Origin of the sequence: Microbacterium sp. dk485 (assembly GCF_004570445.1) — a bacterium.
Classification (GTDB): Bacteria; Actinomycetota; Actinomycetes; order Actinomycetales; family Microbacteriaceae; genus Microbacterium; species Microbacterium wangchenii.
This window is the reverse complement of the sequence record NZ_SPQW01000003.1, coordinates 111,105-224,158: the sequence shown is the minus strand read 5'-3', so window position 1 is coordinate 224,158 and position 113,054 is coordinate 111,105. Positions and strand designations below refer to the sequence as shown.

Here is a 113,054-nt window from a genome sequence, read left to right as displayed (position 1 = left end):
ACACGCTCGTGCTCGCCGTCCCCGCGGCCAACCCCGCCGGGATCACCGGCCTCGCCGATCTGCCCGGGGCCACCGTCGTGCTGTGCGCACCGGAGGTGCCGTGCGGCGCCGCCTCCGCCGAGCTCCTGCGGCGGGCCGACGTCGAAGTGACCCCCGCCAGCGTCGAGCAGAACGTGACGGCCGTCCTGACGAAGGTCGCCGCCGGCGAGGCCGACGCGGGTCTGGTCTACGCCACCGATGTGCGGGGCAACGACGACGTGCGCGCGATCGTGCCCGCCCTGGCGGCGGAAGTGGTGAGCCACTACCAGATCGCGGTGCTGCCGGACGCGGGCGATCCGGAGGCCGCCGCCGCGTTCGTCGGCTTCGTCCGCTCGGCGCAGGGGCGCAGCATCCTCGCCGACTTCGGGTTCGGCGCCCCGTGAGCGGCGGCTACGTCCCTCGGTGGCTGGTGGTGCCCGCCTCCGCCGGGCTGGTGTTCCTCCTCCTTCCCCTCGTCGCGCTCGTCGCGCGCGTGCAGTGGGACACGCTGTGGATCGACGTCACCTCCCCGGCGGCGCTGTCGGCTCTCGCCCTGTCGCTGCAGACGGGCCTGGCCGCGACCGCGCTGTGCATCGCCGCCGGCGTGCCGCTCGCGCTCCTGATCGCGCGCTCGAGCCGGCGCACCGCCGCGGTGCTGCGAGCGGTCGTGACGGTGCCGCTCGTGCTGCCGCCCATGGTCGGCGGCGTCGCCCTGCTCTACCTGTTCGGCCGCAGCGGATGGCTCGGCGGGCTCGGTCTGCCCTTCACCACCACCGCCGTCGTGCTCGCGCAGGCCTTCGTCGCGCTGCCCTTCCTCGTCCTGGCGGCCGAGGGTGCGCTGCGCACCGCGGGCGTGGAGTTCGAGCGCACGGCGGCGGCGCTGGGGGCCGGACGGTGGACGATCCTGCGGCGGGTGACCCTGCCGCTGGCGGGGCCGGGAATCGTGGCGGGCGTCGTCCTGTGCTTCGCGCGGGCCGTCGGGGAATTCGGGGCCACCGCCCTGTTCGCCGGCAACGCCCCCGGCATCACGCAGACCATGCCGCTGGCGATCTACACGGCCTTCAACGGTGCCGGCGTATCGCAGGGGACGGCGGTCGCGCTCTCGCTGCTGCTCCTTGTCACCGCCATCGCGGTGCTGCTGCTGGTGCGCGGCTGGCGGCCCGGGGCCGCCCGGTGAGCGGCCTGTCCGCGCACGTCGTGGTGCACCGGCCGGAGCTCAGCCTCGAGGTCGGGATCGACGTGGCGGAGGGCGAGACCCTCGCGGTCATGGGGCCCAGTGGCGCCGGCAAGTCCACGCTGCTGGGAGCCCTCGCCGGGCTCGTCCCGCTGACGGAGGGGCAGGTCGTCGTCGGCGGACAGGTCGTCGAGCGGACCGCGGACCCCCGCATCCGCCTCGCCCCGATGCATCGCGGGGTCGTGCTCCTCGGACAGGATCCGCGGCTGTTCCCGCACCTGTCCGCGCGCGAGAACGTCGCCTTCGGGCCGAGGGCGGGCGGGATGGCCCGCGCCGCCGCCCGCGCGCAGGCCGATGTGTGGCTGGCGCGGGTGGGCCTGGCCGATGTCGGCGACCGGCGCCCGGCCCACCTGTCCGGCGGACAGCAGCAGCGGGTCGCGGTGGCGCGCGCCCTCGCCGCCTCGCCGCGCGCAGTGCTCCTGGACGAACCGCTCGTCGCGCTGGACGCCGTGACCGCGGCCGACATCCGCGCGATGCTCGCCGAGCAGCTGGCGCGGACGACGGTCGTCGCCGTCACGCACGACGCCGTGGATGCCGCGGCCCTGGCCGACCGGCTGGTCGTCATCGAAGCCGGCCGGGTGCGGCAGGCGGGGGCGGTGGCCGACGTGCTGAGCCACCCGGCGACGCCGTTCGTCGCCGCCATCGCCGGGCTCAACCGCGTGGAGGGGGTCGCCGACCGGGGCGCGTGGGCACGCGAGGGCGTGCGGCTGACGGCGGCGGATGCGGCATCCCGCCGGCTCGCGTCGGCCGACGGTCGTGCGCTCGCGGCGGTCTTCCGGCCCGCGGCGGTGCGGGTGGGCGGCGCCGCGGCTCCCGGCGGCTGGACCGCCCGCGTCGAGCGACTGGAGCCCACCCCCGCCGGGGTGCGCGTGCACGCCGGATGGTGCGTCGCCGACGTCGACGCTGCAGCGGCGGCCGGCCTTCGCCCCGGGGCATCCGTGCCGATGTCGCTGGACCCCGCCGACGTCCGTTTCCTCCCTGCGGACGCCGGCCCGGCTAGGCTCGGCGCGTGAGCGGCATCCGCAGATTCCGCGCCGGCGACGAGGCCGCTCTGGCGCAGGTGTGCCTGCGCACCGCCGACGCCGGCGGCGACGCGACCGGCGTGCTCGAGGACGACGACCTGTGGGCGGCGATCTTCGTGCTGCCGTACGTCGCCCGTCACCCCGAGTTCGCGTTCGTCGTCGAATCCGAGGGCCGCGTCGTCGGCTACGTCGTGGGCGCCCCCGACACACGCGCGTTCGAGAGCTGGTTCCGCGAGCAGTGGTGGCCGCGTTTCGCCGGGCGCTGGCCGGCGCCGGCCGAGGTGCGGACGCGCCAGGACGGCCTCATCCGCTATGCGAGCGCGCGCGGCACCGACGTCGCACCCTTCGCCGACACCCACCCCGCCCACCTGCACATCGACCTGCTGCCCGAGGCGCAGGGGCAGGGCTGGGGGCGGCGCCTCATCGACACGCTCATGGGGGCGCTGACGGACGCGGGGGTGCCGGGCGTGCACCTCGTGGCGTCGGCCGCCAACACCGGCGCCGTCGCGTTCTACCGCCGGCTCGGATTCACCGAGCTGCCCTCACCCGAGGGCGACCAGGCCTTCGCCCGCACTCTGCCCGCCCCCTGATCCGCGAAAGTGACGAGAACTGCCAGCCCGACCTCGTTCAGCTCGGCTGGGACGGAGGCCAGCTGCTCCCCCTGGACGAGGACGGCACCGAGCTTCCCGTCGGTGAGAACCCCTGCTACGTTCGCCCCATGTTCCGCCGCATCGCCTTCGCGCTCGCCGTCGCCGGCGTCCTCGCGCTGGCCGCATGCTCCCAGGAGCCGGCCGCAGCGACCGGGCGGTGGGGGAGCGCCTCCGACTCCGGCCCCTACCTCGAACTCGCCAGCGACGGGCAGCTGTTCGGCAACGACGGGTGCAACTCCCTCGGCGGGCACTGGCGCGCCGAGAGCCCCGACACCGTGACATTCGACGACGTCGCGATGACCCTGATGGCGTGCGCCGGGCAGGAGGAAGCCTGGCTGGGCGCGGCAGGATCTGCGAAGGTGCAGGGCGACCGGCTCGTCCTGTTCGACCGGGATGGAACCGAGATCGGGTCACTGCCCCGACCCTGACCGCGCATGCCCATGAAACATGAGCGCCATCACCTGGATCACTGGGTCCATCTCCCCATCCGCGGTCCAGCCCCGACCGTCGATGCTCCCCTGACGCGGCACGGAAGGTACTCCGCTGATCTGCGGCCCGCAAGGCCGTCTGCCCGCGGTGTCCCCTGAACGGGGGACGGCCTTTGGGTGCCCGGTGTACTTCCCTGGACATCCTCTGGGTTTCCTCGCGGTCTCCTGTGCATGGGAGCAACGTGGCGCTCGTGACGCACTGACTGATGAGAGCGAGGTAAGCACCATGCACGAATCAGCAGGAAGATCACGAGTACGCCGGCCCCGGCTGGCGCTGGCGGTCGCGACAGCAGCCGCAGCCCTGACCGCACCGTTCCTGTGGGCCCCGGCGCCGGCTTCGGCGGCGGAACCAGCACCGGCCGTCGTGGAGCAGGAAGCTCCCACGATCACCGCGGAGCAGGCCCGTCAAGCGCACGCGGACTTCCAAGCCGCGGGTATCCCGTTCGAGGTGATTCAGACCGAGTCCGGCACCTCGAACCTGTACCACTTCCCCGAGGGCGACTTCGCCCTGGCTGTGCCGCCGGAGCCGACGGCACCGGGAACGGTGACCCCGAACCTGGCGGTCGGTGGTGACAGCGAGGGGACGTACATTCCTTCAACAACACCGACCAGCGCGCCATCAAGACCGGCGCCACCGGTGCGCTCGTCATCGCCATCACCGCGCTCAACCCCATCGTTGGGGCTGCAGCCGGACTGGCCGTCTCCGTCGCCAACGAGTACATCGCCGGCAACGGGTTCTGCCCCAGCAACGACGAGCTGTGGGTGTACTTCACCGACGGGCCCACCGGGCCGAACTACACCCAGGTAGTCTGCCGACCGGTCTCTCACCCCGGAGGTGGATAAGACATGACCCTCAAGCATCGCAACCGACTGTTGATCGCTGCCACCGTCACCATTCTGGTCATCGGGACGGCCGCGGGTCCCGTGTTCGCCAACGACGGGTTCGGAGCAGGGCTGGGGTTCATGGGCTTGTGCGCCATCGCACCGGCTGCGGTGCTCGGCGTCATCGCGTACATCTGGCACGGCACTGACAAGCAGAAGCGGGAAGCGTCCACCGCCCCACGCTCGTCGCTACAACGGTAGCCATACACGGAATCGCCCGCCGACTCAGTCGGCGGGCGTTCTTCCAAGACCGAAGTAGGCGACCAGGTCGATGGTGCTGAGCTTCTCCCCGAGCACCATCGCCGCGGTGCTGTGCTCGGCGATGCGGGAGCCGGAACCCGGCGGCGATGTTGTGGCGGCATCCTCCCGGCGAGAGTGCACCGGATCCGGTGCGGATTCGCCGAGGTGATGCACTTTCGGCGGGGGCGGGTCAGGCCAGGCGGCCGGACTCCAGACGCACGGAACGGTCGATGAGGTCGGGTGGCACGTCGATGTGCGAGATGAGCACGACCGCGTGATCCGGACGGACCGCCCCGAGCAGGTCGCGCAGCAGGGCGTCGGATGCGGCGGGGTCGACGCCGGCGGTCGGCTCGTCCAGCACGAGCACGGGGAAACCGCGCAGCAGGGCGCGCGCGAGGGCGAGGCGCTGCGCCTGGCCGCCGGAGACGAGCGCGCCGCGGTCGCCCACGCGCGCGTCCAGCCCGCCGCGTTCGGCCACCCACGCCCCCAGCCCCACGCGCTCCAGGACCGCGAGGAGGTCGGCGTCGGTCGCGGTGTCGCGGGCGAACAGGAGGTTCTGGCGCACGGACTCGTCGAAGAGGTACGGCGTCTGCTCGCACAGCCCCACGGTGCGTCGGAGGTCGTCGCCGGAGAGCTCGCGCGCCTCCACGCCGCCCACGGTGTACGACCCGGCGTAGTCGAGGAAGCGCACGAGGACGTGCGCGAGGGTCGTCTTGCCCGCGCCGCTGGGGCCGGTCACGAGCACGCGCTCGCCGGCGCCGACCCGCAGCGAGACGTCGACGAGCCGGCCGGCGTCGGCGTCGGCATCCGAGCGCGCGGGCCAGTGCGCGCGGACGTCCCGCAGCACGAGGCCGTCGCCGAGGGCCGGCGCCGCACCCGTGGGCGCCGGCTCGTCGTGCGGGAGGCCCTCGGGGATGCGGTCGGGCACCGTCTCGGCGATGCGCTCGGCCGCGCCGCGCACCTGCCGCCACGACGCCAGCGCCAGGGGGACGGGGCCGAACACTTCGAACACGGCCATCGGCAGCAGCACGACCACGGCAAGGCCCGGCCCGCTCAGCGTCCCGTCGGCGACCCCGGGGGCGGCCACCACGAGCGCGAGGAGCGAGGCGAGACCGGCCAGCAGCGACACCGCGGCGGAGGTGGCGCCCTGCGCGACGCCGCGCCGGACGACCGCGCGCCGCAGGCGCTCGTCGGCGGTTCGCACGCGGGCGCGCGCGGCGTCGAGCCCACCGAAGGCCGTCAGGACGTCGAGGGAGACGAGCAGGTCGAAGACGCCGTCGGCCACGGCGGCGCGCAGGGGCGCGATCGCCCGCTCGGCGCGGGCACCGGCTGCCCAGCCCAGGCCCACGGCGAGGGCGAACGCGACGGCCAGGCACAGCAGCAGCGTGAGGGCCGCGGGCCACGACACGAACGCGACGAAGACGACGCTCGCCAGCGACACAAGCACGGCGACGGCGAGGGGCTGGACGACGCGCAGCGGCAGGTTCTGCAACTCCTCGACGTCGTCGACGAGGCTGGAGAGCATCTCCCCGCGGCGCGCGCGGCCGAGGCCGTCGGGGGAGAGGGGGACGATGTCGCGCACGAGGCCCGCGCGCACCGTGGCGAGCCGGCCGAGGGCCGCGTCGTGGCCGGCGAGGCGCTCGAGGTAGCGGAACACGCCGCGACCCAGCGCGAACGCCCGCACCGCGACGACGGCCGCCGACAGGTACAGCACGAGCGGCTGCTCGGCGGCGCGCGCGATGAGCCACGCGCTGGCTGCCAGCAGTGCGATGGCGCTCACGGCGGTGCCCACCCCGGCGAGCACCGCCGGGGCGAACCGGCGCGGCGAGGGCTGCGCGGCCCGCAGGATGCTGCGCACCCGCCCGTTCACGACCGGCCTCCGTCGGTGGTCTCGCGGGGATCGTCCGCCACGATGCCCGCGCCCGCCGCGTCCTGCGGAGCGGCAAGGGTCACGACGTCGTCGGCGATCGAGGCGGCCGAGGCGCGGTGCGACACCAGGAGCACCCCGGCGCCCTCGTCGGCGATACCGCGGATGCTGCGCCACAGCGCCGCCTCGGTGCCGGCGTCCAGGGCGCTGGAGGGCTCGTCCAGGACGAGGACGCGGGCGTCGCCCGAGCGCAGGCGGTACAGGGCACGGGCGACCGCGACGCGCTGGGCCTGGCCGCCCGACAGCCCCGACCCGCCCGCACCCAGGAGGAGGCCCGGGTCGATGTCGGCGGCCTGCGCGTCGGCGAGGCACGCGCGCACGAGCGCGGCGTCGACGTCGTCCGCTCCGAGCCCGACGTTCGCGGCGACCGTGCCGGAGACGAGGCCCGCCCGCTGTCCGGCCCATGCGATGCAGTCCCGCGCGTCGGCGCGGACCGCGTCGTCCACGAGGATCTCGCCCTCGTACGGCGTGAATCCCAGGAGCGCCGCGACGACGCTGGATTTGCCGGCGCCGCTGGCCCCGCGCAGCCACGTGACGCGGCCCGGGTCGATCGCGAGGTCCACCGGTGTCAGCATCCGCTCGCCTCGGCGCACCGCGAGCCCGCGCGTGCGGATCCGCGATCCGCCGGCAGGCCGTGCCGCGGGAGCGGGGGCGGATGCGGCGGCGTCGAGCACCCCGAAGATCTCGTCGGTCGCGGCCACGCCCTCGGAGGCGGCGTGGAACTGCACGCCCACCTGTCGCAGCGGCAGGTACGCCTCGGGCGCCAGCAGCAGCACGAACAGACCCACCAGCAGCTCCATGTCGCCCGCCAGCAGGCGGAACCCGATCGTCACGGCGACGATGGCGACGGAGATGGACGCGAGGAACTCCAGCGCGAAGCCGGAGAGGAACGACACCCGCAGCACCGCCATCGTCTCGCGCTTGTACCGGCGCGTGACCTCCTCGATCCCGTCTGCAGCGCGGCGGTCGCGACCGAAGGCCTTGAGCGTGCCGAGACCTTCGACGGTGTCGGCGAACCGGGCGGCGAGGCGGCCCAGCGTGTCGTACTGACGGCGCTGCACGGCGCGCGTGGCCAGGCCGATGAGCACCATGAAGAGGGGGATGAGCGGGATGGTCAGGATGACCGTGAGCCCGGACAGCGGATCGGCCAGTGCGATCGCGCCGATGAGGAGGGGGGTCGTGAGTGCGGTGGCGACCAGCTGCGGCAGGTACCGGCCGAAGTAGGCGTCCAGCGCCTCCAGTCCGTGCCCGGCGGTGACGGCCAGCGCGGCGGCGTTGCGGGAGCCGAGCCAGCCGGGGCCGAGGCGGCCGACCGCGTTGATGAGGGCCTGACGCAGCTGCAGCGACGCGGCCGCGCCGCCGCGCGCGCTCACCCGCTCGGAGGCCAGGACGAGGATGGCGCGCACCAGCACCAGGCCGGCCGCCGCGCCCAGCAGCGGCAGGAGCTCGGCCACCGGCGTCCCCTCGATCGCCCCCACGAGGGCGGAGGTGAGCGTCCACGCGAAGCCGACGATCACTCCGGTCTGGGCCAGGACGAGAGCCGCGCTCACGGCGAGGAAACCGCGGGAGGCCCGGGCATAGGTGAGCAGCCGCGGGTCGACCGGACCACGCCGGCGCTGCGTCCCGGTGGTGGCGCTCATCCCTTCGATCCTCTCACCGCGCAGCTCGCGCACGGACCGGTCGGTCACGGGGTCAGTGCGCGAGCTGCGCGGCCTTCTCGATGCGATCGCGGGTGACGCGCTTGCGGAAGACCCAGTACGTCCACCCCTGGTAGGCCAGCACGAGCGGGAGGAAGATCAGCGCAGCCCAGCTCATGATCGTGAGGGTGTAGTCGGTGCTCGAGGCGTTCTCGATCGTGAGGCTGAAGGCCGGGTCGGTGGAGGAGGGCATCACGTTGGGGAAGAGTGCGAACCAGAGCATCAGCACGGCGGTCAGGATGGTGGCCGCGCCGAACCCGAACGCCCATCCCTCGCGGTCGCGCAGGTTCGCGAGGACCGAGGAGATCAGCAGGACCGCGGCGACCGCACCGAGGGCGAGCACGGGGAGGGAGAAGTGCGCGAACACCGTCCACGCCACGAACACCGCCGCCACGGCGACCGCGAGCACCCCCGCCTTGGTGGCCAGGCGGCGGGCGTCGGCGTGGACCTTGCCGTCGGTCTTCAGCGCGACGAAGTACACGCCGTGCACGAAGAACAGCAGGAGCGTGGTGAGCCCGCCCAGCAGGCCGTAGGGGTTGAGCAGCGTCAGGACCGTTCCGGTGAATTCGAAGTCGGCGTCGATGGGCACGCCCTGGACGATGTTGGCCACGGCGACGCCCCACAGGAAGGCCGGCAGAGCCGACCCGACGATGATCATGCGGTCGAAGTTGCGCTTCCATCGCAGCGAGTCGCGCTGGTGCCGGTACTCGAACGAGACGCCGCGGGCGATGAGGGCCAGCAGGATCACCAGCAGCGGCAGGTAGAACCCGCTGAACAGCGTCGCGTACCACTCGGGGAACGCGGCGAACAGGCACGCACCGGCGACGATGACCCACGTCTCGTTGAGGTCCCACACGGGGCCGATCGTGTTGATGATCTGGCGGCGGGAGATGTCGTCCTTGCCCAGGAAGGGCAGCGACATGCCCACGCCGAAGTCGAATCCGTCGAGGACGAAGTACCCGACGAACAGGAACCCGACGATCCAGAACCAGAGGTAGGCGAGGTCCATGATGAGCTCCTAGTAGACGGTCGTCGGGGTGTTCTCGACGGAGTCGGGCTCCGCCGGCGCATCCGGATCGGGGAGCGGATCGGGCCCCTTCTGCGCGTACTTGATGATCAGGCCCAGCTCCACCACGGCGAGGGTGGCGTAGATCGCGGTGAACGCGACCAGAGAGATCAGCACGTTCCATCCGGGGACGCTGGGGGAGACGCCGTCCTCGGTCAGCATGAGACCGAACACGATCCAGGGCTGGCGTCCCATCTCGGTGAACACCCAGCCGACGAGGCTGCCCAGCAGCGGAAGCGGTGCCGACCACACGAGCACGCGCCACATCCACGGCTTCATCTGGAACGTCGACTTCTTGCGCGTGAACCACAGGCCCGCGACCGACAGCAGCGCGGAGATGCCGCCCAGTCCCATCATCCAGCGGAACGACCAGTACGTGACCCAGATGATGGGCGTGTAGTCGCCGGGGCCGAACTGCTCGTTGTACAGCGCCTGGAGGTCGTTGATGCCCTCGACGCAGCCGTCGAGCGTGTGCGTGGACAGCAGCGACAGCAGGTACGGCACGCGCAGCGACCAGATCTCCTCCGACCCGTCGGGCGTTCCGATGGAGAAGAGCGAGAAGGATGCATCCGCCCCGCACGCGGTGTCGTACATCGCCTCGGCAGCGGCCATCTTCATCGGCTGCGTCGCGGTCATCACGAGGCCCAGCTGGTCGCCGGAGATGGCGACGCCCACGAACGAGATGACCATGAACCACATGCCGAAGCGCAGCGACGTGCGCATGGTCTCGACGTTCTGGTGGCGCATGAGGTGCCACGCCGACACGGCGATGAGGACGGCGGCGGCGAACATCCACGCCGAGGTGATCGTATGCGGGAACGCGGCGAGGGCGACGGGATTGGTCAGCAGCGCCCAGAAGTCCACGAGCTCGGCCCGCGACCCGTCGGCGGCCATCTCGTAGCCGACCGGATTCTGCATGAAGGCGTTGGCGGCGAGGATGAAGTAGGCCGACAGGGTGGCCCCGATGGCGGCCATCCAGATGCTCGCCAGGTGCGCGAGCCGGGGGAGCTTGTCCCACCCGAAGATCCACAGACCGATGAACGTGGCCTCGAGGAAGAAGGCCAGCAGGCCCTCGAACGCGAGGGGGGCGCCGAAGACGTCACCGACGAAGCGCGAATAGGACGACCAGTTCATGCCGAACTGGAACTCCTGCACGATGCCGGTGACCACGCCCATGGCGAAGTTGATCAGGAAGATCTTGCCGAAGAAGCGCGTCAGGTGCAGCCACTTCACGTCGCCGGTGCGATACCACACCGTCTGGAAGATCGCCGTGACCAGGGCCAGGCCGAGGGTGAGCGGCACGAAGAGGTAGTGGTAGAGCGTCGTGAGCCCGAACTGCCATCGGGCGAGAAGTAGCGGGTCGAGCAGCTCCACGGGATCCTCCGATTTTCCGGCCGCACGTGTGGTCGGACCACACGCTAACATGCGTTCGTCCGCACCTGGCGGCCAGTCTCTCGCCATCGAACAACCGCTCACCAGTGCCGCGGGCCGGGAATAACCCGTAGCCTCGGACCATGGGCGAAACGGCGGCCGCGGGGTGAGTGCGACACCCGTCATCCTGCGCATGCGCGGGGCCGCGCCGGAGGGGGCGGCCGGGGCGCTCGCCGACACGCACGGCCGCATCCATCGCGACCTGCGCATCTCCCTCACCGACCGCTGCTCCCTGCGGTGCACCTACTGCATGCCCGAGCAGGGCAACGAGTGGCTCGCCAAGACGAGCATCCTCACCGTGGACGAGATCGTCGAGGTCGCCACGGTCGCCGCCTCCCTCGGTGTGAGCACCTTCCGCCTCACCGGAGGCGAGCCCCTCCTGCGCACCGACATCGTCGATGTGGTGCGCCGGATCGCGGCGATCCGCGGCGCCGACGGACCGGTCGAGGTCGCGATGACCACGAACGGCATCCGCCTCCCCGAGCTGCTGCCCGACCTCGTCGACGCAGGCCTCGCGCGGCTGAACATCAGCATCGACACGGTGCGCCGGGATCGCTTCGCCGCTCTCACACGCCGCGACCGGCTGGACGACGTCCTCGCCGGCATCGCGGCGGCCGCCGCATCCCCTCTCCGGCCCCTCAAGCTCAACGCCGTCGCGATGCGCGGGGTCAACGACGACGAGCTCGTCGACCTCGTCCAGTACGCCGTGGACGTGGGCGCCCAGATGCGCTTCATCGAGCAGATGCCGCTGGATGCCGGTCACACGTGGGATCGCACCACGATGGTCACGCGGGAGGAGATCCTCGCGGCGCTCGCCGAACGGTGGGAGCTGACGGCCGTGCCCGGCCGTGGCGGCGCGCCGGCCGAGACGTGGCTGCTGGACGGCGGGCCGCACCGCGTCGGGGTGATCGCGTCGGTCACGGCGCCCTTCTGCGGCGCGTGCGACCGGCTGCGCCTGACCGCCGACGGCCAGCTGCGCAACTGCCTCTTCTCGATCGCGGAGTACGACCTGCTGCCGGTCCTGCGCGCGGACTCCACTGCGTCACGGGCGGAAGGCATCGCCGAGCGCCTCCGGGCATGCGTGCACGGCAAGCTGCCCGGTCACGCGATCAACGACCCCGCATTCCTGCAGCCCCCGCGCGGAATGAACGCGATCGGTGGCTGATCCGGGTCACTCCAGGACGGCCAGCTGCACGACGCAGTCGGCGGGCCGCTCGGACGGCCGGATGCGCTGGGCGCGGAGCGGTCCGCACGCCGATGTGAGCACGCCGTCCATGAGTCCCAGGTGCACCGTGCACCGTACGTCGCGCCCGCCGGCGGCGGCCTGAGGGCAGGGGGAGAGGTCGATCGTGAGCGCCTGCTCGTCCACGACGGGGGTGAATCCCGCGCCCTCCAGGTCGTCCACCAGCGCGTCCAGCTGGTGCACCGCCTCCTCGGCCAACGTGGAGGTGGCCGGCCACAACCGGCGGAAGAGATCCCCTCGGACGGCGGCCTCCCGCGCCTTGCGCTGGGCCACCGGGCTGGAGGCCGCATCCTCGCCGGTCGCGGTGTAGAGCACGCGGGGCCGGCCGCGGGTCGTGCGGTGCTCCGTGGCGGCCACGACGTACCCGCCGTCCATGAGGCGCTGCAGGTGTTCGCGGACGGTGTTGGCATGCAGCCCCGTCGCCTCGCACAGCTCGCTCACGGTGCGCTCGGGCCGCTCCAGCAGGAGGTGGAGGATGCGCACGCGCGAGTCGCTGGAGATCGCGCTGTAACCGGCGTTGCCCATCCCGCCATTATCCGCTGTCGCCGCCTTCGTATACTCGGTAGGCACATACTCGATATTCAAGGGGGTCGCATGTCGGTGCGCCGCGGACTGCTGGCGATCCTCGATCAGGACGCGTGTTACGGGTATCAGCTGCGCGCGGAGTACGCCCGCCGCACCGGCGCGGTGCTCAACGTCGGTCAGATCTACACGACGCTGGACCGGCTCGAGCGCGACGGGCTCGTCGAGCGCCGCGGCACCGACGAAGCGGGGCACACCTACTGGGGGATCACCGAGGCCGGACGCGCAGAGACCGACCGCTGGTTCACCGAGGCCGAGACCCCCAGCGGGCGCGACGAGCAGGCGCTGAAGGTCGCCCTCGCCGCGACCCTGCCGGGCGTGGATGCTGCGGCGGTCGTGGCCGCCGAACGCCGCGCGGCGCAGGCGCGGCTGTCGGCGATCGACGCGGACGTCGACGGGCTCGAGGTCGCCGCCGCCATCCTGCGGGAAGCGGAGCGGTCGCGCGTCGTGGCGGAGATCGCGTGGCTGGACGCCGTCACGCCCCTCGTGTCCGCGCCCGGGTCGGGGCGCACGTTCGGGCTGTCCTCCGACCGGCCGCGGCGCGGCCGCCCCGTGCGCGGCGCGACTCAGGCGGGGTAGTTCGCCCCGGCCAGGAGGGTCGCCAGATGCGCGGCGTTCGCCGCGACCGTCGCCGTCGTGCCGGCAGTGCTCTCGGGGGTCGTCTCCAGCTCGCGATAGTCGGTCGATCCCATCGCCTCGCCGTTCCAGTACGTCACGCCCTGGGCAGGGATGGTGTACCCGACGTCGTTGAGGGCCTGGAAGAGGTCTGCGGTGATCTTGTGCGCGCCGTCCTCATTGCCCACGACGGCGACGACGGCGACCTTGCCGAAGAGGATCGGGCGGCCCTGGTCGTCGGTCTCGCTGAGCTCGGCGTCCAGGCGCTCCAGGACGCGGGCAGCGATCGAGGAGTGGTGCCCCATCCACGTGGGGGTTCCCAGCACGAGGATGTCGGCGGCGAGCACCTTCTCCCGCAGCGCCGGCCACTGGTCGCCCGCACCCATGTCCTTCTCCACGCCCGGCCGGACGTCGTAGTCGACGACCCGGGCGAGCTCGCTCTCCACGCCGGCGTCGCCGAGGGCGGCGAGCACCTCCCGGAGGAGCTTCTCCGTGCTGGAGGGAGCGGGAGCGGGCTTGAGGGTGCAGTTGAGCGCGAGAGCGCGGACCATGGGATCCCCTTCCTGGCTGGATGCTGCGACGCTACGGGGTCGGCTGCCTGGCGACCGGGGGATTGACACGGCGGCGGGATCTCTCGCCGCCGAGACAGTTAGCCTGCGGGGCCCGACTCGTCAAGCCCCGCGCGGGTTTTCTTTTCCGGGCGCACTCTAGACAGAGCGAGAGGAGCACGGTCATGGTCATGGAGGCGCGTCACGTCGAATCTACGGCGCTGGCGGCCCCGCAGCCGTGGACGCGGGTCGACCTCGACCTCTACGAGATCGCGTGGGACGACGTCGTGGCCGGTTACGTCGAGGTCGTCGGCCACGTGTACGTGGCGCTGTCCGGCCCTCGCTACGACCGTGCGGTGGAGGTGCGGCAGGCCCTCAGCTTCTCGGACGCCGTCGACGCGCTGCGCCATCCCGCATCCTGACGTCACGAAGGCCCCGACGCACCCTCGGGGTGACAGAGCGTGCGTTACGGTCGGATCATGACTTCCTCCGACCGCGACGACGAGGTGGATCTTCTGATCGACGCGTGGTCGCGGCGCCTGCCGGAGGTCGACCTCACCCCCCTCGACGTCATGTCCCGGCTGCGGCGCGCGTCGCACCGCCTCAATCGCCTGCGCGCGGCGGCGTTCGCCGGCGCGGGACTGTCGGCCTGGGAGTTCGACGTGCTGGCGGCGCTGCGGCGCGCCGAGGAGCCGCACGAGATGAATCCCGCGCAGCTGATCGAGGCGACGATGATCGGCTCCGCGGCGATGACGAACCGCCTGGAGAAGCTCACCGCACGCGGGCTCATCGAGCGGCGTCCCAACGAGCTCGACCGCCGCAGCATCCTCGTCCGCCTGACTCCCGAAGGCGCGCGGCGCGTGGATGCGGCGATGACCGAGCTCGTGCGCCGCGAGGCGGAGGCGCTGCGAGGCCTCGACCGGGCCGATCAGGCTGCGCTCGCTCGCATCCTGAGAAGCCTCGTCGATCCGGCCTGACCCGCCTCAGCCCTCCAGGCCCAGCGGCACGCGGGTGACCGGCTCGATCCCGGTCACCGTGATCCACCCCTCGGCCAGGAGCGCCGCGTCGCTGCCGGGTTCGGGGGTGTTGGGCAGATCCTCCACGGCGAGGCGGATGTGGTGCTCGTCGCTCTCGGACAGGGTCGTCTGCACGATGCCGAAGGGAGCGAGGTGCGCTTCCACCAGTCCGCGGGCCTCGCGGCTGTTCGGCGCGTTGAGGTTCGCCACGGTTCCCCGCGGGCGGGCGAGCAGCTCGGGGACGAAGCCCACGGCCGCCTCGGCGGCGGTGGACCAGTGGTACTCCTCCGGGTGGATGCCGACATCCAGCGACACCGCCAGCGCGCGCGCGCCGTGCAGGCCCCCGGTGAGGGCGGCGCCGACCGTGCCGGAGTGGAGGATGGCGCGCCCCACGTTGGCGCCGTGGTTGACGCCGGAGAGCACGACCTCGGCCGGGTCGCCGAACGCACCGCGCGCCGCGATGAGGGCGATGAGCCCGGGTCCGCCGTGCACCGCGTACGTCGCGACGCCCTCGAGTCCGTCCAGTTCGCGCCGTTCGATCGCGATGCGTCCGTCGTCCTCCTCGGCCATGATCGACGCACTGGATCCGCTGGACTGCTGCGCGGGTGCGGCGACGAACACGTCGTGGCCCGCTGCCGCCGCGGCGCGCGCGAGCACCGAGAGCCCCGGCGCGTGGATGCCGTCGTCGATCGTGATCAGTACGCGGGTCATGCGGGATCCTTCTCGTCGGTGTCGGTCGGGGGTTCGGCGAGGGCGGCCAGGCCGTCGGGGCTGACGCGGCCCGCGGTGGGCGTGTCCGAGGGCGCACCGCGGGGGATCTCTCCGACGGTCACCGCCTCCCGCAGCCGCTCGATCGCGCCGCCCTCGCCGGTGCCCAGCCCGTGATGCGTGGCGTTGAGCGCGCCGGCGGCCGCCCCCAGGGTCAGGGCGTCGCGGAGACCCTCCCCTCGTGCCAGGCCCGCGACGACGCCGGCGGTGAGCGAGTCGCCCGCCCCGCGGGAGTCTGCGGCCACGACATCCGGTGAGGCCACCTGGAGCGCGCCGTCGTCATCGAGGAAGAGCAGCGGGTCGCTCGCGCGGGTCACGATGACCGCACCGGCGCCCCGCGAGCGCAGCTCGTGCATGGCGGGAAGCAATCGCTCGACGGATGCGTCTTCCGCGAGCCCGTCGTCGATGACCTCCTCGTGGCTGACCTTGAGCACATCCACGCCACCCTCCAACGCGGCGGCGAGACGCTCCCCGGCCAGATCCACCACGACACGCGCTCCGGCCTGGCGAAGGTCGGATGCCAGGCGCCGGTAGAGATCGGCGGGAAGCGTGCCCTCGCCGGCGGGGCCGCTGAGCACCACCAGCCCCGCCTCGAGGCCGTCCCGCAGCGTGAGGCTGTACAGCTCGTCCAGGTCGTGCCGGTTGAGGGGATCACCCTCCTGCTCGGCGATCTCCTCGCGCTCGCCGCCACGACGGTCGTGGACGTAGGCCGCGCCGCGACCGGCCCGTTCGACGGCGGACACGGTCACGCCCTCGTGCGCGATGCGGTCGCGCAGCACGGAGCCGATCTCGCCGGTCAGGGCGCAGCACACCGTCACGTCGATGCCCAGACTGCGCAGCATCCGCGCCTGCCACACTCCCTGCCCGCCGGCGTGGATGTGGATCTCGTCGCTGCCCTCGACCTGCTCGACCGTGACGGTGAGGAGGGGGGAGGGGGCGAAGATGGTCACGTCGCTCATATCCTCGACGGTAGGACGAGGCGGCGGGCAGGCAGAGGGACTTGCGCGCGAGCGATGCGGGGGTTCTGGCGGACCGGGCGAAGGGGCGGGCCTGATGCAGGGGGAGCACGAGGACGAACTGCGGACGCTGCGCGCCCGCGCGTACGGGCCGTCGCCGGACATCCACACCGATGCGGTCGCCGTCGCCCGCCTGGCAGAGCTCGAAGCCACCGCGCGCGAGCGCGACGCGAGCCCGCCGGCACGCGCCGCCGCAGACGTGGAGGCGGCACCGGGGACGGAGGCGGTGGCCGCGCCGGGGACGGAGCTCTTCCCCGAAGCCGCCGCATCCGCGCCTCCGGCGTCTCCGCCGGCGCGACGCGCCCGGCCGCGCTGGGCGCCGGTGCTGTGGCCGGTCTCGGTGGTCGCGGCACTGTCGGCGGGTGCCGCCGCGACCTCGGTGGCGATGCCACTGGTCTCCCGTGACGCCGGTGCCGGCGCGAGCCAGGTCACGACCCTGCAGCCGGATCCGGGATTCGAGTGGCCCGTGGGCCTCTTCGGCCCGCCGAGCGACGATGCCCAGGGCTTCGCGGACTTCCTCGGGGTGACCGCGATCGCCTCGTCACGGGGCGCTTACCAGCCCGGCGGCGACGGCGCGTGCCTGCTGCTGATCCCGACCGAGGATCTGGCGAAGCAGCCCGAGACCGGATTCACGTGGGTGCACTCGGGGTGCGGTGCGGGGCCCTTCCCCGCCACCGTCGCCTTCACGGTGGAGCGGCAGATGCCCGCGATCCTGCGCGACCGTTTCCCCGTCGGTACGGCGATGCAGTTCGTCCTCGACGGCGAACGGGTGGGGGTCTTGGTCGAAGCCGCGGAGTGAGAGGGTGGAGTGTGCCCCCGACTCTGCTCGACCTCGTCCCCCGCGGCGCCGACGACGACGCCGTGTACGCCGGGTTCGTGGAGTGGGCCGGTGGGCGCGGCCTGACGCTGTACCCGGCTCAGGACGAGGCGGTCATCGAGCTGGTCTCCGGCGCGAACGTCATCCTGTCCACCCCCACCGGCACCGGCAAGTCCCTCGTCGCCGTCGCCGCGCACGCGGCGAGTCTCGCCCGGGGCGGGCGCACGTGGTACACCGCGCCCATCAAGGCGCTCGTCAGCGAGAAGTTCTTCGCCCTCGCCGAGATCTTCGGTGCGGAGAACGTCGGGATGGTCACCGGCGACTCCTCGGTCAACCCCGACGCCCCGATCATCTGCTGCACCGCCGAGATCCTCGCCAACCTCGCCCTCCGGCAGGGGCCGGATGCCGCCGTCGACCAGGTCGTGATGGACGAGTTCCACTACTACGGCGACGCCGACCGCGGCTGGGCGTGGCAGGTGCCCCTACTGCTCCTGCCCCGCGCGCAGTTCCTGCTGATGTCGGCGACCCTCGGCGACGTCACCGCCATCGCCGACGACCTTCAACGGCGCACCGGCCGCCCCACGGCGCGCGTCACCGGCGTCGAGCGCCCCGTGCCGCTGCACTTCTCCTACGCCCGCACGCCCGCGCACGAGACGGTGCAGGAGCTCCTGGACACGCGCCAGGCGCCGGTGTACATCGTGCACTTCTCGCAGGCGGCGGCCATGGAGCAGGCGCAGGCCCTCTCCAGCATCCGGGTCATCTCACGCGAGCAGCGCGACGAGATCGCCGAGGCGATCGGAGGGTTCCGCTTCACGACCGGGTTCGGCCGCACGCTGTCGCGCCTCGTGCGGTCGGGCATCGGCGTGCATCACGCCGGGATGCTGCCCCGCTACCGGCGGCTGGTCGAGACGCTCGCCCAGCGCGGCCTGCTCCGCGTCATCTGCGGCACCGACACCCTCGGGGTCGGCATCAACGTCCCCATCCGCACCGTCCTGCTGACGGCCCTGTCCAAATACGACGGGCAGCGGATGCGGCATCTGTCCGCGCGCGAATTCCACCAGATCGCCGGTCGGGCCGGGCGCGCGGGATTCGATACCGCCGGCACGGTCGTGGTCCTGGCTCCCGAGCACGAGATCGACAACGCCACGGCGGTCGCCAAGGCCAGGGACGACCCGAAGAAGCTGCGCAAGATCGTCCGCAAGAAGCCGCCGCAGGGGTTCGTGAACTGGAGCGAATCCACGTTCGAGCGCCTCGTCGGCGCCGAACCCGAGCCGCTGCAGCCGCATCTGCAGATCACCGCGGCCATCCTGATCAACGTCATCGCCCGCGGCGGCGACGTGTTCGGCAACGTCCGCTCCCTTGTCTTCGACAACCACGAGCCCCGTGCCCGGCAGCTCGAGCTCGCCCGGCGCGCGCTGGCGATCTTCCGCACGCTTCGGGCCGCCGACGTGGTGGAGGTGGCCGACGGGAGGATCCGCCTCACCGTCGACCTGCAGCCCAACTTCGCCCTCAACCAGCCGCTGTCGCCGTTCGCGCTCGCCGCCATCGAGCTGCTCGATCCCGACGACGCGCAGGGTGCGGCGGGCACCGGCCACTACGCGCTCGACGTCGTCAGCGTGATCGAGGCGACGCTCGATGACCCCCGCCCGGTGCTGTCGCAGCAGGAGTACCTCGCCCGCGGGGAGGCGGTCGCCGCGATGAAGCGCGAGGGACTGGACTACGACCAGCGCATGGACGCCCTCGAGGAGATCACCTACCCTCGGCCCCTGGCCGAGCTGCTCGCCCAGTCGTACGAGGTGTTCGCGTCCAGCCAGCCGTGGATCCGCGACTTCGCGCTGTCCCCGAAGTCGGTCGTGCGCGACATGTTCGAGCGCGCGCTGTCGTTCGGGGAGTTCGTCTCGGTGTACTCCCTGGCCCGCAGCGAGGGGCTGGTGCTGCGCTACCTCAGCGACGCGTACCGAGCCATCCGCCAGACGGTCCCCGTCGAAGCGCAGACGCCCGACCTGACCGACCTCATCGAATGGCTCGGGGAGCTGGTCCGGCAGGTGGACTCGAGTCTCGTGGACGAGTGGGCGGCGCTCATCGCCCCGCCCGATGACCCGGACGCGCCGATCGTGCCACCGGCACCACCGTCGGTCCTGACCAACCGCCGCGCCTTCAGCGTGCTCGTGCGCAACGAGATGTTCCGCCGCATCCAGCTCGCCGCCCTGCAGCGCGACGACGAGCTCACCGAGCTCGACCCCGACGCCGACTGGTCGGAGGCGCTGGATGCGTACTACGCCGAGCACGACGAGATCCTCACCGGCGGGCCCGCGCGGTCGGCGGCGCTCGTGACGGTGGACGAGTCCGGCGCCGCCGAGGGCGTGTGGCGCGTCGAGCAGACCATCGACGACCCCGCCGGCGACCACGATTGGCGCATCCGCGCCGTCGTCGACCTGCCGGCGTCCGAGGAGTCGGGGACGGCCGTCGTCCACGTCACCGAGGTGGTCCGCCTCTGAGCGGCGCGGCGCTTAGGCTCGGAGGGTGGACACCGCACTCGCCATCCTGCTGCTGGTCAATGCCGCCTTCAACGCGCTGGTCTGGCCGCGGTTCTACGGGCGCGTGGCGAAGGACCCCCGGGCGCGGGATGCCGCGGGCAAGCCCACGCGATTCCTGATCGTGCACGCCGTGCTCATCGCCCTCGCCCTCGTCCTGGCGCTGGTGTCGGCGATCGTGGGCGTCATCGCGCTGGTGGACTGACCGCCGCGGGCGTCGCGCCCGTGTGCTCGGCGGGACTGAAGACGACGATCACGTGCAGGTCGTCCGCGATCTCGACGAAGCGATGCTCCTCCCCGGCCGGGACGAACAGCACGGCCCCCGGCACCGCTGCGGCGCTCCCGCCCGGCGTCTCCAGACGCGCGCTCCCGGCCAGGACGATGTACACCTCGTCCTCGGTGTGGGGCTGCTGGGGATCGGCGGTCCCGGCGGGGATGACGTAGGAGCCGACGCTCATCGACGGCGCGCGCAGCAGTTCGTCGTAGACCGCGGCGCTCACCGTCGCGGCCGGGGGATACCACGATCGCATGACGTTCCTTCCGGCGGCGGTATCGCCATCGTGCCCGTCTCACGCGGCGGCAGCCACGTCCACCTGGGAGGAGGTGGCCTGCACGGGAGTCGCGGCGGTGCTGCTCCCGCGGCGCCGCCGCATCCGTCCCGGTGCCCTCAGGGGTGCCTAGACTCGCGGCAGGAGCCCGACCGGCTCCGCGCGAGCGTCGGAGGAGCACGATATGCAGCTGGCCATGGTGGGACTGGGACGGATGGGCGCGAACATCGTGCGCCGCCTGATGCGGGACGGGCACGAGTGCATCGTGTACGACGTCAATCCGGATGCGGTGGCGACCCTCGAGGGGGAGGGCGCCGTGGGCGCGGGCGACTTCGCCGATCTCGCGACGAAGATGACCACGCCGCGCACGGTCTGGCTCATGATCCCGGCGGGGCTGACCGGAGGGGTCGTGGAGGAGGTCGCCGCGGTCCTGGAACCGGGCGACATCATCATCGACGGCGGCAACTCCAACTATCGCGACGACGTCCGCCGTGCCGCGGCTCTGAGGGATCGCGGCATCCACTACGTCGACGTCGGCACCAGCGGCGGGGTGTTCGGCCTCGAGCGCGGGTTCTGCCTCATGGTCGGCGGTCCGGACGAGGCCTTCGCCCACATCGAGCCCGTGCTGCAGACCATCTCGCCCGGCACCGGCGACCTGCCGCGGACGCCCGGGCGGACGGGAGAGATCGCTCCCGAGGAGCAGGGCTACCTGCACTGCGGTCCGTCGGGGGCCGGTCACTTCGTGAAGATGGTCCACAACGGCATCGAGTACGGCGTGATGGCCGCCATCGCGGAGGGGCTCAACATCCTCCACAACGCCGACGCCGGCCTGCGTGACACCACGCACTCCGCGGAGATCGCCCCGCTGGAGGAGCCGGAGTACTACCAGTTCGACATCGACACGCCCAAGGTCACCGAGCTGTGGCGCCGGGGCTCGGTGATCTCCTCGTGGCTGCTGGATCTGGCCGCGGCCGCGCTGCAGGACAATCCGACGCTCGAGGGCCTCGCCGGCCGGGTGTCGGACTCGGGTGAGGGACGCTGGACGGTCAAGGCGGCAGTGGACGTGGGTGTGCCGGCGCCCGTGCTGGCGGCGTCGCTGTTCGAGCGGTTCGCCTCGCGCGGGGAGGACCACTTCGCCAACCAGGTGCTCTCGGCCATGCGCATGCAGTTCGGCGGCCACCAGGAGCTGCCCGCCGGCGATGTGCTCGAAGCGGGCGGGGCGAAAGCCGACAGCTCCGGCTCGTGACGGCCGCCGCGGCCGGGTCCCGGTGACGGATGCGGTCACCGGCCGTAGGCTGAGGGGCATCCCACCGACGGCAGGGGGAGGGCAGCATGGTCCGCGTACGCGTGGCAGGGGTCGCGCTGGATTCCGCCCAGCAGCACGTCATCCTGCTCAAGCCCCTGGGCCCCTCGGCCCTGACGGGCACCATCCTCCCGGTGTGGATCGGAGCCCAGGAGGCCACCGCGATCCTCGTCGCCGTGGAGGGCGTGGTGCCGCCGCGCCCGCTCGCCCACGACCTCATGGTGCGACTGGTCGACGCGCTGGAGGGCACGGTCGAACGCGTCGAGGTGACCCGTGTGGACGGCGGCACCTTCTACGCGGAGGTGTCGCTCGCGACACCGCACGGGCTCCGCGTGATCGACGCGCGGCCCTCCGACGCCATCGCCCTGGCCTCACGCACGGACGCGCCGATCTGGGTCGCCGATCCGGTCTTCGCCGAGGCGGGTGTCCCTGAAGCGGTGACCGACCTCCCCGACCAGGTCGACGAGGAGGAAGAGGTGGATGAACTCCGCCGGTTCCTCGACGAGGTCGACCCCGACGACTTCGGCAGCTGAAGGACGGGCGCCGCCGCACTCGGTCGTCCTGGACGCGACGCGGAATCGGCGCGACGACGAGGCGCCCCGCACGCGTGTGCGGGGCGCCTCGTGCACGGGGCGGCGTCGCGGCTCAGTCGACGATGCCCGCTTCGCGCAGGTCGATCAGCTCGCCCTGCGGCTGCCAGCTGGTCCCGTCGAACTGCGTGAGCTGCACCTCGAAGATCAGGCGCCCGCCGAAGCCGGCGTCCAGGGTCATGCCGTCCTGCAGGTACGGGTTGGGGGTCTCCGCCAGCGAGTCCCATGCCTCCAGCAGGCCGTCGGCCGTCATCTCCGGCGCCGACTTCAGGGCTTCGACCAGCGCCGCGCCCAGGCCGTAGCCGTTGAACGCCAGCGCCTGGCGGATGTCGCTCTCGTAGCCGTGCTCGGTCATGGCCGCGACGAACGCCTGCGTCGCCTCGTCCTCGTCGTTCTTCGGGTCTGCCGGGTCCTTGCCCCAGTGGAACGCGTAGGCGTCGCGCACGGCCTCGGCCCCTGCCGGGTCGACCACGGTGACGAAGTCCGCCATGTTGCCGGCCAGCAGGAGCGTCGGCTCGTACCCGATCTCGTGCATGTACGCGGTGACGGCGCCGATCGTGGGTGCGCCGATGTTGATGATGACCGTGTCGACGCCTGCCGCCTGGAACTGGCTGACCTGCGCGCTGAGGTCGGCAGTGCCGGGCGGAACCGTCGCGACCTGTGCCGGAGTGACGCCGCCGGCTTCCAGGCCGGCGATGTGGCTCTCGCTCAGGTCGTTGTTGAAGCCGATGAACCCCACGACCGCGTCGGGTGCGTTCTCGGTCAGCCACTGCGCGTGCAGCTCGCCCTCCCAGGCGACGTCGGGCCAGAAGGCGCGCGTGTACGGGAAGTTCTCTACGTCGCTGAGCGGGGTCTGCCCGGCCAGCGCGATCTGGGCGACCTTCTTGTCGTTGAGGTACGGGCGGCCGGGGACGGCGATGCCGCCGAAGTTGACCACCGCGATGGCGCCGTCCTTCTCGACGAAGCTGCGCTGGTTGTCTGCCAGGCGGGCCGGGTCGTAGCCGTCGTCGGCGGTGACCAGCTCGATCTGCCGGCCGTCGATGCCGCCGTCGGCGTTGGTGGCTTCGATGTAGGCCTGGAAGCCGTGCAGGCCCGCGGCCGCGGCGGCCAGCGGTCCGCTCTGCGGCCAGCTGGCGCCGATGACGATGGGGCTGTCGTCGGCTTCGCCCTCGGCGGGCTCGGTCGCGGCCTGCCGGCCGGTGCACCCCCCGAGCAGCATTGCGAGGGCGGTCGCCGCGGTGACGGCGATGAGGGCGGGGCGAGTTCGGCGTGACATCTTCATCAGCGATTCGCTTCCTTTCGTGTGAGTGCGGGTGGTGATTCGGGTTTCGGTTCCGGGTGCGCGGAGGCGGGGGACTCGGTCGCAGGCGCTCGCCGGACGGCGAGCCCGCGCGCACGCCGTGCCAGCGACGAGCTCCAGCCGGCGAGACCGCCCGGCGCGAAGATGAGGCACACCGCCAGCAGCACCGCGAAGATGAGCTGCGCGAACTGGCCGGAGGCCTGACCGGGCAGGATGTCGCTGGAGAAATCGGGCAGGTAGACGACGATGCCGGCGCCGACGATCGCGCCGATCCAGGACCGGTTGCCGCCGACGGTGGTGGCCATGAGCAGGATCAGCGAGAACGTCAGGAGATAGCTGTCGGGGGTCGCCACCGTCAGGACGAGCACGAGGATCCCCCCGCCGAATCCGGCCACGGCGGCGCTGATGACGAATGCGATGAGCTTCAGCTGGGGAACGCGCACGCCGTTGGCCATCGCGAGGATCCGGTTCGTGCGCACGGCCGCGTAGGCGCGGCCGAACCGCCCGGTGGTGAGGTTGCGCAGGAGCCCCAGGGTGCCGGCCAGCGCCAGCAGGGCGAAGAGGAAGCCGAGCTGGGCGGAGGTGAGGCCGGCCGTCGCCGTGAAGGGAGAGGTCGGCAGCGCGAGCCCGACCGTGCCGCCGGTGACGTCGCTGAACCTGCTCATCAGCAGGGGGAAGACGGCGGCGATCGCGATCGTGAACAGACCGAGGTTGAGACCGCCGAGCTTGAGGGCAGGGATCCCGATGACGACGCCCACGAGCAGCCCGACTCCGACGCTGCTGACGAGCGCGAGCGGCCACGGCGTGTCCAGGTTCAGCATCATCAGCATGGTCGTGTACCCGCCGATGCCGAAGATCGCGCCGTGACCGACGCTGATCTGCCCGGAGAAGCCGACGAGGAGGTTGAGCCCGGCGACGCCGAGGGCGATGGCGAGCACCCGGGTGGCGTTGAAGAGGTCGTAGTCGCTCACCAGGAAGGGGATGCACACGCCGACGAGCAGGAGGGCGAGGGTGCCCAGCCCGCGGGGCGTGCGGAACCACGGCCGCTCGGCGGGGTAGGGGACGGGAGGGGTCACGCGCGCACCATCCGTTCTCTTCCGAAGAGCCCGCCGGGCTTGATCAGAAGGACGATCACGATCAGGACGAACGCCACGACGATGTTGAGGTCGCCGCCGAGGAACGGGATGTAGCGGCCGGCGAACGCGGTGACCACCCCGATCAGCAGGCCGCCCACGACCGCCCCGACGCGGCTGGTGAGGCCGCCGAGCGTCGCGGCGGACAGCGCCATGAGCAGGGGGAAGTTCATCATCTGCGGCGACAGCCCCAGAGTCGGAGCGGCCACCACTCCGGCGACGGCGCCGACGGCACCGGCGACGGCCCACCCGAGCGCCAGCCACACCGGTGCGGACAGTCCGAGCAGCGCAGCGGAGGGGGCGTTCTGCGCGACGGCGCGCAGGCGCAGTCCGATGGGCGTCTTCTGGAACAGCAGTGCGGTCAGGGCCATCGCCACGATCACCAGGAGCGCGCCGCCGGCCTGCTGGTATGTCAGCCGCAGCCCGGCGAACTGGATGATGCCCGACCCGAAGGGGCTCGGGAAGCTGCGCGGGTCGGTGCCCCAGATGATGCTCGCCAGAGCGCTGATACCGAGGAGGAGCGCGACGCCCATCGCCATCAGGACGCCCTCGTTGCGGGTGTCGACCCAGCGGACGACGACGACGTGCAGGAGAGCTCCGATCACCGCGGATGCGGCGACGGCGATGAGGATCGCCAGCCACGGCGGGATCCCGCCCAGCAGCACCGTGTACGCGATGAAGGCCGCGACGACGGCCAGCTCGCCCTGGGCGAAGTTCAGCATCCCGGTGCCCTGGAACACCACACTGAGGGCGAGCGCCAGGGCGGCGTAGACCGTTCCGGTCGTGAGGCCGTCGAGCAGGATCTGGAAGAACTCAGTCATCGAGTGCTCCTTCAGACGGGGAGGTCGCCGCCGGGGAGTGAGCGTCGCCGAGATAGGCGGCGCGCAGGGAGTCGTGATCCTGCAGCTCGGCGGCCGGTCCCTCCAGCGCCACGCTGCCGCGGGAGAGCACGATCGCCCGGTCGGCGATCCGCAGGGACAGCCGGGCATTCTGCTCGGCGAGCAGGATGGTCAGCGACCATGCGTCGCGCAGCGACTGGAAACGGTTGAACAGCTCCAGCGTCGTCAGCGGGGCAAGCCCCAGCGACGGTTCGTCCACCAGGAGCAGGCGGGGCCGCGCAAGAAGGGCTCGCGCGACGGCGAGCATCTGGGCCTGGCCGCCGGAGAGCGCGCCGGCCTGACGCGATCGCATCTCGTGCAGGACGGGGAAGGTCTCGGAGATCAGGTCCAGGTCGGCCGCCGTGCGCGCACGCAGATTGCGCGGGCGGGCCAGAGCGCCCAGGCGCAGGTTCTCCTCGACGGTGAGCTCGGTGAATGTGCCGCGACCTTCAGGGACATGACCCAGGCCGAGGCGCGCGACCCGGGCGGTGGACAGCCCGTCGATGCGGGTCCCGGCGAGCGTGATCGCGCCGGAGGACGCGACCTGACGCGACAGGGCGCGCAGCAGCGTCGTCTTCCCCGCACCGTTCGCACCGAGGAGCGCCACGATCTCGCCTTCCTCGATCGCGAGGTCCACACCGTGGAGCACCTGCACGCCGCCGTAGCGGGCGCGCAGGTTCTCGGCGATGAGCATGGTCATGGCAGCTCCCCGTCGGCGGGTGCGTCGGCACCCAGGTAGGCGGCGATCACGAGCGGATCGGCCGAGACGGTCGCGGGGTCTCCGGATGCCAGCAGTCGCCCGGCATCGAGCACCGCGACGAACCGGGCGACGCGCATGACCAGCCCCACGTCGTGCTCGACGAGCAGGCTCGTCATGTCGGAGGCGGCGCCGAACTCGGCGATGAATCCGAGCAGCTCGTCGGCCTCGTCGGCGCTGAGGCCGGCGGCCGGTTCGTCCAGCAGCAGAAGCTGCGGACGCGACAGGAGTGCGCGGGCGATCTCGACGCGTCGACGATCCGCGTGGGCCAGGCTGCTCACGGGCGCCAGGGCCAGCGGCTGGAGCCCGAGCGGGCCCATGAGCTCCCACGCGTCCAGCCGCACGGCACGCTCCTCGCGGCTCGCCCGGCCGATCCGCAGGGCGGCCGCCCACATCCCCGCCCGCATCCCGCCGTGCGCACCCAGCAGCACGTTCTCGAAGACATTGAGGTCGGGCAGGAGCGTGGGCGTCTGGAACGTGCGGGCGATGCCGGCGATCGCGCGCGCCTGCGCCGGCATGTCGCTCATCGGGCGTCCGGCCAGCGCGATCTCACCCTCGTGGCGGTAGATGCCGCTGATGCAGTTGAAGAGGGTCGTCTTGCCCGCTCCGTTGGGGCCGATCACCGCGCTCGTCCCCCCGCGCGGGATGGCGAAGCTCACGGCGTCCAGCGCGCGGACGCCGCGGAATCCGATCCCGACGTCGCTGATCGTCAGCGCGGGAGCGAGGGCCGTTCTGTCGTGCGTGCGCACGGTCGCGTCGCTGTCCAGGGTCATCATCCTTGATGTCGTCGGGTGGGTGAGGGGGTGCCTCGTCGCCATCGTATGAGCGCCCTGCGATATGCGTCAGAGTGATTTAGCTATACCGGTCATCGATGCTGTTGATGTCAATCGGGTCAGAGGTGTCCGGTTGTGAGCCACCCGACTGGCGGGAGGCGGAGCAGGTTCACGCGGCGCGGAAGACCGGGACCCGTCGCTCGGGCTGTTCGACGTAGCGCCGGCCGAGGGGTGAGATCCACTCGATCGCACCGCCGGCGAGCTGTCGCACCACCCACCCGCCGTGATGCTTGACGGTGTGGTGGCCCTGGCACAGCGGGGCGAGGTTGGAAAGCTCTGTTCGTCCGCCGTCTTCCCACGCGACCTGATGATCGATCTGACATCGGGCGGCAGGCATGGCGCACCCCGGACCCATACATCGATCGGCTCGCCAGCGGACCAGGCGCCGAAGCGGGGCGGGGGGTCGGTACTTCTTGCGGCCCACCGAGAGGACCGTCCCGGTCTCGGGGTGGGTCAGGATCCGCATCCAGCTGTCGGCGGTGCCGCACAGCTCCCGTGCCTGCTCGATGGGGATGGGACCGACCCCCTCCACGACGGCCGGCTCGCTCTGCCCGGCCAGTTCGTCACTGAGGAGCGCCATCGCCGGAACGGTGACGGCGACTGTCGCGCGGATCCCACGGGCGGCGGTGGGATGCTGCCGGACGACCCCGTCGACGAGCAGGTCGGCGACGGCATCGGCGCGGAGCTGGTCGAGCGTGCGCGTCTCACCCTCTTCTGCCGCCAGCACCTTGGCCATGGCGGTGACACGGTTGTGCACGGCGTGGGCTTCCACAGCCGGCAGGTGAACGAGGAGCCACGCCATGCCATCGGCGGCCGGCTCGATAACGACTCGGCGCTGCGCGATCGCGTCGCGGTGGCGTTGCTCGAGCGTCGCCGCCCGGACCGTCTCCACGAGCTTGCGCAGCAGGCGGCGAAAGGCGCCGAGCGGGCGCGCCTCGGCCAGCTCGACCGCGAGCGGAATCACCTGCGGGCGGAGCGCCGGCTCGACGGTGTCGACGAGTTCGACGAACACCTCTGCGTGCCGCTCGGTCGTTCGCGCCCCGTGCAGCGAGTCAAGCATCGAGGGGTAGCGGGTGACGAGCCCCTCGGCGGTGATCAGGAGCTGGTCTGCGGCATGCTCGGTCATCTGGAGCGCCGCCGCAAGCTCCAGACGCAGCGAGCGCTCGATGATCTCCGGGCTGGCGCCGCGGAACGTGGTCACCTCGGTGAGCGCTGTTCGATGCATCGCCTCGACCCGTTCGAACCGCTGCGCGGCGAACACCGCCATCATCGTCGATGTCTCCGTCACGAGATCCAGCGGATCCAGCACGCCGGCCAGCTCGGGGTTGTCCTCCCAGAGAGCCTCGAGCCCCGCGTCGGCGTCGTCCGCCGAGTGGGTTGCATCTGTGCTCATGGGAAGAGGTTAGAACGTACCTCCGACCTTCCCACCTGCACGACCACCTTGCCCACCGTGTGCCCTGCGTCGATGTGGGCCAGCGCGGCACGGGCCTGCGTCTGCGGCCACACGCGTTCGATGTGCGGCGTGATGTCGCCCGCGGCGGCCAGGCGCGCGAGCTCCGCGGTGATCTCCGGCTTCGCCGTCGCTGCCAGCGGCCGCACGCGCCGCGATCCGAACATCGACAGCACCATGGCGCGCAGGATCACCCCCAGCGGGCCGGTCACGGGGCGGCTGCCGCCACTGACGAGCACCACGGTGCCGCCGGGGACGACGAGGCGGCGCAGATGGCGCAGGGGATGATCGCCGGCGATCACGACGACGGCGTCGAAGGATGCCGCCGCGAGCTGCGACAGGTCGGTGCGCCGGTGCTCGAGCCCGGTCGTGGCCCCGAGCGCCGTGACCACCGGAAGGGCGCGAGGTCCCGCCAGCGCAGTGACCTCGGCTCCGCGGAGCGCCGCCAGCTGAACGGTGAAGTGGCCCACCCCGCCGCCGGCGCCCACGACCAGCACGCGCGCGCCTCGGGCAGCATCGCCGTCGATCCCGGCGAGCGCGAGGGCCTGCCAGGCCGTGCCGCCGGCCATCGGCAGCGTGGCCGCGACGAGGTCGTCGAGACCCTCAGGGCGGCGCACGAGTCGAGCGGCGGGCACGGCGACGAAGGGGGCGAGACCGCCGCCGGTGGTCTCGCCGACCACCGCGTCCCCCACGTGCAGCGTCGTGACGGCGGCGCCTGCCCCGACGACGGTGCCGGCGATGTCGCGGCCCTGCACCGCGGTGCGGGGGCGGCGCAACCCGAAGACCAGGCGCAGGATCAGCGGGTCGCCGCGCATCACGCGGGCGTCGGCGGAGTTGAGCCCGGTCGCATGGACGCGCACGAGCACGTCATGGGGCCCTGGCGACGGGACCGACATGTCTTCGGGGGCGACGGCATCGGCGTCGCCGTAGCGGTGCTGCGCCCACGCGGTCATGGTGGTGGGAACGGCCGTGGCGTGCGTGGTCATGAGGTCTCCTCCTCGGGGTAGCGGAACACCGCGTCGAGGGGGGTCCCGAACACGCGGGCGATCTGGAAGGCCAGCTCCAGGGTGGGTGAGTACCTGCCCTGCTCGATGGCGATGAGCGTCTGCCGCGTGACGCCGATGCGGCGCGCGAGCTCGGCCTGGGTGAGGCCCGCGGCTTCGCGCAGGGCCCGGATGTCGTTGACCACCTTCGTGGGCTTGACCATCAGGCCAGTCCTCGGCGGTAGGCGATGACCTGGGCGATGCCGCCGACGAGAGCCGACAGGGCGAATCCGAAGAACATGGTGTTCGCGATCCAGAACCAGGATGCCTCGAGGGCGCACAGCGCGATCACGCCGAGCCCCGCGATGACCATGAAGGCCTGGCCGACCCGGGAGCCGAGGTGCGCGATGTCGCGGTCGCGCAGGTCGGCCACGCCCACCCCGTCAGGGTCGCGGGCACCGGCGATCATGCCCCACACGATGCTGAGGAGGATCGAGCCGACGATGCTGCCGAGGATCGTCCACAGCATGATCGGCCACCAGAGCACGTCAGTCAGTGGTCCACCGCCGGCCGCTTGTAGGACCACGATGATGTACACCGTCATGGCCACGAGTGTGGCGATCAGCTGCGACCACGTGTTGCGTTCCTGGTAGACCACGGCATCCCCCTCAGAGTGTCAAGAATCTTTGACACTCTGAAGTATGGGATGCCTCAGCATCCATGTCAAGAATTTTTTACACGCGGCTGGTTTCGCGCGTGCTCTCCCCTGTCGGCTTCCAGCCCAACGAGGGGGCGACGTACTTCGCGAACGACTCGGCGACGCGGAGGTTGAACTCCACGCCCAGCTGGCTGGGGATCGTGAGCATGAGGGTGTCGGCGGCGGCGATCGCCGCATCCTGCTGCAGCTGCTCGATGAGCACGTCGGGAGCGGCGGCGTAGGTCTTGCCGAAGGTCGCCTGGAAGCCGTCGATCATGCCGATGCCGCCCTCCTCGCCCGCGCGACCGAAGTGCAGCGCGTCCTCCGCCGTCGTGATGGGGAAGATCGACCGGCTGACCGAGACGCGGGGCGTGCCGGGGTGCCCCGCCTCCCGCCACGCGGAGCGGAAGGCGTCGATCTGATCGGCCTGCAGCAGATCGAACTCGCGTCCATCGGCCTCGGTCAGGAGGGTCGAGGACATCAGGTTGACGCCTCTCCGTCCCGCCCACGCGGCGGTGTCGCGGTTTCCGGCGCCCCACCACACGCGCGAGCGCAGGCCGGGGGAGTGCGGTTCCACCCGTTGCCGTCCCACGCCACCTCCGAACGGGCTGGACGGGTCGCGGTCGGCCAGACCTTCGCCCTCGATGGCGCGGAGGAACAGATCGAAATGCTCTCGCGCCAGGTCGGCGCCGCGGGGATCCTGCGCGCCGGTGTAACCGAACGCCTCGTACCCGCGGACGACCGTCTCCGGTGAACCACGGCTGACCCCCAGGGCCAGGCGGCCGTCGCTGAGCAGGTCCACCGCCGCGGCTTCCTCGGCGAGGTAGAGCGGGTTCTCGTACCTCATGTCGATGACGCCCGTACCGACCTCGATGCGCCGCGTGCGCGCGGCGATGGCCGCCAGCAGCGGCATCGGTGAGGCCTGTTGGCGGGCGAAGTGATGCACGCGGAAGTAGGTGCCGTTGACACCCAGCTCGTCCATGCCCTGCGCCAGGTCGACCGCCTGGTGGAGCATGTCGGCGGCGGTCAGCTCCCGTCCGCGCCCGAGGGGCCCGTAGTGGCCGAAGGAGAGGGTGCCGAATCGCTGCATGCTCCCGTCAACGGCCCTGCGGGCACTCGTATTCCCGTGAATGGATGCGGCCGGGGGCCGCCGGCGTCACTGGGCGGCCGTGGGGTCGTCGTGCTCGTCGTCGGTGCCGTCCACGTCGGCTGCGTGCTCGGCGATGGCCGCGTCATCCGCCTGGGCCGGCGCCTGCTGGGCGAGATCGGCCCGGTCGCGGTTGGGGTAGCCGGAGTCGGTGCGGAGGTCGGGCTCGGGGTTCTGCGGGGCGGCGGGGTCGGACATGCCGTTTCCTTTCGTCGGGTCTTCCATCGCACCGCACCGCCCGCCGGGCCAGTACGCCCTTGACACGACGTGCGCCGCTCCCTATTCGTCTGGTGAGAAAATCGAAGACTGCCCGGCACGCGAAAGGGGGATGCGGTGGCGCAGGTTCTTCGCGCGCGTGCGCGCGGCGCCGAGGACGTCGAGTCCGTGTGGCGGCGCGTCGTGCCCTCCGCCCGGTTGGACGGAGCCGATCGGCGTCCGCTCGCGTTCGACTGGCCTCGGTGACCGTGCGCGGTCTCACCGTCGTCCCGTACGATCTCACCGCCTCCGTGCGTTCGGTCGTGCAGCCGTAGGACGAGTTGATGGCGTGCCGTGTGGTGACCGCCGACGGGTGGGTCGGCAACGACCACGAAGACCTCGACCCCTCGCTGCCCTGGCTGTCCACCGATCGGGGCATGCGCGCCCGGTGGGTCGGAAGGGCGCAGGTGCGCGCCCTGGTCCTGGATCGCCGGGAGGCCGAACACACCGCCCGCCGTATCTCGGGGGATGATCGGCTCGTGCTGCGGGCGACGGAGGCGCCGCCGACCAGCGTCGCGGCTGCACGGCAATGGGAACGGGCCTACCGGTACATCCGGGAATCCTCCGTGGCGGCCGCGACGGAGGAGAACGGCGACGGCGTGTGGGAGGCGGAGCTGCACCGGCATGCGACGCTGGCGACCCTGTCGGCCTTCTCGACCACGTTTCAGGAGGCGCTCGAACGTGCCGCCCAGACCCGGCCGGCACCGGCCACGGTCCGCCGGGCGATCGCGTTCATCGAGGCGCACGCGCAGGAGCCGATCACCGTGGACGACATCGCCACCGCAGCCCGCATCTCCACGCGGGGCCTGCAGTACGCCTTCCGGCGCTCGCGGGAGATGTCGCCCACCGAGTATCTGCGCTCGGTGCGCCTGGCGGGCGCGCACGACGACATCGCCCATGGCGCGAGCGGGATCGCCACGGTCGCCCGCCGGTGGGGCTTCGGCAGCCCGTCCCGCTTCGCGGCGTACTACCGGCGCCGCTACGGCCACGCTCCCGCCGAGACGCTGCGCGACACGTAGGAATGCTTCGCATTCCGTCCCGCGCCTGCGCTCAACGGTTCCCCGTGGCCGGGCTTCGCGCGCCGTGCGCGAAGGTGGAAGGGCATCAGAGCGCGAGGGGTCCCGGTGGGAGAGTTCATCTACGAGGACCTCGTCCGGGTCGATTTCGAGGACCGGGTCCTTGCACATCTGCAGGTCGTGATCGGGAACAAGCTCAAACGCGGCGAGCCGTTCTACTTCCAATGGAAGGATGACGCCACCACCGGCGGCGGACGCAGCTCGGTGTGGATGCATCCGGCGGCTTCGTTCGCGTTCAAGTACTACGGCGGACGCCCCCCGTCCCTCAACCGCGCGTGGCTGGACGCCCTGATATACACCGCCAACGCGCCCCACGGGCTGTACGTGGTGCCCGAGCCTCAGGGGAGTTCCGCCTCGCCGGAATGGGGGTGAACGGGCGGCGATAGTCCGGCGGCAGCAGGACTGTCAATCCCCGGTCGACGCATCGGATCGCCCGCCAAGCTCGGAACGTGGGGACGCGCTGGTCGCGTCCTGCGCGAGCGGAGGAGTGGTGACGGCATGAAGGCACTGACATGGCAGGGCAAGCGCAAGGTCGAGGTGCGGGACGCCCCGGATCCGCGGATCCAGGAGCCCACCGACGCGATCGTGCGCATCACGTCGACGGCCATCTGCGGCTCCGATCTGCACCTGTACGAACTGTTCGGCCCCTTCCTGGACCCCGGTGACATCCTCGGGCACGAAGCGATGGGCATCGTGGAGGAGGTCGGCTCCGACGTCACGACGCTCCGGCCCGGAGATCGGGTCGTCGTTCCCTTCAACATCGCGTGCGGGCACTGCTTCATGTGCCGCAGCGGCCTGCAGTCCCAGTGCGAGACGACACAGGTGACCGAGTACGGGTCGGGGGCGGCCCTCTTCGGCTACACCAAGCTGTACGGCCAGGTCCCCGGCGGGCAGGCCGGCATGCTGCGGGTGCCGCTGGCCGAGTACAACACCGTGCTCGTGGGCAAGGAGCTGCCCGATGACCGGTACCTCTTCCTCAGTGACATCCTCCCCACCGCATGGCAGGGCGTCGAATACGCGAACCTGCCGGACAACGGCACGCTCGTCGTGCTCGGGCTCGGGCCCGTGGGGCAGTTCGCCGCACGCATCGGGGTTCACCGCGGCCACCGCGTGATCGGCATCGACCCCGTGCCCGAGCGCCGTGAACTGGCGACGCGGTTCGGGGTGGAGGCGTGGGAGGACGACGATGCGCTCCAGCGCATCCGTGACGTGACCGAGGGTCGCGGCGCCGACGCCGTCATCGACGCGGTCGGGATGGAGGCGCACGGCAGCCCCGGCGTGCATCTCGCGCACCAGGCGATCGGCGCGCTGCCCGACGCCCTCGCCCGCCCGCTGATGGAACGCGCCGGCGTGGATCGCCTGGCCGCTCTGCACACCGGTATCGACATGGCGCGCCGCGGCGGCACGCTGTCGATCAGCGGCGTGTACGCCGGCGACGCCGATCTGCTGCCGATGAAGACGATGTTCGACAAGCAGCTGACGCTGCGGATGGGGCAGTGCAACGTCAAGCGGTGGATCGACGATCTGCTGCCCCTGGTCGAGGATCCTGCCGACCCCCTCGGCACCGAGCAGCTGGTCACGCACCGCGCGCCGCTGGAGAAGGCGCCCGAGCTCTACGGCACCTTCCAGCGCAAAGAGGACGGATGCATCAAGGTCGTGCTGCAGCCCTGAGGGGCCCTCGCGCAACCGGGGGAGCCGACGGCCTCAGTACTGGGCGCGTGCGGGCGCGTGTCGCGCGCGCAGGATGCGGTTCGAGGTGGCGGCGCGTGAGAGCCGGTCGCCGGCGTAGCGCACACCGCCGCGCGCACGCAGGATGAGCGCCGCCCATACGGTCACGCCGCGCTCCAGCACCCACGCCGGCGCCCACAGCGCCGCGGTGGGCGGGAACACGCGCGCACCGCCGCCGCGTCGCCGCCCGACCTCCCCGATGACGATCGCCGCGCCCGCAAGCGCAGCCAGTACCGCCCGCCGCCGCCGGGCGAGCAGCAGAGCGGGGAGGATCGCGAGTTCGGCGACCAGCCGGCCGGGCTGGGCGAGGCTGTCATAGGCCTGCCGCACACGCTGACCCAGGAAATGGCGTATGGAGGGCGGGCGGCGCACCACGTAGAGATCGTGCAGGGCGCGCACGCGGCCGCCGCCGGCGCGGACGGTGCGTTCCATCTCGAGGTTTTCGAACAGCACGCCGGCGTCGTACCCACCGGTGGCCGTCAGCGCCGACCGGCGAACGCCGTACGTCCCCGGATAGTCCCCGCCCAGAGCGCGGTTGATGAGCGTCCGGCCGGTGTCCCAGCGAGCATGCCACGGCAGGGGGCGGAAGTGGTTCTGCGGCTTCACCAGGTCGGCGTCCGCCAGCGCCGCCACGACGCGGGCCAGCGCCGCCGCGTCGTACCGGACGTCGTCGTCGGCGAGCACGATGCGCTCGTGGCGGGCCGCCGCGATCCCCGTGAGCACCCCGCGCACCTTCCCGTTCGCGCCCGCACGCACGGCGACCGGGACATGGCGCACGGCGTCGCCCCACGCGGCGGCGTGCGCGGCGAACAGATCCGGATCGGATCCGTCCACCACGGTGACATCGATCCACTGCACCAACCGGTGCAGGTAGTCGGTGAGCTCCGCCACTCCCGCCTCGTCGCTCCACTTCAGCGGGAGGACGTACTCGGCGGTGATCCGCTGCGGGGCGTTCACTCGTCTGTGCGGAACCCCGCCGCCTTGTGGGTTCCGTCGCAGAACGGCTTGATCGTCGACAGTCCGCAGCGGCACAGCGCCACCGTGCGGCGCGTTCGGGGAATAGGTTCGCCGTCCGCAGTGCGCAGGTCGACATCGCCCCGGAGCAGGAGCGGACCGTCGGGGTACGCGGTGATGGTCACGCGCTCGTCGGTCATGCCGGTTCCCGCAACGATGACTCCGACCGCTCCCACGCGTCCAGCATGTGCGCGCCCACCCAGCCGTCCACGACGAGGCACGCCGATGCGCCGAAGAGGATGTCGGGCAGCAGCTCGGGGCGGTCCTCGGCGAGCGCGCCGGCCATGTCCCGGCCGGCGATCTGCTCGTGCACCGCATCGGCTTCGACGTGCTCGTCGAAGTAGTCCGTGACGTCTTCGCCGTAGCCCAGGCGCCGCAGCCCGTCGGCGTACTTCTTGTTGGGGATGGAGGAGGTCATCTCGAAAGCGGCGAGGTGGCCGACGATCGCCCCCAGCAGACGCCGGTTCAGCCCGAACATCGACATCGCGTTGTGCGAGGCGAGGGTGATCGCCGGCACCCGATCGACGTACGCGCCATAGGCGTCATCCAGCCCTGCGCCACGAAGGGATGCGGCGAACATGGCGGCGTGCATCCGCTCGGGCCGGCCTCCGCCGTACTCGTCGGACTGGATCTCGACGAGGGCAGCTTTCGCCCGGCCCCGCAGCCGGGGGATCGCCCACGAATGCGGGTCGGCCTCGCGTAGCGTGTAGATCGAGCGCTGGATGAGGAACTCCTGGGCCTGCTCGCGAGTGGCCTTGCGGAAGAGGTGCCGGGACAGGCTCGGTCCGGTGTCGGCGGAGGTCATCTCGAACAGCAGCCGTGCCACGGCGTCGGCGGTGGGCTCGGGAAGCGCAGGCACCGGCACGCTCGAGCGCAGTTCCGCCTCGAACGCCTGCTCCAGCATCCGTCGCGTCCGCACCAGCTCCGGGTCCCACTCCACATCCGCGGAGAAGCCGTCGATCGACCCGTACGCCGATGCGTACAGGGCGAACAGCGCCAGCTGGATGTCGTCGTCACGCGCGATGTCCTCGGCGCGGCCCAGGGCATCCGCGGCGGCGGCGACGTGCCCGGTTGCCTGGCCGTCGCCGGCCAGGGCGCGCAGGACGGCGTCGCTGAGCGGGCCTCGCGGGGAGAAGGGGACCCCCACGGCCGATGGGGCGAGATCGACGACGGTCACAGGCACTCCGTTCTGCAGGGTGAGACCCTTCCACTTTCCCCCGCCCGGTGCGGGTGCCGGGTGCCCTTGACAATCGTCGGCGGGTGAGCCACTCCGGTCCGGGCGCTGATTGTGCACGGAGAGGGCGCGCAAGGCAACCCCCGTGAGGATCCGCGGCATCGGCCGTTTCGTGGGCAGGCGCCGCCCGGCCTCCCAGCCACCCCCGTCGGCGCGGAGAGGACACACGATGTACTTCCACCGGCAAGAGCTGCAGCACAAGGCCACGCCCGACAAGCCGGATGCGGTCTACGCGCGAAAACTTCAGGAGGTCCTGGGCGGCCAGTACGGTGAGATCACCGTCGCGCTGCAGTACCAGTTCCAGGCCTGGAACATGCACATTCCGGGCAAATACCGCGACCTCGTCTTCGGCATCGGAGCGGAGGAGATGGGGCACGTGGAGATGCTGGCGGTCATGATCGCGCAGCTGCTGGAGAAGTCGCCCCTGGGCATCACCGCGGACGCCGTGCAGGACGACCCCACGGTCGCCGCGGTGATCGGCGGCACCGACATCCAGCACGGCATCGTCGCGGGCGCCGGCGCGCGGCCGGTCGACAGTATGGGCAATCCGTGGCAGGGCAGCTACATCACCGCCAGCGGCAACCTCCTGGCCGACTTCCAGGCCAACGCGAACGCCGAAATGCAGGGGCGCGTGCAGGTCGCCCGGCTTTACCACATGACCGATGACCACGGTGTGCGCGACCTGCTCGCGTTCCTCCTGGCGCGGGACACCATGCACCAGAACCAGTGGCTGGCCGCTGCCGCGGAGCTGCAGGAGGAGGGCCTCGAGTCGCTCCCCGTGCCGAGCAACTTCCCGCTCGAGAAGGAGGATCGCACGGTGTCGTACCAGTACATCAACTTCTCCGACGGTCAGGCTGCAGCCGAGGGACGCTGGGCCTCCGGTCCCACGCCGGACGGCAAGGGCGAGTTCACCTACGTCGCCGAGCCGCAGGCCCAGGTGCCGATGCCGCCGCCCACCCACCCCGACTCGCGGTTCTACGGCACGACCGAGTTGCCCAACACCATGGAGAAGCTCGCCGGCCGCGCCCAGGACGCGTTGCACAAGGAATGAAATCCTCGCCCGATACGGCCTACCCGGCGATGCGGAGTGCGAAGGTTCCGCGCAGTCCGCTCGCCGGGCCCTACGGCCATCCGTTCCACCCCATCGCGGTGACCATTCCCATCGGCGCCTGGACGGCGACTCTCGTGTTCGACCTGCTCGGGCTCTTCGCCGAGAACCCGGCGCCTTTCGCCATCGGTGCCTGCGTCCTGGTGATCATCGGGCTCGCGGGCGCCCTCGTGGCGGTCCTGTTCGGGCTGCTGGATCTGTCGCGCATCCCCCGCAGCACTCCGGCACGTCATACGGCGCTCCTGCACGCGACGCTCAACGCGGGCGCGATCGTGCTGTTCGCCGTGGTGCTGGTCATCCGCTTCGCCATCGGAGACCGCATCTCGCCGTGGGCGCTGGCGATCACGGTGGCCGCTCTGCTGGTTCTCGGGTTCTCCGGGTGGCTCGGTGGGAAGCTCTCCTACCGATGGGGTGTGCGTGTCGCCGATGAGAGCACCCAGCGGGAGGGTTACATCGGGGCGTGACTCACTGCCGGCGCCGTCGGCCCGCCAGGGCGGCGGCGCCGGCGAGGGCCAGAGCGACCAGCCCGGCGCGCAGCCCGGGCGAGCGCCATCCGCCCGTCACGCGTCCGGCGTCATGGTGCGGCCGATCGAGCGTTCCCAGGGTGTCGTCGGCCGGGCGGCGGGTGAGACCGAGGGTCTCCATCGAGAGGCGCACGACGCGGTCGAACGCGCGGGGGAACGCCGCCGAGAAGGGGATCAGCGCGGATTGCACCCGGCCGACCGACATCACCGGCGCCCCCCGGCCCCGCGTCGACCTCTCGATGGCCCGCGCCACCCGGAACGGCGAGACCACCGGCGGGATGGGGCGGGGCGCTCGACCGGTGAGGTTCGCCGCGCGCTGGTAGACGGCGGTGTCGATCGTGGCGGGGATGACCAGGCGCACGTCGATTCCCGGCGCATCCAGCAGCTCCTGCCGGAGCGAGCCGGCGAAACCCAGCAGGCCGAACTTGCTCGCGGCGTACGCCGACACGTACGGCGCCGTCACACGCGAGTACAGGGAGCCGATCAGGATGATGCGCCCCGACCCCTGCGCGCGGAAGACGGGGAGTACCCGGCGGACCCCGTCGATCTGGGCGATCAGGTTCGTCTCCAGGACCCGTCGGTACACGGCGGTGGGCGTCTGCTCGACCGTTCCGTACGCCAGCACCCCGGTGACGCCGATCCACACGTCGATCCGCCCGAACCGCTCCACTGCGCTGCGGACGACGGAACCGAGGGCATCGGAGTCCGTCACATCGGCCGGCACGGCGAGGGTTGGCGCCCCCAGCGCACGGCAGTGCTCCGCAGTCCGGCCCAGCGCCTCCTCGTCGCGCGCGACCACCACCAGGCGGTCGCCACGGCGGGCGAGCCGGTAGGCGACGGCGCGCCCGATCCCTCGCGAGGCACCCACGACGACCACGACCCGTCCGCGCTGTCCCATCCGTTCCTCCTTCATCGACCGCGACCGTACGGCGCTGATCCCGCGCGTGCGGAGAGGGTTGACAGGCTGCGGATGCGGCTCCCGGGCGAATACCAGGACGGGTGGCCCGAGGCAACCCCGTCCGCGTCGCGGCACCACCTCCCGCACAGTGTTGCCCATGACGCGTAACCCCGATGGTGTCTTCCCCGTCGCGGAGGGGGTGCTCCGCATCAGCCGTGCCGCGGTGAACTGCTACCTGATCGACGCGGACGACGGTCTGGTGCTCGTGGACGCGGGCCTGCCACGCACGTGGCCCCTGCTGCGGGACGCGCTCTCCTCGATCGGGCGAGGCCCCGGAGATGTGGCGGCGGTGTACCTCACGCACGGGCACTTCGACCATGTCGGCATGTGCGATCGGCTGTGGCACGACCACCACGTCCCCGTGCACGTGCACGACAAGGACCTCGCCCTCGCGCGCCACCCCTATCGCTACGCCCACGAGCGGCCTCGCTTCACCTACCCCGTGCGCTACCCGGGCGCGCTGCCGGTGCTGGCCCGCATGGTGGCGGCCGGAGCGCTCGGCGTGCACGGGGTCGACGCCCAGGGAGACGTCCGGCCGGGTGAGGATGCGCCACTGCGCGGCGGGCTGGTCCCGGTCGCGTCTCCGGGCCACACCTACGGGCACTGCGCGTTCCACCTTCCCGATCGCGGCCTGCTCTTCTCCGGCGACGCGCTGGTCACCTATGACCCGTACACGGGGCGAACCGGTCCCCGGGTCGTCGCCCGTGCCGCAACGGCCGACGCGGAGAGCGCCCTCGCCGCGCTCGACGCGCTCGCCGCCACTGCAGCAGGGGTCGTCCTGCCCGGTCACGGCGAGCCGTTCCGCGGCGGCGCGCCGGATGCCGCGGCCCGCGCGCGGGCGGTGGGGATCGACTGATGACCGACGCGGCACACCCCGACACGCTGCGCCGCAGCATCGTCCGCCGCATCGCCGCAGCGCAGGCTGCACTGCTTGCGACAGCGGCATTCGCCGGTCTCCTCCCTGGCGCGACCATCCTCCTCGGGCTCCTCAGCTCCGATCCGCCGCTGGACGTGCTGCGGGCCGGCGGTGCCGTGCTCCTGGGGACAGCGGTCTTGCGCGAGAGCGCCGCCGCCATGAGCCGCGCCCTCCTGGTGGTCGGCGCCGCTGGTCTCGCGTTCGCGGGATGCACTCTGGTGGATCCCCACCTGGGTGGTCTGCTGACGGTGGGCGCGGCCCCGCTGGAAGGGGTCCTGTCCGCCGCGTTCGGGGCGGTGTCCCTTGCCACGGCGCGCATGGTGATGCGCCCGCGGGTCGCCTGACGGTCAGGGCACCAGCGCGAGGGCGAGACCGCCGGTCGCGCCGACCAGAACGACGGCCCACGACGGCCAACGCCACGCCGACAGCAGCACGAAGCATCCGAGCGCGAGCGCGAAGTCGTCGGCGCCGCCGATGGCCGTGGTGAACAACGGCGTATACAGGGCGGCGCCGAGGATCCCCACGACGGCGGCATTCGCCCCGCGCAGCAGCGGCTCGGTCCACGTGCGCCGTCGCATCGCGCTCCAGAACGGCAGCACCCCCACCAGCAGGAGGAGCCCCGGAAGGAAGATCGCGGCGGTGGCCAGGCCCGCACCCAGGACGCCACCCGGGCCGACGTCGACGAGGGCGCCCAGGTAGGCGGCGAAGGTGAACAGCGGCCCGGGCAGCGCCTGGGCGGCGCCGTAGCCGGTGAGCACGGCATCCGCGCCGAGCCAGCCGCTGCCGACGACCGCCGTCTCCAGCAGGGGCAGGACGACGTGGCCGCCGCCGAACACGAGGGAGCCGGCGCGGAAGAACGCGTCGAACAGCGCGACGCCGCCGGCGCCGGTCGCCACCACGAGCAACGGCAGCGCCAGCGCGAGAACCGTGAATGCCGCGAGGCAGGCCGCGCCCGCCGCGCGCGGCACGCGGATCGGGGGCGAGGCGGGGGCGGTGCGGGGCAGCCCGCGGCACAGCAGCAGTCCGGCCGCAGCACCCAGCGCGATCGCGAGGAGCTGCCCGGCCGACCCGCCGGGGACCAGGGCGAGCAGCGCGGCCCCCGCGGCGATGGTGGCTCGCCGCGGGTCCGGGGCGAGGGTGCGTGCCATGCCCCACACCGCCTGCGCGACGATCGCGACGGCGACGAGGGTGAGTCCGTGCACCACGCCGGCGGCGATCGGCCCGGACAGCACCGCAGCGCCGGCGGCCAGCGCCACCATGATCACGACGGAGGGCAGCGTGAAGGCGGCGAAGGCGGCGAACGCGCCCCCGACGCCGGCCCGCATCAGGCCGAGGGCGAATCCCACCTGGCTCGAGGTAGGGCCGGGGAGGAACTGGCTCAGCGCGACCAGATCGGCGTACCCGGCGTCGTCGAGCCAGCGGCGCCGCGCGACGAACTCCTCGCGGAAGTAGCCCAGGTGGGCGATGGGGCCGCCGAAGGACGTCAGCCCCAGCTTCAGGAAGGCGCGGAACACCTCGCCGATCGAGCCTCGCACCCATCCAGTCCACCACCGGCGGTTGAACCCCGTGTGAACGACCCGCCACGCACCCTGGGATGCTGGATGCATGCGCCACGAGCTCGCCGAGAAGGCCGACCACGAGTACGTCTCCCTCGTCACGTATCGCCGCAACGGCGATCCGGTGGCCACCCCGGTGTGGGTCGTGCGGGACGGTGACCGCCTGCTGGTGACCACCGGAGGCACGTCCGGCAAGGTCAAGCGGCTGCGGCACACCCCTCGCGTCACCGTCACCCCGTGCGACGTGCGCGGCAGGATCGCACCGGATGCGACGCCGGCGACCGCGCACGCGGTGGTCGACGCGAGTGAACAGACGCGCGCACGGCTGGACGCCGCTCTGAAGGCGAAGTACGGCATGAAGTACCGCCTGATCCGCGTCGGCCGACGCAAGGACACCTCCTCCGTCGCTCTCGTGATCACCGACCCGGCGGAGTGACACCTCGCGACATGCCCCAGGATGGGCGTATGTCGCGCCTCAGTGAGTGGATGGATGCGCGCCAGGTGCCGCTGGCCGTGGCGGGCATCGCAGCCGGTGCCGTGCTCGCGCTCGTGCTGCCCGCCGCCGCCCGTCCCCTCGAACACGCGATCACCCCCGTTCTCGCGGCCCTGCTGTACGTGACGTTCCTGGCCGTGCCGTTTCCGGCTCTGGCGGGGGTGTTCCGCGACGGGCGCCTGCTGGTCGCGGTCCTGGTGCTCAACTTCGCCGTCGTGCCCGCCGTCGTGTTCGGGCTGAGTCGCCTCGTCGCCCACGACAGCGCGCTCCTGATCGGCGTCCTCCTGGTCCTGCTCACGCCCTGCGTGGACTACGTCATCGTCTTCTCCGGGATGGCCGGCGGCGACCGCGAGCGGCTCCTCGTCGCCACTCCCGTGCTCACGATCGGCCAGATGGTGCTTCTGCCGGGGTACCTGTGGCTCCTGGGCGGGGAGCACACGCTCGCCGCCGTCGACCTCCGGCCGTTCGCCGAAGCATTCCTCCTCGTCGTCGCCGCTCCCGTGGGGCTGGCCGTCCTGACCCAGCTGCTGGGTCGCAGCCTCCCCCGGCTCCGCCGCACCGCCGACGCCGCCCAGGGCGGCGTCGTGCCGCTGATGGCGCTCACCCTGCTCGTCGTGGTCGCCTCCCAGGCCGCCCGTGCCGGCGGCGCCGTCACCGAATTGCTCCCGGTGGTCCCCGTGTTCGTGCTGTTCGCCATCGTGATGGTGCCCCTCGGAGCCGGGATCGCGCGCGCCGCGCGGCTCGACCGCCCCGGCCGTACGGCGGTCGTCTTCAGCGGTGTCACCCGCAACTCGCTGGTCGTCCTGCCGTTGGCCCTCGCGCTGCCTCCCGCACTGCACCTCGCGCCGCTCGTGGTGGTCACCCAGACCCTCGTGGAACTGCTCGTGATGGTGCTCCTCGTGGCGGTGTTCCGACGGATGCGGCGACCCGACGTCATGACGGCCCAAGCACTTCAGGGAAATCGCGCACCCCGGTAGCCAAGAGCCGGACGGGCACGTAGATTGCGCCTGACCGGACTACGCACCCGACACGCGATGGAGGAGACGGACATGGTCGACACTTCCCCTGGATCCGACCGCGACCATCGGATCGAGCACCTCACCACGGCGGAGTGCTGGGCGCTCCTGGAGCGGACGCGCATGGGCAGGCTGGCGCTGCTGGATGCGTCGGGTGCCCCCGAGCTGTTCCCGGTGAACTACACCAGCCACGAGGGGTACCTCTACATCCGCACGGCCAACGACAGCAAGCTCCGCCACATCCGCGTCAATCCGGGCGTCGCCTTCGAGGTGGATGGGAACGAGGATGACATCCACTGGAGCGTCGTCGTGCGCGGCGACGCGGCGCAGGTCACCACCGACGACGAGATCCGTCGCAGCGGCGTGGCGCAGCTGACCACGGCGAGCATCACGATCAAGCCGTTCTACATCCGGCTGGCGCCGTCCGTGCTGACAGGGCGCCGGTTCCGCGAACGCGGCGCGGCCGGCCGAGAAGAACCCACCGCACCGCCGGTGGACCGCGGCGTGCCGCGGTCCACGCGCCCCAACCCCATTCCGCACCTGCCGCCGTTCGAGGAGTGAGCCGGGCGCCGTCAGTGGCCGGCGTCGATCCCGTCGCTGAGCCGGTCGTGCAGTCGTGTCGTGGCCGCATTCATGCCCTCGAAGGTCACGGTCTTGCCCAGGCGGGCGTACTTCGCCTGGATCGCGTCCAGCGCGGCGACGCTGGAGGCGTCCCACACGTGTGAGCGCGACAGGTCGACCACGACCCGCTCGGGGTCGCGCGTGTAGTCGAACTGCGTCGTGAGGTCATTGCTCGAGGCGAAGAAGAGGGCGCCGTCGACGGTGTAACGCGCGACGGGGTCGGCCGCATCCGTCGCCGTCACGATCCGCGTCACGGTCGTGAAGCGGGCGACGCGCCGGGCGAACAGGAGCATCGCCGCGACGACCCCGACGCCCGCCCCGATCGCGAGGTTGTGTGTCCAGACGGTCACCGCCACCGTCACCAGCATGACGATCGTCTCGCTCTTCGGCATGCGGCGCAGGGTGCTCAGGCGGATGCTGTGCCAGTCGAAGGTGGCCACCGACACGACGATCATGACGGCGACGAGCGCTGCCATGGGGATGATCGCGACGATGTCGCCCAGCACCACGACGAGCACGAGCAGGAAGACCCCGGCCAGGAACGTGGAGATGCGCGTGCGGGCACCCGAGGCCTTGACGTTGATCATCGTCTGCCCGATCATCGCGCAGCCGCCCATCCCGCCGAACAGGCCCGACAGGATGTTCGCCGCCCCCTGACCGAGGGCCTCGCGGGTCTTGCGCGAATGCGTGTCGGTGATCTCGTCCACGAGCTTGGCGGTCATGAGCGACTCCAGCAGACCCACGATCGCCATGGCGACGGCGAACGGACCGATGATGCCGAGGGTTTCCCACGTCAGGGGCACGTTCGGGACGAGCAGCTCGGGGAGGCTGCGGGGCAGTTCGCCCTCGTCGCCCACGGTCGGGACGTTCAGGGCGAACACCACCACGGCAGCGGTGAGCAGCACGATCGCAACCAGCGGCGCGGGCACCACTCTGGTCAGCCGCGGCATGGCGTACATGATGAGAAGCCCCGCCGCCACGAGCGGGTAGACCAGCCACGGCACGCCCACCAGGTGCGGGACCTGTGAGATGAAGATCAGGATCGCCAGCGCGTTGACGAACCCCACCATGACGCTGCGCGGAAGGAATCGCATGAGCTTGGCCACGCCCAGTGCCGCCAGCGCGAGCTGGATCAGCCCGCCCAGGATGACCGTCGCGAGGAAGTAGTCGATGCCGTATTCGCGCGCGACCGGGGCGATCACCAGTGCCACCGCCCCCGTGGCGGCGGTGATCATGGCGGGACGGCCGCCCAGGAACGCGATCGTGACCGCCATGATGAACGACGCGAACAGTCCGTACCGCGGGTCGACGCCGGCGATGATCGAGAACGCGATGGCCTCCGGGATGAGGGCGATCGCCACCACGAGACCGGCGAGCACTTCGCGGGTGAGCAGACGCGGGCTCCGCAGCGCCTGCCACACGGTCGGCTCGATGCGGTAGCGGTTGGCGGATTCCGGCGCGGCGACGGCGGTCATCGTGCTCCTCTCGGGACGGGCGCTCCGGGGGCGCAGGGGCGCGCCGCCCGGGGGGCGGGCGGTGACACGGAGGAAGGGGCGCCGGCGAGCGCGGCGCACAGGCACTCTACCGGGGCGGCGCGGTCTCCGTCGCCGCATCCGGCAGGCCCGCGATCAGCCTCTCGACGCGGCCGCGGATGTCGTCGCGGATGCGCCGGACGTCGTCGAGCCCCTGCCCGGCGGGGTCGTCGAGCTGCCAGTCCTCGTACCTCTTGCCCGGGAAGATCGGGCACGCGTCGCCGCAGCCCATCGTGATGACGACGTCGGATTCGCGGACGGCATCGACGGTGAGCACCTTCGGGGCGTTGCCCGCGATGTCGATCCCCTCCTCGGCCATCGCGGCCACGGCGACCGGGTTGATCGCGTCCTTCGGCTCGGATCCGGCGGAGCGGACATCGATGCGGTCGCCGGCGAGCGCCTGCAGGTAGCCGGCGGCCATCTGCGAGCGCCCGGCGTTGTGCACGCACACGAACAGCACGGTGGGTCGGGTCATGAAGACATTCTCTCCCGGGAGGGTAGGAGAGGAGGGGTGCGGGGCGGGGGAGTGCGCCGCGCGCCGGTGGCCTCGAACGCCGCGGCGACGCTCAGCAGCGCAGCGTCGTCGTAGGCGCGACCTGCGAAGGTGAGCCCCACGGGCATGCCGATGTCGGGGAGGGTCCCCATCGGCACGGTGACCGTCGGCACGCCGCAGTGCCGGATCGCGAGGTTCCCGTTGGCCACCCACACGCCGTTGGCCCATGCGGCGTCGGCAGAGGCGGGGTTCACGTCGGCGTCGGCGGGGCCGATGTCGGCCATCGCCGGGAAGACCACGGCATCCAGCCCGTTGCGGTCCATCCACTCCTCGAGGTCGATGCGGCGCGTCTCCTCCAGCCCCCGCACGCCGTCGGCGAGGTGCGGGATGTCGGTGAACGAGGTCACGGGGTGGTCGCGCACGTGCCGGGGATACGCGGAGATGTCGTCGTCGAAACCGGAGTAGTGGTCGGTGAGCGCCCCCTCCGGATGGGGGAAGATGAGCGCGCCGTCCACGCCTGCCAGCGACGGCAAGGCGGGGTCGCCGTTGGCGCGGAGGAAATCGTCCCACGCCCACGCCGAAAGATCGAGGATCTCGCGCGTGAGGAACTCCCGCGACACCAGGCCCCGCGAGTGCAGGGTCGCCGCCCCCGGCCGGTCGCCCTCGTAGTTGGACACGAGGGGGAAGTCCACCTCCACCACCGTCGCGCCGGCCGCTTCGAGATCCGCGCGTGCCCGCTCCCACAGGCGGATCACCGAATCGCGCGTGCGGATGCGGTGCCCGGTCGGTCCGCCGATGCCCAGGGTGGGCCCGGTCCCGGCCTCCTCGTCGGCGTTGATGTAGAGGCGGGGAACGCCGAAGCGCCTGCCGGCGAGACGAGCACGCGCGGCCGCCGCATCCGCCGGCGCCAGTGCGGGGTAGGACGCCGGTCGCAGCGCGGAAGCCGGGGGGATCGGCACCCACGGCTGCGCGCGCCAGAAGTCCCCGCGTGTGTCGGGGTCGTCGGCCACGATGACATCCAGCACCGCGAGGAGGTCAGCCATGGAACGGGTGTGCGGGACGACGACGTCCATCGTCGGGACGAGCGGCCAGTTGCCGCGCACCGAGATGATCCCGCGCGAGGGCGTGTAGGCGCACAGGGCGTTGCACGAGGCGGGCGCGCGGCCGCTGGACCACGTCTCCTCGCCGAGTCCGAACGCCGCGAAGCTCGCCGCCGTGGCGGTGCCCGACCCGTTGGAGGAGCCGGAGGCGAACGCCGAGGTGAGGAAGGCGGCGTCGTACGGGCTCTCCGCCCGCCCGTAGAGCCCTCGCTGCATGCCCCCGTTGGCCATCGGCGGCATGTTCGTCAGCCCGAGGCAGATCGCCCCGCCCGCGCGCAGGCGCTCGATCGTGAACGCGTCGCGCTGGGCGACGAGGTCCGCGAACGCGGGGCTTCCCGCCGCCGCGGTCAGCCCGCGTACGAGGAAACTGTCCTTCGCCGTGTAGGGGATGCCGTCCAGCGGCCCGAGCGTGCGTCCGGCCGCGCGACGGGCGTCGGAGGCGGCGGCTTCGGCCGCGGCCTCCGGGTTCGGCACGACGACGGCGTTCAGCGCCGTGTGCGTCCCGGGCCCGTCGTACGCGTCGATCCGCGCCCGGTACGCGGCGACGAGGTCGACCGCAGTCGCGGTGCCCTCTGCCAGAGCGCGCTGCAGGTCGGCGATGGATGCTTCGTGCACCTCGATCATGCGGGCACCGCCGGCTGCTGCTGCGTGATGCAGTGGATGCCCCCGCCGCGCGCGAACAGCTCGCGCGCGTCGACGGTGACCACGCGCCGGCCCGGGTACACGTCGGTGAGGATGTCGCGCGCCCGCGCGTCGGCGACTTCCTCGCCGAAGCCGCACGCGATGACACCGCCGTTGACGACGAGGTGGTTGACGTAGCTCCAGTCCACGTACCCCTCGCCGTCACGCACCGTGGCGGGGGCGGGGAGATCGATGATCGTGAACGCCCGGCCCGCGGCATCCCTCTGGCCCGCGAGGTGGGCGCGGAGTTCGCGGGACACGGCGGAGTCGGGATGCTGCCGGTCGCGCTGGTCGTGCAGGAGCAGCGTCCCGGGCGAGGGGATCGTGGCCACGATGTCGACGTGGCCGCTGGTGCCGAACTCGCCGTAGTCGCGGGTCAGCCCGCGGGGGAGCCACACCGCGTGGGTGGCGCCGATCGTGCGGAGCATCTCGGCCTCCACGCGCGCCTTGTCGGCGTAAGGGTTGCGGCGCGGATCCAGCTGCACGGTCTCGGTGAGGAGGACCGTGCCGGCACCGTCGACGTGGAACCCGCCGCCCTCGTTCACCAGGAGCGAGCTGACGATCTCGGCCCCGGCGACGCCGGCGACCAGGCGGCCGTGCTCGGCCGAGAGGGACCACTGCGCCCAGCCGTGGTCGCCCCAGCCGTTGAAGGTCCAGTCCACCGCGCCCAGCACGCCGGGGCGGTCGTCGTCGACGACGAAGGTGGGACCGGCGTCGCGCATCCAGTACTCGTCCACGGGCGCCTCGATGATCTCGACGTCGGCCGACAGCATGCGGCGGGCCCGCGGCGTTTCGGAGGGGTCGACGACCATGGCGACCGGTTCGAACTCCGCCACAGCGTGGGCCACCGCCGTCCACGCGGCGTAGCCCGCTTCGCGCTCGCCGTCGGCGGCCCCCAGCGTGAGCCCCTCACGGGGGAACGACATCCACGTGCGCTCGTGCACCGCCGTCTCCGACGGCATGCGCCAGCTCATCGCTGCCTCTCCACCGCGGACCAGCGTGATCGGCCGGCCACGATCGTCTCGACCACGCGCGCGGTCAGGAGCGCGTCGGCTCCTGCGGCGAACGGGTCGGAGTCCAGGATCACGAGGTCGGCGGCGAACCCCGGCGCGATGCGTCCCCGCCACGCGCCGTCACCCACCGACGCCGCCGCGTCGCGGGTGGCGTGGCCGATCGCACGGTCCAGGGGCACGGCGTACTGCGGATGCACGGCCGGCACCGAGGGATCCAGCGCCGAGGCGCGCGTGGATGCCACATACATATTGGCGAGCGGGTCGTACGGAGCGGTGGGGGCATCGGTGGAGAAGGCCAGCAGCGCACCGGCGTCTTCGTACTCCGGCCACGAGAAGGCGCGCTCCACCCGCTCGTCGCCGAGCATCTCCGCCCAGTTGGCGAAGATGGCCGGGTCGGCATGCACGGGCTGCATGGATGCGGTGACCCCGAGGCGCGCCATCCGCTCGGCCGTACCCGGAGCGGCGTATTCGAGGTGCTCGATGCGGTGACGGCGCGGACGATCGCCGTTGGCGCGCACGGCGTGCTCGATGGCGTCCAGCGCGATGTCGCTCGCGCGGTCGCCGATCGCATGCATCGCGATCTGCAGTCCCCTCGCGTCCGCGGCGGTCACCACCGGCGCGAGCTGCTCGAGGCTCCAGATCGGCTCCGCGTCGGATCCGTCGGCGTAGGGGCTGCCCATCGCGGCGGTGCACGCGTCGATGACGCCGTCGAGCACGAGCTTGATTCCCACGACGCGCAGCCACGGCGTCGACGGGGCCGAGGCGAGCTCGGCGGCCCGCGCGAGCTGGCCGATGTTGGCTGCTTCGTCACCGGTGTTGGCGACGAACCAGTGCGCCGCCACGCGGATCGGCAGCTCTCCGCCGTACCGCGCCTGCGCGCGTTCGAAGGCGGCCAGGCCCAGTTCGTCGAACGCCATGTCGACCACGCCGGTCACCCCGGCCGCCAGATACGCCCCGATGACGCGGTCCACGGCGGCATCGCGCTCGCCGTCGGTCGTGGTGGCGTCCCGGTGCGCCCACGCGTACTGCTGCGCCGCCGTCTCGTACAGCATCCCGTCGGGCTCCCCGTCCTCGTCGTGGCCGATGGAGCCGCCGAGGGGGTCGGGGGTCTCGCGCGTGATGCCCAGCTCGGCCAGTGCCGCGGTGTTCACCCAGCACGAGTGGTAGTCGTTCGCATCGAGGTACACCGGCACATCGGGCACGACGGCGTCGATCATGTGGCGCGTGGGCCTTCCGCCGGGCACGGCGTCGAAGAGCCAGCCTCGGCCCCGCAGCACGGTCGTCTCCGGCGCGTCCCGGCGCGCGGCGGCGAGCAGCCGCTGGATGTCATCGATGCCGGCGGCGGCGGTGAGGGCCACTTGGCCGAGGGCCGCGCCCATCATGAGGACGTGCGTGTGGGCGTCGGTGAAGCCGGGGAGGACCAGGCGCCCCGCCAGGTCGACCACCGCGGCCGGATCGGGCACGGCTTCGCGCACATGGGTGTCGTCGCCGACGGCCACGATCTCCGACCCGTCCACCGCGAAGGCGTCCGCCCACGCGCGGGTGGGGTCGGGATCGGCGGTGAAGACGCGCCCGTTGCGGTAGACGGTGGCGCTCATGCCGCGGCCTCCGCGGCGGCGGCGCGCTCCAGGCGGCGCGAGAGAACCGCGATGACGCCGGCGGGTACCGCCAGGACGAAGCTCGTCACACCCAGGGTGATCGCGAAGCCCTGGTACCCGAGGGCGGCCACGATCGCTGCACCGATCACGGGGGTCAGCGCCGACCCCACGAGATAGACCGCCAGGAGGGGCCCCGACCACCGGCCGTGGGCGTCGAGGCCGGCGGAGGTCGCGACGAAGTACATGAACGCGATCGCGTAGATCGTGTTCCACGCCACGAACAGCACGATGAAGACGGTCGGGTCGGAGACGAACCCCTGGGTGATCTTCAGGATGCCGCCCGCGATCAGGAGGACGACCAGCGGCACGGCCCGCCCCAGGCGGTCGCCCACCAGGATGAGCGCGAGCGACCCGAGCAGGCCTCCCGCGGTCGATGCGCTGAGGGCGATGCCGAGCCCTTCCGCGGTGAGTCCGGTGAGATCCGCGCCGAGCACTCCGGCCATCGCCCACAGCGAGTCCTCGCTCACGGCCCACAGGGCGAAGACGACGAGGAGGGAGAATCCGGCGATCGTCACGGTGCGGGAGGGGACCGCTGCGGTGCGCGTCGTGCCGGTGGCGGGCACGACGATCGGCATCGCCTCGGCCACGGCAGCGCCGGCGTGCGCGTCGGGCGCGGGGGCGTCGGGCAGCCACCCGGTCAGCAGCAGGCCGATGAGACTGAACAGCCCCAGCGCACCGAACACCTGCAGGGGGGCCAGCCCGATGACGGGGACGACGGCCAGCACGATCGTGATCACGCCGCGATTGGACAGGCCGTTCAGACCTGCCACCCGGTCGGGGTTGCGGAAGGCGGCGAGGGCGGCGCCCGAGGCGGCCACGGCTCCGCCGGCTCCCGCGCCGCCCAGCAGCAGCCCCGGGAGGATGAGGGCGGGGACGAGGGCGGCCAGCACGAAACCGGCGAGGGCGATCCCCAGTCCGATGCGCGCCACCATGCGCCGGCGCCCGCCGGCGCACAGGGGAGCGACCGCGAGGCCGGTGATGGCGGTCAGCAGCAGCGTGGCGGTCACGAGCCAACTGGCGGCCAGGACGTCCAGCCCGAGGCCGGTCTGCACCGCCGTGATCATGTACGGCGAGAGGTTGACGCCGAGGTACCCGGCGATCGCGATGGCGAAGGTCGCCGTGGCGGTGGGCACGCGCAGGGGGAGGCGCGCGGTGTGCTGCCCCGCGCGTGCGAGATCGGAGGTGGAAGACAAGGCAGGGCCTTTCGGGACGGTCGCGAGGTCGCGCGACGATGCGGCTGGTGTGCTCCGGGCCCGCGGCGGGTTCGCTCCGGATGCGGCGAGCGTATGAAGTGGATGTTTCCCACGTGTCGACACTGACGTTTCGGTCATGTTAAACGATTAAGTAGGGGTGCCCGCAAGAGGCGGATCCGGATTCATGTCGGGTACTGTCGACGCTCATGGCAGCGCACAAGGCGACTCTCCGCGACGTGGCTGCCGCGGCCGGGGTGTCCACCGCGGCGGCATCGTTCGCCCTGCGGGGCAAGGCGGGGGTGTCGCCGGGAACCCGGGCGCGCGTGCTCGGCGTCGCGCGGGAGCTCAACTACGAGGTGAACCTGCCCGCCCGCAGTCTGCGCACCTCCCGGTACGGGGCGATCGGTCTCTATCTGCCCGTAGGGGCCAGTCGGGCGACGTACTACACCGAGTTCGCCTTCGGCGTCGTGGACGCCGCGGAGGAGCAGGGGCTGTCGGTCATCCTGCTCCCCCACGCGGGTGCGGGGCAGCCTCCGATCGCGTTCGTGGACGGGTTCATCGTCGTGGATGCGTCCGCCTCCGACCCGGGGGTGCGAGGCATGCTGGAGGACGGTCGCCCCGTCGTCAGCGGCGAGCACGTCGAGTCGGCCGCGCGGGCCGTCTCAGCCAGCGTCGTGTCCGATCACGACGCGGCGATGCACCGGCTGCTGGATCATCTGGCCGCTCAGGGGGCGGCCCGCATCGCCGTGCTGCTGCCTCCGGAGACGACGGCGTGGGGCCGTCAGGTCGCCGGCGCGTACGCGGCGTGGTCGGCCGCGCGGGGCCGGTCTCCGGTGGCGGTGCACATCGGCTTCGTGCCGACCGTGCCCGAGGTGGAGGCGGCCGCGCATGCGGTGCTGTCCGATCCCGCCGTCGACGCCCTCGTGGTGGTGCCCAGCGGATCGGCGGCGCCGGCGCTGTCCGCCGCGGTGCGTGCCGGGCGCGTCGTCGGCGGTGACCTGCTGCTGGCGGCCTATGTGGACGAGCCCGTCCATACTCTGCTCTCGCCGACTGTCACGGCCTTCGACCTGAACGCGCGCGACTTCGGCGGGGAGTGCCTGCGACTGCTCGTGGCGGCGCTGGCCGGTGGGGTGCCGGCCGGCGGTGACGATCCGGTGATCCGGATGACCGTCCCGAGCCTCGTCGTCCGGGAGAGCTCGACGCGCAGCGCCCCGCCCTGATCGGGGCGCCCTCGGTCAGGCGGCCTGCCGCGGCGAATGGACGATCAGCACGGGGCACGCCGCGTACTGTGCGCACGCCGTGCTGACCGAGCCGAGCAGGAGTCCGACGAAACCGCCGTGGCCCCGGCTGCCGAGCACCAGCATGCCGGCGCCGGAGCTCTCGCGGATGAGGGTGGGCGCGGTGGGACCGGCGATCACCCGCCGGCCCAGGGGAGGCGGATCGTCGCCGAAGGCCGACGTGATCGCGGCATCCAGGGTCGTGTGCGCCTCCTGTTCGGGCGACCACGTCTGCATCGCCCCGGTGGTGGGCAATGGGGGATAGGACCACACGACGACCGCCTCCAGCGGCACGGCCAGCGCGGAGGCCAATCGCGCCGCGTGCCGGAGCGCGTCGACCGACGACTCCGACCCGTCGACGCCGACGATGATGCGCTGTCCTGACTCCGCTGCGTCCATGAAGCCACCATGGCACCGGCCCTCGGAATGGCAAGGGACTTAGGTCACGGGCATCGCCGTCGCGCTTGTGCGAGATACGGTAGGGGGGTATGGTATGAGCATGAACGGCTACGTGGCGGACAAGGACGTGCTCCTCAAGCGGCTGCGCCGCGCGGAGGGGCAGGTGCGCGGCATCGCGCGGATGGTCGAGGAGGAGAAGTACTGCATCGACATCCTCACTCAGGTCTCCGCCGCCACGAAGGCGCTGGAGGGCGTCGCGCTCTCGCTGCTGGGCGATCACCTCACCCACTGCGTCGCCGAGGCGAGTGCCGAGGGCGGCCCGGTGGCCCAGGAGAAGATCCGCGAGGCCAACGAGGCCATCGCCCGCCTGGTCCGCTCCTGATCCACCCCACCATTCCACGAGGAGAGAAGTCATGAACATCGGAAACCGCGACGATCTGGGCCTGAAGGACTCGTCCGGCTGTGCATGCTGCTCGAGTGCTGAAACGCCCGCCGGTGCCGACGCCTCGGCGTCCGCGGTGACCTCGGAGGTGCTGGTGTCCGGCATGACGTGCTCGCACTGCGTTCTCAGCGTCACGGAGGAGCTGACCGCGATCGACGGCGTCGAGGGCGTGTCGGTGGACCTGAACGCCGGTGGGGCCTCGCGCGTGTCGATCCGCAGTGCCGCTCCGATCGACGCCGCCGTCGTGGAGGCAGCGGTCCAGGAGGCCGGCTACACCCTGGCCGGCAGCCCGTCATGAGCGCCGTCGATGTCGAGCTCGACATCACGGGGATGACCTGCGCGTCGTGCGCGACGCGGATCGAGCGCAAGCTCAACAAACTGCCGGGCGTGGAGGCGACGGTCAACTACGCCACGGAGAAGGCCCGCGTGCGCGGGGACGACGTCGACCCCGCCGCGCTCATCGCCGCGGTCGAATCCGCCGGCTACCACGCCGCACTTCCCGCGCCGCCTCCCGCAGACGACGTCGAGATCGCGGATCCTGCGGACGCACGACTGGTGTCGCTGCGCCAGCGCCTGCTGATCAGCACGGCCCTGGCGGTGCCCGTCGCGCTCCTGTCGATGGTCCCCGCTCTGCAGTTCACCAACTGGCAGTGGCTGGCCCTGACCCTGACCGCCCCGGTGGCGGTGTGGGGTGCGTGGCCCTTCCACCGAGCCGCGGCGATCAATGCCCGCCATGGCGCCGCCACGATGGACACCCTCATCAGCGTGGGGGTCATCGCCGCGTTCGGATGGTCGCTGTACGCCCTGTTCTTCGGCGGTGCCGGGATGCCGGGCATGACGATGACCTTCCGCCTGTTCGGAACCCCGACCGGCGGCGGCGACGAGCTGTACCTCGAGGTCGCGGCCCTGGTGACGGTGTTCATCCTGGCGGGCAGGTACGCCGAGGCCCGCGCCCGCACGTCGTCCGCGAAGGCCCTGCGGGCACTCCTGGAACTGGGCGCGAAAGACGCCGTGAAGATCGTCGGCGACGCGGAACAGCGGGTGCCGGTCGCGCAGCTCGTCGTGGGAGATGTCGTGCTGGTGCGTCCGGGGGAGAAGATCCCCTCCGACGGACTCGTGGTCGACGGCTCCTCCGCGATCGACGCCGGCATGCTCACGGGCGAGTCCACGCCCGTCGAGGTGGCGGTCGGATCGCGCGTGGTCGGCGGCACCGTCAACGTCGGCGGACGCCTGACGGTGGAGATCACGCGCGTGGGTGCCGACACCGAACTGGCGCGGATGCGGCGGCTCATGGAGGAAGCGCAGACCGGCAAGGCCGAGGTCCAGCGCCTCGCCGACCGCGTCTCCGCCGTCTTCGTGCCGGTCGTGATCGTCCTGGCGATCGCCGCCTTCGCGGGCTGGTTGATCGCCGGCGCGTCGATGGAGGTCGCCTTCACCGCGGCGGTGGCGACGCTCATCATCGCGTGCCCCTGCGCTCTGGGTCTGGCAACCCCCACGGCGCTGCTCGTCGGCACGGGGCGGGGCTCGCAGCTGGGCGTCCTCATCCGCGGTCCGCAGGTGCTGGAGCAGACCCGCAAGGTCGACACGATCGTGCTGGACAAGACCGGCACCGTCACCACCGGCACCATGACCGTCACCGCCGTGCACCCCGCACCCGGCGTCGCCCGCAGCGACCTGCTCGCCGCGGCCGCCGCGGTGGAGTCGGGTTCGGAGCATCCGGTCGCCCGCGCCATCGTGAACGAGGCCGTCGCCGAGACGGGCACCGTCTCTCCCGCCGAGACCTTCGACTCGCACGCCGGCTTCGGCGTGCAGGGCATCGTCGCAGGATCCCTGGTCGTCGCCGGACGCCCGTCGTGGCTGCAGGACCAGTGGGGCATCCGTCCCGCTGACGCGCTGCAGCAGGAGGCGGACACCCTGGCCGCCGGGGGCGCGACGGTCGTCGCCGTCGGCCGCGACGGCCGGCACCTGGGGATCATCGCCGTGGCCGACACGGTCAAGCCCACCAGTGCCGAGGCGGTCGCCCGGTTCCGCGCGCTGGGGATGACCCCCGTGCTCCTCACCGGCGACAACGAGGGCGCCGCCCGCGAGATCGCGGCACGAGTGGGCATCGACCAGGTGCACGCCGCGGTCACCCCGGCCGGCAAGCTCGAGGTCGTCCGGCGCCTGCAGGAGGACGGACACGTCGTGGCGATGGTCGGCGACGGCGTCAACGACGCCGCCGCGCTCGCCGCCGCCGACCTGGGGCTCGCGATGGGCGGGGGCACGGACGCGGCCATCGCCGCGAGCGACATCACCGTGGTCTCCGGCGACCTGCTCGTCGTGGCCGACGCGATCCGGCTGGCCCGCCGCACCCTGGGCACCATCAAGGGCAACCTGTTCTGGGCGTTCGCGTACAACGTCGCGGCGATCCCGGTGGCGATGGCCGGGCTGCTCAATCCGCTCGTCGCCGCGGCCGCGATGGCGCTGTCCTCCGTGTTCGTGGTGACCAACAGCCTGCGGCTGCGCGGATTCCGGCCCCTGCCGGCCGGCGCATCCGCGGGCGCCGCGGACCGATCCCGCGTGCCTGCCGGGGTCTGATCCGCCTTTCCCAGCTGTGGAGGGAGCTCGCATGAGCCAGCACGACCACCACCACGTCGACCACGCCGGCCACGTCGACCACGTCGACCACGCCGGCCACGCCGGCCACGCCGGCCACGCCGGCCACGCCGGCCACGCCGGCCACGTCGCGCGCTTCCGCCGGCTGTTCTGGATCATGCTGGTCTTCGCCGTGCCGGTCGTGGCGTTCTCGGGCATGTTCTCGATGCTGCTGGGGTACCCGCTGCCGGACGCGCCATGGGCGGACTGGATCTCGCCGGTGCTCGGTACCGTCATGTACGCGTGGGGCGGGGCACCCTTCCTCACCGGCGCCGTCAGTGAACTGCGCGCCCGCACGCCCGGCATGATGCTCCTGATCGGCCTGGCCATCACCGTCGCGTTCGTCGCATCCTGGGGCGCGAGCCTGGGGGTGCTGCACCACGAGCTGGACTTCTGGTGGGAGCTGGCGCTGCTGATCGTCATCATGCTCCTCGGGCACTGGATCGAGATGCGGTCCCTGGCAGAGGCGACGTCCGCCCTGGATTCCCTCGCCGCGCTGCTTCCCGACGAGGCGCACCGGGTCGACGGCGACACGATCGTTCCCGTCTCCCCGTCCGAGCTGCACGTCGGCGACGTGGTCGTCGTCCGCCCCGGCGGGCGTGTTCCCGCCGACGGCCGGGTCGTGCAGGGGTCGGCGAGCATGGACGAGTCGATGATCACCGGCGAGTCCCGGCCCGTGCTCCGTCGAGACGGCGACCCGGTCGTCGCCGGTACGGTGGCCACCGACTCCGGCCTGCGCATCCGCGTGACCGCGGTCGGCGAGGACACCGCGCTGGCGGGCATCCGGCGGCTGGTGACCGAGGCGCAGAACTCCTCCTCCCGCGCGCAGCGCCTGGCCGATCGGGCTGCCGGCTGGCTCTTCTGGTTCGCTCTCATCGCCGCCGGGATCACCGCCGCGGTATGGACGGTCATCGGTCTGCCCGATGAGGCCGTCGTCCGCACGATCACGGTTCTGGTCATCGCGTGCCCGCACGCGCTGGGCCTGGCGATCCCGCTGGTGGTGTCCATCGCGACCGAGCGGGCCGCACGGGCGGGCGTGCTCGTGAAAGACCGCCTCGCACTGGAGGCGATGCGCACCGTGGACACCGTCGTGTTCGACAAGACCGGCACCCTCACCATGGGCGCCCCCGCCGTGACGGCGGTGTCTCCGGGAGAGGGGATCGACGAGGATCGGCTCGTGTCGCTGGCCGCCGCCGCAGAGTCGGATTCGGAGCACCCCTTGGGCCGTGCCATCGTCGCCGCGGCCCGCGCGAAGAACCTGCCCGTGCCGCCTTCACGGGGCTTCGCATCCTCGCCCGCCGTCGGCGTGCGGGCCGACGTGGACGGCCGGGTGGTGCAGGTCGGCGGCCCGTCTCTGCTCGAGGAGGCCGGTGCGCGCGAACTGCCGATCGCGGAGGGGTGGCGTGAGGAGGGTGCGATCATCCTGCACGTCCTCGTCGACGGGCGGGTCGCCGGGGCGCTGCGCCTGGCGGATGAGATCCGCCCCAAGTCCCGGCAGGCCGTCGCCGCACTCCAGAGCCGCGGCGTCGAGGTGGTGATGATCACCGGGGATGCCGAAGCGGTCGCCGCATCCGTGGCCGCAGACCTCGGCATCGCGCGGTTCTTCGCCGGCGTGCGCCCGGAGGACAAGTCGTCGAAGGTGAAGCAGCTGCAGGACGAGGGTCACACCGTCGCGATGGTCGGCGATGGTGTCAACGACGCGCCCGCCCTCGCCCAGGCCGACGTCGGCATCGCGATCGGCGCGGGAACCGACGTGGCCATCGCGTCAGCGGGAGTCATCCTCGCCAGCGACGATCCGCGGTCGGTGCTGTCGGTGATCGAGCTCTCGCGCGCGTCGTATCGCAAGATGGCGCAGAACCTGTGGTGGGCGGCCGGCTACAACCTCATCTCGGTGCCGCTGGCCGCCGGCATCCTGGCTCCGATCGGGTTCGTGCTGCCGATGTCGGTGGGGGCCATCCTGATGTCGCTGTCCACCATCGTCGTCGCCCTCAACGCCCAGTTGCTGCGGCGGTTGGACCTGCGCCCCGACGCGGTCCTCGCCCCGCGCGCCGACGACGCACGCGTGCGCCACTAGGCGGCAGGCGCGGTGCGAGGGGACTGATGGCGGAGGATGGGGGATTCGAACCCCCGAGGGCTTGCACCCAACACGCTTTCCAAGCGTGCGCCATAGGCCACTAGGCGAATCCTCCTGAGGCCCCGGAGGGCCGCCGACCATCCTACCCGTAAGCGCGGCGCCGCCCGAACCGCAGGGGAAGGTCAGCGGGCGGTGGCCGGTTCCGGCGGGTGCGCGTAGGCGGATCCCGGGCGGATCACGAGAGACCGCGGGACGGCGACCGACAGAATGCGCCGCCACGGGGTGACGCCCCCGAGCAGCCCGGTACGCGCTTCCGCCAGTGCGGGTGCGAGGCCGCCGCCGTGTTCGAAGCGGGAGGCCGCGCCGTAGCTGGAGCGCTCGATCGCGGCCACGAGTACCCCCACGGCCTTCTCGGACGCGCCGTGGTGACGCGTCAGCCGCGCCCCGAAGGCGCGCGGGGACTCCGCCCCGGGAACCGGGATCCCCAGATCGATGGCCAGTTCCTGGAGGGCGAGCCATGCCGCCCCGGCGTCGCCGCCCTCCGCCGCCTGGACGGCCCTGCGCCGACGGGCCTCGCGCAGGACGCCGGGCAGTGCCAGCAGTGCAAGCAGCAGCATCCCGGTGCCCACACCCGGCCACGGGCCCACGCCGCCTGTCGTCGTCGTGCCTCCGCCCCCGGCCTGCAGGTCGTCCTGCGGACGCGCGCCGGCTGTCGGCGAAGCCGTCGGGCCCGCGTCCGGCTGCAGCGCGTCCTCCGGCGCCCCGTCGGCGGGGGCCCCTGAGCCCGCTGCGCCCGCCGAGGAGAAGCTCGTGGGCGACCCGAGGCTGTTCGTGGGCTCGAAGGGCACCCAGCCCACGCCCGGGAAGTGCACCTCCGGCCACGAGTGCAGCTGGCTGCTGGAGACGGAGTAGATCGTCTCGCCGTCGGTGGATTCGTTCGTGCTCACTCCGGGGAGGTAGCCCACGACGATGCGGGAGGGCATGTCGAGGGTGCGCGCCATGAGCGCGAACGCGGACGCGAAGTGGACGCAGTAGCCCTGCCGCACGGCGAGGAAGTCGGCGACGGCCAGTGCGCCGGAGCCGTCGAACCCCTCCTCCACGGGGGCCTCGAGGGAGTACTCGAACTCGGAACTGCGGAACCACGCCTGCAGGTCCTGCAGGGCCTCGAAGTCGCTCTGGGCGTCAGCGGTCACCTCGCGAGCGGTCTGTTCGATGACCGCCGGCAGATCGTCGGGAAGGAGGTAGGACTCCTCGCGCACCTGCCCGCCCGCCTCGATCCCGCTGATCTGCTCGAGCGTGGGCCGTGGCACGGTGCTCTCGACGTCGTACCCCTGACCCTGCGTCGATCCGCTGCGGGCCACGACGGTGCGGTTCTGGGCGAGGGCCCCCCACGCTCCATCGAGCCCGGTCACCGTCGTCGCAGGGAACGGCACCGGCAGCCAGGGGGAGTTCAGATCAACGATCTCCACGGTGGCGCGCTGCTCCTCCATCTCTATGCCCGGGTCCACCTCCAGCGCGGGGAAGGACTCCTCGTCCGCTGCCAGGGGCGTCGTGCGTCCGGTGTCGGGCTCCCACACCGAGCCGTCGAAGTCGGAGAGCGTGACCGCGCGCAGGTACGGCGCGTCGGAGGCGGAGGAGCGGACGGTCAGCACCTGCGTCTCGCGGGGCTGGCGCAGGTCGTCGCCGAGCTCGAGAGTCGGGTCGATCGTGGATCCGGTGCCCAGGCCTCCCGAGCCGGCCCGGGCGAGAGGGGTGGGCAGGAGCGGGGTTGCCACAACCGCCGCCACGACCGCGATCGCCCCGATCGCCAGCGCCGTGGCCGTCGCGCCGACCGAGCGGCGCGGCTCGTCGGCTACTGCAGCGTACCCGCCGGCGCCGCGCACAGACGGGGCATCCGGCTCGCGATGGCGCGCGCGGGTGTCGATGCGGAGGAGGAACAGCACGCTGACGGAGAGGACGACGAACCCGACGAGGTCGATCTCGCCGGGGACGGCGATGGAGGGGATCAGCGAGGTCGCCACGAGGGCGACCCCGGCGAGCAGCGGCATGCGCGCGGTCAGCACCACGTGATCGATCGCGAGGGCCACCAGGCCCACGGCGGCCACCAGCACGAACGTCAGGGGCACCCCCGGCTCCAGCGGAGCGGCGCCCAGCACGATCTCCTCGACGCCGGCCGACACCAGCACCGGGACGGTCGCGAAGGTGTCGGGTGTCGGGACCATCCACAGCACGGCGGAGGAACGGCCGAACATCACCGTGAGCAGGAGGACCCACACCACCCCCTCGAGTGCGGCCACGGCCACTCCAGGCAGCCGCATCCCGCGGCCCAGGACGCCGGTGGCCAGCACTGCCGCGGCGAGGCCCAGGGCGGCGGCCAGCCACCATCCGCTGTCGATCACCCGCAGCAGGGGCAGCGTGGCCCCCACCAGTGCGGCGAGCACTCCGGCCGCGAGCAGGACGTCGGTGCGCCGCGCCCACGGCGCCCGGTCGCGTGCGCCGCCTCGCGCCCCCCACGCCTCAGTGGACACGCGCCGGCCCCCGGTCCACGGCTTGGTCCCACGCCGCTGCGATGCCCTCGTCGTCGGCGATGGCGGCCGCGCACCATCCGGCCATGCGCAGCCGGTCCACGGCGTCCGAGGCGGCTCCGACTCCGAGGAGAACGGGCAGTGCCGAGTGGTGGGCGAGAGGGGCGAGCGCCTCGGTGTCGCTCGCGGAGAGGCGTCCGGTGACCACGACGACGGGTCCGGTCACCACGCCGGCGAACAGTGCTGCGACGCGGGCGAGGTCATCGCCCTTACGGGTCGTGAGAGTGGCCAGCTGCGCGGCCAGCGCCTCGACGTCGAAGACCTCGCCGCCAGCGAGCGGGTCCGACAGCGGCACGCCGTTGGAGTCCATCAGCTCGACGCTGTACCCCTCCCGCACGAGCTGCATCACCGCCGACACCGCCGCCGACACACCGGTCTCGAACGCGGGGTCCAGGCCCGGCGCCAGGATCGCGTCCGAACCCCAGCGCAGCACGCCGCGGTCCAGCACGACGCTGGCTTCCGGGGTCGCCTCCTGCTCCTCCTGGCGCACCATCAGCGTGTCGCGGTGCGCGGTCGCCCGCCAGTGGATGCGCCGCATCGAATCGCCCGGCGCGTACGGCCGGGCGACGAGATTGTCCGCGCCCTGCCCCAGCTGCGCCGTCGTGGCCTGGAGCATCCCGCCCGCCTCACCGGGCGCGGTCGGCAGCGTGGACAGTTCGACGATCGCCGGGGCGACGGTGACGCGGGTCCGCCCACCGAGGGAGAACCGCCGGCGGGCCAGACCGAAGGGATCGGTGGCCGTGACGACGAGGGGGCCGAGGGGGTGGATGCCGCGGGCCCGGCCATGCACCGTGTAACTCAGCTCGACACTCCCGTCGCCACCGCGGAGCCCGGAGCCCAGGGCGGGGAAGATGCCGCGGGCGCGGCCGGTCAGGCCGGGGGACAGGGTGTCCTCCCACGTCCCGGGTGCCGTCGGCAGCGCCGAGCGCATCCCGGCTCGCACGCGCACGGTGCTCTCGCGCCCGACGGCGGCGACGTCGGGGACGAGGGAGCGCGAGACGGCTTCGGTGCGCCGCGCCGTGAACAGCGACACGATGCTCCCGGCGACCACGACCAGCAGCAGCACGCCGAAGTACAACAACTCGCCGACGCCGGCCTCATGGGCGATGAGGAACGCGAGGACGGCGAGGGCCACGGCCCCCGTGCCGCGGGCGGTCAGTGGCCACAGACGTCTCATCGCCGGCTCACATCCGCGCGGCCAGCGGTACGCGCACCGACCCGGCGATCCGTTCCAGCGTCGAGGCGACCACTTCGGCCGAGGGCCGGCCGCCGGCGGCGGCGCGGCTGGGAATGAGACGGTGCGCGAAGACGGGGGAGAGCAGCGCGGTCACGTCGTCGGGGATGACGAACCCGCGCCCGTCCAGGGCCGCCCACACCTTCGCCGCACGCACCAGCTGCAGGGTGGCGCGCGGGCTCGCGCCGAGGCGCAGGTCGGGGTGCGTGCGCGTGGCGTGGGCCAGCGCGACGGCGTAGTCCTCCACGGCGGGTGACACATGGACGGCTCGCGCCCACGCGATCAGCTCCGTCACGCGCGCGGCGGTGACGACGGGGCGGATCGCCTCGAGCGGGTTGACGCTGTCGCGCTGGCGCAGCATGAGCGCCTCGCTGCGCGCATCCGGGTACCCCATGGAGATGCGCATCATGAACCGGTCACGCTGAGCTTCGGGCAGCGCGTACGTGCCCTCCATCTCCAGGGGGTTCTGTGTCGCGACGACGAGGAAGGGATCGGGGAGCGGGTGTGTGCGACCGTCGACGGTGACCTGCTGCTCCTCCATCGCCTCCAGCAGAGCCGACTGCGTCTTGGGGGAGGAACGGTTGATCTCGTCGGCGATGACGACATTGGCGAAGATGGCGCCGGGTTTGAACTCGAACTCGCGGTCGACCGGGTTGAACACGGATACCCCGGTGACGTCGCCGGGCAGCAGGTCCGGCGTGAACTGGATGCGTCGCACGCTCGCATCCACCGAGGCGGCCAGGGCGCGCGCCAGCATCGTCTTGCCGACGCCGGGGACGTCCTCGATCAGGAGGTGTCCCTCCGCCAGGAGTGCCACCAGGGCGGAGCGGACGGCCTCGGGCTTGCCGTCGATCACGCGCGACATCGACGTGGCGATGCTGTCGGTGATCCGCCCGAAGTCGTCCGGGGTGAGCGGCCCCGATGCGGAGTCGGGCGATGTCGTCGCAGTCTCGTTCATGAATCCCTCGGGTCCGGGGAGTGGCGTCGTCGCCGGTCGTGACCCGATCGTAACCCCGCTTTCGGCCGTCGGGGCCGGGAGAAGTCTGCCCTTGTTGCGCGCGGGAGGACGTGGCAGGCGGCGGCGTCGGCGAGCCCGCGTTGGCCGCAGGCCGAGTCGGCCGCTACACTGGAGCCGGCTCTCCGCGTGACGGCATCCAGGCCAACTCCCCCAGGACGGAAACGTAGCAAGGGTAACCAGGCTCTGCTGGGTGCGCGGAGAGTCTTATTTTTTGTCCCGGTCCCGGGCCCCTCCGCCCGCGGGATCGCCGCCGTAGGGTGGACGCGTGGCGCAGAGCATCTACATCACCTCGGCAGAGGGGAACTCGGGCAAATCCAGCGTGGCCCTGGGAGTTCTCGACGCGCTCAGTCACGCCACCCCCCGCGTGGGAGTTTTCCGCCCCATCGCACGATCCACGGCCGAGCGCGACTACGTGCTGGAGATGCTCCTCGATCACGACGGCGTCGACCTCGAGTACGACGAGTGCGTGGGGGTGACCTACGACGACGTGCGCGGCGACCCGGATGCGGCGCTGGCGAGGATCGTCGAACGGTACAAGGCCGTCCAGGCCCAGTGCGACGCGGTCGTGGTCATCGGCAGCGACTACACCGATGTGTCCAGTCCCGCCGAACTCGCCTACAACGGGCGCATCGCGGCGAATCTCGGCGCCCCGGTGCTCCTCGTCGTCGGCGGGCGAGCCCAGCACGGCCAGAGCGAGCAGCTCGGCTCCAGCAGGCCCCGCACGCCCGAGCAGGTCGGTCAGGCCGCGGCACTGGCCCTGGTCGAACTGGCCCACGAGCGCGCCGAGCTCCTGGCCGTGGTCGTCAACCGCGCCGATCCCGAGGCGCTGGACGACATCGTCGACTCTGTGCGGGCCGTCCTCGGCGTCGACAGCGCCCGTGCCACGCCGGGCCGTGACGTCCCGGTGTGGGCGCTCCCCGAAGACCGCTTCCTCGTCGCCCCGTCGGTGCGGGGCGTCATGCGCTCGGTCGGCGGCGAGCTCGTCAAGGGCGATCCCGCCCTGCTCACGCGCGAGGTGCTCGGCGTCGTGGTGGCCGGGATGTCGATGGTGAACGTCCTGCCGCGCCTGACCGAGTCGTCGATCGTGGTGATCCCCGCCGACCGGGCGGAGGTGCTGCTGGCCACCCTCCTGGCCAACGCCTCCGGCACCTTCCCCTCCCTCGCGGGCATCGTGCTCAACGGCGGCTTCCCGCTGCCCGAGCCGGTCGATCGCCTCATCGACGGCCTCGGCTCGTCGCTGCCGATCATCGCGACCGATCTCGGCACCTATGACACCGCCGTGCGCGTGATGAACACCCGCGGCCGTCTCGCCGCCGACTCCCAGCGCCGCTACGACACCGCGCTGGCGATCTTCGAGCGCCACGTCGACACCGCCGAGCTCACGCGGCTGCTCGGGGTGGCCGAGCCCACCGTCGTCACGCCGCTGATGTTCGAGTACGGCCTCATCGAGCGCGCCCGCACCCACCGCCGTCACATCGTGCTGCCCGAGGGCAGTGACGACCGCGTGCTGCGCGCGGCGGCGACCGTGCTCGCACGCGGGATCGCCGACCTCACGATCCTCGGTGAGGAGATCGAGGTGCGGAACCGGGCGATCGAGCTCGGGATCGACCTGCGGGAGGCGCGCGTGATCAGCCCCTTCGACGCGGTGTACGTCGACCGGTTCGCGCGCGAGTACGAGCGCCTCCGCGCCCACAAGGGCATGACGTACGCGCGGGCGGCCGACACCGTCACCGACGGGTCGTACTTCGGCACCCTGATGGTCCATCTCGGGTTGGCCGACGGGATGGTCTCGGGCGCGGCGCACACCACGGCGCACACGATCCGTCCGGCGTTCGAGATCATCAAGACCCGTCCCGGCGTCTCCGTGGTCTCCAGCGTCTTCCTGATGGCGCTGGCCGACCGCGTGCTCGTGTACGGCGACTGCGCCGTCATCCCCGACCCCACGAGCGAGCAGCTGGCCGACATCGCCATCTCGTCCGCCGCCACCGCCGAGCAGTTCGGCATCGCGCCCCGCGTGGCGATGCTGTCGTACTCCACCGGAGAATCGGGCAAGGGCGCCGACGTCGAGAAGGTGCGCACGGCCACCGCGCTCGTGCGCGAGCGGGCGCCCGAGCTGCTGGTCGAGGGGCCCATCCAGTACGACGCCGCCGCCGACGCGGCCGTGGCGAAGGCGAAGATGCCCGGATCCGACGTGGCCGGCCGGGCCACCGTGTTCGTCTTCCCCGACCTGAACACCGGGAACAACACCTACAAGGCCGTGCAGCGCTCCGCCGGCGCGGTGGCGATCGGGCCCGTGCTGCAGGGGCTGAACAAGCCCATCAACGACCTCTCCCGCGGTGCGCTCGTGGAGGACATCGTCAACACCATCGCGATCACGGCGATCCAGGCCCAGGCCGACGGCGCCACCCCGGAGGCCGGCACACCATGAGCGATGTCCTCGTGATCAATTCCGGATCGTCCTCCATCAAGTACCAGCTGCTGGACGGCGACTCCGAGCAGGTGCTCGCGAAAGGGCTCGTGGAGCGCATCGGGCAGGAGTCCGGGCTCGCCCGGCACACCGTCATGGCCGCCGCGCTGGCCGGAGGCTCCGACGGCGTCTCCCTCACCGTCACCGACGCCACCTCCGAGATCCGCCGCGCGATCCCCGATCACACGGCGGGGTTCCAGGTGATGCTCGAGGCCTTCGCGCAGCACGGGCCTTCGCTTTCCGAGCGGGCCCCCGTCGCGGTGGGCCATCGCGTCGTGCACGGGGGAGCGCGGTTCTACGAGCCGACGCTCGTGACCCCGCTCGTGGAGATCAACATCGACGAGCTGTCGGTCCTGGCGCCGCTGCACAACCCGGCGAACCTCGCCGGGATCGTCGCCGCACGCACAGCGTTCCCCGACGTCCCGCACGTGGCGGTGTTCGACACGGCGTTCCACCAGACCCTTTCCCCCGCCGCGTACACGTACGCGATCGACACGCAGCTGGCCGAGGCCCACCGCATCCGCCGGTACGGATTCCACGGCACCAGCCACCAGTTCGTCAGCGAGTCCGCCGCCGCCTTCCTCGGCCGGCCCCTCGGCGAGCTGAAGCAGATCGTCTTCCACCTCGGCAACGGAGCGTCGGTCACCGCGATCGATGGCGGACGGTCGGTGGAGACCTCCATGGGCCTCACGCCCTTGGAGGGCCTGGTGATGGGGACGCGCTCGGGCGACCTGGATCCGGCCGTGCTCCTGCACCTGGCCCGGCGCGCGGACATGTCGATCAGCGATCTGGACGACCTGCTGAACAAGCGCTCGGGGCTACTGGGTCTCGCCGGCGTCAGCGACATGCGCGACATCCGCGCGGGCGTGGACGCGGGCGACGTGCGGATCACGCGTGCCTGGGACGTCTACATCCATCGTCTGCGCGCGTACGCGGGCGCCTACCTCGCCCAGCTCGGCGGGGTCGACGTCATCTCCTTCACCGCGGGCGTGGGGGAGAACACGCCGGAAGTGCGCTCCGAGTCGCTCGCGACGTTCGGATTCGCCGGCATCGAGATCGACCCGGCGCGCAACACCGCACCCGAACGGGGGACGCGGGTCATCTCCACGGAGGCCTCGGTGGTGACGGTGCTCGTCGTGCCCACCAACGAAGAGCTCGAGATCGCGCGGCAGGCGCTGCAGGTCGCGGGCGGCTGAGTGTTCCGTGCGGGTGTCCCATGCGCAGCGCAATCCCTCGCCCCGGGCCCGTATCGGCTGACTACGCTGATGCGGTGACCGACGGAAACCCCGACAGCCTGCCCGATCTCGCCGCCTACGACGCCGTCCTGTTCGACCTGGACGGCGTGCTCACTCCGACCGCCGAGGTGCACATGCACGCGTGGCGGACGATGTTCGAGGAACTGTTCGCGCAGTGGGACATCCGCCCGCCCTACACCGACCGCGACTACTTCGAGTACCTCGACGGCAAGAAGCGATACGACGGCGTGGCGAGCCTCCTGCGCAGCCGTGACGTCGAAGTGCCGTGGGGGGACCCCGCAGACCCGCCCACCGCCGACACCGTCTGCGGCATCGGCAACCGCAAGAACGTGGTCTTCGCCGCCGTGCTGCGCTCGGAGGGGATCTCTCCCTATCCCGGCTCGGTGCGCCTGGTGGACGGGCTCCTCGCCGCACACGTGCCGATCGCCGTGGTGTCCAGTTCGAAGAACGCCGAAGAGGTGCTCGAGGCGGCGGGCATCCGCGATCGGTTCACCGTCGTCATGGACGGCGTCGTCGCCGAGCGCGATCACCTCCGTTCCAAGCCCGCCCCCGACGTGTTCGTCGAGGCCGCGCGGATGCTGGGGGTCGACCCGGCGCGCTCGGTCGCCGTGGAAGACGCCCTCAGCGGGGTGCAGTCGGCCGCGGCCGGCGGCTTCGCGGTCGTCGTCGGAGTCGATCGTGGCGTCGGCGGCGAGAATCTCACGCGAGCCGGCGCCACGGTCGTCGTCGATGACCTCGCGGCCTTCGTAGACTGACCATCCGAAGCATCCCGAACTTCGCCAGGAAGGCAGCACATGATCGATCGCGGTCGATTCCCCGTCGACGAGTGGCGGCTCATCGAAACAGAGGGCTCGCTCGACGACGCCGGGGTGACCGAGACGCTCTTCTCCGTCGGCAACGGCTACCTCGGGCTGCGCGGGAACTACCCTGAGGGGCGCTTCGCGCAGGAGCAGGGCACCTTCATCAACGGCTTCCACGAGATCTTCCCGATCCGCCACGCCGAGCGGGCGTACGGGTTCGCCGAGGTGGGGCAGACCATCATCAACGCGCCGGATGCGAAGGTCATGCGCGTCTACGTCGACGATGAGCCGCTCTCCTTCGACGTGGCCGACGTCCGCGAGTACGAACGTGTGCTGGACATGCGCGAGGGGGTTCTGCGCCGGCGCCTGCTGTGGGTCACCCCGTCGGGCAAGCAGGTGGAGATCGAGGACGAACGGATGGTGTCGTTCGAGGAGAAGCACCTCGCCGTCATGCGGCTCACGGTCACCGTCATCAACGACGACGCCCCCGTCACCATCAGCTCGCAGCTGATCAACCGCCAGGACGGCGAGGGGATCTACGGCGGCTCGCCGATGGGCGTGCGGAAGAACCGCGCCGGGTTCGATCCGCGCCAGCCGGACAAGCTGCAGGAGCGGGTTCTGCAACCCCAGGACTACTGGCAGGACGAGGAGCGCTCGGCGCTGAGCTACCGCGTGAGCGAGTCGGGGATGACCCTCGCGGTCATCGCCGACCATCTCGTCGACACCGGCAACGAGTACTCGGCCCGCCGCCTCATCGAACCCGACATCGCCAAGAACGTCTTCCGCGTGCAGGCGAAGGCGGGCGTGCCGACCACGCTGACGAAGATCGTCAGCTACCACACGTCCCGCGGCGTCCCCGCGGGAGAGCTCATCGACCGCTGCCGCCGCGGCCTCGACCGTGCCGAGGCGCTGGGCGTGGAAGAGCTGTTCGCACGCCAGCGCGCGTGGCTGGACGGCTTCTGGGAGCGCTCCGACGTGCGCATCGAGGGCCACCCCGACCTGCAGCAGGCGACCCGCTGGTGCCTCTTCCAGCTCGCCCAGGCCGCCGCCCGCGCCGACGGGCAGGGCGTTCCCGCCAAGGGCGTGACCGGTTCTGGGTACTCGGGCCACTACTTCTGGGACACCGAGATCTATGTGCTGCCGTTCCTGGCGTACACGACGCCGCTGTGGGCACGCAACGCGCTGCGGATGCGGTATCTGATGCTGCCGGCCGCCCGCAAGCGCGCGCATCAGCTCAACGAGGCCGGCGCGCTGTTCCCGTGGCGCACCATCAACGGCGAGGAGGCGTCGGCCTACTACGCCGCAGGCACCGCGCAGTACCACATCAACGCCGACGTCAGCTACGCCGTGGCCAAGTACGTGCGCGCCACCGGCGACGTCGACTTCCTCGATTCCGAAGGCGTCGACATCGCCGTGGACACCGCGCGGCTGTGGGCGACCCTGGGCTTCTGGCGCTCGAGCGACGGGGTGATCGATGGGGAGAACGAGACCTTCCACATCCACGGCGTGACCGGACCCGACGAGTACACCACGGTGGTCAACGACAACCTGTTCACCAACGTCATGGCGCGCTTCAACCTGCGATTCGCCGCCCACACGGTGCGCGAGATGCAGGAGGCCGATCACGACGCCTACCTCCGCATGGTCGACCGGATGAACCTCGACCCCTCCGAGCCGGAGATGTGGGAGCGAGCCGCCGAGGCGATGCACATCCCCTACAGCGAAGCCCTCGGCATCCACCCGCAGGATGCGGTGTTCCTCGAGCGGGAGATCTGGGATCTCGAGCACACGCCGCCCGATCAGCGACCGCTGCTGCTGCACTTCCACCCGCTCGTGATCTACCGCTACCAGGTGCTCAAGCAGGCCGACGTCGTGCTGGCGCTGTTCCTGCAGGGCGACAACTTCACCGCCGACGAGAAGCTCGCCGACTTCGAGTACTACGACCCGCTGACCACGGGCGACTCGACGCTGTCGGCCGTCGTGCAGTCGATCCTCGCGGCCGAGGTCGGTTACCAGAACCTCGCCCTGGAGTACTTCCGCGACGCCCTGTTCGTCGACCTCGGCGACCTGCACCACAACGCCGCCGACGGCGTGCACGTCGCCTCCGCCGGCGGGGTGTGGACGGCTCTGGTGGCCGGTTTCGGCGGTATGCGCGACCACTTCGGCGAGCTCACGTTCGACCCGCGGCTGCCGGCCGAATGGCCGTCGCTGTCGTACGTGCTGCACTGGCACGGCACGCGCCTGGATGTGACACTGACCCGCGACCTGCTCACGATCGAGGCGGGTGAAGGCGACCCGGTGCAGTTCTCGGTGCGCGGGGTCGGATACAGCGTCCACGGGGGCGGCCGTGCCGAAGTGCCGCTGCGCGGACAGGGGCCGGTCATCCCCGGCAAGCCGTCACTGCGTCAGTTCGCCGATGCCCGCCGGGAGGACGGGACCCTGCTGTCGGCGTCCGTGCCCACCGTCACGACGTCCATCCCCGTCATCGAGGATTCGGAGGCGCAGACCGGCGCGACGCTCGGCGCCGTCGACGACTGAGCCGCACTGGACTCACTCGTCGCGGATCGCCGCCAGGGCGGCTTCGGCGAGGGCGTGGTCGGTCACGAGGCTCGTCATGAGGCCGGCCTTGGCGATGGCCCGGATCGCCTCGGCCTTCTCCTCGCCTCCGGCGACGGCCATGACGCGGGGGACGGCGTGCAGCTCCTCGTGCGAGATCGACACGGTGCGACGCTGGAACTCCGGATCGACGAGGGAGCCGTCCTCGCGGACGAGGATCCCGGCCACGTCGGCGACGCACCCCCGCGCGGTGGCGTGGGCGACGTCGTCGGGTGCCAGCACTTCGCGCACCTGGGTGACCGGCGGGTTCCAGCTGCCCACCGACACCACCGCGGTGGTGACCTGGGGGAACAGGCGCAGCGCCTTCTGGATGTCGGGGTGCTGTTTGAGGTTGTCGGCGGTCTCGGCGTCCTTGACGAACAGGGGCGAGAAGATCGGGTACACGGCACCGCCGGCGCGCTGGGACGCCTCGCGGACCAGTTCGACGGGGGAGGCCCCCATCTCGCCGCTGACGAAGCCGGTGAGCTGGACCACGGTGACCCGAGGCAGGGCGCTCAGCTGCGACGTCGTCGCGGTGAGGGAGCGACCCCACGTCAGCCCCAGGACCTCGCCGTCCGACAGCGTCGCGCTGAGCACCTCGGCCGCCGCAGCACCCAGCTGCTGGCGGACGTTGTCCCGCGTGCCGTGCGAACGCACCACATGGCACTCCCGCAGGTCCAGTGCGGCGCGCAGTTCCTCGCTGAGCAGAGGGTCGGGCAGCCCGTGGTCGTGCACGGCGATCGTGACCACCCCCTCTTCGCGCGCGCGTGTGAGAAGGCGGGCGACTTTGAACCGCGAGATCCCGAGGCGCTCGGCGATGTCGACACGGGGAAGGTCTTCGAGGTAGTACAGCCGCGCGACCATCCCGAGGAGGGCGCGATCAGCGACGGCGTTCTCGCCTGCGCTCGTTTGAGCGCGCGAGGGGCGCTGTTCTTGCATATGTGACCTCGATGGGTATGATCGCTGAAGACAGCCGCTCAAGATTGAACTGGCACTGCTCATATGAGCATGACCAGGCCGAGCGCGTCAAGACCCGCACCAAAGGAGTACGCCCGTGAGCGACGATGACGTCACCTTCCCCTCCTTCGCGCGCCGGTTCCCCGCTCCCGCCTGAGCCCTTCGCCGGCTCGACAGGCGCCTCGTCCGCCACCTTCGGGCGCCGTGCGCGCTGACTCCGCCGAGCCCACTCCCCCTCACGACAGTCCCAATGAAATCGGAGCGAACATGACCGAGATCCCCCGAACCATGAACGCCAGCGTCCTGACCGAGGTCCAGTCGATCGCGGTCGAGCAGCGTCCCGTTCCGGCGGTCGCCCCCGACGAGGTCCTCGTCCAGGTCGCCGCCGTCGGCGTGTGCGGATCGGACGTGCACTACTACCAGCACGGCCGCATCGGCGACTTCGTCGTGGAGGCGCCGATCATCCTCGGACACGAGTTGAGCGGACGCATCGTGGCGGTGGGCGACGACGTCGACCCCGCACGCATCGGCCGCCGCGTCGCCGTCGAGCCCCAGCGGCCCTGCCGCGTGTGCGAGTTCTGCAAGGCGGGCCAGTACAACCTGTGCCCGAAGATGGAGTTCTTCGCGACGCCGCCCATCGACGGCGCCTTCTGCGAGTACGTCACGATCCAGGCCGACTTCGCCTTCGACATCCCCGACTCGATCAGCGACAACGCTGCGGCGCTCATGGAGCCGCTGTCGGTCGGCATCGCCGCCGCCCAGAAGGGCGGCGTCAAGGTCGGCGACCGCGTCCTCATCGCCGGCGGCGGGCCGATCGGCATCATCGCCGCGCAGGTGGCGCGCGCGTTCGGGGCGAGCGAGGTCATCGTCTCCGACATCAACCCCTCCCGGCGCGAGCTCGCCCAGCAGTACGGAGTGACGCGCGTGGTCGACCCTGCGGCGGAGTCCCTCGATGGCCTCGACGCCCACGTCTTCATCGACGCGTCCGGAGCGGCCCCGGCGATCCGTGCCGGAATCCGGGCCACGCGCCCCGGCGGCACCGTCGTCCTCGTCGGCAGCGCGGACGAGATCCCCTTCTCGGTGCCCGATGTCGCGATGCGCGAGATCAACGTCACGGGCATCTTCCGCTACACCGGGACGTGGCCCATCGCGCGCACGCTCGTGGAGTCGGGACAGGTCGACCTGGACTCGCTGGTGACCCACGTCTTCGGGCTCGAGCAGGTCGAGGAGGCGCTCACCGGAGACGGCGCGCTGGACAGCCTCAAGCGCATCGTGCTTCCCGGCGTGGCACGGGTCGCGGATCCGGTGGCGACGGCGCGGGGTGAGGCATGAGCGACACCCTCCTCTCGGTCCGGGGCGTCTCCAAGTCTTTCCCCGGCGTGAAAGCCCTCGACGACGTCTCGTTCGAGGTGCGTCCGGGCACCGTCCACGCGCTGTGCGGCGAGAACGGTGCCGGCAAGTCGACCCTGATGAAGATCATCAACGGCATCTACCAGCCCGACACCGGCGAGATCCGCGTGCGCGGCGAGGAGGTGCGGATCCGCAACCCCATCGAGGCGCGCGCGCAGGGCATCGCGATGATCGCGCAGGAGCTCAACTTCGTCCCCGAGATGACGATCGCGGAGAGCTTCTTCCTCGGACGCCTGCCGATGAAGTTCGGCAAGGTCGACTGGCGCCACATCCGCCGCGAGGCCCGCCGCATCCTGAAGGCGGAAGGACTCGACTTCTCCATCAACCGGCGCCTGAGCACGCTCACGGTGTCGGAGATCCAGACGCTGGAGATCGTGCGGGCCGTCTACCACAGCGCCGACGTGCTGATCATGGACGAGCCGACCTCCGCCATCGCGCATAAAGAGGTCGAGTCGCTGTTCGCCAAGATCCGCGCGCTGCGCGCCGAGGGCAAATCCATCATCTACATCTCGCACAAGATGGACGAGGTGTTCGAGCTGGCCGACGACATCAGCGTGCTCCGGGACGGCGCGGTCGTCAGCTCGCAGCGCGCCGACGAGATCACCTCGGCCCAGGTCATCGCGCAGATGGTCGGCCGCGACCTGGACCACCAGTCGTACCCGAAGGAGCGCATCGAGATCGGGCCCACGGTCTTCCGCGCCTCGGGCCTGTCCAGCCGTCACCTGTTCGAGAACATCGATCTGGAGATCAAGGCCGGCGAGATCGTCGGCCTGGCGGGGCTCATCGGCGCCGGACGCAGCGAAGTGGTCCGGGCGATCTTCGGACTGGACTCGCTGGATGCCGGGACGATCGAGGTCGACGGCAAGCCCGCCGACATGTCCACCCCGCGCAAGGCGATCGCCAACGGCGTCGCGATGCTCTCGGAGGACCGGCGACTGGTCGGCATCATCCCGAAGCTGAGCATCAAGAAGAACGCCACGCTGGCGAGCCTGCGCAAGGTGATCCACGGCGGCTTCGCCCACCCGCGCAAGGAGGAGAAGCTCGTCGAGGAGTACTTCTCCAAGATGAACGTCAAGGCGCCCAGCACCGAGACGCGCATCGAGTCCCTCAGTGGCGGCAACCAGCAGAAGGTGCTGCTCGCGCGGTGGCTCATCGCCGACCCCAAGGTGCTTCTGCTGGACGAACCGACCCGCGGCATCGACGTGGGCGCGAAGTACGAGATCTACAAGATCATGACCGAGCTCGCCCGGCAGGGGCGCGGCATCCTCATGATCTCTTCCGAGCTGCCTGAGCTGATCGGCATGTGCGACCGGATCTACGTCATGTCGGGCGGGCGCCTGACGGCGGAGCTGGAGCCCCCGCAGTTCTCGCAGGAGACGATTCTGAAATTCGCCATGAACGAAATCGAGGTGGCCTGACGTGCTGGAAAAGCTGAAATCCCTGGAGCTCAGCCGCTACTCCATATTCATCATCCTCGTGGTGGTGCTGGTAGCGGCGAGCATGCTGAGCCCGAACTTCCTCAGCACGGACAACGTGTTCAACGTGCTGCGCCAGGTCGCGGTCATCACGATCCTCGCCTACGGTGCCATGACGCTGATCATCGGCGGCATGATCGACCTGTCCGCCGGAGCGGTCATGGCCTTCGCGGGCGTGGCGTCGGTGATGGTCTACAAGTCCACCGGCAACCTCCTGTTCGGTGTGCTCGCGGGCATCGCCGTCGGCATGATCTGCAACCTGATCAACGCCTTCCTCGTGGCCACGCTGCGCACGCCCGCGTTCATCGTGACCCTCGGCATGATGCTGATGGCGCGCGGCGCCGTGCTGGAGCTGACGCAGGGCCAGAACGTCCTGCAGCTGGGCGACTTCATCCTCATCGGTCAGGGCAACCTCGGCTGGCTGCCCATTCCCGTCCTGATCCTCATCGTCGTCACGATCGTGATCTGGTACCTCATGAACCAGACCCGCTACGGCCGCTCGGTGTACGCCGTCGGCGGTAACGAGGAGGCCGCACGGGCGGCGGGCATCGCGGTGGAGAAGGTGAAGTACCAGGCGTTCCTGGTCAACGGCGCCCTCGTGGGCATCGCCGGCGTCATCTTCATGTCGCGCGTGAACGCGGGGCTCCCCAACGCCGGAATCGGCTACGAGCTCCAGGCGATCACGGCCCCCATCATCGGTGGCACGAGCTTCTCCGGCGGTGTCGGCACCGTCTTCGGGACGCTCGCCGGAGCGCTCATCGTCGGCGTGCTGGGCAACATCATGAACCTCATCGGCATCGGCTCCTACGTGCAGCAGATCGTGATGGGCCTCATCATCGTCGTCGCCGTGGCGTACGACGTCTTCAGCAAGCGGGGCAAGGCCCGCACGACGATCCTCAAGTCCGACGCGAAGGGCGAGACGCTGCCCACCGCGCGGGAAGGAACAGTTCCAGCCGGAGGTGGGACAGCCGCATCCTGACTCGCATCACCCGTCACCGAATGAACCCGAACACATAAGGAGAGCACAATGACGACTCTTACCCGCAAGATCATGGCGCTGGGGGCGGCCGCGGCCGTGGCCCTGAGCCTCGGCGGCTGCGCCGTGACGACCGGAAACCCCGCCTCCGGCGGCGGCGACACCGAGCGTGAGCAGAAGGACGAGTACCGCGTCGCGTACATCGCCCGCGCGCAGGCCGACTCGTTCGCCGCGTGGCTGGCCAACGAGATGAAGGCCGCCGCCGAGGACTACGACGACATCACCCTCGAGGTCTTCGACGGCCAGGCCGACGACGAGGTCGAGAACCGGATGATCGAGAACGCGATCGCCAACAAGTTCGACGCCATCATCGTCCAGCCCAACAACGGCGACGCGCAGAGCCCGTACATCCAGCAGGCCATCGACGCCGGCATCGTGACCATCACAACCAACCCGCGCGTGGAGGGTCTCGACGGCGGCGACTCCGTCGACGCGAACCCCTACGACCAGGGCGCCGTCGTCGCGCAGCTGGCGCTGGAGCAGGTCCCCGAGAACGCGAAGGTCGTCGTCCTGACCGGCCCGGCCGGCAACTTCCACAGCACCGCGCGTCGTGACGCGTGGCAGAAGGAGTTCTTCGACAAGCGTCCCGACGTGACGATCGTCGCCGAGGACACCGCGAACTGGAACAAGGACGAGGCGCTGACCCTCATGGAGGACTGGTCGCTGGCCAACTCCGAGATCGACGCCATCATCTCGATGAACGACAACATGGCCGCCGGCGCGCTCGAAGCGCTCAAGGGCAAGTCGGCCTTCGAGGGCATCCTCGCCTACGGCGTGGACGGCACGCCCGAGGCGACGCTGCTGATCCAGGAGGGCCTGCTGACCGCCTCCACGCTGCAGAACGCGCGCGAACTGGCTGAGCTCAACCTGAAGTCGGTGCACGAGCTGCTCACCGGCGAGGCCGACGAGATCAACGTCGACATCGGCAACCCGCTGATCACGTCGGAGAACGTGCAGGAGTACATCGACCTCTACCTCGAGGCCGGCCTGCTCTGATCCACCCACCCGAGCGGGGGACCGGCATCACGCCGTCCCCCGCTCGGGCGCGTCCGCCCCACCCCCGTCGAAAGGAATGACGTGTCCGTCATCGACAAGTTCTCCCTCCAGGGCCGCACGGCTCTGGTCACCGGCGCCACGCGCGGCCTCGGCCACGCGTTCGCCACGGCCCTGGCCGAGGCCGGCGCCGACATCGTCGTCCACGGGCGGGATCAGGCCGCCGCCGACACCGTCCGCGGCGAGATCGAGGCGCTCGGGCGCAAGGCCTACGTCGTGCTCGGCGACCTCACCGAGGCCGGCGGCGCGCAGCAGGTCGTCGACGCGTCGATCGCCGCGGCCGGTGCCATCGACATCCTCGTGAACAACGCGGGTGCCTGCATCCACCGCCCCGCCCTCGAGGTGACCGACGACGAGTGGTCCTACGTCATGGACACCAACGTCACGGCCCTGTGGCGCATGTCGCAGGCCGCCGGGCGTCACATGGTGGAGCGCCGCTCGGGCTCGATCGTCAACGTCGGATCCATCTCGGGCATGATCGTCAACCGCCCCCAGATGCAGCCGGCCTACAACGCCTCCAAGGCCGCCGTGCACCAGCTCACCAAGTCGCTCGCGGCGGAGTGGGCGCCTCTGGGCGTGCGCGTGAACGCGCTGGCCCCCGGCTACATCAAGACCGACATGTCGCCCGTGGACGAGCCGCAGTTCCGCCGCATGTGGATCGAGGATGCCGCGCAGCAGCGGTACGCGACCCCGGACGAGCTCGGCCCCGCGATGGTGTTCCTCGCCTCCGACGCGGCGAGCTTCATGTCCGGCACGGTGCTGGTCGTCGACGGCGGTTACACGCTGTTCTGATCTCTCATCGGACTCCACCCGGCTGTCCCCGCTCCGCGCGGGGGCAGCCGGTTCGTCGTCTGCGGAGGAGGCGGGCGGGATGTCAGCCGCACACCGTAGGCTGGAGGCGTGACGACCGCTCTGTACCGCCGCTACCGCCCCGAGGCGTTCGGCGAGATGATCGGGCAGTCCCAGGTGACCGACCCGCTCATGACGGCGCTGCGCAGCGACCGCGTCGGGCACGCGTATCTGTTCTCCGGCCCGCGCGGGTGCGGCAAGACCACATCCGCCCGTATCCTGGCGCGCTGCCTCAACTGCGCGGCCGGCCCCACCGACACCCCGTGCGGCACGTGCGACAGCTGCGTCGAGCTCGGACGCGGCGGCGGCGGCTCGCTCGACGTCGTCGAGATCGACGCGGCCAGCCACAACGGCGTCGACGACGCCCGCGACCTGCGCGAGCGCGCGATCTTCGCGCCGGCCCGCGACCGCTTCAAGATCTTCATCCTGGATGAGGCGCACATGGTGACGCAGCAGGGCTTCAACGCCCTGCTCAAGCTCGTGGAGGAACCGCCCGAGCACGTCAAGTTCATCTTCGCCACGACCGAGCCCGAGAAGGTGCTCGGCACGATCCGCTCGCGCACCCACCACTATCCGTTCCGGCTCGTCCCGCCGGCCGCGATGCTCGAATACGTGCAGGAGCTGTGCGAGACCGAGGGCGTCGAGGTCGAGCCGGGAGTGCTGCCGCTCGTCGTGCGCGCAGGCGGCGGATCGCCGCGAGACACCCTGTCGCTGCTCGACCAGCTCATCGCCGGCTCGGACGTGGCGGACGGCCCCGAGGGAGTCGTCACGGTGCGCTACGAGCGGGCCGTCGCGCTGCTGGGCTACACGCACGCCGAACTTCTGGACGAGGTCGTGGAGGCCTTCGGCCAGAGCGATCCGGCCGGCGCCTTCGCGGCGGTCGACCGCGTCGTCCAGACCGGCCAGGACCCGCGCCGTTTCGTCGACGACCTCCTCGAGCGCCTGCGCGACCTCATCGTCATCGCCGCGACGGGACCGGGCGCCTCCGCGGTGCTGCGCGGCGTTCCCACCGAGGAGCTCGAGCGGATGGGGCGCCAGGCTGCGCTCTTCGGCGCCGATCGCCTCTCGCGCACCGCCGACCTCGTCGTCGCGGCGCTGGATGAGATGACCGGCGCGACCTCGCCGCGTCTTCAGCTCGAGCTGCTCGTCGCGCGGGTGCTCGCCCGCACCGCCGTGCCTGCCGCATCCGCCCCGCCCGCCGCCGCCGTGCCCGCCGCCCCCGCGGCGTCCGCGCCGCCCGCCCCTGCGCCGAATGTGCACCGAACCGGCGAGAGTGCACCGGATTCGGTGCCGGTTCGCCGAGATGATGCACTTTCGGCGCCCGCGACGCCCATCAACGAGCCCGCCCCGCCGGAGCCCGAGCCCGAACCCGAGTTCGCTCCGCCCGCCCCGTCGGGGCCGTTCACGGCGCAGCGGATGCGCGACGCCTGGCCCGAGGTCCTCGCGCGGCTGGAGGAGCTCAGTCGCTCGTCGTGGCTGCTCGCGTCCGGCGCGCGCGTCCTCGCCCTCGACGACGACGTGCTGACCCTCTCCTTCGCCAGCCAGAGCGACCTGGCGTCGTTCAAGAAGCGCGGTGCCGGCACCGGCCCGAGCGAAGACCTCCGGCAGGCGATCCTGGGCGTCCTCGGCATCAGGGTGAAGTTCATCGCCCGGCACGACGGCGACGGCCCAGGCGGCACCGGGCCCGGGGCGCCGGAGCCGTCCCCGCCCGCGCCGGAGAGCGTCCCACCCGCCCCGGAGACGGCGCCGCCCGCACCCGAGCGACGGCCGGCGGCTGCCGCCGCGGCCCCGGTGACCGAATGGGCGGTCGCTCCGATCCCGTCGACCCCACCCGCCGAGGTCCCGTCGCCGCCCAGCGCCCTGTCCGCTGCCGTCACCGCCCAGTTCGCCGTCGACGACGAGCCGGAGGATGCCGCGCCCGCCGCGCGACCCGTCGCCACGCTGGCCCGCGTCCGCGAAGGCGACGTGCTCCCCGACGGCGAGAGCGGCGCCGTCGCGCCCGACGACGCGGAAGACCTCCCCGCTCCCGAGGCGCCCCGCGACGTTCCCGTTCCTCCGGTGGTGGCACCGCGGATCGCGCCCGCCCGTGCGGGTGTGCAGCGCTACGGCGAGGCGGTCGTGCGGCAGGTGCTCGGCGCGACGTTCGTGCGTGAAGAGCCGCATCAAGCCCCGACGAGGTTCACCTGATGTACGACGGCATCGTCCAAGACCTCATCGACGAATTCGGCCGCCTGCCGGGCATCGGGCCGAAGTCGGCGCAGCGCATCACGTTCCACATCCTCCAGTCGCCGTCGTTCGATGTGTCGCACCTGGCCCGGCTGCTCGCCGAAGTGCGCGAGAAGGTGCGGTTCTGCGAGGTGTGCGGGAACGTCTCCGAGCAGGATCGCTGCTCCATCTGCCGCGATCCGCGACGCAACGAGACCCTCATCTGCGTCGTCGAAGACGCCAAGGACGTCGCCGCCATCGAGCGCACGCGGGAGTTCCGCGGTCTGTACCACGTGCTCGGCGGCGCGATCAGTCCCATCGCCGGCGTCGGCCCGGACGACCTGCGCATCACCCAGCTCATGCAGCGACTCGCGGACGGGACGGTGCAGGAAGTCATCCTCGCCACCAACCCCAACCTGGAGGGCGAGGCGACGGCGACCTACCTCAGCCGCCTGCTGCACACCCTCGAGATCCGCGTCACGCGTCTGGCATCGGGCCTCCCCGTCGGCGGCGACCTCGAATACGCGGATGAGGTGACCCTGGGCCGCGCGTTCGAGGGCAGACGCACCCTGTGAACGCGATCGCGCGGTTCACCCCGCGCGGCTGGCTGCTGTTCGCCACGATGGCGGTGTTGTGGGGGATGCCCTACCTGTTCATCAAACAGGCGGTCGACTCGTTCTCACCGCCCGCCGTCGTGTGCATCCGGACGCTGGGCGCCGCCATCCTCCTGCTCCCGTTCGCGCTGCGCCGCGGAGTGCTCCGCGAGGCGTGGCGCGCATGGCGGTGGGTGCTGCTGTTCGGTCTCCTCGAGATGGCGGGGCCCTTCCTGCTGCTCAGCCACGCCGAGCTGACGCTGACGTCGGGGCTGACCGGCCTGCTCGTGGCGACGGTGCCGCTGTTCGCCGCCCTGATCGCCTTCGCCGGCGGAGACCGCGGCGCGCTCCGCCCCGTACGGGCGGTCGGGCTTGCGATCGGGTTCGCCGGCGTCGCGGTCATCGTCGCGGGCCCCGGCCTGGGCCAGTCCGACGGCGTGGGCGGCCTGGTCGCGGCGGGGGAGGTGCTGCTGGTGGCCGTGTGCTACTCGATCGCCCCCTTCGTCGTCGCCACGCGTCTGCGCCACGTGCCGTCGCTGGGCACCGTGACGCTGTCGCTGCTGCTCGTGGGTCTCGGGTACCTGCCGGCGGCGCTGCTCACCCAGCACACCGTCCCCACCACCGCCAGCGTCGCCTCGGCCGCCGCGCTGACGGTCCTGTGCACCGCCGTGGCCTTCCTGGCGTTCTTCGCGCTCATCAAAGAGGTCGGCCCCGCCCGCGCCCCGCTGTTCACCTACGTCAACCCGGTGATCGCGATAGCGCTGGGCGTCCTGATCCTCGGTGAGCCGCTCACGTGGGGGCTGCTGGCCGGGTTCCCCCTCGTGATCCTGGGATGCTGGCTCGCCGCGACCGGCGGGACAACGCGCGTGCGCCGCAGCTCCGGCGAACCTCCGGCGGTGGCGGCGGGCTGAACCGGCGCGACGCATGTCGGCTCCGGCATCCGCACCTCCGTAAGATGGTGCGTCGGGCGCGCACCGCGCCGTCTCTCGCCGGAGGCACGCCGGCGACGCATCCCGGGAGTACCAACGTGGCGCTGATCGTCCAGAAATACGGCGGTTCGTCGGTCGCCGACGCCGAAAGCATCAAGCGCGTCGCCAAGCGCATCGTCGACACGCGCCGCGCCGGCCACGAGGTCGTCGTCGCCGTGAGCGCCATGGGTGACACCACCGACGAGCTGCTCGAGCTGGCGGGGGAGGTCGCGCCGATCCCCGCGCCCCGGGAGCTGGACATGCTGCTCTCCAGCGGTGAGCGCATCTCGATGGCCCTCCTGGCGATGGCGATCCACTCGATGGGCTTCGAGGCACGCTCGTTCACGGGCAGCCAGGCGGGCATGATCACGGATGCCACGCACGGGGCGGCCCGCATCGTCGACGTCACCCCCGTGCGGCTGCGCGAAGCCCTCGACGACGGCGCGATCGTCATCGTCGCCGGCTTCCAGGGCTTCAACCGCGACACGCGCGACATCACCACCCTCGGCCGCGGCGGATCCGACACGACCGCCGTGGCCCTCGCGGCGGCGCTGAACGCCGACGTGTGCGAGATCTACAGCGACGTGGACGGCATCTTCACCGCCGACCCGCGCGTCGTGCCGCGGGCCCGGAAGCTCGAGCGCATCTCCAGCGAGGAGATGCTGGAGCTCGCCGCCAATGGCGCGAAGGTCCTCTACATCCGCGCTGTCGAGTACGCCCGCCGCCACGGCGTCGTCATCCACGCGCGGTCCACCTTCAGCTCGGGCGAGGGCACGTGGGTGCTCGACCGCTCGCGCACCTCCGACCTCATCCCCCAGGGAGCCCACATGGAAGAGCCCATCGTCGCCGGCGTCGCCACCGACCTCAGCCAGGCGAAGATCACCGTGATCGGCGTACCCGACGTCCCCGGTAAGGCGGCGGAGATCTTCAAGATCGTCGCCAAGTCCGGCGCCAACGTCGACATGATCGTGCAGAACGTCTCGGCGGCGGCCACCGGGCGCACCGACATCTCATTCACCCTTCCCAAGACGGATGCCGCGACGGCCCTGCGCGCCCTTGCCGCGGATCAGGCCGACGTCGGGTTCGAGAGCCTCGTGCACGACGACCAGATCGGCAAGCTCTCCGTCGTCGGCGCCGGCATGCGCACGCACTCGGGCGTCTCGGCGACGCTGTTCGAGGCGCTGAGCGTGGCCGGGATCAACATCGAGATGATCTCCACGTCGGAGATCCGCATCTCCGTCGTGCTCCGCGGCGACGACCTGGCCGAGGCGGCCCGCGCCGTGCACGCCGCCTACGGCCTGGACGGCGACGTCGAGGCGACGGTCTACGCCGGCACCGGCCGCTGACGCCCCGCGCCCTCCACCGCCGTCCGCTGCTCGCGCCGCCTCGGTTGCGCAGAATTCAGGAGACACGCCGAGCGACGGGTACCGGTGGGGTCCGGATGTGCCGGATCTCCTGAGTTCTGAACGGTGCGACGCCGAAGCTGTCAGATGTGGCTGGCGAAGCCGTTCTGCCCACTCGCGCCGGCCTGACGCCATGCCGGGGTGCGAGGGGGCACGGGCACCGCGGGCCGCCGATAGAATCGGGCCACCGCGACTCCGCGGCATCCACCCGCACCATCCCGCCCCGCAGCATCGAGGTACCGCCATGACCCGCATCTCCGATTCAGGACTCTCCGTCGCCGTCGTGGGCGCCACCGGCCAGGTCGGCGGTGCGATGCTCGACATCCTCGAGGAGCGCGGATTCCCCGTGCGCGAGCTGCGCGCCTTCGCCACGGCTCGCTCGGCCGGCTCCGACGTCGTCTTCCAGGGCAAGGGCGTTCTCGTCGAAGACGTCGCCACCGCAGAGCTCGGCGGCATCGACATCGCGCTCTTCTCCGCCGGTGCGACCGGATCGCACGCGCACGCGCCCCGGTTCGCCGAGGCGGGCGCGCTCGTCATCGACAACTCCAGCGCGTGGCGCATGGACCCCGACGTGCCGCTGGTGGTGAGCGAGGTCAACCCGCACGCGATCTCCGAAGCACGCAAGGGCATCATCGCCAACCCGAACTGCACCACGATGGCCGCCATGCCGGTGCTCAAGGTGCTCCACGGCGAGGCGGGCCTGGAGCGGCTCATCGTCAGCACGTACCAGGCCGTGAGCGGCTCGGGTCAGGCCGGCATCCAGGAGCTGCTCGGCCAGGTCGAGGGCGTCCTCGCGCAGGGCGACGTCGAGCGCCTCGCGCGAGACGGCTCTGCGCTGGATTTCCCGCAGCCCGACAAGTACATCGCCCCGATCGCCTTCGACGTCATCCCCTTCGCCGGCAACCTCGTCGACGACGGCTCGAACGAGACCGACGAGGAGAAGAAGCTCCGCAACGAGAGCCGGAAGATCCTCGAGCTGCCCGAGCTGCGCGTCTCCGGCACGTGCGTGCGCGTCCCGGTCTTCACGGGCCACTCCCTCAGCATCAACGCCGAGTTCGCGCGGGACATCACGCCCGAGCACGCCCGCGCGGTGCTGTCGTCGGCGCCCGGGGTGAAGCTCGAAGAGGTGCCCACGCCGCTGCAGGCCGCCGGGACCGACCCCAGCTATGTCGGCCGCATCCGCGCCGATCAGTCGGCGCCCGAGGGCAAGGGTCTGGCGCTGTTCATCAGCAACGACAACCTGCGCAAGGGAGCGGCCCTCAACGCGGTGCAGATCGCCGAGATCGTGGCGGCCCGCATGGGCGCCGACGCCTGACGACCGGGGCTTTTCTCTCGACGTCGAGCGGTCGGATATCTTGATGTCGAGAGAGCAGGAGCTGCCCGCCTAGAATTGTCGCGTGACTGAAGACGTCGACGTGCTGCTCATCGGCGGCGGGATCATGAGCGCGACCCTGGGGACGCTGCTGAAGGATCTCCAGCCCGATTGGAAGATCGTGGTGTGCGAGCGTCTCAGCGACGTCGCCCTGGAGAGCTCCAACGCGTGGAACAACGCCGGCACCGGCCACGCGGCGCTGTGCGAGCTGAACTACATGCCCCAGGGGCCGGACGGAAAGCTCGACCCGGCGAAGGCGATCGCCATCAACGAGCAGTTCCAGCAGAGCCGCCAGCTGTGGTCCACCCTCGTGGAGGAGGGCGTGCTGGATGCGCCGTCCACCTTCATCAACGCCACGCCGCACATGACCTTCGTCCGCGGGGAGAAGGACGTCGAGTATCTCCGCAAGCGCTACGAGGTGCTCAAGAAGGAGCCGCTGTTCGCCGGCATCGAGTACAGCGAGGATTCGCGCGTCATCCACCAGTGGGCCCCGCTCCTGATGAAGCAGCGCCTCAAGAGCGACCAGCCCTTCGCCGCCACCCGCGTGCCCTCCGGTACCGATGTCGACTTCGGCGCGCTCACGCGTCAGCTCTTCGCCCACCTGAAGGACTCCGGCGTCGACGTCGTGACCAACTGCGAGGTGCGCAAGCTCAAGCGCCAGAAGGATGGCGCGTGGCTGGCGACCTACCGCGGGACGGTCGGGCGCACCCCCGGCAGCATCCGCGCGAAGTTCGTCTTCGTCGGCGCGGGCGGCTGGGCGCTGAAGCTCCTGCAGCGCTCGGGCATCCCCGAGATCAAGGGCTACGGCGTCTTCCCCATCGGCGGGCAGTGGCTGAAGACCTCCAACCCGGCCATCGTCGCGCAGCACCGCGCGAAGGTGTACTCGCAGGCGTCGGTCGGCGCGCCCCCCATGTCGGTGCCGCACCTGGACACGCGGGTCGTGGATGGCGAGACCTCGCTGCTGTTCGGTCCGTTCGCGACCTTCAGCCCCAAGTTCCTCAAGAACGGCTCGATGCTCGACATCGTCACCCAGGTGCGCGCGCACAACCTCTGGCCGATGCTGAAGGTCGCCATCGACAACCCCAGCCTCCTGCGGTATCTCGTCGGTGAACTGCTGAAGAACCACGCCAAGAAGGTCGACAGCCTCCGCACGTTCGTGCCCACCGCGAAGGATGAGGACTGGGAGCTGCTGAACGCCGGTCAGCGCGCGCAGGTGATGAAGCGCGACCCGAAGAAGGGCGGCGTGCTGCAGTTCGGCACGGAGGTCGTCACGGCGGAGGATGGCTCCATCGCCGGCCTGCTCGGCGCATCCCCGGGTGCATCCACGGCCGTGTCGATCATGCTCGGCCTGCTGAAGACCTGCTTCCCCGACCGCATGCCCGAGTGGGAGGGACGGCTGAAGGCGCTCATCCCCAGCTACGGCGAGACGCTCAATCCGCGGCCCGAGGTGGCGCGCGAGATCACCGGCGAGACCGCGCAGGTCCTGGCGCTCACGGCGTAGCACCGCGCATGGCGAAGCTGTACTTCCGCTACGGCGCGATGAACTCCGGCAAGTCCACCGGGCTGCTGCAGGCGGCGTACAACTACGAGGAGCGCGGTCAGCAGGTGCTGCTGGCCAAGCCCGTGATCGACACCAAGGGTGCCGAGCGGATCGAGAGCCGGCTCGGCGTGGCGCGCACGGTCGATTTCCTGATCGGGCCGCACGACGACGCACGCGCGGCCTTCGCCGCGGCAGCCGGTGACCGTCCGATCGCGTGCCTGCTCGTGGACGAGGCGCAGTTCCTCACCCCGGAGCAGATCGACGACCTGCTGCGGGTGGCCGTGCTGGATGACATCCCCGTGATCGCTTACGGCATCCGCACCGACTTCCGCACCGAGGCCTTCCCTGGCTCCCGGCGGCTCCTGGAGGTCGCCCACAGTCTGGAAGAGCTCAAGACCATCTGCCGATGCGGGCGCAAGGCGATCTTCAACGCGCGCCTCGTGGACGGCCGCTTCGTCTTCGACGGCGATCAGGTCGCCATCGACGAAGGCACCACGACGGGAGTCGTGACGTACGAGTCGATGTGCGCGGTGTGCTACCTGCGGGAATCGGGCGGGCGCCTCGACGGCCGCTGAGCGCACCTGACCCGGTGCCTTCGGGCGGATACGCTGGCATCATGCGAGTACTCCTGGCCGGCGGCGCCGGTTACATCGGCGCGCACACCGCCGTGTCCCTGCTGGATGCCGGTCATGAGGTCGTGCTGCTGGACGATCTGTCGGGCACGAGCGCGGTGGCCGCCGAGCGGGTCGCGCAGATCACCGGCAAGCCCGCGCCTCTGGTGGTGGGGGATGCGGCCGACCGCGAGGTCGTCGAGGGCGTCTTCGCCGCGCACGGCCCGATCGACGCGATCATCCACCTGGCCGCGTTCAAGGCCGTGGGGGAGTCGACGCAGATCCCGCTGGAGTATTACCGCAACAACCTCGACACGACGTTCGCGCTGGCCGACGTCGGTGTCCGCCACGGCATCCGCTCGTTCGTGTTCTCCAGCACCGGCACGGTGTACTCCGACCCCGCCGACCTCCCTTTCACCGAGGAGGCCACCACGAGCGTGGACCTCTCCAACGCCTACAGCAAGTCCAAGCGCATGAACGAGGTCGTCCTCGCCGACCTGGCGCGCGTGAACCCCGAGCTGAACGTCACGGTGCTGCGCTACTTCAACCCGGTCGGCGCGCACCCCAGCGGCCTCATCGGCGAGGATCCGGCAGGGATCCCCAACAACCTGATGCCGTACGTCTCGCGCGTGGCGATCGGGGCGCTGGAGGAGATCGGGATCTTCGGCGACGACTACGACACCCCCGACGGCACCGGCCTGCGGGACTACATCCACGTCGTCGACCTGGCCGAAGGTCACGTCGTGGCCCTCGAGCAGGCGAAGCCGGGATACGCCGTGTACAACCTGGGCACCGGCACCCCGGTGAGCGTGCGGGAGCTCATCGCCTCGTTCGAGAAGGCCGTCGGCCGCGAGCTGCCTGCGCGCGTCCTCCCGCGCCGGCCGGGGGATGTCGCCGCGACCTACTGCGACCCCTCGAAGGCCGCGCGGGACCTGGGCTGGCGCACGCGCCTGTCGATCGACGACGCCTGCCGCGACTACTGGAACTGGCAGAGCCACAACCCCGCCGGGTACGCCACCGCCCGCTGACGCTCAGGTGTGCTGCGTCACGGCAGGTCGCCGTGGCGGGAGCGGGACGAGCATCGACGTACGGCGCTGATAGTCGGCGTACGCCGGATACTTCGACGCGCTGATCGACTCCGTGAAGATCGTCGAGCCGATGAACAGCACCGTGAGCAGCGTCGGTCCCACGATCGTCCAGTTCACCAGGCCACCCCAGATTCCCAGGCCCGCCGAGAGGGCGGCGACGGCGCCGATGCCGTAGAACACCCACCACTGCGCCTGCTCGAAGAAGAAGTTCGGGTGCCGGCTGAAGCGGAAGAGGCCCGTCGTGACGAACCCGGGCTCCAACGTGCCGCCCGCCCGCTTCTTGGCCTGATGGAAGTCCCACTGCTGCTGGTCGGCGACGAACTCGTCGACCAGGAAGGCGAGGAACAGCATGGCCAGCCCCGTATCCCACGCGGTCAACCGCGTCGGATGCTGCCACGCCATGAACGCCGGAAGCGAGATGAGCACCAGCAGCGCGTTCTGGTACAGCACGATGAACAGCAGATTGAACACCTGGAACACGGCAGGGCTCATGCGCGAGCGCAGGATCGCCCAGCGGTAGTCCTCCATGCCGGTGTAGCCGCCCTTGCGGGCGAAGTTGAAGGTCAGCCGCGCCCCCCACGCCGTCACCACGAGCGCCATCAGGATCAGGCGCGACGCGTCGCGGCCGTCGACGATCGCGGCGACGGCGAAGATCCACACGTACGCGACCGGGACGATCGACCAGATGCGGTCGACCCACGAGGTGTCCTTGGTGACGAGGGACAGCACCCAGCACGCCGCGCAGGTGACGGCGGCCAGGAGTACGACGATCAGGAGCGGATCCACGGCCCCAGGCTAGTGCGCTTGTGGCAGCGGCCCCAGGGCCGGTAATGTGGTCGGACCACAGGAGGTTCCATGGAAGACCGCTCAGCCCTCCGCGCGTGGCAGGTCGTGCTCGAACACATCGAGACCGAGCTGCGCGCGGGACGCGTGGCACCCGGCGACCGGCTGGCACCCGAGCGGGAACTGGCGACGCAGCTGGGAGTCGGCCGGTCCAGCGTGCGGGAAGCCCTGCGCGTGCTGGAGGTGCTGGGCCTGCTGCGCACCGCGACCGGCTCAGGACCCACCTCCGGCGCGATGATCGTGGCCGCCCCTCGCGGCGGCGTGTCCGCTCTTCTGCGGCTGCAGGTGGCGGCGAACGGCTTCCCCGTCGACGACGTCGTGCGCACGCGCGTCGTGCTGGAGGCCGCGGCGCTGGACGAGCTCGCCGGCGATCCGCACCGGGACACCGCGTCCGCCGCCGCGGTGCTGGACGCGATGGATGCCGTGGGCCTCTCGCCGGCGGAGTTCCTCGCTCTGGACGCCCGCTTCCACCTCGCCCTCGTCGAGGCCTCAGGCAACGTCGTGGCCTCGGCCATGATGGAGGGCCTTCGCACCGCGATCGAGTCGTACGTGCTCGCCGGTGCCACCGCGCTGGACGACTGGGACGGCACCGCAGAGCGGCTCCGGACGGAGCATCGCGCGATCGTCTCGGCCATCGACGGAGGCGACGGCGCGACGGCGCGCAGCCTCATCCACGCCCACATCACCCGGTACTACGACGAGGCGGGCCTCGCCCGCCTCTCCTGAGGAGAGAACCCATGGTCACCCGACAGCTGCCTCGGCCCGTCGAGATCTTCGAGCTGATGAAGTTCAAGGCCCCCGAGCTCAACGGGAAGAAGCGGCGACTCGACGGTGCGCTCACGATCGCCGACCTCCGCCGCATCGCGCAGCGGCGTACACCCAAAGCCGCCTTCGACTACACCGACGGCGCCGCCGAGGGCGAGCTGTCGCTGGCCCGCGCGCGGCAGGCGTTCGAAGACATCGAGTTCCACCCGAGCGTGCTGCGCCCCGCGGAGAACGTCGACACCTCCACCACGATCCTCGGTGGACCCAGCGCGCTGCCCTTCGGCATCGCGCCCACCGGGTTCACGCGCCTCATGCAGACCGAGGGGGAGACGGCGGGGGCCTCGGCGGCGGCGGCCGCGGGCATCCCGTTCACCCTCTCCACGCTGGGGACGACCTCCATCGAGGGCGTGCGCCAGGCCAACCCGCACGGGCGCAACTGGTTCCAGCTGTACGTCATGCGTCAGCGCGAGATCTCCTACGACCTCGTCCGCCGTGCCGGGGAGGCGGGCTTCGACACCCTCATGTTCACCGTCGACACCCCCATCGCCGGCGCGCGCCTGCGCGACAAGCGCAACGGGTTCTCCATCCCGCCGCAGCTGACCCTCGGGACGATCGTGAACGCCATTCCGCGTCCGTGGTGGTGGATCGATTTCCTCACGACGCCCAAGCTCGAGTTCGCCTCCCTCACCGACACCGGCGGTACGGTCGGGGACCTCCTCAACGCGGCGATGGATCCCACCATCAGCTTCGACGACCTCGAGGTCATCCGCTCCATGTGGCCGGGGAAGATCGTCGTCAAGGGCGTGCAGAACGTCGAAGACAGCGTGCGCCTGATCGACGCCGGCGTGGACGGGATCATCCTCTCCAACCACGGCGGCCGGCAGCTCGACCGCGCGCCGATCCCGTTCCACCTCCTGCCGCAGGTCGTCCGCGAAGTGGGCAAGGACGCCACGGTCATGATCGACACGGGCATCATGAACGGCGCCGACATCGTCGCATCCGTCGCCCTCGGCGCGAAGTTCACCCTCATCGGCCGGGCGTACCTGTACGGGCTCATGGCGGGCGGACGCGCGGGCGTGGACCGCGCCATCCAGATCCTGCGCAGCGAGATCGAGCGCACGATGGCGCTGCTCGGAGTCGCCTCGCTCGCCGAGCTGGAGCCGGGTCACGTCACGCAGCTCGCGCGTCTGGTGCCCCTCGGTCAGTCCGCGCCGTCCGCAGCCTCCGTCTGAACCCCTGAAACACCACATTCCGGCCGAGACACCACGCGACGCGTGTTGTCTCGGCCGGAATGTGGTGTTTCGCGGGTCAGCGCGCGGGGAGCGTGGGGATGAGGGCGTCGAGGTACGCGGCGGTGTCGGGCCACCCGTGGACCGCGTGGCAGGCAACGCCGAGCGCCAGGACCGGGTAGTCGTTGCCGTCCGGATCGAGCCGGTCGCCGATGAACAGCATGTCGTCGAGGGGGATGCCGGTGACCTCGGCCAGCTGCGTCATGCCGTAGGCCTTGTCGATGCCGCGGTGGGTGATGTCCACCGACGTCGAACCGCCGGAGCGGACCTCGAGATCGGGGATGCGCGCGGCGACCGCTTCGCGGAGGGCGTTCTTCTTGGCGCCCGTCGGGTCCCACGCCGTCTTGGCCTCCAGCGGGGCGCGCTGGCCGAGGGCGGAGAAGGTGATCTGCGAGCCGCGGTCCTCGAGGATGTCACCCCACGTCTCCGACTCCCACAGACCGAGGCGGCGGGCTTCCTCCTCCACGGCGGTCAGGGCGCGCGTCTTCTCGTCGTCGGTGAGCGAGTGGGCGTACACGGTCTCGATCTCTCCGCCGGTGAGGCGGTAGTACTGCGTGCCGCACGTGGGCATCAGGTGCACGTGGCCGAGAGTCTCGGCGGAGGCCGCCGGCAGGCGATCGACGACCTGACTGCGGAACTGCGCGAGCTGACCGCCGGAGATGATCGCGACCTCGACCCGTTCGGCCAGCGCGATGAGCAGATCGCCGATGCGCGGATCGATCGGGCTCTTCGAGGGCGCGAGGGTGTCATCGAGGTCGAAGGCGACGAGGCGGGGCGTGGATGCGGGCACAGTGCTCCTGTCCGAGACGTCCGAGGCAAGAAGAAGGCCCCGTCAGGCGACGGGGCCTTCTTCTCGATGCTACGTGGTCGGGGTGACAGGATTTGAACCTGCGGCCTCTTCGTCCCGAACGAAGCGCGCTACCAAGCTGCGCCACACCCCGTTGCAACCCCCCGAGTCTACCCCGAACCGGGGCATGCTCCGAACCGGCCGCATCCGTCAGCGCGCCGCCACTCGTCTCCGCTGGGCGAGGTGGACCAGGATCGCGACGCCTGCCAGGAGCGCCGCACACCCGCCCGCTCCCACCCGGGCACCGGCGTCGTCCCACAGACCGGTCGCGGCGAGGGCACGTGGGGCGTCATCCGGTGCGGGCTGAGCCACCGGCGGCGTAGGCACGTGCAGCACCTGGCTGGGCACGCCGAAGTCTTCGCTCCAGCGGTAGTCGTGTTCGAGATGGGGAGCCACCGAGGGCTCCTGAGCGGATGCGGCGATCTCCCACACGGCCGTGTAGTACCCCGGCCCCGGCAACTGCCACGGCGAGGTCACGCGGTACGTGCCGCCACCCTGCGCCGGATCCGTCACCAGTTCCAGTTCGCCGACCGGCACGGCATCGGCCGGCACGTCGGGTCCGGCCGGTGCTGCATCCGTCCGGTACACGACCGCCGTGGCGCGCACGGGGACGAACGCGCCGTCGGCCGAGCGCGGCCACACTCCCTCGACCGGCGTCAGGGTGACGTCGTCGACGAAGTGCCCGGTGGCCGACTCCGGCGCCAGCACCTGCGTCGTGATTCCGGGGGAGAACACGACGGGGCGGGGAATGTCGTCCTCGGTCGTGACGGTGTAGTGCACGGATCCTCCCGGCCCCGCCGTGTGCTGCTGGCCCTCGGTGGTGAAGTACCGCACCGCAGGCGCGATCGTGGCCGAAACCGCCGCGCTCGCGCGCACGGTGAACGGGGCGCCGGCGTCGTCGGGGGCGACCGCACGGATCTCATAGGCGGTCTCCGGCACCGTGCGGGCGAGCTCTGCCGTGCCGGTCTCCGCGAAGACGGCGTTCTCGAGCGCCAGGATCACCGCCGTCCCGGCGCCCCCGTCCATACGGATCGTGCCGCGGCGCGGGTCGGCGTCGTCGGTCGTGAGGGTAAGTGCGGCGTCGGCACCCGGTACGGTGACCGCCATGCCTTCGGCGTAGTAGGCCTCCGCCTTATGCTGGATGGCCGCGGAATGCTCCGGCGCCAGACGCGAGAAGATGTGATCGACCGCTCCGGCGAGGGAGTCGCCGGGGTATCCCCACGAGTGCAGGGTGGTGTCGAGGTCGGCGATGGCCTTGACGGCCCACCCGACGCTCGCCGCCTGCACCGGGTCGGCGGTCTGTCCGTAGGTGGTCACGAGATGGTTGATCCCGGCCAGCTGCTGCGGGGAGAGCCCTGCGGCGTCGCCGCGGACTCCGTGGTCGGTGCTCGGACCGGTCGGAGCCGGGAGCCCCGGCACGATGCAGTAGGTGTGCACGCCGTCGATGAGCATCGATCCGTGCCATCCGTGCGCTGACAGGGGTGCCCACGTGCCGAATCCCGCGCCCTGGGATGCCGCGGAGGCCGGCGGTGCGGTCGTCAGCACGGCGCCGGCGACGGCGAGGCCGAAGAGAAGGGCGAGGATGATGCGGCGCGCCAGCGAGGCGCGGCGGGTGGGCACAGCGGGCATGGACGACTCCCCTTCGGCGGATCGGATGCACCGATCGTGCCCGCAGCCCCACGCCGCGTACGCCCCGCAGGCAGGGCCTGTGGATGGCCGGCTGCCCGGACGGGGCTGGGGAGGAGAGGCGGCGGCTCAGCGGGGGAGGAGCGTGAGGAGCGTGACCTCGGGGCGGCAGGCGAAGCGCACCGGCGCGTAGATCGAGTGGCCGATCCCCGCGCTGACGTTCAGCGGCACGGTGCGCCCGTCGTGCGTCCAGTCGCTCAGGCCACGGGCCTGATCCAACGGGATGTCGCAGTTGGCCACGAGGGCCTTCGGGCTTCCCGGGATCCGCACCTGTCCGCCGTGCGTGTGGCCGGCCAGCAGCACGTCGGCGCCGAGGTCGGTGAACTCGTCCAGAACTCGCCGATAGGGCGCGTGGGTGACACCGAGGGACAGGTCGCCGTCGCCCAAGCCCGCCAATGCCGTGGCGGTCGCTTCGAGGTCGTCCCAGTCGCGGTGGGCGTCATCGACGCCGAACGCACGGATGCGCAGACCGCCCACCGCGAGCGCCGCGGCGGTGTTGTCGAGGTCGCGCCAGCCCAGCTCGTCCTCGAGGTAGCGGTCGAGGGCGTCCACGTCGAGGCTCTGCACCGCCGGCTTCCGCTTGGACGGGCCGGAGAAGTACAGCAGCGGATTGCGTGGAGACGGGGCCTGCATGTCGTTGGAGCCGTGGACGAAGACGCCCGGAATTCCGGCGAACGGCGCGAAGGCAGCGCGAATGCCGGCAAGGCCCTCCGCGTGGCCGAGGTTGTCACCCGTGTTGACGATGAGGTCCGGGCGCAGGTCGGCCAGGCCGGCGATCCACTGCTGCTTGCGCCTCTGCCAGGGCGCCATGTGCGCATCGGAGAGGTGCAGCACGCGCACGGGCGACGCGCCCGCGGGCAGAACCCGGAGGGCGGCGTACCGGACGGTGAACAGGTATCGCTCGATCCCGATCCCCCAGACGGCGGCGGATGCACCGACCACCCCCACGGCACCGAGGGCCGTGAGGGTGGTCTTGGCGATGGGGCCGGGCGCCACCTAGTCGCAGTCCGCGCTGGTGTAGTTGATCGTGATCGCGGTGCTCCGCGGCGCGACGGTCCCGGCGGCGGGATCGGTTCCGGTGACGCGACCCTGGGGGCCGCCCTCCGGATCCTCCGTGCACGTGCCGAGCGTCGCTTCAGGGAACGTCTGCCGGAGTGTGGCGAGCGCCTTGACCGGGGCCTGGCCGGTCACATCGGGGACCGCACCGGCCTGTCCGTTGCTGGGGCTGATCGTGATCGGGGTGCCGCCCGGCGCGGAGCCGGACGGGCTCTGGGCGGCGACGATGTCCGTCGGCTGGTCGCTGTCGACCGGTTCGCCGACCACGACCTCCCACCCAGCATCCGTCAGTGTCGCCGTGGCCTGCTCGATCGTCTGCCCGACGACGTCCGGTACCTCACGGGTGACGCGGCGCGTCAGGTTGTTGTCGGGTGCCGGGAAGCGGTCGCCGCCGTAGAACTGGTTGGCGACCCGCTGGATGTCACGCGCCATCGGGTAACGGATGTCCATGAGCCGGCGGCCGTTGTACCACGTGCGTGCGATGTCGCCCTGGCCTTCGACGGTGCCCGCCAGGACCGCGGTCGCGACGTTCGTGGAGGACTCGATCATCCACGACTGCTTCGTCTCATGCGTCCCGGTCTTCCCGATCAGCGGTGTGCCGTCGTACGGGTTCCCCTGCGCGCCGGTGCCCCCGTTCATGACGCCGGCGAGGGCGGATGCGGCCGTCGCGGCGACCTCGGGCGACAGCACGGGTGTGCAGGAGCGAACCGGGACCAGTTCGGGGCGCTCCGTGCCGTCGGTGTCGGTCACACGGTCGATGACCTTCGGCTGGCAGTACACGCCACCATTGGCCACCGTCGCGTACGCGCCGGCCATCGCCAGCGGCGACACCGCGTCGCTCCCGATCACCGTATAGCCGTTGCGCATCTCGATGTCGCTGCCGTTGGCGAGGGTGACGCCCATCTTCTTGGCCACCTTGGCGATGTCGCACAGGTCGAGCTCCGCGGCCATCCCGAAGAACCCGGTGTTCAACGACTGCCGCGTGAACTGCATCGGCGTGCCGTTGTATCCGGACTGGTTGTTGAAGTTGCGGACGCGCGTCTTGTCGTAGTTGATGTAGTCGCCGTAGCAGGAGTTGGTCATGTTGGGCACGGGGCGATCCCGGCCGTTGACGACCTCGTTGACAGACCTCCCCTGCTCGAGCCAGTCGATGAGCGTGAACAGCTTGAACGTCGATCCGGCCTCGAACCCGTCGGAGGCTCCGAATTGCCGGTCACCGGCATAAACGATCGAGGTGTAGGCGGGGTCGGATGCGGCGACGTCCGCGTCTTCGGTGAATCTGGTGTTCTGCGCCATCGCGAGGACGCGACCGGTCTTCGCCTCGACGCTCACGGAGGCGGCACCGAACCGCATGCCCTCGACCGACGCCGGTGCGTAGTCGTCCATCGCCTTCTGGGCGGCGTTCTGGACGTCCACCGCCAGCGTGGTGTGGATGTTGAGGCCGTCCTGACGCAGCGAGCGGAGTCGCTCCTCGGCGGTCTCGCCGAACGCCGGGTCATTGCGGATGACCGAGACCACGTACTGGCAGTAGTAGGGCGCGGCGGAGGCGGAGCATCCCTGCGAGGCGGGCGTGATCTGCGGTGTGATGGGCTCCACGGCTGCGGCCACGTACTGGTCGCGCGTGATCTTGCCGTCGTCCAGCAGACGGCTCAGCACGTAGAGCTGGCGACCCTTGGTGGCGCTGTAGCCGTCGGCGGCGGCGAGGTACTGCTCGGGCGTGATCGTGCCCTCGTCGCGGAGGGTGTTGAGCGCCTGGATCGTGCCGGGGTTGACGTCGTCGATCGAGCCGTCGGGTGCCTTGTTGTAGGCGACACCGTCGGCGTCGAAGATCGTGCCGCGCTCACCGCGGTCGATGCGGTACGTGTTGGGGTTCTGCACGATGCCCGCGAGCGTCGCGGCCTGGCCCAGGCTCAGCTCGGCGGCGGGGACGTTGAAGTAGTACCGGGCGGCGGCCTCGATGCCGTAGTTGGTGCCGCCGAAGTTCGCGATGTTGAGGTAGCCGAGAAGGATGTCGTTCTTGGAATATTCCTTCTCGAGCTGGATGGCGTACCGCATCTCCTGCAGCTTGCGCTCGTAGCCCTCGACGCCGGAGGCCGTCGTCGCCTCCGTCCAGCAGCTCTGCAGCACCTCATCGCGGGTGCGAATGACTTCACCGGCGTCGTCGCGCTCGGCGACGGCGTCGCGCTCGCACTTCTGGATGAGGACGTTCTTGACGTACTGCTGGCTGATCGAGGATCCGCCCTGCGTCTGCCCGCCCTGGGCGTTGCTGAGCAGCGCGCGGGTGGTGCCGATGAGGTCGACGCCGCCGTGCTGGTAGTACCGCGGGTCTTCGGACGACAGGATCGCGTCGTACATCACGGGCGCGACCTGATCGAACTCGACGGGCTGGCGGTTCTGGTCGTAGAACTGCGCGAGCACCTGGTCGCCCGTCCAGATCGTGGTCGGCTGCATGAGCTTGTCGATCTTCAGGATGCTGGGCATGTTGTCGAAGATCGAGATGGCGCTGGATGCGGCTGCCCCCGTGACGGCGATGGCCGGAGTGACGGTGGCGGCCACGAGAAGACCCGCGACGGCGCTGAGACCGACGAGGCCGGCGAGACCGCCGAGCACACCCGTGGCCGTCCGTTTGTGTTCAGGCATAGGCTTGATGCTAAGCCAGATACCTGGGCGAAGTCTCGATAGGCATGCGTCTCGGACGCAGCCGTGCGCCCTCCCCTTCGACGACCGGAGTCGCGATGACCACGTGGGAATACCTCACGGCACCCCTTCTCATCCACAACACCGCCGCCATCCTCAACAACTGGGGTAAGCAGGGCTGGGAGCTCGTGCAGGTGGTGACCGGACCCGAAGGAGGGCTCGTCGGCTACTTCAAGCGGCCCAGCGGCGGGGGTGGCGAGAACGCGGGCCTCGGCGCCGCGGCGCAGGCCGCGCAGCAGTTCGGGGAGGGCGCGTGAGCGTCGCGGAGCGGCTCGCCGACCTCGGTCTCGAGCTGCCGCCGGTCGCAACTCCGGCCGGTGCCTACGTGCCCGCGAAGGTGCACGGCGACCTCGTCTTCACGGCCGGGCAGCTGCCCCTCGTGTCGGGTGCCCTGCCGGCCACCGGCAAGGTCGGCGACGGCCACGGCCTCGTGCCGGCTGCGGACGCCAATGAGTACGCGCGGCTGTGCGCGCTGAACGCGATCGCCGCGGCAGCGGATGCGGCGGGTGGCCTCGAGCGTCTCGCCGGCGTCCTGAAGGTCACCGGCTTCGTCTCCTCCGTCCCGGAGTTCACCGGGCAGCCCGGCGTCATCAATGGCGCGAGCGAGCTCCTCGGCGACCTCTTCGGCGACGCCGGCCGTCATGCCCGCTCGGCCGTCGGGGTGCCCGTGCTGCCGCTGGACAGCCCCGTCGAGGTCGAGGTCGTCTTCACGCTCGCCTGACGCCACGCCGAAAGTGCACCACCTCGTCGAGAGTGCACCGGATGCGGTGCTCTTTCGACGGGACGATGCACTCTCGGCGATCGGGCTGGCTACTTCACCTGCTTGCTGATGACGCTCATCACCGCCGTGTCGGCCAGGGTCGTCGTGTCGCCGACCTCGCGGCCCTCGGCGACGTCGCGCAGCAGCCGCCGCATGATCTTGCCCGAGCGCGTCTTGGGCAGCTCGCCCACGATGTAGATGTCGCGGGGGCGTGCGATCGCCCCGATCTGCTCGCCCACCCACGTGCGCAGCGTGCCGGCGAGGCCCTCCGGCTCGTGGGCCTTGAGGAAGCTCTGCTTGATGATCACGAACGCCACGACGGCCTGACCCGTGGTCTCATCGGCGGCGCCCACCACCGCCGCTTCGGCCGTGGACTCGTGCGCCACGAGCGCCGATTCGATCTCGGCGGTCGACAGGCGGTGGCCAGAGACGTTCATGACGTCGTCGACGCGCCCGAGCAGCCACACGTCGCCGTCCTCGTCCAGGCGTGCGCCGTCGCCGGCGAAGTAGTAGCCCTTGTCGGCGAACTTGTCCCAGTACGTCTCCTTGTACCGCTCCGGGTCGCCCCAGATGCCGCGGAGCATGCTCGGCCACGGCTCGGTGATGACCAGCAGCCCTCCGTTGCCGTTTCCGACGTGCTCACCGGAGTCGTCGACGACGTCGATCGCGATCCCGGGAATCGGGACCTGGGCGGATCCCGGCTTGGTCTCGGTGATCCCCGGCAGCGCCGAGATCATGATCGCGCCGGTCTCGGTCTGCCACCACGTATCCACGATGGGGGTGGACTCGCCGCCGATGATGTTGCGGTACCAGACCCACGCCTCCGGGTTGATGGGCTCGCCCACCGAACCGAGCAGGCGCAGCGATGACAGGTCGAAGCGCTGCGGCACCTCGCGCCCGATCTTCATGAAGGAGCGGATCGCGGTGGGGGCGGTGTAGAAGATCGAGACGCCGTACTTCTGGATGACCTCCCACCAGCGGCCGGGGTGCGGGGTGTCGGGGGTCCCCTCGTACAGCACCTGCGTCGCGCCGTTGGCCAGCGGCCCGTACGTCACGTACGTGTGGCCGGTGATCCAGCCGATGTCGGCGGTGCACCAGTACACGTCGGACTCGGGATGCACGTCGTGCACGACCCGGTTCGTGAACGCCGCCTGGGCGAGGTATCCGCCGGAGGTGTGCAGGATGCCCTTCGGTTTCCCCGTCGTCCCGGAGGTGTAGAGGATGAACAGCGGGTTCTCGGCGGGGAAGGGCCGGGCCTCGTGATCGGCGGATGCGGCGGGCACGGCCTCGTGCCACCACAGGTCGCGCTCGGGGTTCCACTCGACATCGTTCCCGCCGCGGCGGACGACCAGCACGTGCTCGACGGTCTCCTGCTCACCTGAGCCGTTGCGGTCGGCCAGCGCCATGTCGACGGCGGGCTTGAGCGGCGACACCTTCCCCTTGCGGTAGCCGCCATCGGCGGTGATGACGAGTTTCGCTCCGGCGTCGTCGATGCGTGCGCGCAGGCTGTCGGCGGAGAACCCGCCGAACACGACCGAGTGGATCGCGCCGATGCGCGCGACGGCGAGCATCGCGGCCACGGCCTCGGGGATCATCGGCAGGTAGATCGCGACGCGGTCGCCGTGGCCGATCCCGAGTCCTTCCAGGACGTTGGCGACGCGCTTGACCTCATCCGTGAGTTCGGCGTAAGTGATGCGGCGCTCCTCGCCGGGTTCTCCCTCCCACAGCAGCGCGACCCGCTCGCCGTTGCCGGCCTCCACATGGCGGTCGAGGCAGTTGTAGGCGACGTTCAGCTCACCGTCGGCGAACCACTCCGCGAACGGCGGGTTGCTCCAGTCCAGCACCTGCGTGAAGGGGGTGTGCCAGTGCAGCAGGTCTCGTGCCTGATCGGCCCAGAAGCCCTCCCGGTCGGCGGCGGCGCGTTCGTACAGCTCCGCGGTTCCCACCGCCTCTGCCGCGAACGTCGCCGGCGGCGCGAAACGTCGGGTCTCGGAGAGGAGGTGGTCGATCTGGCTGCTCATGCGCGCTCCTTTGCGGGAAGTGGCCGGACGGCGTTCCTTCCCGCCGTCGCGACAGGGTCAATCTAGTTCGAGGCCGCGACGGCCGACTACCTCCGATAGTTGGCAGGCCGGCGTCCGGCGCGTCGGTCGGCGCCCTGCCGGGATGGCGTAAACTGAAGGAGCCCGAACATCGATTCGGCATGCGTGACGGGCGGACCCCCCTATACCGCCTGTCACGTGGCGGCATCCCGTTTCCCCCCAGATGGGATGCCGCCTTCTTGTCCTCCCGGCCTCGAGGGCCGGTTCTCCCCAGCCTCCCGTGCGCCGACGTTGTCCACGGATCGCTCCCTGCCGTCTCCCGGGTCTGCCCGCTCTCTCTAGCGTCGCTGCATGCCCGAGGCCTTCGTCGTCGCACCGCGGCGTCCGCCTGCCGAGCCGCCGCCCACCCGGAATCCTTCACCCGCACCCGTCGTCGCCCGTGACGCGGCGCTGGCGCCGTTCGCCCGGTTCCTCGATGAACCCGGCGTCACCGACCTCTTCGTCAACGGTGCGGACGGCCTGTTCGTCGACCGCGGCGACGGTCCACGCCGCGTCCGCGAGTGGCGTGCGGCGGAATCGGATGTGCGCGATCTCGCCGTTGCCCTCATCGGTGCCGGCGGCCGCCATATCGATGACGCGACGCCGTGCGTGGACGTGCGGCTGGCCGGCGGTGTGCGCGTGCACGCCGTCCTGCCCCCGATCGCGCACGCGGGCACGACGATCTCCGTCCGCATCCCGCGGACGCTCGCGCCGGGGCTGGACGAGCTGGTCGGCCTCGGTCTCACCGATGACGCCGGTGCGCAGCGGCTGAAGCAGCTCGTCCGCGACCGCGTGAACCTCCTCATCACGGGCGCGGCCGGGTCCGGCAAGACCACGCTGCTGGCGGCGCTGCTCTCCCAGGCGCCGGCCGGCGAGCGCATCGTCACGATCGAGGACGTCGCCGAGCTGAGGTTGCGGCATCCGCACCATGTCGCGCTCGAGGCGCGACAGCCGAACCTGGAAGGAGCGGGCGGGATCGGCCTCGCGCAGCTCGTGCGCGAGGCGCTGCGTATGCGTCCGGACCGGCTCGTGGTGGGGGAGTGTCGCGGCGCGGAGGTGCGGGAGCTGCTGTCGGCCCTGAACACCGGGCACGACGGCGGGGCCGGCACCCTGCACGCGAGCGGACTGCCGGACGTGCCGGCCCGGCTGGAGGCGCTGGGCGCCCTGGCAGGGCTGGACGACGCGGCGCTGGCTCGCCAGGTGGTCAGCGCGATCGGATGCGTCGTGCATCTGACGCGCGACCCTCAGGGCGGCCGCCGGGTCGGCGGCGTCGGGCGGCCGGTGCTGCGGGACGGGCGTCTGCACCTCGAGGAGACGCCGTGGGTATGAGGCGTCGCAGGTCGGCCCGCCCGGACGCAGCCGTCGCGGCGGACACCGTGCTGCGCCTGGCCGTGCTGCTGCGGGCAGGCCTGGCACCGTCCCGGGCGTGGATCGTCCTCGACGACGGGGGCGACCCGGTCGCCGGCCGCGTGCGCGCCGCCGTCACGCGCGGCGAGGCGGTGTCCGACGCCCTCGCCGCCGAGGGCGGTGCGTGGAACGACGTCGCGGCGGCGTGGACGGTGGCCACCACGGTGGGGGCACCGCTGTCGGAGAGCCTTCGCGACGTCGCGTCGGCGCTGCGTGACGGGCAGCGTACGGCCGATGACATCCGCGTCGCGCTGGCCGAGCCCGCCTCCACCGCGAGGCTGCTGGGCTGGTTGCCCCTGGTCGCCGTCGTCCTGGGTCTCGCGCTCGGCTTCGACACCGCACTCGTCCTCGCCACGACGCCGATCGGCCTCGCGTGCCTCGTGGGCGGAGTCGTCCTCATGGTGATCGCCCACCGCTGGAACGCCGCGCTCGTCCGGCGGGCTGCGGCCGCACCCGGCATTCCGGGGATGGCGGCCGAACTCACCGCGATCGCCCTGGCCGGGGGGTCGTCGATCGACCGGGCGCGCGGGCTGGTGCGCGACGCCACCGGCGACGCGGCCGGCGCGCAGGTCGACGAGGTCCTCGCCCTCTCGCGCGCGGCGGGGGTTCCGGCCGTGGAGCTGCTGCGCTCATCGGCGTGGCTTGCCCGCCACCGGGCCCGCACCGACGGGCGGCTGCGGGCCGCACGTCTGTCCGCGCGGCTGCTTCTCCCGCTCGGGATGTGCACGCTGCCGTCTTTCCTCCTTCTGGGGGTCGCCCCGATGATGCTCAGCATCCTCTCCTCCGGCGTGCTGACCCTCTGACCCGCTCGTGCCCGCATCCATCCGCCACGAAAGGAACCGCCATGTCCCTGCCCCTCCGCCCCGCCGCGGCGCCGCCCGCCCGCCGCGCCGCCCCCGGCCCGACCGCTCCGCCGCCGCTCACCCGGCGGCGGGCGCGGATGCTGTTCACCGACGAATCCGGCGCCGCCACCGCCGAGTACGCCATCGCCACGATGGCGGCGGTGGCCTTCGCCGGACTGCTCGTGGTCATCATGAGGTCGGACGAGGTGCGCGGCATCCTCACCGACCTCGTCCGCCGCGCGCTGACGGTCGAATGAGCGCTGGCCGCCCCCGCTCGCTCCTGGGCGAGCGGGGGTCGGCCACGGCCGAGTTCGCCGTCGCCCTGCCCGCCGTGCTCCTGGTCGTGGTGTTCGGCGTCGCGGCTCTGGGGGCGGGGGCGCGCCAGGTGCGCCTGCAGGACGCCGCGGCCGATGCCGCCCGGCTGGTCGCGCGCGGGGAGAGCGCCGACCGTGCGACAGCCGTGGTCGCCGCCGCCGGTGGCACCGCCGACATCGAGCCGCGCGGTGACCTCGTGTGCGTCACGGCCCGCGCCCCGTCCGCGCTGCCGGGCCTGCCGCCGACTGCCGCGACGGCGTGCGCGCTGGCCGGGGGTCTCTGATGCCCGGCACCGCGACGGCCGTGGGGCTGGTGGCCGCGGCGGCGACCCTCACCGTGGCGCTGTGCGCGGTCTCGGGGGCGGCCGTCCACGGGCAGAAGCTCGCGGCGGCGGCGGATGCGGCGGCGCTGGCAGCGGCCGACGCCGCCAGCGGCGCCGTCGCGGGCGTCCCGTGCGATCGGGCCGGGGAGGTCGCGGCGGCCGCGGGGGCGGCCGTGGTGGCGTGCGATCTGGACGGACTCGTGGCCACCGTCACGGTATCGGCGCCGCTGGGCGTGCTGCCGGCCTTGGCCACGGCCCGCGCAGGACCTCCGGCACCCTACCTCAGAGCTGCACCCAGGAACTCGTGTGTATGGTGTGCTTCGGAGAAAGGACCCCAGTGGCACACGGAAAAAAGCTCGTCATCGTCGAGTCGCCGACGAAGATGAGGTCGATCCAGGGATACCTCGGAGACGACTATGAGGTGCTCAGCTCGGTCGGCCACATCCGCGATCTCGCGAGCAAGAAGGACATCCCTGCGGACAAGAAAGAGGCGTACGGGAAGTACTCGATCGACATCGACAACGACTTCGATCCGTACTACGTCGTCAACGACCGCAAGAGCAAGACGGTCGCCGAACTCAAGCGCGCCCTGAAGAACGCCGACGAGGTCCTGCTCGCCACCGATGGTGACCGCGAGGGTGAGGCCATCGCGTGGCACCTGCTCGAGGTGCTCAAGCCCAAGGTCCCCGTCAAGCGCATGGTCTTCCACGAGATCACGAAGGACGCCATCCGCGACGCCGTCCAGCACACGCGTGAGCTGGACACCTCCCTCGTCGACGCGCAGGAGACCCGTCGCGTCCTCGATCGCCTGTACGGCTGGGACGTCTCTCCTGTGCTGTGGCGTAAGGTCGGCTCGGGCCGCGAGGGCACGGCACTCAGCGCCGGCCGTGTGCAGTCCGCCGCCACCCGCCTCGTCGTCGACCGTGAGCGCGAGCGCATGGCCTTCGTCTCGGCGTCGTACTGGGATGTCGAGGCGTCCGCCGTCCGCGACGCCTCCGCGTTCACGACGCGGCTGGCCCGCGTCGACGGTGCGCCCCTCGCGCGCGGCACCGATTTCGATGACCGCGGCGCGCTGAAGAAGGCCGTCGTCGCCCTCGACGAGACGCAGGCGCGCGAACTCGCCGCCGCGATCGAGGCGGCGGGCGAGGCATCCGTCACCGCCGTCGAGGCCAAGCCCGGTACGCGCAGCCCTAAGCCCGCATTCACCACCTCCACGCTGCAGCAGGAGGCCGGACGCAAGCTGTCGATGAGCGCGAAGCACGCCATGAGCGTCGCCCAGCGGCTCTACGAAAAGGGCTACATCACCTATATGCGCACCGACTCGACCGCGCTGTCGGCGCAGGCCGTGAAGGCCGCGCGCCAGCAGGCGGTCTCCCTGTACGGCGACCGTGCCGTGCCGCCGAACCCGCGCACCTACCGCAACAACTCCAAGAACGCCCAGGAGGCCCACGAGGCCATCCGGCCCTCGGGTGAGGTCTTCCGCACGCCCGCGTCCGTTTCCGGCGAGCTCGATCGCGACGAGCAGCGGATGTACGACCTGGTGTGGAAGCGCACCGTGGCCAGCCAGATGTCCGACGCGAAGTACGAGACGACGACCGTCACGCTGCGCGTGGAGGCCGGCGACCGCGTCGCCGAGTTCACCGCATCCGGCACCGTGTACACCTTCAAGGGCTTCCTCGAGGCCTACGAGGAGGGACGCGACGAGAAGCGCGGCGACGCCGACAAGGCCGAGGACCAGTCCCTGCCCGCTCTCGCCGTCGGCGACACGCTGCGCATGCGCGACGTCGAGCCCAAGGGTCACGCCACGTCGCCCAAGCCCCGCTACACCGAGGCGAGCCTGGTCAAGGCGCTGGAGGAGAAGGGCATCGGACGCCCCTCCACGTTCGCGAGCATCATCGACGTGATCCTCGACCGCGGGTACGTCACCAAGCGCGGCCAGGCCCTCGTGCCGAGCTGGCTCGCGTTCAGCGTCGTGCGCCTGCTCGAGGAGCACTTCGCCGACCTCGTCGACTACGACTTCACCGCCGCGCTCGAGGACGACCTCGACGCGATCGCCCGCGGCGAGCAGAAGCGCACCGAATGGCTGCGCTCCTTCTACTTCGGTTCGGATGAGCAGGTGGGTCTTCGCAACGTCGTGGACAACCTCGGCGAGATCGACGCGCGCGAGCTCAACTCCACGCGCATCACCGACACCGCCACGTTGCGCTTCGGCAAGTACGGCCCCTATCTCGAGGTGACCGACCCCGCCGAGCCGGACTCGCGCCGCATCGTCAACATCCCCGACGACCTCGCCCCCGACGAGCTCACGCCCGAGAAGGTGCAGGAGCTCATCGACGCGCCCGTCGCCGGCGACCGCGTGCTGGGGGAGAACCCGGAGAACGGCAAGCTCATCGTGGTCAAGGACGGCCGGTATGGTCCGTACGTCCAGGAGGTCGACCGGGAGGAGCCGGAGAACGTCGACGAAGCCACCGGCGAGGTCGTCGAGGCGCCGAAGAAGAAGACGGCGAAGAAGGATGCGGCGCCCAAACCCCGCACTGCCTCGCTGTTCCGCTCCATGTCGCCGGAGACGATCGACCTCGACATGGCGCTGCAGCTGCTGACGCTGCCGCGCGTCGTCGGTGCCGATCCCGAGTCGGGTGAGGAGATCACGGCGCAGAACGGCCGCTTCGGCCCGTACCTGAAGAAGGGCACCGACTCGCGGTCGCTGGATTCGGAGCAGCAGATCTTCGACATCACGCTCGAGGAGGCGCTGGCCAAGTACGCCGAGCCGAAGTACGGGGCGCGGCGTGCCTCCAGTGCGCTGAAGGAGTTCGACAACGATCCCACCAGCGGCAAGCCGATCCGCCTGCGCGACGGCCGCTTCGGCCCGTACGTGACCGACGGGACGACGAACGCGACCATCCCGCGCGGAGAGAACGCGATGGACGTCACGTTCGAACGTGCCGTGGAGCTCCTGGCCGACAAGCGTGCGAAGGGTCCCGCCCCCAAGCGCACGGCGGCCAAGCGCGCGCCGGCGAAGAAGAAGGCGCCGGCGAAGAAGTCGTGAGCGTGCCCGCAGCATCCGGTCTCTTCCTCACGTTCGAGGGAGGAGACGGGGCCGGCAAGACCACGCAGGCCCGCCTCCTCGAGCAGTGGCTGAGCGACCGTGGTCGTGCCGTGGTGCGCACGCGCGAGCCGGGCGGGACCGAGGTGGGCGTGCTGATCCGCGACATCGTGCTGCACCACCGCGGCGACATCGCACCGCGCGCGGAGGCGCTGCTGTACGCCGCCGACCGCGCGCACCACGTCGCGACCGTCGTCCGGCCCGCCCTCGAGCGGGGCGACGTGGTCATCCAGGACCGGTACCTCGACTCCTCGGTCGCGTACCAGGGCGCAGGGCGCGTGCTGGATGCGGCGGAGATCCGCGAGCTGTCGATGTGGGCGGCGGGCGGCCTGCTGCCCGACCTCACGGTGCTGCTCGACCTGGACCCGGCGGCGGCGCGGGCCCGACGGGACAGCGACGCCAAACCGTTCGACCGCCTCGAGGCAGAACGCGACGACTTCCACGCCCGCGTCCGCGCGGGGTTCCTCGGCCTCGCCGCCGCCGAACCCGGCCGCTTCCTGGTGATCGACGCGGCCCTTCCGCCGGAGTCGATCGCCGCCACGATCCGCGATCGCGTCGCGGCCCTCCTGCCCTGACGCCGCCGTCTTCCCCGAAAGTGCATCAGCTCGGCGAGACCGCACCGGATGTGATGCACTCTCGCCGAGACGATGCACTCTCGGTGCAGGGGTCGGCGCCGGGGCGGGGGAGGGTCGGCGGGCGCGGATAGGCTGGAGCGCATGCCCGCCCTCGCTGCTCCCGTGGATGCTCCGTGGGATGCGGTGTGGGGTCAGGAAGAGGCCGTGCGGTCGCTGCGGGCCGCCGCCGAAGACCCCGCGATGCTCGCTCATGCGTGGCTGATCGTGGGTCCGCCCGGATCGGGACGCTCGACGCTCGCGCGTGCTTTCGCCGCCGCGCTCATCGCCGAGCCCGGCGACGAGGCGGCCATGCACCAGGTGCTCGCCGGTACACACCCCGACCTCACCGCCCTGCGCACCGAGCAGGTCGTCATCCGCATCGACGAGGCCCGGCGCCTTGTGGAGCGCGCCTACTTCGCGCCGTCGCTCGGCCGTCACCGGGTGATCGTCGTCGAAGACGCCGACCGGATGACCGAGCGCACCTCCAACGTGCTCCTCAAAGCCCTCGAGGAGCCCCCCGAGCACACCGTGTGGGTGCTGTGCGCGCCCAGCGACGCCGACCTCCTGCCGACGATCCGTTCCCGCGTGCGCCTGCTGCGCCTGCGCGAACCCGACGTCGACGACGTCGCCGCCCTCATCGCCCAGCGCACGGGCGTTCCCCTCGACGTGGCCGAGCAGTCCGCGCGCCACGCCCAGCGCCACATCGGGATGGCGCAGCGCCTCGCCACCGACGCCGACGCGCGGGCCCGCCGCGCCGAGACCGTCGAGGGGGTCCTGCGGGTGCGGGGCATCAGCGACGCGGTGGAGGTCGCGGGCAGCGTCGTGCGAGTCGCCACCGACGACGCGAAGGCGCTCACCGCGCAGCGTGACGAGGAGGAGCGGGCAGCGCTGCTGCGCACCTTGGGCGTCGCGCCGGGCGCCGCCGTTCCGCCCGCCGTGCGCGGGCAGCTGAGCGCGCTCGAGGACGACCAGAAGCGCCGCGCCACGCGGAGCCTCCGCGACGGCATCGACAGGGTCCTCACGGACCTGCAATCGCTGTACCGCGACGTCGTGGTGATCCAGTTCGGACGCGACGGAGACCTCATCAACCGCGAGTACGAGCGCGACCTGCGCGCGATCGCGGCCGACTGGACGCCCGAGCGCACGCTGGGGGTCCTGGACCGCATCGCCGAGACCCGGCGCAACCTCCAGCAGAACGTCGCGCCGCTGCTGGCGCTGGAGAGCATGCTCATCACGGTGGCCACCGGGACCACTCCGTGACGCGCGCGCGGATGCTGGCGCTGGCCGCCACGCTCGCCCTCGCCGCCGTGCTCTCCGGGTGCTTCCTCGCCCCCGAGCCCATGCCTTCCCGCACGCCGGACACGAGCGGCGTCTCGGCGGAGCTCCTGCCGTACTACGGCCAGGAGCTGGAGTGGAGCCGCTGTGAGGGCGACGCCTTCGACTGCGCCACCGTGCGCGCGCCGCGGGACTGGAGCGACCCGTCGGCCGGCGAACTCGAGCTCGCGGTGATCCGCCAGCGCGCGACCGACGGCGACCCCCTGGGCTCCCTCTTCACCAACCCCGGCGGACCCGGCGTCAGCGGGTACGACTATGTCCGCGCCGGTGCAGCCGCCCTGGCGGGTCCCGAGGTGACCGCCGCATACGACCTGGTCGGATTCGACCCGCGTGGGGTGGGTCGCTCCACCCCCGTGACATGCCTGGACGCCGCAGGGATGGACGAGTACCTCTACGGCATCCCCGACGGCCGGCGCGGCACGCCCGAATGGGACGAGAGCCTCACCGAATCCGCCGAGGCCTTCGCCGCCGCGTGCGAGGAGAACAGCGGCGACCTCCTGCCGTACATCTCCACGGTCAGCGTGGCGCGCGACCTCGACCTGCTGCGCGCCGTCCTGGGGGATGAATCGCTGAACTACCTCGGCTACTCGTGGGGCACGGCGCTGGGCGCGCAGTACGCGCAGCTGTACCCCGAGCGAGTGGGGCGCATGGTGCTGGATGGCGCGATGGACCCCGCCCTTCCGGGGTCCGAGATCGGAGCCGCGCAGGCGGTCGGGTTCGAGGCGAGCCTGCGGGCATTCTTCGCCGACTGCGCCGAGCGCGACGACTGTCCGTACGGCGGCACCGTGGATGACATGCTGGCCGATCTGGCCGCGTTGCTGGCCCGCGTCGACCGCGCTCCGGTCGCCGCAGCCGACGGCCGGCGGGTGGGCGCCGACACGCTCATGACCGCGATCATCCAGACCCTGTACGCCCCGGGCACGTGGCCGTGGCTGCGCGTGGCGCTGTCCGAGCTGGAGGACGGCGACGCGACCGCGGTCCTCACGGCGGCCGATTCCTACAACCGCCGTGCCGACGGCGAGTACCTGGACAATTCCACCGAGGCGTTCACGGCGTACAACTGCATGGATTACCCGGTCGAGTCGGCGGAATCCGAGCGGGCGGCGGAGGAGCGCATTCGCGCGGGCGCGCCCACGACGGCGGACTACTGGTACGGCGCAGACGTGTGCGCGTTCTGGCCGGCCGAGCCGACGGGTACGCGCGAGCCCGTGACGGCCGAGGGTGCCGATCCGATCCTCGTCATCGGCACGACCGGCGACCCGGCCACCCCGTACGAATGGGCGGTGTCGCTCGCCGATCAGCTGTCCTCCGCCGTCCTGGTCACGCGGGTGGGCGAGGGTCATACGGGGTATATGAAAGGCAACGACTGCGTGAACGAGACGGTCGACGCGTATCTGGTGGAGGGCGTCGTGCCGGAGGCGGATGTCGTCTGCCGGTGACCCCCGGCGTGTTCGCGGGCGCGTCCGCGAGCAGGTAAGATCGATGATCGTGCATCGCGCAAGCGAAGCGCGCCACCTTAGCTCAGTCGGCAGAGCGATTCACTCGTAATGAATAGGTCAAGGGTTCGATTCCCTTAGGTGGCTCCACTTCCCCCCGACCGGAGGGCCCATGACGAACGCGATCGAGGCGATCGTCGAGATCCTCAGCTGGATCGGTCTCGGTATGGGCGCCCTCGTCGCCCTCCTGGCTCTCGTGGTTCATCTGGTGGACGGCACGTGGGTGCCCGTGCGCGCCTTCGTCGAGCACGAGGGCGATGAGATCGTCCTGCGCTGGTTCGACGAGGAGGATGCCGTGAACTCGGCCCCCATCTCAGCGGCGCAGTGGCGCGAACTGGGCGGCCGTGACACGGCGGAGGTCTTCGCCCGGCGGGGCTCGCGCAACCGGGTGCGGGCCGCCCGGCATTCGGGCGCGGTGCGGGGGCTCCTGCTCCTGGCCGCGGTGCTGCTGGCCGTGGGTGCGGTGTGCCTGATCATCTCGGGCGTCATGCTGTTCGTCCGCTGAGACCCGGGCCGAATGGCGCGTCACCACTTTGCTAGATAAGCTAGCGATATGTCTGCGTCGCCTCGCCCCTCCCTCCGGCCCCCTCGCTGGCTCCGTGTCTTCCTCCCCGCGGTGCTCATCCTGCTGTGGCTCGCCGGTGCGGCCATCGGAGGCCCGTACTTCGGCAAGGTGGAAGAGGTCGCGACCAACGACCAGTCGTCGTTCCTGCCCGAGTCCGCCGACGCGACGCAGGTCAACGAGCGCCTCGCCGACTTCCTCGGCGAGGGCAGCATCCCCGCCGTGGTGGTCGTGGAGGGCGACGGCGAGCTGACCGAAGACCAACTGGCCGACCTGCAGACCCTCGCCGACGACCTGGCGGCCGTCGAGGGCGTGCAGGACGAGATCTCCCCGCCGATCGTGAGCGAGGACGGCGTGGCGGCGCAGGTCTTCGTTCCCCTCGACAGCGAGGGCGAGGTGCGCGAGACCGTCGTCGAGCTGCGTCAGGTGGTCTCGGACGACCTTCCCGAGGGGCTCGAGGGGTGGGTGACCGGTCCTGCGGGGTTCACCGCCGACCTCGCCGAGGGCTTCCTCGGAATCGACGGGCTGCTGCTGATCGTCGCCCTGGCCGCGGTGTTCGTCATCCTGGTGATCGTCTACCGCTCGCCACTGCTGCCGATCCTCGTGCTGATGACCTCCGTCTTCGCGCTGTGCGTGGCCCTGCTGGTGGTGTGGTGGCTGGCCAAGGCGGAGATCTTCGTCCTCAACGGCCAAGTGCAGGGGATCCTGTTCATCCTCGTGATCGGTGCGGCGACCGACTACGCCCTGTTGTACGTCGCCCGCTTCCGGGAAGCCGTCGCGGACGGGCAGGGAAGATGGGATGCGGTGGTCCGCGCGTGGCGCGGATCGTGGGAGCCGATCCTGGCCTCCGGCGGGACGGTGATCGCGGGACTGCTGTGCCTGCTGCTGTCCGACCTCGCCAGCAACCGCGCGCTCGGTCCGATCGCGTCCATCGGCATCGCCTTCGCCATGCTGTCGGCGCTGACCTTCCTTCCCGCGCTCCTGGCGGCCGTCGGCCGGGCCGCGTTCTGGCCCTTCATCCCGAAGGAGCCGGTGGCGCAGATCTCCGACGACCTGTCCCAGCCCGTCCGCGGGCTGTGGGCGCGGTTGGCACGCTTCGTCAGCCGCCACGCCCGACCGGTGTGGATTCTCAGCACGGTGGTGCTCCTGGCCGGATGCGTCGGGGTGACGCAGCTGAAGGCGGAGGGTGTGCCCGCCAGCGACTTCGTCCTGGGCTACTCGGAATCCCGTGACGGCCAGACCGTGCTCGCCGACCACTTCGCAGCGGGGTCGGGCAGCCCGACCTACGTGCTCGTAGGCGAGGGCGACGCGCCCGACGCCCTGGCGGAGCTGGAAGACGCCGACGGCGTCGACAGCGTCTCGCTCGTCGTCGAGGACTCGCCCACCGGACAGGCCCCCGTCGCCCTGGAGGACGGCGAGCTCGCGGTGACGGCCTTCGGCCCGCCCGGCACCCCCGCCCCCGAGCCGACGGTGTCGGACGGCGAGCTGCTGTTCGCCGTGACGCTGTCGGATGCGGCCGATTCGGATGCCGCGGAGCAGACCATCCGCGACCTGCGCGCCGGCTTCGACGGCGAGTTCGGTGAGGGCGTCGTGCTCGTGGGCGGAGAGACCGCGATCGACGTCGACACCAACGACACCTCGATCCGCGACCGCACCGTGATCATCCCGGTGATCCTCGTGGTGGTCCTCATCATCCTGATGCTGCTGCTGCGCGCCATCCTGGCGCCGGTGCTGCTGATCCTGAGCACCGTGCTGTCCTTCTGCACGGCGCTGGGTGTCAGCGCCCTGGTGTTCAACTACGTGTTCGATTTCCCCGGCGCCGATCCCGCGGTTCCGCTGTACGGATTCGTCTTCCTCGTCGCTCTGGGCATCGACTACAACATCTTCCTGATGTCCCGCGTGCGGGAGGAAGCGTTGCAGTACGGGACGCGCTCCGGCATCCGACGAGGGCTGGTGTCCACGGGTGGGGTGATCACCTCCGCCGGCCTGGTGCTGGCGGCGACGTTCGCCGCTCTCGGGGTGATCCCGATCCTGTTCCTCGCGCAGATCGCGTTCATCGTGGCGTTCGGCGTGCTGCTGGACACGTTCGTCGTGCGTTCGCTGCTCGTGCCGGCCCTCGGCATCGACATCGGCCGCGCCATCTGGTGGCCGTCCAAGCGCCTGTGGCGCGAGGGTCCGGAGACGCGTGAGCCGGTCGCCGTGGGCGCTTCGGGAGCGCCGTCCGAGCGCGGAGCCGAAGCGGACGCCGGACCGGCGGGTGCCAAACCGGCGACACGCCGATCGCTGCGCCGTCGGTGACCAGACCGGACTGACCGAGCCCGGGCGGGCGAGAGCGCGCCCGGCCTCGGTACGCTTCTGACATGAGCAAGGCGCTGTTCCTCGTCGACGTCCAGAACGACTTCACCGAAGGCGGCGCCCTGGGCGTCGACGGCGGGGATGCGGTGGCCGAGCGCCTGTCGCGGTTCCTCGCCGCGCACGCGGGCGACTACGACCTCGTGGTGGCCTCCCGCGACTGGCACGACGGGGATAACGACAACGGCGGGCACTTCTCCGACCAGCCCGACTTCGTCGACTCGTGGCCCGTGCACTGCGTCGCCGGTACGCCCGGGGCGGAGTACGACGAGCTCCTGGACACCAGCGCCGTCACCCACCATGTGCGCAAGGGGCAGGGACGCCCGGCGTACTCAGTGTTTGAAGGCACTGCCGGCGACGGCCGCAGCGTCACGGACCTGCTCGACGAGCACGGCGTGCAGGACATCGACATCGCCGGCATCGCGACGGACTACTGCGTGCGGGCCTCCGCGCTGGACGCGCTGGCCGCGGGGCGCCGCGTCCGTGTCCTGGCCGACCTCGTCGCGGGCGTGCGTCCCGACTCCAGCTCCGCCGCTCTCACGGAGATCCGCGACGCCGGCGGCACGGTGACGGACTCCCCTCGCTAGGCGCGGAACGCGTCTGCGAGGGGCTCGCTCCGCGACGGTACCGTGCGGGTGGTGACTGGTCCGCCGCCTTGCTCCGCGAAGTTGCGAGTGGCGGGGCGATGGCACTCGCCGAGATGCTCACCGCTCCTGCAAAAGCGGTCTGCCTGGCCACCATCGCTGAGCTCTGGCTCGTGTGTAATCCTCATCCAGTACCTTCCCGGCGGCTGGCTACATCGCGGTCCCTGGGGGAGCGACACGATCGGGCCGCCCTTCGTGGCACTTGCAACCAGGCCCCTGGGTGCCGACGCGATCCTCTTGCCACACCATGCCGACTCCTGCCAGTCGCTGCCAGTGCGTGCACAGTAGTGGCTGGGTCCACGCCTCTCGCCCGGCCGTAGGCGCACCGCCGTCACGGGTGGCCGTGCTGGTGCCGCCGTGTCGGCACCAGTGGCGGTGAACGCGGCCGGGGCTCGTGACGAGCATTTCGCTCGCCTTCTGGACTGGGAGTATCCGCCGGGGAAGAACGAAACGGGGCCATGCTGGACCGTGCGCGCACCGAAGGCCGGGCTGCAGGACCCCGTGCACCTTATCCAGGCGGACTCGCTATTCGCGCGTACATCCGTGGGCCAAACGCGCCGACGCTCGCGCGGGCGGATGCCACTTTCCTCCTCTGCGGCCCCCCGGCGTCAGAAGCCTTCGCCGCTCTGGCACCGACCAAGCCACGCCGATCGGCTGCGACCGGTACACCATCGTCGATTTCGAGGACCTTGCACTGCCGCTGGGGACCCCCGCAACTGATAGCGGCGGCGTCCGGCTCGTCGGTGAGGAGCGGCACCGCCCTCCCGTGTGAGAAGGGTGGTCGATCGACGGGGTAATCCTTCACTTTGATGCTCGGATGCGGGCGCAGCCGCCCGCTCCGAGCGTCGATAAACCCGATACGTAGTTCTTTTACGCGCGCGAAACATTCTCTGCGAAGCCCGCAACAACGCGGCACGCGGCGCTTCGCCGCCCTGCGCGGAGCGTAGCGCCGCGCCATCACGTGCAGGTTGCACAGTGGAATTCACGCCCGGACGACATGATGCACAAGCCCGCGCGTCACGTCCTCCATAGCATCACCCCATTCGACTTGCAGGAGGCATGACGTGACCAGCTACAGGGTGTCCATGGACATCGGAGGAACGTTTACGGACATCGTG

General features: G+C 71.4%; 107 protein-coding genes, 3 tRNA genes and 1 other RNA gene (2 of these 111 cut by a window edge). 66 read left to right on the top strand and 45 right to left on the bottom strand.

Going from position 1 to position 113,054, the window contains the following annotated elements; genetic code table 11:
* The 6 genes from modA to E4V99_RS18205 all read left to right on the top strand — a co-directional run.
* Positions 1-422, top strand: partial view of a molybdate ABC transporter substrate-binding protein gene (modA, locus tag E4V99_RS18230; RefSeq protein ID WP_135118142.1) — the 3' portion only. Its footprint begins 325 nt before the window's first position; 422 of the gene's 747 nt are visible here — the last part of the coding sequence; the start codon falls outside the window, past its left edge; it ends in the stop codon at positions 420-422.
* Complete coding sequence (gene modB, locus E4V99_RS18225; RefSeq protein WP_135068428.1) at positions 419-1,195, top strand: molybdate ABC transporter permease subunit; 777 nt, start codon at positions 419-421, stop codon at positions 1,193-1,195. The genes modA and modB overlap by 4 nt, the downstream gene beginning before the upstream one ends.
* Entirely contained in the window at positions 1,192-2,265 is a 1,074-nt protein-coding gene (locus tag E4V99_RS18220; protein WP_135068426.1) for an ATP-binding cassette domain-containing protein, read from the top strand. The genes modB and E4V99_RS18220 overlap by 4 nt, the downstream gene beginning before the upstream one ends.
* Positions 2,262-2,864 carry a GNAT family N-acetyltransferase gene (locus E4V99_RS18215; RefSeq protein ID WP_135068424.1) on the top strand — a complete coding sequence of 201 codons (603 nt, stop codon included), beginning with the start codon at positions 2,262-2,264 and terminating at the stop codon, positions 2,862-2,864. Before E4V99_RS18220 ends, E4V99_RS18215 begins: the two co-directional genes overlap by 4 nt.
* Before the next feature lie 128 nt (positions 2,865-2,992).
* The gene (locus tag E4V99_RS18210; protein WP_135068422.1) at positions 2,993-3,352 is read left to right on the top strand and encodes an META domain-containing protein; all 360 of its coding nucleotides are present in this window, start codon (positions 2,993-2,995) and stop codon (positions 3,350-3,352) included.
* A 906-nt stretch (positions 3,353-4,258) separates the two neighbouring features.
* Complete coding sequence (locus E4V99_RS18205; RefSeq protein WP_135068420.1) at positions 4,259-4,495, top strand: hypothetical protein; 237 nt, start codon at positions 4,259-4,261, stop codon at positions 4,493-4,495.
* A gap of 24 nt (positions 4,496-4,519) precedes the next feature.
* On the opposite strand, the gene E4V99_RS18535 is transcribed toward E4V99_RS18205, so the two are convergent.
* The 5 genes from E4V99_RS18535 to E4V99_RS18185 are packed head-to-tail and all read right to left on the bottom strand — an operon-like array spanning position 4,520 to position 10,598.
* Positions 4,520-4,675, bottom strand: a complete 156-nt coding sequence (locus E4V99_RS18535) for a hypothetical protein (protein ID WP_167747797.1) — start codon at positions 4,673-4,675, stop codon at positions 4,520-4,522.
* Between the two features lie 49 nt (positions 4,676-4,724).
* On the bottom strand, positions 4,725-6,404 hold the full coding sequence (gene cydC / locus E4V99_RS18200; RefSeq protein WP_135118141.1) for a thiol reductant ABC exporter subunit CydC: 1,680 nt from the start codon (positions 6,402-6,404) through the stop codon (positions 4,725-4,727).
* On the bottom strand, positions 6,401-8,101 hold the full coding sequence (gene cydD, locus E4V99_RS18195; protein ID WP_135068416.1) for a thiol reductant ABC exporter subunit CydD: 1,701 nt from the start codon (positions 8,099-8,101) through the stop codon (positions 6,401-6,403). Before cydD ends, cydC begins: the two co-directional genes overlap by 4 nt.
* A gap of 52 nt (positions 8,102-8,153) precedes the next feature.
* Positions 8,154-9,167 carry a cytochrome d ubiquinol oxidase subunit II gene (gene cydB, locus E4V99_RS18190; RefSeq protein ID WP_135068414.1) on the bottom strand — a complete coding sequence of 338 codons (1,014 nt, stop codon included), beginning with the start codon at positions 9,165-9,167 and terminating at the stop codon, positions 8,154-8,156.
* 9 nt (positions 9,168-9,176) lie between these two features.
* Complete coding sequence (locus tag E4V99_RS18185; RefSeq protein ID WP_135118140.1) at positions 9,177-10,598, bottom strand: cytochrome ubiquinol oxidase subunit I; 1,422 nt, start codon at positions 10,596-10,598, stop codon at positions 9,177-9,179.
* Between the two features lie 190 nt (positions 10,599-10,788).
* On the opposite strand from E4V99_RS18185, the gene moaA reads away from it, so the two are divergent.
* The gene (moaA, locus tag E4V99_RS18180; protein ID WP_135118159.1) at positions 10,789-11,820 is read left to right on the top strand and encodes a GTP 3',8-cyclase MoaA; all 1,032 of its coding nucleotides are present in this window, start codon (positions 10,789-10,791) and stop codon (positions 11,818-11,820) included.
* A 6-nt stretch (positions 11,821-11,826) separates the two neighbouring features.
* On the opposite strand, the gene E4V99_RS18175 is transcribed toward moaA, so the two are convergent.
* Positions 11,827-12,423 (bottom strand): ArsR family transcriptional regulator, encoded by a 597-nt coding sequence (locus tag E4V99_RS18175; protein ID WP_135118139.1) that lies wholly within the window; start codon positions 12,421-12,423, stop codon positions 11,827-11,829.
* Positions 12,424-12,492: 69 nt separating this feature from the next.
* Here E4V99_RS18175 and E4V99_RS18170 point away from each other — a divergent pair, with 69 nt between their 5' ends.
* Complete coding sequence (locus E4V99_RS18170; protein WP_135068408.1) at positions 12,493-13,059, top strand: helix-turn-helix transcriptional regulator; 567 nt, start codon at positions 12,493-12,495, stop codon at positions 13,057-13,059.
* On the opposite strand, the gene E4V99_RS18165 is transcribed toward E4V99_RS18170, so the two are convergent.
* Entirely contained in the window at positions 13,047-13,646 is a 600-nt protein-coding gene (locus E4V99_RS18165; protein ID WP_135118138.1) for an NAD(P)H-dependent oxidoreductase, read from the bottom strand. The two genes, E4V99_RS18170 and E4V99_RS18165, sit on opposite strands and share 13 nt — an antisense overlap.
* 182 nt (positions 13,647-13,828) lie before the next feature.
* Between E4V99_RS18165 and E4V99_RS18160 the strand changes: the two genes are divergently transcribed.
* On the top strand, positions 13,829-14,065 hold the full coding sequence (locus E4V99_RS18160; RefSeq protein WP_135068404.1) for a hypothetical protein: 237 nt from the start codon (positions 13,829-13,831) through the stop codon (positions 14,063-14,065).
* Between the two features lie 57 nt (positions 14,066-14,122).
* Positions 14,123-14,620, top strand: coding sequence for a MarR family transcriptional regulator (locus E4V99_RS18155; RefSeq protein ID WP_135068402.1), 498 nt, complete (start codon positions 14,123-14,125; stop codon positions 14,618-14,620).
* Positions 14,621-14,626: 6 nt separating this feature from the next.
* Here E4V99_RS18155 and E4V99_RS18150 read toward each other — a convergent pair whose 3' ends face one another.
* Together E4V99_RS18150 and E4V99_RS18145 are read right to left on the bottom strand one after the other, a co-directional pair.
* A complete protein-coding gene (locus E4V99_RS18150; RefSeq protein WP_135118137.1) occupies positions 14,627-15,370 on the bottom strand; it encodes a 5'/3'-nucleotidase SurE in 744 nt (247 codons plus the stop codon).
* The gene (locus tag E4V99_RS18145; protein WP_135118136.1) at positions 15,367-16,386 is read right to left on the bottom strand and encodes a PfkB family carbohydrate kinase; all 1,020 of its coding nucleotides are present in this window, start codon (positions 16,384-16,386) and stop codon (positions 15,367-15,369) included. Before E4V99_RS18145 ends, E4V99_RS18150 begins: the two co-directional genes overlap by 4 nt.
* Before the next feature lie 94 nt (positions 16,387-16,480).
* On the opposite strand from E4V99_RS18145, the gene E4V99_RS18140 reads away from it, so the two are divergent.
* Genes E4V99_RS18140 through E4V99_RS18130 form a run of 3 tightly spaced genes read left to right on the top strand, consistent with a single transcriptional unit; the run spans position 16,481 to position 19,999 of the window.
* Positions 16,481-17,242 carry a hypothetical protein gene (locus tag E4V99_RS18140; protein ID WP_135118135.1) on the top strand — a complete coding sequence of 254 codons (762 nt, stop codon included), beginning with the start codon at positions 16,481-16,483 and terminating at the stop codon, positions 17,240-17,242.
* Between the two features lie 11 nt (positions 17,243-17,253).
* Entirely contained in the window at positions 17,254-19,758 is a 2,505-nt protein-coding gene (locus E4V99_RS18135) for a DEAD/DEAH box helicase (RefSeq protein WP_135118134.1), read from the top strand.
* A 25-nt stretch (positions 19,759-19,783) separates the two neighbouring features.
* Positions 19,784-19,999, top strand: coding sequence for a hypothetical protein (locus E4V99_RS18130; protein ID WP_135118133.1), 216 nt, complete (start codon positions 19,784-19,786; stop codon positions 19,997-19,999).
* Here E4V99_RS18130 and E4V99_RS18125 read toward each other — a convergent pair.
* Positions 19,980-20,324 carry a cupin domain-containing protein gene (locus tag E4V99_RS18125; protein ID WP_135118132.1) on the bottom strand — a complete coding sequence of 115 codons (345 nt, stop codon included), beginning with the start codon at positions 20,322-20,324 and terminating at the stop codon, positions 19,980-19,982. The two genes, E4V99_RS18130 and E4V99_RS18125, sit on opposite strands and share 20 nt — an antisense overlap.
* Positions 20,325-20,526: 202 nt before the next feature.
* Here E4V99_RS18125 and gnd point away from each other — a divergent pair, with 202 nt between their 5' ends.
* Positions 20,527-21,588 (top strand): phosphogluconate dehydrogenase (NAD(+)-dependent, decarboxylating), encoded by a 1,062-nt coding sequence (gene gnd, locus E4V99_RS18120; RefSeq protein ID WP_135118131.1) that lies wholly within the window; start codon positions 20,527-20,529, stop codon positions 21,586-21,588.
* Between the two features lie 86 nt (positions 21,589-21,674).
* Positions 21,675-22,178 (top strand): bifunctional nuclease family protein, encoded by a 504-nt coding sequence (locus E4V99_RS18115; RefSeq protein ID WP_135118130.1) that lies wholly within the window; start codon positions 21,675-21,677, stop codon positions 22,176-22,178.
* Positions 22,179-22,290: 112 nt separating this feature from the next.
* Here E4V99_RS18115 and E4V99_RS18110 read toward each other — a convergent pair whose 3' ends face one another.
* The 11 genes from E4V99_RS18110 to E4V99_RS18060 form a co-directional block, all read right to left on the bottom strand.
* Positions 22,291-23,517 (bottom strand): ABC transporter substrate-binding protein, encoded by a 1,227-nt coding sequence (locus E4V99_RS18110; RefSeq protein ID WP_135118129.1) that lies wholly within the window; start codon positions 23,515-23,517, stop codon positions 22,291-22,293.
* Complete coding sequence (locus tag E4V99_RS18105) at positions 23,517-24,611, bottom strand: branched-chain amino acid ABC transporter permease (protein ID WP_135118128.1); 1,095 nt, start codon at positions 24,609-24,611, stop codon at positions 23,517-23,519. Before E4V99_RS18105 ends, E4V99_RS18110 begins: the two co-directional genes overlap by 1 nt.
* The gene (locus tag E4V99_RS18100) at positions 24,608-25,489 is read right to left on the bottom strand and encodes a branched-chain amino acid ABC transporter permease (protein ID WP_135068380.1); all 882 of its coding nucleotides are present in this window, start codon (positions 25,487-25,489) and stop codon (positions 24,608-24,610) included. The genes E4V99_RS18105 and E4V99_RS18100 overlap by 4 nt, the downstream gene beginning before the upstream one ends.
* Complete coding sequence (locus E4V99_RS18095) at positions 25,482-26,246, bottom strand: ABC transporter ATP-binding protein (protein ID WP_135118127.1); 765 nt, start codon at positions 26,244-26,246, stop codon at positions 25,482-25,484. The genes E4V99_RS18100 and E4V99_RS18095 overlap by 8 nt, the downstream gene beginning before the upstream one ends.
* A complete protein-coding gene (locus tag E4V99_RS18090) occupies positions 26,243-27,076 on the bottom strand; it encodes an ATP-binding cassette domain-containing protein (protein WP_167758155.1) in 834 nt (277 codons plus the stop codon). The genes E4V99_RS18095 and E4V99_RS18090 overlap by 4 nt, the downstream gene beginning before the upstream one ends.
* 169 nt (positions 27,077-27,245) lie before the next feature.
* The gene (locus E4V99_RS18085) at positions 27,246-28,529 is read right to left on the bottom strand and encodes an HNH endonuclease signature motif containing protein (protein ID WP_135118125.1); all 1,284 of its coding nucleotides are present in this window, start codon (positions 28,527-28,529) and stop codon (positions 27,246-27,248) included.
* On the bottom strand, positions 28,526-29,572 hold the full coding sequence (locus tag E4V99_RS18080; protein ID WP_135118124.1) for an NAD(P)-dependent alcohol dehydrogenase: 1,047 nt from the start codon (positions 29,570-29,572) through the stop codon (positions 28,526-28,528). The genes E4V99_RS18085 and E4V99_RS18080 overlap by 4 nt, the downstream gene beginning before the upstream one ends.
* The gene (locus E4V99_RS18075; RefSeq protein WP_135068370.1) at positions 29,569-29,793 is read right to left on the bottom strand and encodes a helix-turn-helix transcriptional regulator; all 225 of its coding nucleotides are present in this window, start codon (positions 29,791-29,793) and stop codon (positions 29,569-29,571) included. Before E4V99_RS18075 ends, E4V99_RS18080 begins: the two co-directional genes overlap by 4 nt.
* Positions 29,793-30,227, bottom strand: coding sequence for a hypothetical protein (locus tag E4V99_RS18070; RefSeq protein WP_135118123.1), 435 nt, complete (start codon positions 30,225-30,227; stop codon positions 29,793-29,795). Before E4V99_RS18070 ends, E4V99_RS18075 begins: the two co-directional genes overlap by 1 nt.
* Positions 30,228-30,303: 76 nt before the next feature.
* Positions 30,304-31,356, bottom strand: coding sequence for an LLM class flavin-dependent oxidoreductase (locus E4V99_RS18065; protein WP_135118122.1), 1,053 nt, complete (start codon positions 31,354-31,356; stop codon positions 30,304-30,306).
* 66 nt (positions 31,357-31,422) lie between these two features.
* Entirely contained in the window at positions 31,423-31,611 is a 189-nt protein-coding gene (locus tag E4V99_RS18060) for a hypothetical protein (RefSeq protein WP_135068364.1), read from the bottom strand.
* Positions 31,612-31,952: 341 nt separating this feature from the next.
* Here E4V99_RS18060 and E4V99_RS18055 point away from each other — a divergent pair, with 341 nt between their 5' ends.
* From E4V99_RS18055 to E4V99_RS18045, 3 genes are all read left to right on the top strand, one after another.
* Positions 31,953-32,687, top strand: coding sequence for an AraC family transcriptional regulator (locus tag E4V99_RS18055; RefSeq protein ID WP_135118121.1), 735 nt, complete (start codon positions 31,953-31,955; stop codon positions 32,685-32,687).
* A 105-nt stretch (positions 32,688-32,792) separates the two neighbouring features.
* Positions 32,793-33,116, top strand: coding sequence for an ATP-dependent DNA ligase (locus tag E4V99_RS18050; RefSeq protein WP_135118120.1), 324 nt, complete (start codon positions 32,793-32,795; stop codon positions 33,114-33,116).
* Positions 33,117-33,242: 126 nt separating this feature from the next.
* Complete coding sequence (locus E4V99_RS18045) at positions 33,243-34,415, top strand: alcohol dehydrogenase catalytic domain-containing protein (protein WP_135068359.1); 1,173 nt, start codon at positions 33,243-33,245, stop codon at positions 34,413-34,415.
* A 33-nt stretch (positions 34,416-34,448) separates the two neighbouring features.
* On the opposite strand, the gene E4V99_RS18040 is transcribed toward E4V99_RS18045, so the two are convergent.
* The 3 genes from E4V99_RS18040 to E4V99_RS18030 are packed head-to-tail and all read right to left on the bottom strand — an operon-like array spanning position 34,449 to position 36,663.
* Positions 34,449-35,429: a glycosyltransferase gene (locus tag E4V99_RS18040; protein WP_135118119.1), complete on the bottom strand. Its 981-nt coding sequence runs from the start codon at positions 35,427-35,429 to the stop codon at positions 34,449-34,451.
* Positions 35,426-35,626, bottom strand: coding sequence for a CDGSH iron-sulfur domain-containing protein (locus tag E4V99_RS18035; RefSeq protein WP_135068355.1), 201 nt, complete (start codon positions 35,624-35,626; stop codon positions 35,426-35,428). The genes E4V99_RS18040 and E4V99_RS18035 overlap by 4 nt, the downstream gene beginning before the upstream one ends.
* Positions 35,623-36,663, bottom strand: coding sequence for an iron-containing redox enzyme family protein (locus E4V99_RS18030; protein ID WP_240742702.1), 1,041 nt, complete (start codon positions 36,661-36,663; stop codon positions 35,623-35,625). Before E4V99_RS18030 ends, E4V99_RS18035 begins: the two co-directional genes overlap by 4 nt.
* Before the next feature lie 226 nt (positions 36,664-36,889).
* Between E4V99_RS18030 and E4V99_RS18025 the strand changes: the two genes are divergently transcribed.
* Entirely contained in the window at positions 36,890-37,771 is an 882-nt protein-coding gene (locus E4V99_RS18025) for a manganese catalase family protein (protein ID WP_135118118.1), read from the top strand.
* Entirely contained in the window at positions 37,768-38,292 is a 525-nt protein-coding gene (locus E4V99_RS18020; protein WP_209305657.1) for a DUF2231 domain-containing protein, read from the top strand. The genes E4V99_RS18025 and E4V99_RS18020 overlap by 4 nt, the downstream gene beginning before the upstream one ends.
* 1 nt (position 38,293) lies before the next feature.
* Here the strand turns inward: E4V99_RS18020 and E4V99_RS18015 are convergent, their stop codons facing one another.
* Complete coding sequence (locus E4V99_RS18015; protein ID WP_167758154.1) at positions 38,294-39,250, bottom strand: SDR family NAD(P)-dependent oxidoreductase; 957 nt, start codon at positions 39,248-39,250, stop codon at positions 38,294-38,296.
* Positions 39,251-39,407: 157 nt separating this feature from the next.
* Between E4V99_RS18015 and E4V99_RS18010 the strand changes: the two genes are divergently transcribed.
* Positions 39,408-40,166: an MBL fold metallo-hydrolase gene (locus E4V99_RS18010; protein ID WP_135118115.1), complete on the top strand. Its 759-nt coding sequence runs from the start codon at positions 39,408-39,410 to the stop codon at positions 40,164-40,166.
* On the top strand, positions 40,166-40,570 hold the full coding sequence (locus E4V99_RS18005) for a hypothetical protein (protein ID WP_135118114.1): 405 nt from the start codon (positions 40,166-40,168) through the stop codon (positions 40,568-40,570). The genes E4V99_RS18010 and E4V99_RS18005 overlap by 1 nt, the downstream gene beginning before the upstream one ends.
* A 3-nt stretch (positions 40,571-40,573) precedes the next feature.
* On the opposite strand, the gene chrA is transcribed toward E4V99_RS18005, so the two are convergent.
* Positions 40,574-41,761, bottom strand: coding sequence for a chromate efflux transporter (chrA, locus tag E4V99_RS18000; protein WP_245233245.1), 1,188 nt, complete (start codon positions 41,759-41,761; stop codon positions 40,574-40,576).
* A gap of 70 nt (positions 41,762-41,831) precedes the next feature.
* Between chrA and E4V99_RS17995 the strand changes: the two genes are divergently transcribed.
* The 3 genes from E4V99_RS17995 to E4V99_RS17985 all read left to right on the top strand — a co-directional run bounded on the left by E4V99_RS17995 (position 41,832) and on the right by E4V99_RS17985 (position 43,852).
* Positions 41,832-42,218, top strand: coding sequence for a PPOX class F420-dependent oxidoreductase (locus tag E4V99_RS17995; protein WP_135068338.1), 387 nt, complete (start codon positions 41,832-41,834; stop codon positions 42,216-42,218).
* Positions 42,219-42,247: 29 nt separating this feature from the next.
* A complete protein-coding gene (locus E4V99_RS17990; RefSeq protein WP_135118112.1) occupies positions 42,248-43,252 on the top strand; it encodes a bile acid:sodium symporter in 1,005 nt (334 codons plus the stop codon).
* Positions 43,253-43,324: 72 nt separating this feature from the next.
* A complete protein-coding gene (locus E4V99_RS17985) occupies positions 43,325-43,852 on the top strand; it encodes a pyridoxamine 5'-phosphate oxidase family protein (protein WP_167747794.1) in 528 nt (175 codons plus the stop codon).
* Between the two features lie 11 nt (positions 43,853-43,863).
* On the opposite strand, the gene E4V99_RS17980 is transcribed toward E4V99_RS17985, so the two are convergent.
* From E4V99_RS17980 to E4V99_RS17955, 6 genes are all read right to left on the bottom strand, one after another.
* The gene (locus tag E4V99_RS17980) at positions 43,864-45,387 is read right to left on the bottom strand and encodes a SulP family inorganic anion transporter (protein WP_135118111.1); all 1,524 of its coding nucleotides are present in this window, start codon (positions 45,385-45,387) and stop codon (positions 43,864-43,866) included.
* Positions 45,388-45,493: 106 nt separating this feature from the next.
* Positions 45,494-45,919, bottom strand: a complete 426-nt coding sequence (locus E4V99_RS17975; RefSeq protein ID WP_135118110.1) for an arsenate reductase ArsC — start codon at positions 45,917-45,919, stop codon at positions 45,494-45,496.
* A complete protein-coding gene (locus tag E4V99_RS17970) occupies positions 45,916-47,661 on the bottom strand; it encodes an amidase (protein ID WP_135118109.1) in 1,746 nt (581 codons plus the stop codon). Before E4V99_RS17970 ends, E4V99_RS17975 begins: the two co-directional genes overlap by 4 nt.
* Positions 47,658-48,692, bottom strand: coding sequence for an agmatine deiminase family protein (locus E4V99_RS17965; protein WP_135118108.1), 1,035 nt, complete (start codon positions 48,690-48,692; stop codon positions 47,658-47,660). The genes E4V99_RS17970 and E4V99_RS17965 overlap by 4 nt, the downstream gene beginning before the upstream one ends.
* Positions 48,689-50,329 carry an amidohydrolase gene (locus E4V99_RS17960; protein ID WP_135118107.1) on the bottom strand — a complete coding sequence of 547 codons (1,641 nt, stop codon included), beginning with the start codon at positions 50,327-50,329 and terminating at the stop codon, positions 48,689-48,691. Before E4V99_RS17960 ends, E4V99_RS17965 begins: the two co-directional genes overlap by 4 nt.
* Positions 50,326-51,582: an MFS transporter gene (locus tag E4V99_RS17955; RefSeq protein ID WP_135118106.1), complete on the bottom strand. Its 1,257-nt coding sequence runs from the start codon at positions 51,580-51,582 to the stop codon at positions 50,326-50,328. The genes E4V99_RS17960 and E4V99_RS17955 overlap by 4 nt, the downstream gene beginning before the upstream one ends.
* A 206-nt stretch (positions 51,583-51,788) precedes the next feature.
* Between E4V99_RS17955 and E4V99_RS17950 the strand changes: the two genes are divergently transcribed.
* Positions 51,789-52,802 carry a LacI family DNA-binding transcriptional regulator gene (locus E4V99_RS17950; RefSeq protein WP_135118105.1) on the top strand — a complete coding sequence of 338 codons (1,014 nt, stop codon included), beginning with the start codon at positions 51,789-51,791 and terminating at the stop codon, positions 52,800-52,802.
* Positions 52,803-52,817: 15 nt separating this feature from the next.
* On the opposite strand, the gene E4V99_RS17945 is transcribed toward E4V99_RS17950, so the two are convergent.
* Positions 52,818-53,258, bottom strand: a complete 441-nt coding sequence (locus E4V99_RS17945; RefSeq protein WP_135118104.1) for a universal stress protein — start codon at positions 53,256-53,258, stop codon at positions 52,818-52,820.
* A 100-nt stretch (positions 53,259-53,358) separates the two neighbouring features.
* On the opposite strand from E4V99_RS17945, the gene E4V99_RS17940 reads away from it, so the two are divergent.
* Genes E4V99_RS17940 through E4V99_RS17925 form a run of 4 tightly spaced genes read left to right on the top strand, consistent with a single transcriptional unit; the run spans position 53,359 to position 58,408 of the window.
* Positions 53,359-53,640 carry a metal-sensitive transcriptional regulator gene (locus tag E4V99_RS17940; RefSeq protein WP_135068315.1) on the top strand — a complete coding sequence of 94 codons (282 nt, stop codon included), beginning with the start codon at positions 53,359-53,361 and terminating at the stop codon, positions 53,638-53,640.
* Positions 53,641-53,671: 31 nt separating this feature from the next.
* Positions 53,672-53,998: a heavy-metal-associated domain-containing protein gene (locus E4V99_RS17935; protein WP_135068313.1), complete on the top strand. Its 327-nt coding sequence runs from the start codon at positions 53,672-53,674 to the stop codon at positions 53,996-53,998.
* Entirely contained in the window at positions 53,995-56,277 is a 2,283-nt protein-coding gene (locus tag E4V99_RS17930) for a heavy metal translocating P-type ATPase (RefSeq protein ID WP_135118103.1), read from the top strand. The genes E4V99_RS17935 and E4V99_RS17930 overlap by 4 nt, the downstream gene beginning before the upstream one ends.
* Positions 56,278-56,308: 31 nt before the next feature.
* The gene (locus E4V99_RS17925; protein ID WP_135118102.1) at positions 56,309-58,408 is read left to right on the top strand and encodes a heavy metal translocating P-type ATPase; all 2,100 of its coding nucleotides are present in this window, start codon (positions 56,309-56,311) and stop codon (positions 58,406-58,408) included.
* Between the two features lie 27 nt (positions 58,409-58,435).
* Here the strand turns inward: E4V99_RS17925 and E4V99_RS17920 are convergent.
* The 4 genes from E4V99_RS17920 to E4V99_RS17905 form a co-directional block, all read right to left on the bottom strand.
* Positions 58,436-58,523, bottom strand: a tRNA-Ser gene (locus E4V99_RS17920).
* Positions 58,524-58,590: 67 nt separating this feature from the next.
* The gene (locus E4V99_RS17915) at positions 58,591-60,936 is read right to left on the bottom strand and encodes a DUF3488 and transglutaminase-like domain-containing protein (protein ID WP_135118101.1); all 2,346 of its coding nucleotides are present in this window, start codon (positions 60,934-60,936) and stop codon (positions 58,591-58,593) included.
* A complete protein-coding gene (locus tag E4V99_RS17910; RefSeq protein WP_135118100.1) occupies positions 60,926-62,170 on the bottom strand; it encodes a DUF58 domain-containing protein in 1,245 nt (414 codons plus the stop codon). Before E4V99_RS17910 ends, E4V99_RS17915 begins: the two co-directional genes overlap by 11 nt.
* Positions 62,171-62,177: 7 nt before the next feature.
* Positions 62,178-63,092, bottom strand: coding sequence for a MoxR family ATPase (locus E4V99_RS17905; RefSeq protein WP_245233249.1), 915 nt, complete (start codon positions 63,090-63,092; stop codon positions 62,178-62,180).
* Between the two features lie 266 nt (positions 63,093-63,358).
* On the opposite strand from E4V99_RS17905, the gene ffs reads away from it, so the two are divergent.
* The 5 genes from ffs (at position 63,359) to E4V99_RS17880 (ending at position 70,306) form a co-directional block, all read left to right on the top strand.
* An RNA gene (ffs, locus tag E4V99_RS17900) (signal recognition particle sRNA small type) lies at positions 63,359-63,455 on the top strand.
* A 55-nt stretch (positions 63,456-63,510) separates the two neighbouring features.
* On the top strand, positions 63,511-65,673 hold the full coding sequence (gene pta, locus E4V99_RS17895; protein WP_135118098.1) for a phosphate acetyltransferase: 2,163 nt from the start codon (positions 63,511-63,513) through the stop codon (positions 65,671-65,673).
* On the top strand, positions 65,670-66,908 hold the full coding sequence (locus tag E4V99_RS17890; protein ID WP_135118097.1) for an acetate kinase: 1,239 nt from the start codon (positions 65,670-65,672) through the stop codon (positions 66,906-66,908). The genes pta and E4V99_RS17890 overlap by 4 nt, the downstream gene beginning before the upstream one ends.
* A 74-nt stretch (positions 66,909-66,982) precedes the next feature.
* Positions 66,983-67,723 carry a beta-phosphoglucomutase family hydrolase gene (locus tag E4V99_RS17885; RefSeq protein WP_245233244.1) on the top strand — a complete coding sequence of 247 codons (741 nt, stop codon included), beginning with the start codon at positions 66,983-66,985 and terminating at the stop codon, positions 67,721-67,723.
* A 39-nt stretch (positions 67,724-67,762) separates the two neighbouring features.
* Positions 67,763-70,306 carry a glycosyl hydrolase family 65 protein gene (locus tag E4V99_RS17880; protein ID WP_135118095.1) on the top strand — a complete coding sequence of 848 codons (2,544 nt, stop codon included), beginning with the start codon at positions 67,763-67,765 and terminating at the stop codon, positions 70,304-70,306.
* 12 nt (positions 70,307-70,318) lie between these two features.
* On the opposite strand, the gene E4V99_RS17875 is transcribed toward E4V99_RS17880, so the two are convergent.
* Positions 70,319-71,302 carry a sugar-binding domain-containing protein gene (locus E4V99_RS17875; RefSeq protein WP_167758153.1) on the bottom strand — a complete coding sequence of 328 codons (984 nt, stop codon included), beginning with the start codon at positions 71,300-71,302 and terminating at the stop codon, positions 70,319-70,321.
* 285 nt (positions 71,303-71,587) lie between these two features.
* Here E4V99_RS17875 and E4V99_RS17870 point away from each other — a divergent pair, with 285 nt between their 5' ends.
* The 13 genes from E4V99_RS17870 to galE all read left to right on the top strand — a co-directional run bounded on the left by E4V99_RS17870 (position 71,588) and on the right by galE (position 86,863).
* Positions 71,588-72,652, top strand: a complete 1,065-nt coding sequence (locus tag E4V99_RS17870; protein WP_135118093.1) for an NAD(P)-dependent alcohol dehydrogenase — start codon at positions 71,588-71,590, stop codon at positions 72,650-72,652.
* Positions 72,649-74,148: a sugar ABC transporter ATP-binding protein gene (locus E4V99_RS17865; RefSeq protein ID WP_135068289.1), complete on the top strand. Its 1,500-nt coding sequence runs from the start codon at positions 72,649-72,651 to the stop codon at positions 74,146-74,148. The genes E4V99_RS17870 and E4V99_RS17865 overlap by 4 nt, the downstream gene beginning before the upstream one ends.
* A 1-nt stretch (position 74,149) precedes the next feature.
* Positions 74,150-75,184, top strand: coding sequence for an ABC transporter permease (locus E4V99_RS17860; protein WP_209305656.1), 1,035 nt, complete (start codon positions 74,150-74,152; stop codon positions 75,182-75,184).
* A 48-nt stretch (positions 75,185-75,232) separates the two neighbouring features.
* The gene (locus tag E4V99_RS17855) at positions 75,233-76,237 is read left to right on the top strand and encodes a sugar ABC transporter substrate-binding protein (RefSeq protein WP_209305655.1); all 1,005 of its coding nucleotides are present in this window, start codon (positions 75,233-75,235) and stop codon (positions 76,235-76,237) included.
* A gap of 81 nt (positions 76,238-76,318) precedes the next feature.
* Positions 76,319-77,086: a glucose 1-dehydrogenase gene (locus E4V99_RS17850; protein WP_135118092.1), complete on the top strand. Its 768-nt coding sequence runs from the start codon at positions 76,319-76,321 to the stop codon at positions 77,084-77,086.
* A gap of 108 nt (positions 77,087-77,194) precedes the next feature.
* Positions 77,195-79,330, top strand: a complete 2,136-nt coding sequence (locus E4V99_RS17845) for a DNA polymerase III subunit gamma and tau (protein WP_135118091.1) — start codon at positions 77,195-77,197, stop codon at positions 79,328-79,330.
* Positions 79,330-79,923, top strand: coding sequence for a recombination mediator RecR (recR, locus tag E4V99_RS17840; RefSeq protein ID WP_135068282.1), 594 nt, complete (start codon positions 79,330-79,332; stop codon positions 79,921-79,923). Before E4V99_RS17845 ends, recR begins: the two co-directional genes overlap by 1 nt.
* A complete protein-coding gene (locus E4V99_RS17835; protein WP_135118090.1) occupies positions 79,920-80,852 on the top strand; it encodes an EamA family transporter in 933 nt (310 codons plus the stop codon). The genes recR and E4V99_RS17835 overlap by 4 nt, the downstream gene beginning before the upstream one ends.
* A 116-nt stretch (positions 80,853-80,968) precedes the next feature.
* Positions 80,969-82,255, top strand: coding sequence for an aspartate kinase (locus E4V99_RS17830; protein WP_135118089.1), 1,287 nt, complete (start codon positions 80,969-80,971; stop codon positions 82,253-82,255).
* Positions 82,256-82,556: 301 nt separating this feature from the next.
* Complete coding sequence (locus E4V99_RS17825; RefSeq protein ID WP_135118088.1) at positions 82,557-83,627, top strand: aspartate-semialdehyde dehydrogenase; 1,071 nt, start codon at positions 82,557-82,559, stop codon at positions 83,625-83,627.
* An 82-nt stretch (positions 83,628-83,709) separates the two neighbouring features.
* Entirely contained in the window at positions 83,710-85,185 is a 1,476-nt protein-coding gene (locus E4V99_RS17820) for a malate:quinone oxidoreductase (RefSeq protein WP_135068274.1), read from the top strand.
* Between the two features lie 8 nt (positions 85,186-85,193).
* Positions 85,194-85,799, top strand: a complete 606-nt coding sequence (locus E4V99_RS17815; RefSeq protein ID WP_135068272.1) for a thymidine kinase — start codon at positions 85,194-85,196, stop codon at positions 85,797-85,799.
* Between the two features lie 41 nt (positions 85,800-85,840).
* A complete protein-coding gene (gene galE, locus E4V99_RS17810) occupies positions 85,841-86,863 on the top strand; it encodes a UDP-glucose 4-epimerase GalE (RefSeq protein WP_135068270.1) in 1,023 nt (340 codons plus the stop codon).
* A gap of 3 nt (positions 86,864-86,866) precedes the next feature.
* Here the strand turns inward: galE and E4V99_RS17805 are convergent, their stop codons facing one another.
* The gene (locus E4V99_RS17805; RefSeq protein WP_135068268.1) at positions 86,867-87,709 is read right to left on the bottom strand and encodes a DUF1295 domain-containing protein; all 843 of its coding nucleotides are present in this window, start codon (positions 87,707-87,709) and stop codon (positions 86,867-86,869) included.
* 69 nt (positions 87,710-87,778) lie between these two features.
* On the opposite strand from E4V99_RS17805, the gene E4V99_RS17800 reads away from it, so the two are divergent.
* Both E4V99_RS17800 and E4V99_RS17795 read left to right on the top strand, forming a co-directional pair.
* Positions 87,779-88,492: an FCD domain-containing protein gene (locus E4V99_RS17800; protein WP_135068266.1), complete on the top strand. Its 714-nt coding sequence runs from the start codon at positions 87,779-87,781 to the stop codon at positions 88,490-88,492.
* 11 nt (positions 88,493-88,503) lie between these two features.
* Positions 88,504-89,763, top strand: a complete 1,260-nt coding sequence (locus E4V99_RS17795) for an alpha-hydroxy acid oxidase (protein ID WP_135068264.1) — start codon at positions 88,504-88,506, stop codon at positions 89,761-89,763.
* 76 nt (positions 89,764-89,839) lie between these two features.
* Here E4V99_RS17795 and E4V99_RS17790 read toward each other — a convergent pair whose 3' ends face one another.
* The 5 genes from E4V99_RS17790 to E4V99_RS17770 form a co-directional block, all read right to left on the bottom strand.
* Complete coding sequence (locus E4V99_RS17790; protein WP_135118087.1) at positions 89,840-90,610, bottom strand: HAD-IIB family hydrolase; 771 nt, start codon at positions 90,608-90,610, stop codon at positions 89,840-89,842.
* 74 nt (positions 90,611-90,684) lie between these two features.
* Positions 90,685-90,761: transfer RNA gene (locus E4V99_RS17785), tRNA-Pro, on the bottom strand.
* 56 nt (positions 90,762-90,817) lie between these two features.
* On the bottom strand, positions 90,818-92,296 hold the full coding sequence (locus E4V99_RS17780; protein WP_135118086.1) for a hypothetical protein: 1,479 nt from the start codon (positions 92,294-92,296) through the stop codon (positions 90,818-90,820).
* A 126-nt stretch (positions 92,297-92,422) separates the two neighbouring features.
* The gene (locus E4V99_RS17775; RefSeq protein WP_135118085.1) at positions 92,423-93,349 is read right to left on the bottom strand and encodes a metallophosphoesterase; all 927 of its coding nucleotides are present in this window, start codon (positions 93,347-93,349) and stop codon (positions 92,423-92,425) included.
* On the bottom strand, positions 93,350-96,049 hold the full coding sequence (locus E4V99_RS17770) for a transglycosylase domain-containing protein (protein ID WP_135118084.1): 2,700 nt from the start codon (positions 96,047-96,049) through the stop codon (positions 93,350-93,352).
* Between the two features lie 95 nt (positions 96,050-96,144).
* Between E4V99_RS17770 and E4V99_RS17765 the strand changes: the two genes are divergently transcribed.
* Positions 96,145-96,363, top strand: a complete 219-nt coding sequence (locus tag E4V99_RS17765) for a DUF4177 domain-containing protein (protein ID WP_135068254.1) — start codon at positions 96,145-96,147, stop codon at positions 96,361-96,363.
* Complete coding sequence (locus tag E4V99_RS17760) at positions 96,360-96,827, top strand: RidA family protein (RefSeq protein WP_135118083.1); 468 nt, start codon at positions 96,360-96,362, stop codon at positions 96,825-96,827. Before E4V99_RS17765 ends, E4V99_RS17760 begins: the two co-directional genes overlap by 4 nt.
* A gap of 89 nt (positions 96,828-96,916) precedes the next feature.
* On the opposite strand, the gene acs is transcribed toward E4V99_RS17760, so the two are convergent.
* Complete coding sequence (gene acs / locus E4V99_RS17755) at positions 96,917-98,887, bottom strand: acetate--CoA ligase (protein WP_135118082.1); 1,971 nt, start codon at positions 98,885-98,887, stop codon at positions 96,917-96,919.
* Positions 98,888-99,256: 369 nt separating this feature from the next.
* Between acs and E4V99_RS17750 the strand changes: the two genes are divergently transcribed.
* The 14 genes from E4V99_RS17750 to E4V99_RS17685 all read left to right on the top strand — a co-directional run.
* A complete protein-coding gene (locus E4V99_RS17750; protein ID WP_135118081.1) occupies positions 99,257-100,273 on the top strand; it encodes a TadA family conjugal transfer-associated ATPase in 1,017 nt (338 codons plus the stop codon).
* Positions 100,270-101,154, top strand: coding sequence for a type II secretion system F family protein (locus E4V99_RS17745; RefSeq protein WP_135118080.1), 885 nt, complete (start codon positions 100,270-100,272; stop codon positions 101,152-101,154). Before E4V99_RS17750 ends, E4V99_RS17745 begins: the two co-directional genes overlap by 4 nt.
* Positions 101,155-101,291: 137 nt before the next feature.
* Positions 101,292-101,450, top strand: a complete 159-nt coding sequence (locus E4V99_RS17740) for a DUF4244 domain-containing protein (RefSeq protein ID WP_135118156.1) — start codon at positions 101,292-101,294, stop codon at positions 101,448-101,450.
* Positions 101,447-101,791 carry a TadE family type IV pilus minor pilin gene (locus tag E4V99_RS17735; RefSeq protein WP_135118079.1) on the top strand — a complete coding sequence of 115 codons (345 nt, stop codon included), beginning with the start codon at positions 101,447-101,449 and terminating at the stop codon, positions 101,789-101,791. Before E4V99_RS17740 ends, E4V99_RS17735 begins: the two co-directional genes overlap by 4 nt.
* Positions 101,791-102,216, top strand: coding sequence for a helicase (locus E4V99_RS17730; RefSeq protein ID WP_245233243.1), 426 nt, complete (start codon positions 101,791-101,793; stop codon positions 102,214-102,216). Before E4V99_RS17735 ends, E4V99_RS17730 begins: the two co-directional genes overlap by 1 nt.
* Complete coding sequence (topA, locus tag E4V99_RS17725) at positions 102,168-104,876, top strand: type I DNA topoisomerase (protein ID WP_135118078.1); 2,709 nt, start codon at positions 102,168-102,170, stop codon at positions 104,874-104,876. The genes E4V99_RS17730 and topA overlap by 49 nt, the downstream gene beginning before the upstream one ends.
* A gap of 2 nt (positions 104,877-104,878) precedes the next feature.
* Positions 104,879-105,508, top strand: coding sequence for a dTMP kinase (tmk, locus tag E4V99_RS17720; protein WP_135118077.1), 630 nt, complete (start codon positions 104,879-104,881; stop codon positions 105,506-105,508).
* Positions 105,509-105,649: 141 nt separating this feature from the next.
* Positions 105,650-106,807, top strand: a complete 1,158-nt coding sequence (locus E4V99_RS17715) for a DNA polymerase III subunit delta' (protein WP_135118076.1) — start codon at positions 105,650-105,652, stop codon at positions 106,805-106,807.
* The gene (locus E4V99_RS17710; RefSeq protein WP_245233242.1) at positions 106,804-108,321 is read left to right on the top strand and encodes an alpha/beta hydrolase; all 1,518 of its coding nucleotides are present in this window, start codon (positions 106,804-106,806) and stop codon (positions 108,319-108,321) included. Before E4V99_RS17715 ends, E4V99_RS17710 begins: the two co-directional genes overlap by 4 nt.
* A 71-nt stretch (positions 108,322-108,392) precedes the next feature.
* Positions 108,393-108,468: transfer RNA gene (locus tag E4V99_RS17705), tRNA-Thr, on the top strand.
* A gap of 22 nt (positions 108,469-108,490) precedes the next feature.
* Positions 108,491-108,883, top strand: coding sequence for a hypothetical protein (locus E4V99_RS17700; protein WP_135068236.1), 393 nt, complete (start codon positions 108,491-108,493; stop codon positions 108,881-108,883).
* Positions 108,884-108,931: 48 nt separating this feature from the next.
* On the top strand, positions 108,932-111,238 hold the full coding sequence (locus E4V99_RS17695; protein ID WP_135118075.1) for an MMPL family transporter: 2,307 nt from the start codon (positions 108,932-108,934) through the stop codon (positions 111,236-111,238).
* 62 nt (positions 111,239-111,300) lie between these two features.
* Positions 111,301-111,879 carry an isochorismatase family protein gene (locus tag E4V99_RS17690; protein ID WP_135118074.1) on the top strand — a complete coding sequence of 193 codons (579 nt, stop codon included), beginning with the start codon at positions 111,301-111,303 and terminating at the stop codon, positions 111,877-111,879.
* 1,121 nt (positions 111,880-113,000) lie between these two features.
* Positions 113,001-113,054, top strand: the beginning of a protein-coding gene (locus E4V99_RS17685) for a hydantoinase/oxoprolinase family protein (protein WP_245233241.1). The gene runs 2,001 nt beyond the window's last position; the window shows 54 of its 2,055 coding nt (coding positions 1-54); its start codon is at positions 113,001-113,003; its stop codon lies off the right edge, out of view.

Bases quoted from the DNA above. Each gene is read 5' to 3' on its own strand.
- E4V99_RS17715 (WP_135118076.1), top strand. From the start codon at position 105,650: ATGCCCGCCCTCGCTGCTCCCGTGGATGCTCCGTGGGATGCGGTGTGG.
- E4V99_RS18155 (WP_135068402.1), top strand. From the start codon at position 14,123: ATGACTTCCTCCGACCGCGACGACGAGGTGGATCTTCTGATCGACGCG.
- E4V99_RS18100 (WP_135068380.1), bottom strand. From the start codon at position 25,489: ATGACTGAGTTCTTCCAGATCCTGCTCGACGGCCTCACGACCGGAACG.
- E4V99_RS17960 (WP_135118107.1), bottom strand. From the start codon at position 50,329: ATGAGCGCCACCGTCTACCGCAACGGGCGCGTCTTCACCGCCGATCCC.
- E4V99_RS17940 (WP_135068315.1), top strand. From the start codon at position 53,359: ATGAACGGCTACGTGGCGGACAAGGACGTGCTCCTCAAGCGGCTGCGC.
- E4V99_RS18115 (WP_135118130.1), top strand. From the start codon at position 21,675: ATGGTCCGCGTACGCGTGGCAGGGGTCGCGCTGGATTCCGCCCAGCAG.
- E4V99_RS17695 (WP_135118075.1), top strand. From the start codon at position 108,932: ATGTCTGCGTCGCCTCGCCCCTCCCTCCGGCCCCCTCGCTGGCTCCGT.
- E4V99_RS18145 (WP_135118136.1), bottom strand. From the start codon at position 16,386: ATGAGCGACGTGACCATCTTCGCCCCCTCCCCCCTCCTCACCGTCACG.
- E4V99_RS18045 (WP_135068359.1), top strand. From the start codon at position 33,243: ATGAAGGCACTGACATGGCAGGGCAAGCGCAAGGTCGAGGTGCGGGAC.
- E4V99_RS17800 (WP_135068266.1), top strand. From the start codon at position 87,779: ATGGAAGACCGCTCAGCCCTCCGCGCGTGGCAGGTCGTGCTCGAACAC.
- cydB (WP_135068414.1), bottom strand. From the start codon at position 9,167: ATGGACCTCGCCTACCTCTGGTTCTGGATCGTCGGGTTCCTGTTCGTC.
- E4V99_RS18080 (WP_135118124.1), bottom strand. From the start codon at position 29,572: ATGACCACGCACGCCACGGCCGTTCCCACCACCATGACCGCGTGGGCG.
- galE (WP_135068270.1), top strand. From the start codon at position 85,841: ATGCGAGTACTCCTGGCCGGCGGCGCCGGTTACATCGGCGCGCACACC.
- E4V99_RS17990 (WP_135118112.1), top strand. From the start codon at position 42,248: ATGTCGCGCCTCAGTGAGTGGATGGATGCGCGCCAGGTGCCGCTGGCC.
- E4V99_RS17945 (WP_135118104.1), bottom strand. From the start codon at position 53,258: ATGGACGCAGCGGAGTCAGGACAGCGCATCATCGTCGGCGTCGACGGG.
- E4V99_RS18065 (WP_135118122.1), bottom strand. From the start codon at position 31,356: ATGCAGCGATTCGGCACCCTCTCCTTCGGCCACTACGGGCCCCTCGGG.
- E4V99_RS17780 (WP_135118086.1), bottom strand. From the start codon at position 92,296: ATGCCCGCTGTGCCCACCCGCCGCGCCTCGCTGGCGCGCCGCATCATC.
- E4V99_RS18060 (WP_135068364.1), bottom strand. From the start codon at position 31,611: ATGTCCGACCCCGCCGCCCCGCAGAACCCCGAGCCCGACCTCCGCACC.
- E4V99_RS17730 (WP_245233243.1), top strand. From the start codon at position 101,791: ATGCCCGGCACCGCGACGGCCGTGGGGCTGGTGGCCGCGGCGGCGACC.
- E4V99_RS17855 (WP_209305655.1), top strand. From the start codon at position 75,233: ATGACGACTCTTACCCGCAAGATCATGGCGCTGGGGGCGGCCGCGGCC.
- E4V99_RS17795 (WP_135068264.1), top strand. From the start codon at position 88,504: ATGGTCACCCGACAGCTGCCTCGGCCCGTCGAGATCTTCGAGCTGATG.
- E4V99_RS18025 (WP_135118118.1), top strand. From the start codon at position 36,890: ATGTACTTCCACCGGCAAGAGCTGCAGCACAAGGCCACGCCCGACAAG.
- E4V99_RS17765 (WP_135068254.1), top strand. From the start codon at position 96,145: ATGACCACGTGGGAATACCTCACGGCACCCCTTCTCATCCACAACACC.
- E4V99_RS18125 (WP_135118132.1), bottom strand. From the start codon at position 20,324: ATGCGATCGTGGTATCCCCCGGCCGCGACGGTGAGCGCCGCGGTCTAC.
- E4V99_RS17870 (WP_135118093.1), top strand. From the start codon at position 71,588: ATGACCGAGATCCCCCGAACCATGAACGCCAGCGTCCTGACCGAGGTC.
- E4V99_RS17985 (WP_167747794.1), top strand. From the start codon at position 43,325: ATGGTCGACACTTCCCCTGGATCCGACCGCGACCATCGGATCGAGCAC.
- E4V99_RS17935 (WP_135068313.1), top strand. From the start codon at position 53,672: ATGAACATCGGAAACCGCGACGATCTGGGCCTGAAGGACTCGTCCGGC.
- acs (WP_135118082.1), bottom strand. From the start codon at position 98,887: ATGAGCAGCCAGATCGACCACCTCCTCTCCGAGACCCGACGTTTCGCG.
- E4V99_RS18095 (WP_135118127.1), bottom strand. From the start codon at position 26,246: ATGACCATGCTCATCGCCGAGAACCTGCGCGCCCGCTACGGCGGCGTG.
- E4V99_RS18020 (WP_209305657.1), top strand. From the start codon at position 37,768: ATGAAATCCTCGCCCGATACGGCCTACCCGGCGATGCGGAGTGCGAAG.
- gnd (WP_135118131.1), top strand. From the start codon at position 20,527: ATGCAGCTGGCCATGGTGGGACTGGGACGGATGGGCGCGAACATCGTG.
- E4V99_RS17745 (WP_135118080.1), top strand. From the start codon at position 100,270: ATGAGGCGTCGCAGGTCGGCCCGCCCGGACGCAGCCGTCGCGGCGGAC.
- E4V99_RS17735 (WP_135118079.1), top strand. From the start codon at position 101,447: ATGAGCGCTGGCCGCCCCCGCTCGCTCCTGGGCGAGCGGGGGTCGGCC.
- E4V99_RS17865 (WP_135068289.1), top strand. From the start codon at position 72,649: ATGAGCGACACCCTCCTCTCGGTCCGGGGCGTCTCCAAGTCTTTCCCC.
- E4V99_RS18090 (WP_167758155.1), bottom strand. From the start codon at position 27,076: ATGACCCTGGACAGCGACGCGACCGTGCGCACGCACGACAGAACGGCC.
- E4V99_RS17995 (WP_135068338.1), top strand. From the start codon at position 41,832: ATGCGCCACGAGCTCGCCGAGAAGGCCGACCACGAGTACGTCTCCCTC.
- E4V99_RS17825 (WP_135118088.1), top strand. From the start codon at position 82,557: ATGACCCGCATCTCCGATTCAGGACTCTCCGTCGCCGTCGTGGGCGCC.
- E4V99_RS18175 (WP_135118139.1), bottom strand. From the start codon at position 12,423: ATGGGCAACGCCGGTTACAGCGCGATCTCCAGCGACTCGCGCGTGCGC.
- cydD (WP_135068416.1), bottom strand. From the start codon at position 8,101: ATGAGCGCCACCACCGGGACGCAGCGCCGGCGTGGTCCGGTCGACCCG.
- E4V99_RS18165 (WP_135118138.1), bottom strand. From the start codon at position 13,646: ATGGTCCGCGCTCTCGCGCTCAACTGCACCCTCAAGCCCGCTCCCGCT.
- E4V99_RS18170 (WP_135068408.1), top strand. From the start codon at position 12,493: ATGTCGGTGCGCCGCGGACTGCTGGCGATCCTCGATCAGGACGCGTGT.
- E4V99_RS17815 (WP_135068272.1), top strand. From the start codon at position 85,194: ATGGCGAAGCTGTACTTCCGCTACGGCGCGATGAACTCCGGCAAGTCC.
- E4V99_RS17880 (WP_135118095.1), top strand. From the start codon at position 67,763: ATGATCGATCGCGGTCGATTCCCCGTCGACGAGTGGCGGCTCATCGAA.
- E4V99_RS18150 (WP_135118137.1), bottom strand. From the start codon at position 15,370: ATGACCCGCGTACTGATCACGATCGACGACGGCATCCACGCGCCGGGG.
- E4V99_RS18010 (WP_135118115.1), top strand. From the start codon at position 39,408: ATGACGCGTAACCCCGATGGTGTCTTCCCCGTCGCGGAGGGGGTGCTC.
- E4V99_RS18205 (WP_135068420.1), top strand. From the start codon at position 4,259: ATGACCCTCAAGCATCGCAACCGACTGTTGATCGCTGCCACCGTCACC.
- E4V99_RS17975 (WP_135118110.1), bottom strand. From the start codon at position 45,919: ATGACCCGACCCACCGTGCTGTTCGTGTGCGTGCACAACGCCGGGCGC.
- E4V99_RS17950 (WP_135118105.1), top strand. From the start codon at position 51,789: ATGGCAGCGCACAAGGCGACTCTCCGCGACGTGGCTGCCGCGGCCGGG.
- E4V99_RS17905 (WP_245233249.1), bottom strand. From the start codon at position 63,092: ATGTCGCGCGTGATCGACGGCAAGCCCGAGGCCGTCCGCTCCGCCCTG.
- E4V99_RS17925 (WP_135118102.1), top strand. From the start codon at position 56,309: ATGAGCCAGCACGACCACCACCACGTCGACCACGCCGGCCACGTCGAC.
- E4V99_RS18015 (WP_167758154.1), bottom strand. From the start codon at position 39,250: ATGGGACAGCGCGGACGGGTCGTGGTCGTCGTGGGTGCCTCGCGAGGG.
- E4V99_RS17910 (WP_135118100.1), bottom strand. From the start codon at position 62,170: ATGAGACGTCTGTGGCCACTGACCGCCCGCGGCACGGGGGCCGTGGCC.
- E4V99_RS17750 (WP_135118081.1), top strand. From the start codon at position 99,257: ATGCCCGAGGCCTTCGTCGTCGCACCGCGGCGTCCGCCTGCCGAGCCG.
- E4V99_RS17980 (WP_135118111.1), bottom strand. From the start codon at position 45,387: ATGACCGCCGTCGCCGCGCCGGAATCCGCCAACCGCTACCGCATCGAG.
- E4V99_RS18005 (WP_135118114.1), top strand. From the start codon at position 40,166: ATGACCGACGCGGCACACCCCGACACGCTGCGCCGCAGCATCGTCCGC.
- E4V99_RS17965 (WP_135118108.1), bottom strand. From the start codon at position 48,692: ATGAGCTGGCGCATGCCGTCGGAGACGGCGGTGCACGAGCGCACGTGG.
- E4V99_RS18160 (WP_135068404.1), top strand. From the start codon at position 13,829: ATGGTCATGGAGGCGCGTCACGTCGAATCTACGGCGCTGGCGGCCCCG.
- E4V99_RS17690 (WP_135118074.1), top strand. From the start codon at position 111,301: ATGAGCAAGGCGCTGTTCCTCGTCGACGTCCAGAACGACTTCACCGAA.
- E4V99_RS18035 (WP_135068355.1), bottom strand. From the start codon at position 35,626: ATGACCGACGAGCGCGTGACCATCACCGCGTACCCCGACGGTCCGCTC.
- E4V99_RS18110 (WP_135118129.1), bottom strand. From the start codon at position 23,517: ATGAAGATGTCACGCCGAACTCGCCCCGCCCTCATCGCCGTCACCGCG.
- E4V99_RS17875 (WP_167758153.1), bottom strand. From the start codon at position 71,302: ATGCAAGAACAGCGCCCCTCGCGCGCTCAAACGAGCGCAGGCGAGAAC.
- recR (WP_135068282.1), top strand. From the start codon at position 79,330: ATGTACGACGGCATCGTCCAAGACCTCATCGACGAATTCGGCCGCCTG.
- E4V99_RS17700 (WP_135068236.1), top strand. From the start codon at position 108,491: ATGACGAACGCGATCGAGGCGATCGTCGAGATCCTCAGCTGGATCGGT.
- E4V99_RS18140 (WP_135118135.1), top strand. From the start codon at position 16,481: ATGCAGGGGGAGCACGAGGACGAACTGCGGACGCTGCGCGCCCGCGCG.
- E4V99_RS17930 (WP_135118103.1), top strand. From the start codon at position 53,995: ATGAGCGCCGTCGATGTCGAGCTCGACATCACGGGGATGACCTGCGCG.
- E4V99_RS17970 (WP_135118109.1), bottom strand. From the start codon at position 47,661: ATGATCGAGGTGCACGAAGCATCCATCGCCGACCTGCAGCGCGCTCTG.
- E4V99_RS18075 (WP_135068370.1), bottom strand. From the start codon at position 29,793: ATGGTCAAGCCCACGAAGGTGGTCAACGACATCCGGGCCCTGCGCGAA.
- E4V99_RS17770 (WP_135118084.1), bottom strand. From the start codon at position 96,049: ATGCCTGAACACAAACGGACGGCCACGGGTGTGCTCGGCGGTCTCGCC.
- E4V99_RS17890 (WP_135118097.1), top strand. From the start codon at position 65,670: ATGAGCGATGTCCTCGTGATCAATTCCGGATCGTCCTCCATCAAGTAC.
- E4V99_RS17740 (WP_135118156.1), top strand. From the start codon at position 101,292: ATGCTGTTCACCGACGAATCCGGCGCCGCCACCGCCGAGTACGCCATC.
- moaA (WP_135118159.1), top strand. From the start codon at position 10,789: ATGCGCGGGGCCGCGCCGGAGGGGGCGGCCGGGGCGCTCGCCGACACG.
- E4V99_RS18210 (WP_135068422.1), top strand. From the start codon at position 2,993: ATGTTCCGCCGCATCGCCTTCGCGCTCGCCGTCGCCGGCGTCCTCGCG.
- E4V99_RS18085 (WP_135118125.1), bottom strand. From the start codon at position 28,529: ATGAGCACAGATGCAACCCACTCGGCGGACGACGCCGACGCGGGGCTC.
- E4V99_RS18055 (WP_135118121.1), top strand. From the start codon at position 31,953: ATGGCGTGCCGTGTGGTGACCGCCGACGGGTGGGTCGGCAACGACCAC.